Below are 115,343 nucleotides of genomic sequence, written 5' to 3'. Positions count from 1 at the left end.
CCGGCACAACATTCCGGTGCTGGGTATCAACCGTGGCAACCTGGGTTTTCTCACCGACATCCGTCCCGACGAGCTGGAACAGAAGGTCGCCGAAGTGCTCGACGGCCACTACCTGGTAGAAAACCGTTTCCTGCTGCAGGCCGAGGTGCGTCGCCACCACGAAGCCATCGGCCAGGGCGATGCGCTGAACGACGTGGTGCTGCACCCGGGCAAGTCCACGCGCATGATCGAGTTCGAGATCTACATCGACGGCCAGTTCGTCTGCAGCCAGAAGGCCGACGGCCTGATCGTCGCCACCCCCACCGGCTCCACCGCCTATGCGCTGTCGGCCGGTGGCCCGATCATGCACCCCAAGCTCGATGCCATCGTCATCGTGCCGATGTACCCACACACCTTGTCGGGCCGGCCGATCGTGGTGGACGGCAACAGCGAGCTGAAGATCGTGGTGTCCAAGGACCTGCAGATCTACCCGCAGGTGTCCTGTGACGGCCAGAACCACTTCACCTGTGCCCCCGGCGACACCATCACGGTCAGCAAGAAGCCGCAAAAGCTGCGCCTGATCCACCCGCTGGACCACAATTACTACGAGGTCTGCCGCACCAAACTGGGTTGGGGCAGCCGCCTGGGGAGCAGTGACGACTGATGCTCGATCCGGCGCGAAGTTTTGACATCATCGGCGACGTGCACGGCTGTGCACTGACCCTTGAACGCCTGCTCGACGCCCTCGGATACAAGCGCGTGGCCGGCGTGTGGCGCCACCCGCGACGTCAGGCGCTATTCCTTGGCGATATCGTCGACCGCGGGCCACGCATTCGCGAGGCGCTGCACATCGTCCACGACATGGTCGAAGCCGGCCAGGCGTTCTGCATCATGGGCAACCACGAATACAATGCCCTGGGCTGGGTCACCCCGGCGCTGCCTGGCAGCGGCAAGGCCTATGTCCGCGAACACACGCCGCGGCATGCCCGGCTGATCGACGAAACCCTGACCCAGTTTGCCCAGCACCCCGGCGATTGGCACGATTTCGTCAACTGGTTCTACCAGCTGCCGCTGTTCATCGACGCCGGACGCTTCCGTCTGGTGCACGCCTGCTGGGACCCGCGGCTGATCGAGCCGCTGCGCCAGCAATACCCCGACGGCCGCATCGATGAGCACTTCATCCAGGCCTCGGCGGTCAGTGGCAGTTTTGCCGACACGGTGTGCAACCGCCTGTTGCGCGGTACCGACATGCGCCTGCCGGACGGGCTGACGCTGACCGGCGGCGACGGCCTGACCCGCGCGTTTTTCCGCACCAAGTTCTGGGAAGAAGACCCGAAAACCTACGGTGACATCGTGTTCCAGCCCGATGCCCTGCCCGAGGAAGTGGCCAGCACCCCGCTCAGCCACAGTCAGAAGAATGCCTTGCTGCGTTATGACGAAGACCAGCCGATGCTGTTCGTCGGGCATTACTGGCGCAGCGGCCGGCCGGCACCGATCCGCGCCAACCTGGCCTGCCTGGACTACAGCGCCGTGCTCTATGGCAAGCTGGTCGCCTACCGGCTGGATGATGAAACCCGTATCGACCCACACAAGTTCGTCTGGGTCGACGTCGACCGCCCACAGGCCAACCAATGAACATTATCGAAGTGATGCGCCTGCCGCTGTCGGTCGACCTCAGCGGCTTCGTCCACCTGTTGCAACGCCTGCAGGTGCCGCACCGGGTCAGCGAGGAGGGTGATGCCCAGGTCCTCTGGGCCCCCGACACCCTGGCCGAAGATGTGCTGCAACTCTACCAGCGCTACCCCGACGGCAATGCCGACCTGCCGGCCACCGCTGGCCCTGTAGGGGCGGGGTCACCGGCGAATGCCCCCACACAACCTTCCCTGGCAGCCCAGGCCAAGGCCTGCAAGATCACCACCCTGACCCTGCTGCTGTGCTTCATCGTCGCCGGCCTCACGGGCCTTGGCGACAACTTCACCACCATCAGCTGGTTCACCTTCCTCGACTTCCGTGTCCAGGGCGACTACCTGTACTTCAGCCCGTTGGCGCAAAGCCTGGATGAAGGCCAGTGGTGGCGCCTGGTATCGCCAATGCTGCTGCATTTCGGTGTGCTGCACCTGGCCATGAACAGCCTGTGGTACTGGGAGCTGGGCAAACGCATCGAACTGCGCCAGGGCCCGTGGGCGTTGCTGGGCCTGACCCTGCTGTTCAGCCTGGTCTCCAACCTGGCCCAGCACTACACCAGCGGGCCGAGCCTGTTTGGCGGCCTGTCCGGCGTGCTGTACGGCCTGCTCGGGCATATCTGGCTGTACCAGTGGCTGGCGCCCGACCGTTACTTCAACCTGCCCAAGGGCGTGCTGGTGATGATGCTGATCTGGCTGGTGGTATGCCTGACCGGCGTGGTCGGCACGCTCGGCCTTGGCCAGATCGCCAATGCCGCCCACGTCGGCGGGCTGCTCATCGGATGCCTGACCGGGCTCTTGGGTGGGGCGCTGGCCCGGCGTAAACTGTCGGCTTGAATCAGGAGACACTATGTCCACTTTCGCGCAAATGATTGAAAACATCACCCCGGAAATCTACCAGAGCCTGAAACTGGCGGTGGAAATCGGCAAATGGTCCGACGGCCGCAAGCTCACCGCCGAGCAGAAAGAGCTGTCGCTGCAGGCGGTCATCGCCTGGGAGATGAAGAACCTGCCCGAAGACCAGCGCACCGGCTACATGGGCCCACAGGAATGTGCGTCGAAGTCCGCGCCCATCGCCAACATTCTGTTCAAGTCGGACTCGGTACATTGATCGAACTCGCACGTGGCTCGTTGAGCAAGATGGCCGTCAGCCTGCAGGCACCGGTGGTGCAGTACAGCTTCCGCCTGGATGACACCCAGGTGCCGGTCAACCCCATGATCGGCCAGCGCCTGCGCCTGGAATACCTCGGCGCCATTCATTGCAGCCATTGCGGCAAGCGCACCAAGACCAGCTTCAGCCAGGGTTACTGCTACCCGTGCATGACCAAGCTGGCCCAGTGCGACGTGTGCATCATGGCCCCGGAAAAATGCCACTACGACGCCGGCACCTGCCGCGAACCGTCGTGGGGCGAACAGTTCTGCATGACCGACCACGTCGTCTACCTGGCCAATTCGTCGGGGATCAAGGTCGGCATCACCCGTGCCACCCAGCTGCCTACCCGCTGGCTCGACCAGGGCGCCAGCCAGGCGTTGCCGATCATGCGCGTGGCCACCCGGCAGCAATCGGGCCTGGTCGAAGACGTGTTGCGCAGCCAGGTGCCGGACCGGACCAACTGGCGCGCGCTGCTCAAGGGCGATGCCGAGGTGCTCGACCTGCCGGCCATCCGCGAGCAGGTCTTCGAAGCCTGCGCCGACGGCCTGCGCGAGCTGCAGGGGCGCTTTGGCCTGCAGGCGATCCAGCCGCTGCCGGACGCCGAAGTGGTGCAGATGAACTACCCGGTCGAGGCGTACCCGAAGAAGATTGTCAGCTTCAACCTCGACAAGGACCCGGTGGCCGAGGGCACGCTGCTGGGCATCAAGGGCCAGTACCTGATCTTCGACACCGGTGTGATCAATATTCGCAAGTACACGGCCTACCAGTTGGCCGTGCTCCAGTAAAAAGGACCTGCACATGCGTACCGAACAACCGCAAGTGATCTACCTCAAGGATTACCAGGCGCCGGAGTACCTGATCGACGAGACGCACCTGACCTTCGAGCTGTTCGAGGACCACACGCTGGTTCACGCGCAACTGGTCATGCGCCGCAACCCGGCACGCGGTGCCGGCCTGCCGCCACTGGAACTCGATGGCCAGCAGCTGGAACTGCTGCGCGCCTCGCTGGATGACCAGGAACTGCAGCCAGGCGACTACCAGCTCGACGCCGACAGCCTGACCGTGCAGCCCAAGGCCGAGCGCTTCACCCTCGATACCAGCGTGAAGATCCACCCGGAAAGCAACACCGCCCTGGAAGGCCTGTACAAGTCGGGCAAGATGTTCTGCACCCAGTGCGAGGCCGAGGGCTTCCGCAAGATCACTTACTACCTCGACCGCCCGGACGTGATGAGCACCTTCACCACCACGGTCATCGCCGAGCAGCATCGCTACCCGGTCTTGCTGTCGAACGGCAACCCGATCGGCAGCGGGCCGGCCGAAGATGGCCGCCACTGGGCGACCTGGGAAGACCCGTTCATGAAGCCGGCCTACCTGTTCGCCCTGGTGGCCGGTGACCTGTGGTGCGTTGAAGACAGCTTCACCCGCCAGTCCGGCCGTGAGGTGACCCTGCGCATCTACGTCGAACCCGAGAACATCGACAAGTGCGACCACGCCATGGTCAGCCTGAAAAAGTCCATGCGCTGGGACGAAGAAGTCTATGGCCGCGAGTACGACCTGGACATCTTCATGATTGTTGCGGTCAATGACTTCAACATGGGCGCCATGGAAAACAAGGGCCTGAACATCTTCAACTCCAGCTGTGTGCTGGCCCGTGCCGAAACCGCCACCGATGCTGCGCACCAGCGCGTCGAAGGGGTGGTCGCCCACGAGTACTTCCACAACTGGTCGGGCAACCGTGTCACCTGCCGTGACTGGTTCCAGCTGTCGCTGAAGGAAGGCTTCACGGTATTCCGCGATGCCGAGTTCAGTGCCGACATGAACTCGCGCACGGTCAAGCGCATCGAAGACGTCGCCTACCTGCGCACCCACCAGTTCGCCGAAGACGCCGGCCCCATGGCCCACCCGGTGCGCCCGGAAAGCTTCATCGAAATCTCCAACTTCTACACCCTGACCGTCTACGAGAAGGGGGCCGAAGTGGTGCGCATGGTCCGTACCCTGTTGGGTAGCGAAGGCTTCCGTAAGGGCAGCGACCTGTACTTTGAACGTCATGATGGCCAGGCGGTAACCACCGACGACTTCATCAAGGCCATGGAAGACGCCAACGGCGTCGACTTTACCCAGTTCAAGCGCTGGTACAGCCAGGCGGGCACCCCACGCCTGGAGGTCAGCGAGGCGTATGACGCCGCCGCGCAGACCTACAGCCTGACGTTCCGCCAGAGCTGCCCGCAGACCCCGGACAAGGCCGAGAAACTGCCGTTCGTGATCCCGGTGGAGCTGGGCCTGCTGGATGCCGCCGGCAACGACCTGCCGCTGCAACTGGCTGGCGAAGACGCTGCTCAAGGAACCAGCCGCGTGCTGTCGGTAACCGAAGCCGAGCAAACCTTTACCTTCCAGGGCATCCAGGCCAAGCCGCTGCCGTCGCTGCTGCGTGGCTTCAGCGCCCCGGTGAAGCTGAGCTTCCCGTATGACCGCGACCAGCTGATGTTCCTGATGCAGCACGACAGCGACGGCTTCAACCGCTGGGAAGCGGGCCAGCAGCTGTCGGTGCAGGTACTGCAGGAACTGATCGGCCAGCATCAACGCGGCGAAGCCCTGAAGCTCGACCAGCGCCTGATCACCGCCCTGGGCACTGTGCTGGGCAATGTATCGCTGGACCCTGCCATGGTGGCCGAAATGCTCTCGCTGCCAGGGGAGGCGTACCTTACCGAGATCAGCCAGGTGGCCGACGTCGACGCCATCCACGCCGCCCGCGAGTTCGCACGCCAGCAGATCGCCGAACACCTGTTCGACGCCCTGTGGGCGCGTTACCAGGCCAACCGTGAAGTGTCGCGCAGCACTGCCTATGTGGCCTCGGCCGAGCACTTTGCCCGCCGCAGCCTGCAGAACATCGCCCTGTCGTACCTGATGCAGAGTGGCAAGCAACAGGTGCTGGACGCGACCCTGGAGCAGTTCGAGCACTGCGACAACATGACCGAGCGCCTTACCGCGCTGGCGGTACTGGTCAACTCGCCGTTCGAGGCCGAGCGCGCCAAAGCGCTGGCGGCGTTTGCCGAGCACTTCAAGGACAACCCGCTGGTCATGGACCAATGGTTCAGCGTGCAGGCGGCCAGCACGCTGCCGGGCGGGCTGGCGCGGGTCAAGGCGTTGATGCAGCACCCGGCCTTCACCCTGAAGAACCCGAACAAGGTGCGTGCGCTGATCGGTGCCTTTGCCGGGCAGAACCTGGTCAACTTCCATGCTGCCGATGGCTCCGGGTATCGCTTCCTGGCGGACCTGGTGATCGAGCTGAACGCACTGAATCCGCAGATTGCCTCGCGGCAACTGGCGCCGCTGACACGCTGGCGCAAGTATGACGATGCGCGTCAGGCGCTGATGAAGGGTGAGCTGGAGCGCATTCTGGCTTCGGGTGAGTTGTCCAGTGATGTGTATGAGGTTGTGAGCAAGAGTCTGGCGTAATTCTTGTGAATTGGGGCTGCTTTGCAGCCCTTCGCGGGTGAACCCGCTCCTACAGGGGGATGTAACCTTTGTCGGGCGGGTTTACCCGCGAAGGGCCGCCCAGCGGCCCCGGCTTTCCCCGGCCGACAACAAAACATAACACCCCGCCCGTTGTACTCCCGCAAACATCCCCGCTACGATCCCCTCAAGCTATTGCAGGCCTCTAGATCAGGCTTTTTGCAAAGCCTGCAATGCATTGACCCACCAAAAAGAACACAACAAGGGGGCAGTCATGAGGGAACAGTTACGTACGCCAGCCAGGCGTGGTGCCTGGCCATGGGCAGCCAGCGCGATGCTGGCATTGGCATTGGGGGTGTGGGCCGACAGCGCCCAGGCCGCGGCAGCCGACCAATACTCCACCGAATCGGCCAAGGCCAGCCAAAGCCTGTTGATCGACACCACCCATGCCGGCAAGCGCCTGGTGGTGGTGGGTGATCGCGGCCACATTCTGTTCTCCGACGACCAGGGCAGTACCTGGACCCAGGCCCGAGTACCCACCCGGCAATTGCTCACTGCCGTGTATTTCCTCGACGACAAGCGTGGCTGGGCCGTCGGCCATGACGCGCAGATCCTCGCCAGCACCGACGGTGGCGCCACCTGGAGCAAGCAGTTCGAAGACCTCGCCCGTGAAGCGCCCTTGCTCGATGTCACCTTCCTCGACGCCCAGCACGGCTTTGCCGTAGGGGCCTATGGTGCCTTGCTGGAAACCACCGATGGTGGGCAGCACTGGCAGGATGTGGCCGAGCGGCTGGACAACCCGGACCAGCTGCACCTGAACGGTATCGCCCAAGTGCGCGATGCCGGCCTGTTCATCGTGGGTGAGCAGGGCGGCATGTTCCGCTCCACCGACAACGGCCAGACCTGGGCCAAGGTCCAGGGCCCCTACGAGGGCTCGTTGTTCGGCGTGATCGGCACCGCCAGGCCGCAGACCCTGCTGGCCTACGGCCTTCGCGGCAACCTGTTCCGCTCCAGCGACTTCGGTGACAGCTGGCAGCCGATCGAACTCAAGGCCGCGCGCGGTACCCTGGAGTTCGGCCTGGCAGGCGCTACGCTTGTCGATGATGGCAGCCTGGTGCTGGTCGGCAATGGTGGCAGCGTGCTGCGCAGCACGGACGACGGCCAGACCTTCAGCGTGTACAACCGTGCCGACCGCCTGGCCCTGGCCGGCGTCAGTGGCCTGGCCAACGGCGGCCTGCTGCTGGTAGGGCAGGGTGGTGTGCACCTGGCCAGCGCCGAAGGGGCTGATCAGCCTGCTCCGGAGGTGCGCCCATGACCAGCAGGGAGAGCATTACCATGCACCCGCATCATCAGGATAAAGCCACGCTGCTCGAACGCCTGATCTTCAACAACCGCCCAGTGGTCATCGCCCTGTGCGTGCTGGTCAGCATTTTCCTGTTCTGGCAGGCCACGCAGATTCGCCCGTCCACCAGCTTCGAGAAGATGATCCCGCTGCAGCACCCGTTCATCGAGCAGATGATGGAGCACCGCAACGACCTGGCCAACCTCGGCAACACCGTGCGCATCTCGGTGGAGGCGGTGAACGGTGACATCTTCGACAAGGACTACATGGAGACCCTGCGTCAGATCCATGACGAGGTGTTCTACATCCCCGGTGTCGACCGGGCCGGGCTGAAGTCACTGTGGAGCCCCAGCGTGCGCTGGAGCGAGGTCACCGAAGAGGGTTTTTCCGGTGGCGAGGTCATCCCTAACACCTACAACGGGTCGCAGGACAGCCTCGATACCCTGCGCGACAACGTGCTCAAGTCAGGCCAGGTGGGGCGCCTGGTAGGCAATAACTTCAAGTCCAGCATCGTCGACGTGCCGCTGCTGGAGAGCTACCCCGACCCGCAGGACCCGGGCAAACAGGTGAAGCTGGACTATCAGCAGTTCTCTCACCTGCTGGAAGAGAAGATCCGTGACAAGTTCCAGGCGCAGAACCCCAATGTAAAAATCCACATCGTCGGCTTTGCCAAGAAGGTCGGTGACCTGATCGATGGCCTGGTGATGGTGGCGATGTTCTTCGGCGTCGCCCTGGTGATCACCTTGGTGTTGTTGTACTGGTTCACCTGGTGCATCCGCAGCACTGTCGCCGTGCTCATCACCACGCTGGTGGCGGTGGTCTGGCAACTGGGGCTGATGCATGCGGTGGGCTTTGGCCTGGACCCGTACTCGATGCTGGTGCCGTTCCTGATCTTCGCCATCGGCATTTCCCACGGGGTGCAGAAGATCAACGGCATCGCCCTGCAGTCGAGTGATGCCGACAACGCCCTTACCGCTGCCCGGCGCACATTCCGTCAGTTGTTCCTGCCGGGAATGATCGCCATCCTTGCCGACGCAGTGGGCTTCATTACCCTGCTGATCATCGACATCGGGGTGATTCGCGAACTGGCCATCGGCGCCTCCATCGGTGTGGCGGTGATCGTGTTCACCAACCTGATCCTGTTGCCGGTGGCCATCTCCTATGTCGGCATCAGCAAGAAGGCCATCGAGCGCAGCAAGAAAGACGCGACCTCCGAGCACCCGTTCTGGCGCCTGTTGTCGAACTTCGCCAGTGCCAAGGTGGCGCCGGTGTCGGTGGTGCTGGCGCTGCTCGCCTTCGCCGGTGGCCTGTGGTACAGCCAGAACCTGAAGATCGGCGACCTCGACCAGGGCGCACCGGAGCTGCGCCCCGACTCGCGCTACAACCAGGACAACAACTTCATCATCAGCAACTACTCGACCAGTTCCGATGTGCTGGTGATCATGGTCAAGACGCCGTCGGAGAAGTGCTCGGTCCATTCGACCATGGCGCCGATCGACGAGCTGATGTGGACCATGGAAAACACCCCAGGCGTGCAGTCGGCGATTTCCCTGGTCACCGTTTCCAAGCAGGTGATCAAGGGCATGAACGAGGGCAGCCTGAAATGGGAAACCCTGTCGCGCAACCCGGACATCCTCAACAACTCCATCGCCCGGGCCGACGGCCTTTACAACGGCGACTGCTCATTGGCACCCGTGCTGGTGTTCCTCAATGACCACAAGGCTGAAACGCTGGAGCGCGTCACCGCCGTGGCCAAGGCGTTTGCCGACAGCCATGACAAGGAAGGCCTGCAGTTCCTGCTGGCGGCGGGCAACGCTGGTATCGAGGCTGCGACCAACGAAGTGATCAAGTCGGCCGAGCTGACCATCCTGATCCTGGTGTACATCTGCGTGGCCGTGATGTGCCTGATCACCTTCCGCTCGTTCGCCGCCACGCTGTGCATCGTGCTGCCCCTGGTGCTGACCTCGGTGCTGGGCAACGCGCTGATGGCCTACATGGGTATCGGGGTGAAAGTAGCGACCTTGCCGGTGGTGGCGTTGGGGGTGGGCATTGGCGTGGACTATGGCATCTATATCTACAGCCGCCTGGAAAGCTTCCTGCGTGCCGGTTTGCCGTTGCAGGAGGCGTATTACCAGACCCTGCGCTCGACCGGCAAGGCGGTGCTGTTCACCGGGCTGTGCCTGGCCATTGGCGTATGCACCTGGATCTTCTCGGCGATCAAGTTCCAGGCGGACATGGGCCTGATGCTGACCTTCATGCTGCTTTGGAACATGTTTGGTGCGCTGTGGCTGCTACCGGCATTGGCGCGGTTCCTGATCAAGCCTGAGAAGATGGTGGGCAAGGAGGGTGGGTCGATCTTCGCCCATTGATTGGAGGGGGCCGCATTGCGGCCCCCCGGTTATACTGCCAGCTCATTTCAGATGGGTACCCCTATGTCCCCCCTCGCTACCGCCCTGCAGTCCTGCGATATGCTTTTGATCGACGGCCTGCACGCCTTCGATTTCACCGTTGATGAAGCCGGCCTCACTGTGGAATGCATGGACGGCCGCCAATTGCGTCGCTGGTCGTTCACCCCTGAGCAAATCGCTGCCGCCATCGCCACCGGAGACGAGTGGCAACTCGACGATGCCAACGGCGCGCATCGGCTAGTCTGTATGAGTGCCTTTCGCGCCCCGGATGATGACCAAGATGAACCGGACCTGGACGACCCTGCTGACCGCTAGCCTGATGAGCCTGACTATCCACGCCCACGCCTCGACGTTGCTGGTGGGCAGCTACACCGATGGCGCCAGCCAGGGTATCTACCGCTACCTGTTCGACGACAAGGCCGGCCGCATCGACCCCACACCGCAACAAGTGGTCAAGAGCGTCAATCCTTCCTGGCTTGTGCTGTCGGCCGACCAGCGCCAGCTGTTCGTGGTCAATGAAACCCCGGGTGGCCATGCCAGCAGTTTCAGCGTCAGCACCAAGGGCGAAATCAAGCCGCTCAACCAGGTGGCCACCCAAGGTGACGAACCGACTCACGCCAGCCTCAGTCGTGACCAGCGTTATCTGTTCGTGGCCAACTACGCGGTCAAGCCTGACCCCGGCGGCAGCCTGGTGGTAATCCCGGTGGCCAGGGACGGCAAGCTCAAGGCCGTGGTGCAACAGGCCCGGCACAAGGCGAGTGGCGTCAACCCCGAGCGCCAGGCCGGTGCCCATGTGCATGCACTGGTGCTGTCGCCCGATGGCCAGCATGTCTATGCCTGCGACTTGGGCGCAGACAAGGTATTCATCTACCGCTACGACGGCGCCAGTGTGGACAAACCGTTGAGCCCGGCAATCCCGGCCTCGGTGGCCTTGCCGCCAGGCAGTGGGCCCCGTCACCTGCTGTTCGACGCCAAGGGCCAGCACGCTTACCTGACGTTGGAAATGAGTGGCGAAGTGGTGATGTTCGACGTCGAGGACGCTGCTTTGCTTGAGCGCCAACGCCTGCCGCTGACCGAGCAGCAGGATGCAGCGGCCAAGGCAGCGGGAGGCCTGCACCTGTCGGCGGACGGCCGTTTCCTGTACGTGAGTAACCGTGGCACGGCGAATGAAATCCTGGTGTTTGCGGTTGGCAAGAATGACGGCCAGTTGACGTTCGTGCAGCGCCGCTCCGTGGAAGGCGACCACCCCCGCGAGTTTGCCCTGGACCCTAGCGGCAATTTCCTGCTGGTGGCCAACCAGAAGAGCAACCAGATCGTGGTCATGCGCCGTGATCTCTTGACTGGCGAGTTGGGGGAGACCGTGCAGACCATGGCGCAGGACGCGCCTTCGGACCTGAAGTTCATCGATTGAGGGGTTGGGAGGGTTCGCCCATAGGCGAACTGGCCAGACACACACTGCAAGAAGTGGATTTATCCGCGAAAGGGCCGGTCCTGCTGGCCAATTTTCACCCGCCGTTCACTGTTGCCGCCGCCACCGTATTCGCGGGTAAACCCGCTCCTACACACAGATCGGTGATGGACACAGGCCGTCGTAGGAGCGGGTTCACCCGCGAAAGGGCCGGTCCTGCTGGCCAATCTCCACCCGCCGTTCACCGTTGCCGCCGCCACCGTATTCGCGGGTAAACCCGCTCCTACATGCGCTCGGTGGTTGAACACAGGCCGTCGTAGGAGCGGGTTCACCCGCGAAAGGGCCGGTCCTGCTGGCCAATCTCCACCCGCCGTTCACTGTTGCCGCCGCCACCGTATTCGCGGGTAAACCCGCTCCTACATGCGCATCGGTGGTTGAACACAGGCCGTCGTAGGAGCGGGTTCACCCGCGAAAGGGCCGGTCCTGCTGGCCAATCTCCACCCGCCGTTCACCGTTGCCGCCGCCACCGTATTCGCGGGTAAACCCGCTCCTACATGCGCTCGGTGGTTGAACACAGGCCGTCGTAGGAGCGGGTTTACCCGCGAAGCAGGCGATGCGTTGCATGGCACCGGCTGCGCCGGTGTTCGCGGGTGAAACCGCGCCTACGGGCGCCCCATTTGCAGCCAAGCGTCTGTTCAGCGAATCATGATCGCTTTGAACAGCTCCGAAGCCAGCCACCCCTCCAGCCAGCGCCGCACACGCGGATAAGCCGCCTCGGCGAACCACTGCGGTTCCACCCTGGCAAACTGGCGCATCAGGGGCAGCAACGCGGCATCGGCCATGCTCGGGTGGTCGGCCAGCAGGTAAGCCCGCCCCGCCAGCAAGCCTTCGAGCTCCGCCAGCCAGGCCTCGGCCTGCTGGCGGTAATGCTCGCGGGAATGCTCCGGGTAACGTTCGGCATACTTGTACAGGTTCACGTGCGCCTTGAACGTGGTGTCATTGCGCGCAATCAGCGTTTCAGCCTGCTGCGCAGCCGCAGGGTTGGCCTGTAGCCGCCAGTCCTGCGGGTCGTTTTGCGTCAGCGCCCAGCGCATGATGTCCAGGCTCTCTTCCAGTACCTCGGCACCGGTGTCCAGCACCGGTACCGTGCCCTTGGGCGACAAGGCCAGCAGCTCTGCCGGCTTGTTCTTCATCGCCACTTCGCAGATCTCCACCTCGCAGCCGGCATAGCGCAGGGCCAGGCGCGCACGCATGGCCCACGGGCAGCGGCGGAACGAGTAGAGGATCACCCGCACACCTCCACGTCACTGAGGCCATTACCCTGGCGCCGCACCTGGATCTGCACCGGGATGCGCTCGTGCATTTCCTGTACGTGGGAGATCACCGCCACTTTGCGACCCTGGGCTTGCAAGCCGTCGAGGGCGTCCATTGCCAGTTGCAGCGACTCGGGGTCGAGGCTGCCGAAACCTTCGTCGATGAACAGCGACTCGATACGCAAGGTGCTGGACGCCATCGACGCCAGGCCCAGGGCCAGGGCCAGCGACACCAGGAAGGTTTCCCCGCCCGACAGCGAGTGCACCGAACGCAGCTCGTCGCCCATCTCGGTGTCCAGCACCAGCAGGCCAAGGGCGCTGCCGCCGCGCTTGAGGCGGTAGCGACGGGCCAGCTGACGTAGCTGGGCGTTGGCGTGGTGCAGCAGCAGGTCAAGGTTGTAGCCTTGGGCGATCTTGCGGAACACATCACCGGAGGCCGAACCGATCAGGGCATTGAGGCGGGCCCAGCGTTGCCACTGCTGGTGGGCCTGTTCGATTTCTGCCGCCAGCGCCTGGTGGGCCTGCTGGCGGCGCTGGTCGTCGGCCTGTTGTGCACGCAATTCAGCGCATTGCTGCTCGTGGTTTGCCAGGCGTTCGCGCAGTTCGGCCAAGGCTTGCTCCAGGGCTTGGACCGTGGTGTCCACGGTCATCTGTGCAGCGTGGTGCTGCAGGCGCTGTTCGCGCTCCAGCAGCAGCACGCGGCCCTGCTCAATGGCTTTTTCCGCGCCTTGCAAACGCTGGCGCAATTCATTGACTTGCGCGTCATCCATGGCCAGCAGGCGATCGAGGCCGGCATCGTCCAGTTCAGGATGCTCGCTGCGCCACTGGGCGATCTGGGCCTGCAACTGTTGGCATTCGGCATCCAGTGCCTGTTGTTGCTGGGTATTGGCCTTGAGCTCGCTGGCCAGTTGCACGCCTTGGGTGCGCAGATCTTGCAGGCGCTGGGCGGTGTCGGCATCGAGGGCGCGGGCTTGTTCCAGCGTGGCTTCCATATGCTGCTGCCAGGCTTCGGCACTGGCATGTTCGCCAAGCAGCTCGCCGAGCGACGCCTGGGCCTGCTGGCGCTGTTCGTCGAGGGCAGCGAGCTTGTGTTGCAACTGCTGCAGGCCTTGCACGCGCGCCTGTTGCTGATCGCGCAGTTTGTCCAGCTGGGCTTGCCGGGCTTGCTGTTCTTCCTGTTCGTCCTTGCGCTGTTCCAGTTGCTGCAGGCGCTGGGCAATCTGTTGGTCGAGGGCGAGGAAGGCATTGGCCGGGTCGTCGTTGAGGGCCTTGAGCGCTTCCTCTGGTAGTACGCCGGCCAGGTCGTTCAGGCCTTGCTGCAACAGCTGCTCGTCGTTGGCCAGGGCCTGGTGCTGTTGCTCCAGGTGGCGCTGGGCCTGTTGTTGGGCGTCGTGGGCAGCCTGCAATTGCTGGTTGAGGCGGGCCGCGTCCCGTTGCAGGGCGAGCAGGGCGCTCTGGCGTTTCTCGTCCTGGCTGATTTCTTCATCCAGGCGACGCAGTTGGCTGTCGAGCCAGGCGCTACGGGCCTTGTCGTCCTGCGGGGCGAGGGCTGGCCACAGGCTGTGTGCCTGTACCTGAGCCACCAGCGGTTGCAACTGTTCGCCCAGTTGCTGCTGCTGTTGCTGGAAGTCCTTGAGCTGGGCATTGACCACACCCAGCTGGGTACGCAGCTCCACCAGCTTGCTGTTGAGCGTTTCGACCTGCTTCTGCGCGGCGTGCTCTTCGGCCTGGTCATGGCGGCCAAGGCTCTGCAGCAACGCTTCTGGCTGATGGAACGGGTGTTCGGCGCTGCCACAGACCGGGCAGGGTTCGCCGTCACGCAGTTGGTTACGCAGTTCTTCGACGCTGGTGTTGCGTGCCAGGCGTTGGCGTTCCAGCAGTTGACGGGTGAGCGTCAACGCCTGTTCGGCGGCCTCCAGCTCGGCCTTGGCGGCGGTGCCTTCGGTAATCAGTTGCTGGCGTTGCAGCATGGCCTGCTGCTGCCGTTCGCGCAGGGCATCCAGCTGCTGGCGCAGCTCCTGTTCACGGCCGTGCAGGCGTGACATTTCCTCTACGGCGCGCTGCTGTTTGCGGTTGTCCTGCAACATGCCGCCGAGCAGGTCGATCTGCTCGGCCAGGGCCTGGGGTTCGGCCTTGGCTTCACGGAACAACAGGTCGTAGGCGTCGCGCTCGGCCTGCAAGCGCGCATTGGCCTGGCTGGCCTGGGCCTGCAAGCCGGGTAGCTCTTCTCGGCCCTTGGTCAGCCGGCCACCGATCAGCATCACCTGCTTCAGTTGCGGCAGGTAGGCGTGCCAGGCATTGGCCAGGCCCGCCAGGTGCTGGCTGTCGGCAAGCGCGGTGTCGATCAGCGCCAGTTGTTGCACGCTGCGCTGCTGGTTGTCTTCCAGCTGCTGCAGTTGCTGCTGGCCGTCAGCGACCTGCTGTTGCGCCTGCTGGTTGATGCTGCGCTGGGCGGCCAGCTCCTGGTCCAGGCGTGCCAGCGTATCCTGAGCGGCAAAGGCCTGGCGCAGGCGCGGCGCGTTCTCGCCGTGCTCGGCCTGGCGGTCGGCAAGCGCTTGGCGCGCAGTGTCCAGCGCCTGTTCGAGTTCGCGGGTGCGCACCTGCAGTTCGGCTTGCTGCTGTTGCTGTTCGGTAATTTTCGCGGCCACTGGCGCCAGCTGTGCGCTCAGGTCCTGTCGGCGGTGGAACTGGTGACGCTGTGGGGCCAGGCGCTCCAGGCGTGCCAGGTCCAGGCGTGGTTCGGCCAGCTGTTGCCAGTCCAGTTCGGCGGCCTGCAGCGTGGTGCTGGCTTCGGTGTGTTGGGCCTGTAGCTGGTGTTGTTCATTCAGCCAGTTGCGTTGCTGCTCCAGCTGGCGCTCGCCGGCCTGGTCGGCCTTGAAGTGCTGTTGCGCCTGCTCCAGGCGCTGGTCGAGCTCGGCACGTGCCTCGGCAGCCATCGGCAGCAGATGGCTGGCGCGTTCTTTCAGGGCGTTGTGTGCCTCGCCGGCTTCGCGCGCCTTGCTGAAGGCACGCTGGCCCAGACGGGTGTAGATCGCGGTGTTGGTGAGCTTTTCCAGCAACTCGCTGCGGTCTTTGTCGTCGGCCTTGAGGAACGCGCCGAACTCGCTCTGGGCCAGCATCACCGCACGGGTGAACTGCTCGAAGTTCAGGCCCAGGCGGGCTTCGACCAGTTGCTTGTATTCGTTCTTGCCACTGCCGAGCACTTGCTCGCTGTCGAGGTCGTAGAAGCTCTGACGGCTGTGCTGCAGTTTGCCGTTGGCCTTGTCGCGGGCGCGGTTGGCTTCCCAGCGGGCGCGGTAGCGGCGGCCATCGATGCCGACGAAATCGACCTCGGCAAAACCGCTGCCGGTGCCACGGCGCAGCAGGTTGCGCGGGTCGGAGGTGGGGATGTCGCCGTCGGCATCCGGAACCTTGGCCTCACGGCCAATGGCATTGAGGCGTGGCACGGTGCCGAACAGCGCCAGGCACAGGGCGTCAAGCAGGGTGCTCTTGCCGGCACCGGTAGGCCCGGTGATGGCGAACAGGCCAGCGCTGGCCAAGGGTTCTGCGGTGAAATCGATGTCGATCGGGCCGGCCAGCGATGCCAGGTTCTTCAGGCGGATGGCGAGAATCTTCATGGCTGTTCCTCTTCCTGCTGCACGTCCTGCAACAGCAGGGCGAAGTCGGCCAGCGCCTGCTCGTCGGCGGGGTTGCCGTAGGCTTGCTCCCAGGCGCGGCTGAACAGGTCTTGCGGGGTCATCTGGGCCAGTTCGACAAAGGCCAGGTCGTCGTCTTCGGCGTTGTTGCGGCCGGCGTACTCGGCGCTGATGCGGATCAGCCGTACCGCCTTGCCTTCAAGCGCGGTTTCAATCTGCTGGCGCAGGTCGGGTTGCGGCTCGTCGAGCATCACCCGCACCTCCAGCCAGGGCTGGCGGTTGGGGTCTTCAAGCAGGTCGATCACTGGCAGGTCGGCCAGTTGCTGCAACAGCTCGCCCAGCGGTGCCGGGCCCACCCGTTGCAGGGCCACGGCGCGTGGTACGGGGCGTGGCTCGACGCTGACCAGGCCGTTGCCGTCCAACTCCACTTCCAGGACCTGGTGCGGGTAGTTGATTTCGGCGAACGACAGCGGGATTGGCGAGCCGCTGTAGCGGATGCGCTCTTCGCGGTTGACCTTCTGCGGCTTGTGCAGATGGCCCAGGGCGACGTAGCTGATAGCCTTGTCGAACAGCTTGGCCGGCAGCGCCTCGGCGTTGCCGATGATCAGGCTGCGTTCGGAGTCCTCCGACACCGCGCCACCGGCCATGTGCGCGTGGCTGATGGCGATCAGCGCCTGGTCTTTCTTGCGTTTCTTCAGTGCGGCGGCGATCAGTTGCTGGTGCACCTGGGTGATGCCTTGCAGGTAGTCGTCACCCAGCTGCGGGCCGGTCACTTCGGCCGGGCGCAGGAACGGCAGGGCCAGGCACCAGGCGGCCACCTTGCCACGGCCGTTGGTCAGCGGAATCAACAGGCGTTCGGCATCCAGCTGGCCCTCGTCCAGCCAGTGCACACGGCCCAACGCATGGGTGCGCAGGCGGCGCATGAGTGCGGCCGGCAGCTCGATGCGCGAACCGGAGTCGTGGTTGCCGGCGATCATCACGATGTCCAGCTTGGGTTGTTGCTCGTGGGCCTGGACGATGAAGTCGTAGAGGCGTTCCTGGGCTTTGACGGGCGGGTTGACGGTGTCGAAGATGTCGCCCGCAATCAGCAGCGCATCCGGCTGGCGCAGGCGCAGCTGGCCGAGCAGCCAGTCGAGGAAGCAGGCGTGTTCGAAGTCGCGTTCCTGGCCGTGCAGGCTTTGGCCCAGGTGCCAGTCGGAGGTATGAAACAGACGCATGGATGACCTGTTGGTGTCGAGTCGGGCAAGCGGGGAAAGGGCGGTATGGTAACCCAAGCGGGATTCGGGGTGCAGGGCGAGGGATTGGGGGGCAGGTGTTCGTCACAAGAATTTCAGCGCCTGGGACAGGCGCTGAAAACCTTATGGCGAACACCTGCTGGCCTACTTGGGATAGAGCGGCGGCAAGCTGCCGCTCTCGCCCGTCGGCAGCAACACCTGCTCAGCTGGCGGAATGGTACCAATCGCCCGCCACAAATCCTCCCCCTGCCAATACTGCCCGCTCTCGCTATACAGCGCCCCGTTCAACCCATCCAGCGCATCCGACAACGGCACGAAGCGCGCCGCCATCTCGGCCAGGGTTTCCGGTTGCTGCCGGGCCCAGGCATCCAGTGCCTGGCGCGTAGCCTGGGGGTCGTTGGCCTGGCATGCGCGCTTGAGGTCGTCCAGCAAGGTGCGTGGGCTTGGCCCGTTCTGCGCCGTGCGCAGCACCGCTGGCCGCGAACGGGCGCGCCACCACAGGGCAAAGCCCAGCACGGTGGTCAGGGCAAACACCAGTGTGGACAGCTGCCAGGGCCACAGCAGGGTGCTGGCGCTGCTGTTGTCGCCCACCGGGGTGTCGGCGCTCAGTGCCGGGTTGTCCAGCACGTTCAGCGTGCGCGCCGGCAGGCTGCTGTGTTCCAGGTGGTCTTCGCGGGTGTTCCACCAGGCCACTTCCAGCGCCGGCAAGGCCAGCGTGCCGCTGTGGGTCGGCACCAGGGCCTCGCGCTCTTCGCGGTTGGCGGTCATGCCCCGTTCGCTGATTTCGTTGCGCAGCAGCGGCTGGTCAGGGTAGCGGCGCAGGCCGATGATCTCCGTAGCCGGCAGCGGCGGCAGTTGGGTGCTGGACAATCCTTCGGCACGCAAGGTGATGTTGCGCGTCAGCGAGTCGCCAATCTGTACCTGCTGGCTGCCGGGGTCCGGGCTCCAGTGCTCTTCCAGGGTCAGGCTGCTGGCTGGCAACCACGGCAAGCCAGCCGGCCAGGCTGCCGGAATCGGCCGTACCGTGAGGCGCAAGGGCAGCGAGCTGACCTGCACCTGGTGGCCGGCGCGGGCCGTGCCATTGGCCTGCGCTGCTTCGTCGCTGCTGGCAGCTGCCGTGGCGGTGAACGTCAGCGACGGGATGTCGAGGGTGCCACTTTGCTGGGCATACACCGCATAGCGGGTTTCGATCACGCCATGACGCACGCCGTTGATTTCCTTTTCATACGTGCGCGACTCGCCCAACGGCTCGACCTTGGCGTTCTCCAGTTGCAGGGGGCTGAGGCTGCTGTCGTCGTACAGCGCTACCGAGTGGTAGATGCGCAGGGTCAGCACGGCTTGGGCCTGGACATAGACGTCGTGGCTGTCGAGGGTCGCTTCGATGAATACCTGAGCGTTGTCCTGGCGGTTGGCATCGGCCTGCAGCACTTGCAGTTCGATGGCCTGGCTGTGCGACTGGCCCAGCCGCAGCTCGGGGATGCGCAGGGTACCGCTGCGCCGTGGCAGTAGGGTAATGATCCAGCGGGTGCTGGCGCGGGTTTCGCCGTCCAGGGTGTGCAGGCTGTTCAGCTGTCGCGTGCCGCGCACTTCGAAGTCATCTTCCAGGGCGCGCAGGTCGGGCTTGCCGAACTGGGTGACGTCCTGGCTTTCCAGGGTCAGTTCCAGGCTTTCGCCAGCTTCCAGGCGGGTGCGGTCGACGCTGGCCTGCAGCAGCGGTTCGGCCTGGGCCAGCAGGGCCCACAGCAGGGTGAGGAGAAAGACGCCGAAGCGACTCATTGTGATTTTTCCTGATGCAATTGCTGTTCATACCAGAATTTGCGTCGCAGCAGCTCTGCCGGGTTGTCGGGGATTTCCCGCAGCCATTGCTCCAGGGCTTGGCGCTGTTCGCCGTCGAGGCTGGTCGACACCGGGCGCTGTGGCGGCTGGATGACACTGTCGTCGCCCCCGGCCTGGTTGCCGGGGGCGGCCTGGCTGTTGCTGCTGCTTTCGCCGGGTTGTTCGGGGCTGGCCTGTTGGTCGTCGCCGGGTGTGCCTTGGGCTGGGCTGCTGGCCGAGCTGCTGTTGCCTTCGGTTTCGCTGCCGGGCGTGTCTTGGGCATCGTTGCCGGGCGGTTGTTCCTCGGCCTTGGCTTCACGTTGCTGCAGCAGTTGCTGCACCAGCGCCTGGTTGTCCAGCGCGGCCTGCAGGTCGGGCTGACGCTCCAGGGCTTGCTCGTAGGCATCCAGGGCGGCTTCCAGCTCGCCACTGAGGGCCAGGGCATTGCCTCGATTGTAGTGGGCTGCTGCAGTGTCGCCTTGGGAAAATGCCTCGGCGGCACCGGCATAGTCGCCGGCCTGGTACAGGGCCATGCCGCGCCATTGCGGGTTCTGGAAGTGACGCGCAGCGCTGGCCGGGCGGTTTTGCTCCAGCAGCATCTGGCCTTGCTGGTCGGGACGCAGCCACAGGTCGTTGAGCTCGAAAGCCTGGCCAGGCTGCGGCAAGGCCAGCAGCAGCGGCAGGCAGAACAGCCAGCCGCGCCGGCCGGCGCAGGCGGCCAGCAGCAACAACGGAATCAGCAGCCAGTAACCTTGGTCGGCCCAGCTGTCCAGTTGCAGGGTCTGGCCGTCATTGCGCCCGCTCCGCGGGTTGTCGAACAGGCCCAGGCCACGCAGGTCGAGGTCGTCGATGCGGGCGTGCCGGTAGCGCCCGCCCGTGCCGCTGATAAAACCCTTCAGGCTGGCGCTGTCCAGGCGAGGCAAGAGGATGCCGCCCTGGTCGTCTTTAAGGTATTCGCCATTGGCCTGGCGCACCGGGGCGCCTTCGCGGCTGCCGATGCCCAGCATCAGCAGGCTTGGGCCCTGGCGGCCGAGGGCCTGGGTGATGCCCTGGCGCTCGGCGGCGCTGAGCGCCGAGCCTACCAGCAGCAGGCGGCCTTGGCCGAGGCCGCTCTGGGCCAGGAGCGCCAGGCCTTTTTGCACGGCCAGGTCGGCACGCTGGCCGGGTTTGGGCATGATCGACGGGTCGATGGCCTCGAGCAAATTGCGGGTGGTGGCCAGGTCGTCGGACAGCGGCACCAGGGTGTGCGCGGAGCCGGCATACACCACCAGCGCCGTCTGGCTGTCGCGGCGGTGTTCAAGCAGGTCGAGGATCTTGCGCCGGGCCTGTTCCAGGCGGTTGGGCGGGCTGTCCTCGGCGAGCATTTGCGGGGTCAGTTCGAGCAGGATCACCAGGGGGTCGGCCGGGCGCTGACGGCTTTCTTCCAGCCGCTGCCAGCTGGGCCCGAGCAGCGCCAGGATCACCAGTAACCAGGCAAGGCCCAGCGCCACCCACGGCAGTTTGCTGGTGCTGCCGCTGCCGCCACCCAGCAGCACACCGTGGAAGGCAGGCGGCAGAATCATCTGCCAGCGCCCGGCGCGCTTGCGCCGGTGCCACAGCTTGTACAGCAGCCAGCCGAGCACGGGAACCGCCAGCAGCCAGAGCGGGCGCAGCCATTGGGGCCACAAGTCGATCATCGCCGCCTCCTTAAACGCAGGCGCTTCAAGCGCTGGCGCCATTCCGGGTGCGGCTGCAGGAAGCGCGGCTTGCGCAGCAGGCGCTGCAACAGGTTGTCGGGCCACTGCACGGCCACCACCAGCAGTACGCTGAGCAGCAGCGCCAGCGCCAGGGGCCAGGCGTACAGGGCCTGGGCTGTGCGTGCCTGGGTCGGTTGCTGGGCCACTGGTTCCAGTTGGTCGAGGGTATCGCCGATAGCGTCCAGTTCGGCGCCGTCATGGGCGCGGAAATAGGCGCCGTGGGTGATGTCGGCAATTTCCTTGAGCGCGGCTTCGTCCAGGTCCAGGCTCGGGTTGAGGCCGAGCAGGCCTGGGGTGCCACTGGCTTCGGGGTTGGCGCCGATACCGATGGTGTAGATGCGCACGCCTTCCTGGGCCGCCAGGCGGGCGGCTGTCAGCGGGTGAATCTGCCCGCCGTTGTTGGCGCCGTCCGTGATCAGCACCAGCACCCGGCTTTGTGCCGGGCGTTCGCGCAGGCGTTTGACTGCCAGGCCAATGGCGTCGCCGATGGCGGTGTTCTTGCCTGCGATGCCGATCTGCGCCTCGATGAGGAAGGTGCGCACGGTGCGCCGGTCAAAGGTGAGCGGCGCCTGCAGGTAGGCCTGGCTGCCGAACAGGATCAGGCCCACGCGGTCGCCTTCACGGTCTTGCAGGAAGTCGCCCATCAGCGCCTTGACCAGGTCGAGGCGGCTGATGTCCTCGTTCTGCCACTGCATGTCGGGGAAGTCCATCGACCCGGACACGTCCACCGCCACCAGCAGGTCGCGGCCGCTGGCGGCAATCGGCACGGGTTCGCCCAGCCATTGCGGGCGAGCGGCGGCGCACAGCAGCAACAGCCAGATGACGACGAACGGTGCCTGCTGGCGCCAGGTGGGCAGGTTGAGCCGGGCGCGGCGCCCGGCCAGGCCTTCCAGCTCGTTGAGGAAACCCACCTTGAGCACGGGCTCACCACTGTCGGCTGCGGGCAGCAGCAGGCGCGCCAGCCATGGCAGCGGCAACAGGGCGAAGACCCACGGCCAGGCCAGTTCAAACATGCTTGCGGATCCAGATTTCGACGGCTTGGCTGAGCCCGGCGATGGCCTTGTCGTCGAGCTTGCACTCGGGTTTATAGGCGCCTTCTACCAGTACCATCCAGCGGGTCAGGCCGGCGGCCGGGCAGCGGTTATCCAGAAAGGCCAGCCACTCGCGGCCGTTGAGGGTGTGGCTGTTGGCGCCTGGGTAGTGATTGCGACACAGGCGCTTGAGCAGGGCGTTGATCTGTTGCAGCCAGGCGCCGGCCGGGGCGCCGTCATACGGGCGTGGCAGGCGGGCCAGCTCGGCCAAGGCCTCCAGGCGCACCGGGTCCAGGGGTTGTTCGGCGCGCACGATGCGGCGTTTGCCCGGGCGCCAGCGGCGCAGCCGCCACAGGCCCCAGCCCAGGAGTGGCAGGACGGCCAGCAGCAGCCACCAACCCGGTGCGGGTGGCCACAGGCTGACCGGTGCCGGGGCGATCAGTGGGTGCAACTGGTCGAGCGGGTTCATGACGCGCTCCGTGGCCGCTGGGCGTTCAGGTACTCGCGCAGTTGTTCGACCATTTCACTTTGCGTGCTCAGAGGCATCAGCACCACCCTCAGCTTTTGCGCCATCAGCTCCCAGCGCTCGATGCGGGCTTCGGCCTGCTGGCGGTAGGCCTGGCGCAGGTTGGCGTCGAGGGTATCGAGCTCCAGCTGGGCACTGCGCTGGGCGAAGCGCAGCAGGCCGGCGGCGGGCAACGCGTGGTCGAGCGGGTCGGATATCGGCAGCAACAGCAGGTCGCAATGCCGTGAGAGCATGGCCAGGTGCTGTTCCACCTGGGCGCTGAGCGAGCGTTCATCGCAGATCACGATGGCCAGGCTGCCGGGGCGCAGCACTTCGCGGGCGCGGCGCAGGGCCAGGCCGAGGCTGTCGGCCCCGGGTATGGCTTCGGTGTGCAGTGACTGGTTGACCTTTGCCAAGCGGTTGAGCAGTTGCAGCAGGCTTTGCTTGCTGCGTCGGGGCTTGATTTCGTGGTGTTCGTTGTCGCCGAACACCAGGCCGCCGATGCGGTCGTTGTGGCCCAGCGCTGCCCAGCCGAACAGCGCCGCAGCCTGGGCCGCCAGCACGGACTTGAACATCAGCCCTGAGCCGAAGAAAAGCCGTTGGCTTTGTTCGACGAGGATGAAGATCGGCCGCTCGCGTTCTTCGTGGAACAGCTTGGTGTGCGGCTCCTGGGTACGCGCAGTGACACGCCAGTCGATGTTGCGCACATCATCGCCGGCCTGGTAAACGCGCACCTGGTCGAAGTCCACGCCGCGCCCACGCAGCTTGGAATGGTGCAGGCCCACGAGTGGGCTGCGCTGGCCGGGCTTGGAAAACAGCTGGATTTCGCGCACGCGGTGGCGCATGTCGATCAGCTCGGCAAGGCCAATGCGGATGCCGTGTTCGGCCAGCTGCGCAGTGGGCATGGGTTCAGGCAACGGCGACGACGTCGAGGATGCGCTGGACCACGCGGTCCTGGTCGATCCCTGCCGCCTCGGCCTCGAACGAGAGAATGATGCGGTGGCGCAGAACGTCGAACAGCACGGCCTGGATGTCTTCGGGGCTGACGAAGTCGCGCCCGGCCAGCCAGGCATGGGCACGCGCGCAGCGGTCCAGCGAGATGGAGCCACGCGGGCTGGCGCCGTAGGCGATCCAGTCGGCCAGCTCGGTGTCGAACTTGGCCGGGGTGCGGGTGGCCATGACCAGCTGCACCAGGTATTCCTCCACTGCGTCGGCCATGTACAGGCCAAGGATTTCCTTGCGCGCGGCGAAGATGGCCTGCTGGCTGACCCGGCGCTCAGGCTTGGTCTCGCCGCCCAGGGCCTCACCCCGGGCCTGCGCCAGGATACGCCGCTCTACGGCGGCGTCGGGGAAGCCGATTTTTACATGCATCAGGAAGCGGTCGAGCTGGGCTTCGGGCAGCGGGTAGGTGCCTTCCTGCTCGATCGGGTTCTGCGTGGCCATGACCAGAAACAGCGGCGACAGGTCATAGGTGCTGCGGCCCACGCTGACCTGGCGCTCGGCCATGGCTTCGAGCAGCGCCGACTGCACCTTGGCCGGTGCGCGGTTGATTTCGTCGGCCAGCACCAGGTTATGGAAGATAGGCCCCTGCTGGAACACGAAGCTGCCGGTTTCCGGGCGGTAAATCTCCGTGCCGGTGATGTCGGCCGGGAGCAGGTCGGGGGTGAACTGGATGCGATGGAACTGCGCTTCGATGCCTTCTGCGAGTTCTTTGATGGCTTTGGTCTTGGCCAGGCCCGGTGCCCCTTCGACCAGCATGTGGCCGTCGGCCAGCAGCACGATCAACAGCCGTTCGACCAGTTTTTCCTGGCCTAGGATCTGGGTAGAAAGAAAAGTGCGCAGCGCGATCAGCGCTTCACGGTGTTCCATCGGCGACGGTTCCTGGTAGGGGGCCTGAGGCGGCGTGAGGCAGCAGCCTTGGCAAGGGGGGATACTTTAATCTATCCGGGGGGGCGACCACCAATGGCGGCGGGTAAATTTATCGTTGCAGACGGGCCTGCGGGCAAAGAAATGTCCCACGCATGGCTGGCCTTTGCCTGATGGTCCGTGACGGCGTGCTGGCGCCTGCTTGTGCTTTTCGGACAAGCAGGAGGCACGATGATGAAAATGAGCAGCGCCAGCACGGCAAACCTTACGCCGGTCACCCTGCGTTTTGGCGTGTTCTTCGATGGCACCGGAAACAACCTGCACAATGCCACGGCGGAGGGTGAGCAGGGTGACAAGGGCGGCAGCTATGGCAACGCCTTGAGCAATGTGGCCCTGTTGCATGCGTTGTATCCGGCTGATGCGGCCTGTGCCGACGGGCCGCAGGCGTTCTTGAAGCGCTATGTGGAAGGCGTGGGCACGCTGGCGGGTGAAGCCGACCATGTCTACGCCTCGGCCACCGGGCATGGGCGCACAGGGGCAGAGGCGCGGGTTGCCGAGGCGTTGCAGGGCATGGCCGAGCAACTGCGGGCATGGCGCCAGGCGCATCCGCAGGCGACGCTGGAAGGGGTCGAGTTCGATCTTTTCGGTTTCAGCCGCGGCGCGGCAGCGGTGCGGCATCTGGCCAACCTGCTGCACGAGGGCGCGGGCGGGCTGTTGTCGTTGGCGTGCAAAACCTCGATCAACTTTATCGGCCTGTTCGACACCGTGGCGGCGATCATCGCGCCCTTACAGGGTGACTTCGACCCTGCAGACGGCCGCCACGGTGGCCTGCGCCTGGGCCTGGGTGCGGATATTGCCCGGCACGTGGTGCAGCTGGTGGCCGAGGACGAGCGGCGGCATAACTTCCCGCTGGTGCGCAGTGGCCACGACATCGTGCTGCCGGGCGTGCACTCGAATATTGGGGGTGGTTACCCGGAGACCCTTCTGGAGCAGGTGCTGCTGTGCAAGCCGCAGTCCCAGTGCGTGCCTGCCGGCACGCGTGTCGAGCAGTGCCGCGTACATGCCAAGGTGAGTGCCTTGCTGGCTTCGGCGTTTGCCGATATGGGCGAACCCAGGCCGCAAGTGATGACCTGGGAGGAGCCGATTGCGGGCGGGCGGCGGGACGAGGCGCAAAAGCAGGTCTATGCGGCGGTGTACCGGGAGCGGCACGTGGCGGGGCACTTGTCCCGGGTGTACTTGAGCGTGATGCGGGCGTTGGCGGTGCGCGCTGGCGTGCCGTTTGCGCCGTTGGGGGCGCAGGCAGAGCATCGGCTGCCGGATGAGTTGTCGGGCATCAGCCGCAAATTGCATGCGTTCGCCTTGGGGGAAACTGGCCAGGTGGGGTTGAGCGAGGAAGAACAGCGGCTGTTGCGCGACAGATACGTGCATGCGTCAGCGAACTGGAACGCACTTAAGGGCTTGCGCAACAGTGTGCTGGATGTGCTGTTCGTCAATCGGCCGGGGGCAGGCGGGCGCGTGGTGCATGCCAACCCGGCGCAATGAATGACTGATCCTGGCCTGGCAATGCTGCACCGGGCCTACAGGGCGCGCGCCAGCTGTTCAGTCGCGCGCCTTCTGGCTGAATACATCTCCTGTGCCAGGGTCAGCAGCACCGTCAGCAGCATGAACACCACCGATGCGACGAAAATCCCGTTGGGCAGGCGCTGATCGAGCATCCAGCCGAACGCCACCGGCCCGATGGCACCGCCGACGTTGAACCCGGTCGACACCAGGCCGAAGGTTTTGCCCTCGGCCCCGGGTGGCGCCGCCGCCTTGACCAGCATGTCCCGTGATGGGGCGATGACCCCGGTGAGCAAGCCGATGACACCCAGTACGACCACCAATGCCCAGCCCTGCAGCAGCCCCAGCGCCACCAGTGCAGTCAGCGCAGCCGCCAGCGCGAAGGCCAGTGCCGCCACCAGGCCATGGCGCCGGGTACGGTCGGCCAAAGCGCCCCCGCACAGCACGCCGGCTGCGCTGCTCAGCAGGAAAGCGGTGAGCGCGGCGTTGGCCCAGGCCAGTGTCAGGCCTTGGCCCTGGACCAGGGCGGCTACGGAGAACTTCTCGATGGCACTGGTGCTCAGGTTGAGCAGGATGAACAGCACCGTCAGCACGCCGATCATGGGGGTGAACAAGCGTACCCGGCCTGTTGCTGCGGCCGGGCCTGCGCCTTGTGGGTTGGCAGGCCTGGCGACCCGGTACACGCCACTGCCGGGTATCGAAATCAGCAGCAGCGCGGCTACCCCGAATACCGCGCCCGCCGCCAGGGCTGCCCGCGTGCCGAACGCTGCGGCGATGCCGAGAAATACGGCTGGGGTAACGGCCGAACCGAGGAAACCGGCAAAGGTATGAATAGAGAACGACCGCCCCAGGCGTGCGGGCTCGATGCCGTTGGCCAGCAGCGCATAGTCGGCCGGGTGGTACACACCATTGGCCAGGCCAGCCATGGCCATCGCCACCAGCAATACCGCATACCCGGGGCTGGCCGCCAGCAGCACGAAGCTGAGGCTGCCCAGCAACAGCCCGGCCTTGAGCACTTTACGTGCACCATAGTGGTCGACGGCATAACCCAGCGGGGCCTGTACCAGCGCGGAGACGATGTTGAACACCGCCAGGGCTACGCCCAGCTCTACGAAGCCTACGCCCAGCAGGCCGGGCAGCACGGGCAGTAGCGCCGGGATCAGCATGATGTGCACATGGCTGACGAAGTGCACGGCAGCAATTTGGGTCAGCAGCTTGGGGCCAGCGTGGGGCATGTCGATACCTGTTGAACAGCGTGCGCCCCTGGCGCACGGCAAGGTGGTGGAAAGCTCGCTTAGCGGGAGGCGCCGCGCAAACCGGGCAGGCGACCGTTCAGTACAACATGGGCCAGCAGACCAATGACCAGGCCCCAGAAAGCCCCGCCAATGCCCAACAGGCTGATGTTGGCCGCCGCCGCCAGGAAGGTGATCAGTGCTGACTCGCGTGAACGGGCATCGGCCAGGGCGCTGGCCAGGCTGGCGCCGATGGTGCCCAGCAGGGCAAGGCCCGCCAGGGTGGTGATAAAGGTGCCCGGCAGGGCCATGAAGACACTCGCCAGCGTGACCCCGAACACCCCGACGAGGATGTAGCAGACACCGGCGGCGATGCCTGCCACCCAGCGCTTGTCCGGGTTTTCATGGGCTTCCTTGCCGGTGCAGATGGCCGCGGTGATGGCCGCGATGTTGAACGCGTGTGAACCGAAGGGCGCCATCAGCAACGAGCCCATGCCGGTGACGGCGACAATCGGGTTGGCGCTGGTCTTGAATCCATCGTTGCGCAGCACCAGCATGCCGGGCATGTACTGGCCGGTGAGGGTGATCAGGAACAAGGGCAGGGCCACGCTGAGGGCCGCGTTCAGGGAGAAGGTGGGCGCGGTGAAAACCGGTGAGGCAAATTCCAGCCGCAACGTGGTCAGGCCCACTTGCCCCTGCAGCAACAGGTACCCCAGGCCCAGCAGCAGTATGGCGACCACGGCGTAACGGGCGGTGAAGCGTTTGAAGGCCACATACGCTGCAATCAGCAACCCGGCGAGGGTGGGGTCGACCGAGAGGCTGGCAAAGGCACCGATGCCGAACTGCAGCAGGATGCCGGCCAGCAGGCCGGCGGCAATGCCGCCGGGCACGACGCGCACCAGCCGCTCGAAGCACCCGCTCAGCCCCAGCACCACGAAGCCGGCGGCCGACAGCAGGTAGGCACCTATGGCCTCGCTGTAGGGCACGCTGGCCAGGGCGGTGACCAGGAACGCGGCGGCTGGCGTGGACCAGGCTGTGATGACCGGCTCGCGGCTGTACCAGGACAATGCCAGGCCGCTGAGGCCGACGCCGATCGACACCGCCCAGACCCACGATGACGTCAGCTCCGGGCTCAGCCCGGCCACTTTGGCCGCCTGGAACACCAGGATGAACGTGCCGCCGTAGTTGACGATCACCGAAACGAGTCCGGCAATCACCGGGTGAAGGATGTCTGTCAGCCTGAGCGGGGTTGCAGAGCTTTGAGCAGGCGCGTCCATGGTTGCCTCTGGTAATGGTCAGATGAGGAGCAGTTTTGTGCGGCGAAGGGGTAATCCGACTGCAGCGTCATTGGCCCGTTCGCAGCCCAAGGCTGTTCCTGAAGAAAAAGGCTGCCCGACAGCGACAGGCTACCGGGCAGGTTTGTGCATCAGTTGGTCAGCGTCACCAGCAGGTTTTTCAGGTGGTTGCTGCCTTGCGCATCCAGCGGCTGCAGGGGCAGGCGTGGGGCGCCGACATCCTGGCCGAGCATTTTCAGGCCGGCCTTGATGGTGGTCGGCAGGCCACGGCGGGTGATGTACTCCAGCAGCTCGTACTGGCGGTAGAACAGCGCACGGGCTTCAGCCAGATCGCCTTGTTGTACGGCGTCCCACAGCGCCAGGTTGAGTGCCGGGATCAGGTTGGGCGCGGCGGTACACCAGCCCGTGGCGCCGGCCACCAAGGCTTCCAGGGTCAGCGGGTTGCAACCGTTGTAGAACGCCACCTGCCCATCTGTAGCCGTGAACAGGCGGTGCATGCGCTGGATGTCACCGGTGCTTTCCTTGACCATGGTCACATTGGGCACTTCGCCGAGGATACGCAGGATCAGCTCCACCGACAGGTCGGTGCCGCTGGTGCCCGGGTTGTTGTAGAGCATGATCGGAATGTCGATGGCGGCGCCGACCGCCTTGTAGTGGGCGACCACTTCGGCTTCGGTGAGCTTCCAGTAAGAGATGGGCAGCACCATCACTGCCGTAGCACCGCAGGCCTGTGCCAGGCGGGCACGCTGCACGGTGCGGGCGGTGGTCAGGTCGGAGACGCTGACCACGCTGGGTACGCGCCCGGCAATGCGTGCCTGGCTGAAGCGCACCACGGTTTCCCATTCGCTGTCGGACAGGTAAGCCCCTTCGCCGGTGCTGCCCAGCGGCGCGATGGCGTGCACGCCGTCTGCGATCAGGCTATCGATGGACGTGCCCAAGGCATCCAGGTCGAGTGTGCCGTCTGCCGTGAAGGGAGTGATGGTGTAGCCGATAACGCCGCGAATTACAGGTGTAGACATGACCAGGCACCTTTGCCGTTGTTGAGGAAAGAGTACAGCTTCGATCAGCCCAGGCAGTCGCCATGGGCACGCAAGGCACGGCGCGCGTAGTAGCTGAAGGCAGCACCGTGACGTTTAGGGGTGGAAATCCAGTCGTGGGCCTCTTTGCCCAGTGCTTCGGGGATGGGGCGGATGTCACCGGCGCCCATGGCCAGCAGTTGCATCTTTGCTGCGCGCTCGAACAGCAGGGCGAGCACGCAGGCTTCCTCGATCGAACGCCCAGCGATCAGCAGGCCATGATGGGAAAGCAGGATTGCGCGCTTGTCGCCAATCGCGTTCGCGATGATTTCGCCTTCTTCGTTGCCCACCGGTACACCGGGCCATTCCTTGAGGAATGCACAGTCGTCGAACAGGGGGCACAGGTCCATGTGCGAGATGGCCAGCGGAACTTCCAGCATCGACAAGGCGGCGCTGTGCAGCGGGTGGGTGTGGATGATGCAGTTGACGTCGGGGCGGGCGCGGTACAGCCAGCTGTGGAAGCGGTTGGCCGGGTTGGCCATGCCATGGCCTTGCAGCACCGTCAGGTCTTCGTCCACCACCAGCAGGTTGGAAGCGGCGATTTCGTCGAAGCCAAGCCCCAGTTGTTGGGTGTAGTAGGTGCCAGGTTCCTGCGCACGCGCAGTGATCTGCCCGGCCAGGCCAGAGTCGTGGCCGCCGTCGAACAGGATCCGGCAGGTGAGGGCGAGCTTTTGTCGCACGGTGTAGGTGTTGTCGGTCAGCGCCGTCAGCATCTGTTGCTGGGCGAGTTTGACAAGCTGGTCCTTGGGGGTGTGCATGGTGGTCGTCATGGGCGGTACCTGCAGGGGGTTGAGACTAGGGATGGCTGATCGGCGTGGAGGCGACGCCAGGACACGGCGTTGATCATAATGACACAAGGTGTCATATGCAAGCGATGTGTCATCCTTGCCTCAGGGCGTCAACCCATCAGTGCCAGCGCAATCTGTTATGGCGTGCATACGCAACTGGTATTACTTGCCCCGGCTTCACGCTGTTTAGCATCGATCGGGTCTTAACCGTCGACGAGAACAACAACGTGAACCTTGGAACCCTATCCAGTCGAAGTGCCAGATACTGGCCTGAACGTCTGGCGGTGATCGACCGCCACACCCGGCTGACCTTCGCTCAGCTCGAACAGCGGGCCAACCAGCTGGCCTCGGCCTTGCTGGCACAGGGCATCGCCACGGGCGAGCATGTCGCCATCCTGGCGCCCAACCGCGCCGAACTGGTGGAAGCAGAGGTGGCTTTCTACAAGGCCGGCCTGGTCAAGGTACCGGTCAATGCGCGCCTGGCACCGGATGAAGTGATTCAGGTGCTCAACGACGCCTGCAGTGTCGCGCTGATCGCCGATGCGCAACTCGCCCAGGCGTTGCTGGCCCGCAGGCAGGAGGTACCTGCGTTACGCTTGATCGTGACCTTGGGTGAGCGGGGCGGTGACATCACCTATGCCGCACTGCTGGCCCAAGGCAGTAGCCAGCCAATCAGCTGCGACCTGCCTGACGATGCCCTCGCCGTTTTGCATTACACCTCTGGCAGCTCTGGTGTGCTCAAGGCTGCGATGCTCAGCGTGGGCAACCGCAAGGCGCTTATCCGCAAGAGCCTCGCCAGCCCTACACGTCGCGCCGCCCCGGGCGATGTCATGGCCCACGTCGGCCCTATCACCCATGCCAGCGGCATGCAGCTGATGCCACTGCTGGCGGTCGGTGCCTGCAACCTGCTGCTGGAGCGCTACGACGACCAGCTGTTGCTCGAGACCATCCAGCGCGAAGGCGTAACCCGCTTGTTCCTGGTACCTGCCATGATCAATCGCCTGGTCAACTTCCCCGATGTCGAGCGCTACGACCTGAGCAGCTTGCGCCTGGTGATGTACGGTGCCGCGCCGATGGCACCAGCGCTGGTGAAGCGGGCCATCGAGGTCTTCGGGCCGATCCTGGCCCAGGGGTACGGTGCTGGCGAGACCTGCTCGCTGGTAACCGTCCTGACCGAACAGGACCATTTGTGCGAGGGCGGCGACTACCGGCGCCTGGCTTCGTGCGGGCGTTGCTACTTCGAGACCGACCTGCGCGTGGTGAACGACCATTTCCAGGACGTCCAGCCGGGAGAGGTGGGCGAAATCGTAGTCAAGGGCCCGGACATCATGCAGGGCTACTGGCGCGCACCCCACCTCACCGCCGAGGTGATGCGCGACGGCTACTACCTGACTGGCGACCTGGCCACGGTGGATGAGCAGGGGTATGTGTTCATCGTCGACCGCAAGAAAGAAATGATCATTTCCGGTGGTTTCAACATTTACCCCAGCGAGGTCGAGCAGGTGCTCTACAGCATGCCGCAGGTGTTCGAGGCGGCGGTGGTGGGGGTGCCTGACGAGCAGTGGGGCGAAGCGGTGCGGGCGGTGATCGTGCTCAAGCCGGGCATGGCGCTGCAGGAGCAGGACGTCATCGAACATTGCGCCCAGGCCCTGGCCGGTTTCAAGAAACCACGCGCCGTGGATTTCGTCAGCGAGCTGCCGAAAAACCCCAACGGCAAGGTGGTGCGCCGGTTGATCCGTGACGCCTACTGGCAAAACAGCGAACGCCGTATCTGACACGAGGAACGACCATGTATCAGCCAAGCGAAAAGGCCCAGCAGATCATCGAGGCCATCAGTGGCTTCGTTCGCAACGAAATCCTGCCCCTGGAACAGCAAGCCGGCCTCAGTTGGGCAGAGCCGCACCCGCGGGCGGTGCTGCAGCAGGTATGGCAGCGTTCGTGCGAGCAGGGCTTCTACAACATCATGCTGCCCGAGGCGATAGGTGGCGCCGGGTTGAGCGTGTCAGACCTGTGTGCGGTCAAGGAAGCCACGGTGCTCACCGGCTCGATGCTGGCGCCGCATATTCTCGGCGAGCTTTCCGGGCCGCCCCGTATCGGCCATCTGTTCAAGGTGGCGAGCCCGACCCAGATCGAGGCGTTCCTGCAGCCGGTGTGCCGTGCCGAAAAGGCCGTGTGCTTCGCCCTGACTGAAAGCGAAGCCGGCTCTGATGCAACGGCGATCAAGACCTCCGCACGGCGGGAAGGTGAACACTATGTGCTCAATGGCGCCAAGCGCTACATTTCAGGGGCGCCCTATGCCGACATCGCCGTGCTGCTCGCGGTGACGGATCCCGGGCGCGGTGCCCAGGGGATTTCGGCGTTCTTCGTCGACCTGAGCGCACCGGGGGTAAGGGTTGAAAGCGATTATTCGGTCATGTCAGGCGGTGGTGCGCATGGCGACATCATCCTTGAGGACGTACGGGTGCCGGCGGCCAACCGCATCGGTGAGCAAGGGCAGGGTTTCAAGCTGGCGATGGGGCGCATCACCCTCAATCGCCTGCTGCATTGCCCCACCTTGCTGGGGCTGGCCGGCCTGGCTCTGAACCTCTCGATCGACTATGCCCGCACGCGCAAGCAGTTCGGCCAGCCTATCGCCATGTTCCAGTCGATCAACCACATGATCGCCGACATGGCCACCGAGCTGCATGCTGCACGCAGCATGGTCTACGCCACGGCAGCGGTGAATGACGCCGGCGGCAATATCCGCACCCAGGCCCCGATGTGCAAGCTGTTCGTTTCGGAGACGGCCTTCCGCATCGCCGATCGCGCCGTGCAGATACACGGCGGTGCCGGGCTGCTGCGTGGGAACCCGGTGGAGTGGATATTCCGTGCGACACGTATGATGCGCATTCTCACGGGAACCAGCGAGATCCAGCGCAACACCATCGCCAAGGGCGTGCTCATGCCTGAGCAATGACGCGGTATGCCCGGCCCGTAGCGGCCGGGTTCTCCAGACAAGAACAATAACGAGAGATCATCATGACTCATACTGACACCCCCGCACGTGCAGGCACGGCCTGGATGATTGCGGTACTGCTGGCGCTGTTGATGCTGGTGAACTTCCTGGACAAGGTGGTCATCGGCCTGGTGGCGGTGCCGATGTCCAGGGAACTGGGCTTGTCCCCTGCCGAGTTCGGCCTGGTAGGGGGCGCACTGCACTGGTTCTTCGCCATCTCGGCGGTGATAGGTGGCTTCATGGCCAATCGCCGGCCAACCCGTACCCTGCTGCTGGGGATGGGCGCGTTCTGGGCGCTTATCCAGTTGCCCATGTTGTTCGTCAGCTCGCTGTGGGCGATCGTCGCCTGCCGGGTGCTGCTGGGTATTGGCGAGGGACCGGCCTCACCGGTGGCTACACATGCCTTGTACAAGTGGTTCCCCAACGACCGTCGCAACCTTCCCGTGGCGCTGTTGCATACCGGCAGTGCGCTGGGGCTGTTGGTAGCGGGTGCCATGATCCCATGGATCAGTGTGCACTTCGGCTGGCGCATGAACTTCATCGTGCTGGCGGTGATCGGCGCGGTGTGGTGTGTGCTGTGGTGGTGGCTGGGCAGCGAGGGCAACCTCGACCGGATTCGCCCGGGCCAGCGTGAAGAAGGGCAGGCCCCTGTTCCCTATCGTCGGCTGCTCGGTGACCGCACGGTACTGGGCAACTACTTGTGCCACTTCGCCGCCAACTGGTCCCTGGCGTTGACCCTGACCTGGGTACCGAGCTACCTGGAAACCGGGCTGGGGATTGACCCGATCATGACCGGCCAGGTGTTCGTTCTGTTCGTGGTGGTTACCACGCCGTTGAGCCTGTTCATGGCCTGGCTGTCACAGCGAATGATGCGTGCCGGGGTTGCCACACGCTGGTCGCGCGGTGCGTTCGTTTCAGTGTGCCTGATCGCCAGCGGGCTGCTGTCGGCGGCATTGTTTCTGCCGGGTCTGAGCAACGTCGAGCGGATCGTCAGCCTCACGTTCAGCGGCGGGCTGGCGCTGGTGATGTACTCCGTGGGGCCTGCCATGCTGGCGGAGTTCACGCCCAGCGGGCAGCGCGGCGGCATTCTGGCGATCGGCAACGGTATCGCCTCGTTGGCCGGGCTGTCGGCACCGGTGGTCACCGGTTTGCTGGTGCAGGGCGCCGGGGCCGGGCACACGGCAGGGTTTGGCCAGGGTTTTCTGGTGTGCGGCGCGGTGCTGGTGATTGCCGGGCTGATCGGGCTGGCCTGGATGGACCCGCAGAAAACCCGGCAACGTCTGGTGCAGGTGGGCACGGCTGCGCCAGCCCAAGCGTGATGTTCACAGCGCTCAGAGGCTCTGCTCCGCCAGGGCCTCGCGCTCGATCAAGGTGCCTTTCCAGCGCTCGCTGCGCACCGCATCCACCAGCAGTGCGCGCACCAGGTCGCGCATGCAGGCGGCGGCGAACGACAGCGGCTTGTGCTGCGAGTGGGCCAAGGCGATGGTGCGGGTGATGCGCGGTTCCACTATCAGCCGCGCGCTGGCAGGTGCGGCCAGATCCAGCAGCGGCGGCCAGTTGCTGATGGTGGCCGCCAGGCCAGCACGGACCAGGCTGGTGATACCGGGGGCCGACTGCTGTTCGTAGCTGGAGTCCAGTGTCACACCGGTCTCCATGGCAGCCTGCTCGATGCGCCTGCGCAAGTGCAGGCTACGGGGTGGCATTACCAGGCGGCTCGCTGCGGCCTCAGCCAAGGTGATGGGCGACTCGTCAGGCCCGTGCCCAGGCAGGCCGACCCAGTACAGGTCTTCGGAAAACACGGGCTCGGCGACCACATGGACAAGCTCTTCGGCGTTGGGCACCACGCCGAAATCCACCTTGCCCAGCTCGATCGCCTGGCCACCTTCGCGGCTCAGGCCATCCCATACGGTGAGCTTGATCCCCGGGAAGCGTGCCTGGGCCTGGGTAATGATGGCCGGCAACAACAGTGCCGAGGCAGTGGCGGGAATCGAGATGGCCACGTGCCCCTTGGGGTTGCCGCGGCTGGACTTCAGCTCGTCTTTCACCGAATCGAGCTGCTGCACGACCGATCGTGCCACTTCGTACAACTGCCGCCCGGCATCGGTCAGTTCGATACCGTCATGCTGGCGCGCCAGCAGTTGCATTTCCAGTTCGCTCTCCAGCAGGCCTATCTGTCGGCTCAAGGCCGGTTGGGCGATGAACGCCTGGCGTGCGGCATTGGAAAAACTGCCGGCTTCGACAATGGCGATCAAATAACGCAGCTGTTTCAAAGTCATCGGGATTCTCAGGCTATGCCGAAGTGATATGGCAACCATCGGGAGACGCTATTTGTTTCAGCCCCGGTGGCCTACTTAGTATCGGTAAGCAGCAAAACGAGGATAACAGAAACGTTCGAATAATTACCCAAGCCCTTGCCTGCAGGCCTTTGCGCCGTACTTAAGCATTAACTCGCAATTCACTCTCTAATAAACACAATAAGAGGTTAAGAGTGATGGCATCTCGTATTTCCGGTCGCTCGGGACCGTTGTCGGTACTTGCCTCATCAGTACTTTTTTCTGCATCTGCCGGTGCCGCTCAGTTTCACTGGGGTGAACTTGAGGGGCAATTCGACTCGGCGCTTTCCTTTGGTACCAGCATTGCGACTGCCAACCCTGACCCGGCCCTGCACAACAGCGCCAACAGCGATGACGGCCGCCTGAACTTTGCCTCCGGCGATGTGTTTTCAGCGGTGTTCAAAGGCACCCATGACCTGGAGCTCAAGCACGACAACCTGGGGGTGTTCCTTCGCGGTACCTATTGGTACGACACGGCCCTGCGTGATCACGATCAGCGCTTCAAGCAGGTGGAGGACAACAACCGCAAGCGCTCGGCCAAGACCGCAGGTAGCCAGCTGCTCGATGCCTTCGGTTACTACCTGTACGACATCGACGGCCAGCCGGGTTCGCTCAGGCTGGGCAAGCAGGTGGTCAACTGGGGTGAGAGCACCTTCATCCAGGGCGGACTGAACGTCATCAACCCCTTCAACCTGGCGGCCTTGCGCCGCCCCGGCTCGGAAGTGAAGGACGCGCTGGTGCCGGTGAACCTGTTCTACTTCACCCAGAACCTCACCGAAGCGCTGTCGGTCGACGGTTTCTATCAGCTGGACTGGGAACAGACCCAGCTCGACAACTGTGGCACGTTCTTTTCGAACAACGACTTTTTGCCCGATGGGTGCGATGGCCTCGACGTGGGCGCCAAATTGCTCGGCAACCCCACAGCCGTGGCGGGGCTTGCGCCGTTCGGTGTGAACCTCACCAGCGAAGGCGTGCGCATACCTCGCGGCAGCGACCAGGATGCCCGCAACAGCGGGCAGTGGGGCGTTTCGCTGCGCTGGTACGTGGCGGCGCTGGACACCGAGTTTGGTGCTTACGCGGCGAACTACCACAGCCGCACGCCTTACCTGGGTACGGTCAGCAGCCCGTATTTCGACAACCGCCGTTTCGCCCCGCAGTTGTGCGCCAACCTCGCTATCGGGCTTGCAGACTGTGCCGCTTTCCTGGGCTCCAGCGCAGGCCAGTCGCTGGTCGGCGCGCTACGCCTGGGCACCTCGCAGTACCGGGTGCAATACCCCGAGGACATTCGCCTCTACGGCCTTTCGTTCTCCACCACCCTGCGCACCGGCACGGCGCTGCAGGGGGAGCTGAGCTACCGGCCGAACATGCCCATGCAGCTCAACGGTACCGACATCATCCAGTCGCTGTTGAACGTCGATGGCCGCTCGCCCTTGCTGGGTGACGGCCTGCGGCCAGACAGCGCCAGTACGTTGTTCGACGGCTACCGCCGTAAAGAGATGACCCAGTTGCAGGTAACCGCTGTTCACGCTTTCAGCCAGGTGATGGGGGCCAACCAGTTGCTGTTGATAGGCGAGGCGGGCGCCACCTATGTCGGCGGTCTGGAGGGCGCCTATGGCCCCCGTTACGGGCGCTCGGGCACGTTCAACAGCGGCGAACTGGCGGACAACAGCGTGTGCGTGGCCATTTCCAAAACCCCTGAGCATTGCAACGACGAAGGCTTCATGACCCCGTTTTCCTGGGGCTACCGGCTGCGCGCCACCTGGGCCTACCCCAACGTGATTGCCGGCTTCGACCTGCGGCCGAACCTGTCCTGGGCACATGACGTGCACGGCATCGGCCCGGTGGAGGGGTCGGCGTTCAGCGAAGGCTCCAGGGCCATCAGTGTCGGGTTGGATGCGACGCTCGCCAGCACCTACAGCCTGAGTGTGTCGTACACCGACTTTATCGACGGCGACTATGGCACCCGCGGCGACCGGGACTTCATCTCGCTGAGCCTGGGCGTCACTTTCTGAGGGCATGACAATGAAAATGCGCATGGTGATGATCGGCCTGTTCTGGGCCAGCGGCGCGCTGGCGGCAGCCGGCCTGCCCGACAACCTGACCCCGGTGGGGGCCGAGCGTGCTGCCAGCCCCGACGGGCGCATCCCGGCCTGGCAAGGTGGGTTGAGCGCGGCCCAGCAACGCCTGGGCGACAACGGCACGCCGCTGGACCCGTTTGCCGATGAGCAGCCTCTGTACCGGATCACGGCCGCCAACTACCGCCAGTACCGAGGTCAGCTTACCGACGGCCAGGTGGCCTTGCTCAAACGCTTCCCAGCCAGCCTGAGCTTGCCGGTGTATCCCACCCACCGCAGTGTTGCGGTACCCGACGCGGTCGCGGCATCGGCCGCCCGCAATGCCGAGCAGGCGCAGCTGGATGACCAGGGCAACGGTGTGCGAGGTTTCACTGGCGTCATCGCCTTTCCGCGGCCAACCAACGGCCTGGAGGTGATCTGGAACCACCTGACCCGGCATCGCAACGTGAGTTACAGCCTGAGCTCCGACAGCGTCACGCCGCTGAAGAATGGCCGCTTCGTGCTGATGAGCGCGCGTCAGGAAGTGGCCCGGCCCGAAGGTTTGGCCCGCCTGGGGGAGGGCAATGTACTTTATTACTTCACCTACCGCATGACGGCGCCCTCGCGGCTTGCCGGTGATGCGATGGTGGTGCACGAGACACTGGACCAGGTCGCCGAGCCGCGCTTGTCCTGGGTGTACAGTGCCAGTCAGCGGCGGGTACGGCGGGCGCCGAACATCGCCTATGACACCACCGGCCCAGGCACCGCCGGCCTGCGGACCGCCGACAGCCGCGACATGTTCAATGGCGCGCCGGACCGGTATGACTGGAAGCTGCTGGGCAAGCAGACACTGCACGTGCCTTACAACAGTTACCGCTTGGCATCGCCCGAGCTGCGCTATGCGGACCTGATCAAGCCAGGCCACATCGACCCGGCACCGACCCGCTACGAACTGCACCGGGTATGGGTCGTGGAGGCGACGTTGAAGCCTGGGGCGCAGCATATCTACGCCAAGCGCAGGTTCTACCTGGATGAAGACACCTGGGCCATTCTCGAAACAGACAGCTACGACGCGCGTGGCGAGCTGTGGCGCACCTCACAGGCCCATGGTTTCTTTCACCCCGGCGGCCAGGTGGCAGTCAACGCCATGGAGGTCACCTACGACCTCAAGAGCGGCCGCTACCATGCATCGGGCTTGATCAACGAGCAGCGTCGGCCCTTTTCTTTCAATGTGCGTACCAGCCTTTCGTACTTCTCGCCCGGCGCCCTGCGCAGCTTTGGTGTGCGCTGATGGGCGTGCCTGAACCACGGCCTGACTGGTCGCGGCGGCTGTTGGGGCAGGGTGAAGCGCCTGATCCGCGCTTCACGCTGGCCAACGAACGTACCTTCCTGGCCTGGGTCCGGACCGCGCTGGCGCTGCTGGGTGGCGCAATCGCCATCGAAACCTTCGCCGGCCACGTCCTCGAGACACCCCTGCGGCTGTGGCTGGTCGCTGGCCTGATGCTGCTGAGTGCATTGCTGAGCGCTGGCGCCTGCCTGCGCTGGCTGCGGGTAGAGCGGGCATTGCGTCAGCGACGTCCGTTGCCGTTGCCGGCACTGGTGCCCTTGCTGGCGCTGGGCTGCCTGGTCGCCGTACTGCTGGCAGGTCTCGTCCTGTGGCCACGCTGGCATGGGTGATCCGGGCCTGCAGGCAGAACGCACCGAGTTGGCCTGGCGGCGTACTGTGCTGGCGCTGGTGGTGGTGGCGGGGTTGGCCTGTCGTCAGGGCGATGTGTACGTGCTGGCATTGGCGGGCCTGGCCGCGCTGGCGCTGCTGGCCCGCCAGCGGCGGCGTTACGAGCGGGGCCTGGCGATGTTGCAGGCCGAACGCGGTCAGCCTGCGCCCTGGGGATTGCTGGCACTGGGCTGCGTGGTGTGGCTGATGGCACTGGCAGGCTTGTGCCGGTTGGCGAAGGGCGGCTGAGCACAGTGCCGGCGCCGCCCGCTGCCGCTCAGGGCGTGACGATATTGAAGCGCGAATCAGCCTCTTCCAGCCCCCCCATGAATTGCAGGAACTTCACCCGCTCGCCTTTGATTTCGATTGCCCCTGCTTTGGCTTCCTTGAGAAAGCCTGTCTGCTTCAAGGCAATGCTGTCCAGCGTCTGTTTGCGCATGATGACCTCTACATCGGCCTTGGCGTGGCGCGCCAGGTCGCGGTGGGTGAGGACGCCGTTGCGCAGGGTGAGGGCATAGTCTTCGTCCAGGTCGGAAAACCGCCAGTTGATGGACAGGTCGCTATCGGCAGCCTTGTAGGCATTCACCCGCACGCCCAGGTAGTCGAAAAACAGGCTGGGTGTCAGGGCCCGCACCATGTCATCGGCATTGCCGCCACTACCCGCACCGGCGGCCACGCCTGAGCGCAATTCCTGCGCGCCACTGAGGTAGGCATTGCGCCAGGTGGTGTTCTCACTCTGGTAACCCAGCTGCTCGAGCGCGTCAGCCTGCAATTCGCGGGCCTCGGTGTTGTCCGGCTCGGCGAATACCAGATGGTTGACCAATTGCGCCACCCAGCGATAGTCGCCCTCGGCGAAGGCCTGGCGGGCCTGGGTCAGGACCTGATCGGCACCTCCCATGGCCGCCACGTAACGCTTGCCGGCCGCTTGCGGTGGCAATGGGTCGAGGTTGGCCGGGTTGCCGTCGTAGAAGCCCATGTAGCGTTGATAGACGGCCCTGACGTTATGGCTGAGCGAACCGTAGTAGTCGCGGCTGTACCATTTGCTTGCCAGGCGCGGCGGCAGACTGGCCAGGGTCTGGGCAATTTCCATGGGTGTCTGGCCTTGATTGATCAGGCGCAAGGTCTGGCTGTCGAGGAAGGCGTACATATCGCGCTGGTCAGCCAGGTAGTCGCGGATGGCCGCTTTGCCCCAAGTGGGCCAGTGATGCTGGGCGAACACCACCTCGGCCTGGTCGCCATAGCGCACCAGCGACTGGTCCAGGTAATGGGCCCACACTTTCGGATCGCGCACCAGTGCCCCGCGCAGCGTCAGGACGTTGTGCTGCACGTGGGTGGCGTTCTCGGCCATGCACAGTGCCTTGAACGCCGGGAAATAGATGTTCATTTCCGCCGGCGCCTCGGTGCCCGGGGTCAGTTGGAACTCCACCTCCACGCCGCTCAGGGTCATGCGCTGCAGCGGTTGGCTGATTTCAAGCGTCGGCGCGATGAGGCTGATGGTGGCATTGGCCGGGACGCCCTTGCCCAGTCCGGCATCCACCTGGCCTCGCGGCCCGCGAGGCAGGGGGGCGCCGTACATGTACTGGGCGCGGCGCTTCATGGCCGGACCGGCCAGCACGTTTTCACCGATGGCATGTTCGAAGAACCCCTCGGGCGCGATGACCTGGACTTTGCCAGCCTTGACGTCCGCCTCGTTGATCACCCCGCGCACGCCGCCGAAATGGTCGACGTGCGGGTGGGTGTAGATCACCGTGGTCACCGGCTTGCGCGGACGGTGCTTGAAGTACAGTTCGAGGCCCGCCTTGGCGGTCTCCATGGCAAGCAGCGGATCGATCACGATCAGCCCGTCCTGCCCCTCGACGATGGTCATGTTGGCCAGGTCCAGGCCGCGAAGCTGGTAGATGCCCTCGGTGACCTTGAACAGCCCGGCGATGTTGTTCAACTGAGCGAGTCGCCACAAGCTCGGGTTTACCGTGGCAGGGGACTGCGCCGGCGCCAGAAAAGCATACTGGGCCAGGTTCCACACGGTCTGGCCATCGGCCGTCGCGACTGGCCCGTCGAACCGCTCGACCAGCCCACGCCGGGCTGTTTCGTAATCGACGCGATCCTCGAAGGGCAACCGTTGCAGCCACTGCTGGTTGCTGGCCAGGGTGGCCGGGGTGGCATCCTTGGCCGCTGTTGCGGCCAGGCTCGGAAGGGGGGCCAGCAGGGCAAGCGCCAGCATCGACAGTGAAAAACGCATGGGATGTCCTTGTTGTTCTTGGGGCAGAACACTCTAGGGGAGGGGCTTGCACACCAGCCAATACCAGAGCGGCATGGCCGCTATCGCGTTTCCTGATGGCTTCAGGCGGGGGGGAGCGTGAGGATCTGTTCGACCAGCCAGGCCAGGGCGGGGTCGTGCTGACGGTGGCTCAGGTGCACCAGTTCCAGCTCGAAAGGCTCCAGGGCAAAAGGCAATTCGTGCACCGCCAAAGGCAGCAGGTGCGCAAACTGTTGGGCCAGTTGCCGCGGCAGCACCACACACATGTCGGTGGCTGCGGCCAGATGGGCGGCCTGCAGGTAGTTGGGCGTGGTATAGGCGATTTGCCGGGTCAGGCCTTGCTCGGCCAGCCACTGGTCGACCATGCCCCGGGTCTGGCCGCCGTGCACCCAGATGTGCCGCAAGCCCAGGAATGCGTCGAGGTCCAGTGCCTGGCCTGGCGCCAGGTGCGGGTGCTGCTGGCGCAGCGCGATCTGCAGGGTTTCACGGCGCCAGGGGTGGCGGGTGAAGCGCGCCGGCACCTCGTCGAAACGGCCCAGTACCAGGTCGAGGTCGCCCCGGTCCAGCGCCTCGGCCGGCAGGTTGGGGGCCAGGTGCACCACGTCGATGCGCACGTTGGGGGCCAGTAGCTCCAGCCGCGCCAGGAGTGGCGGCATGCACAGCTGTTCGACGAAATCGGTGAGGGCGATGCGCAACTGGCGATGGCTGCGCTGAGGCTCGAAACCATCGCCGGTGCCCAGCGTCTGCTCGATCTGCTGTAACGCCGCACGTATCGGCCCCTCCAGTGCCAAGGCCCGTGGCGTCGGGCGCATGCGCCGGCCCACGCGGACCAGCAGCGGGTCACCCAGCTGGTCACGCAGGCGCGCCAGGGCATTGCTCACGGTCGGCTGGGTCAGAGCCAGACGCTCGGCTGCCCGGGATACGTTCTGTTCCCGCAGCAACATGTCGAAGACGCGCAGCAGGTTCAGGTCGAAGTTCGAAATATTCATGCTGAAAATATATGGCATACGAAATGGAAATTTCAAAAATACCTTCGGCCTGCTTAGGGTGATCACAGTCCTCATACCTACAAGAAAGCAGGAGCGTTGCGCGTGAATACTCCCTTCCCGATCAATCAGGTGGCTGTGATAGGTGCAGGCACCATGGGCCGCGGCATCGTCATCAGCCTGGCCAACGCTGGGCTGTCGGTGCTGTGGCTGGACTGCAACGCGGCAGCGCTCGAAGCCGGGCTGGGCATGGTCAGCCAAGCCTGGGCCCAGCAGGTGGAGAAGCAGCGCATCACCCAGGCCCAGGCCGACGCCTGCCTGGCGCGTGTGCAGGTGGTGGACGGCTATCCGGCGTTGGCGGAGGCCGACCTGGTGATTGAAGCGGTGTATGAAAACCTGGCGCTCAAGCAGGAAATCTTCCGTGCACTGGATGCACACCTCAAGCCAGATGCGATCCTGGCCAGCAACACCTCGGCGCTGGACATCGACGCGATTGCCGCCGTCACCCAGCGGCCGTCCCAGGTCCTGGGGCTGCATTTCTTCAGCCCCGCGCATGTCATGAAGCTGCTCGAAATCGTGCGTGGGACGCACACCGATCAGAAGGTGCTCGACGCCGCCCGCGCGCTGGGCGAGCGCATGGGCAAGGTGGCGATAGTGGCAGGCAACTGCCCTGGTTTCATTGGCAATCGCATGTTGCGCAGCTATGTGGGCGAAGCGCGCAAGTTGTTGCTTGAAGGGGCATTGCCACATCAGGTGGATGCGGTGCTGCAGCAGTTCGGCTTCGCCATGGGGCCGTTCCGCATGTACGACGTGGTGGGCATCGACTTGGAGTGGCGCGCCCGGCAGTTGGCCGGGCAAGGCATGCACGACCCGCTGGTGCAGGTCGACAACGCGCTGTGCGAGCTCGGTCGTCTCGGGCAGAAGACCGGGCAAGGCTATTACCGCTATGCGCCCGGCAGCCGACAGGCCGAGCATGACCCGCAGGTCGACGCCCTGGTGCTGCAGGTGTCCCAGCAGCTTGGCTACCGACGCCGGGGCATCAGTGCCGAGGAAATCCTCGAGCGCTGCCTGCTGGCACTGGTCAACGAAGGGGCGAAGGTTCTCCAGGAAGGTATCGCCGCCAGCAGCGGCGACATCGACCAAGTCTGGCTCCACGGCTATGGCTTCCCGGCTGCCACTGGCGGGCCCATGCGCTGGGCTGACGAGCAGGGGGCGCCGTTTATCCTGGCCCGGCTGGAATACCTGCAGGGCGTGCTTGGCGAGCATTGGCGCCCGGCTGGGCTGCTCTACTCACTTGTGGCCGGTGGCAAGCGTTTCGAACCGCGTGGGGAGGTTCAGGCATGAACTACCAGGCGCCCCTTCGCGACATGCGTTTCGTGCTGCATGAACTGTTCGACCTGAGCGGACATTGCCAGCAACTAGGTATCGAACTGGACCGCGACACCCTCGACGGCATCCTTGAGGAGGCCGCACGTTTCACTGGCCAGATCATCGCACCGCTCAATCGCAACAGTGACGAACAGGGCTGTCAGTGGGTGGGCGGTGAGGTCACCACCCCGGACGGCATGCGGGACGCCTATCGGCAATACGTCGAACATGGCTGGGCCAGCATGACCGGGCCGCAGGCCTATGGTGGGCAGGGGCTGCCGCAGATGGCATCGGCCAGCTTCCATGAAATGCTGATGGCGGCGTCGTTGTCGTTCCGCATCTACTCCGGCCTGACCGAGGGCGCGGTCCTGGCGTTGCATCGCCATGGCAGCGAGCCACTCAAGCAGGCCTACCTGGGCCGGATGGTCAGTGGCGAGTGGGCCGGCACCATGTGCCTGACCGAGCCGCAGGCCGGCACCGACCTGGCTTTGCTGCGCACCCGCGCCCAGCCGGAAGCGGACGGCAGCTACCGCATTACCGGCAGCAAGATATTCATCAGTGGTGGCGAGCAGGACCTGACCGACAACATTGTTCATCTGGTACTCGCGCGCCTGCCTGATGCGCCGGCCGGTGTCAGGGGCATCAGCCTGTTCCTGGTGCCCAAGCTGCTGCCCGGTGGCGAGCGCAATGCGCTGGGCTGCGGGGCGCTGGAGCACAAGATGGGCATCAAGGGGGCCTCGACCTGCGTGATGAACTTCGACGGTGCCCAGGGCTGGCTGGTGGGGGAGGCCAACCAGGGCCTGGCCTGCATGTTCACCATGATGAACGATGCCCGCTTCCAGGTCGGCCTGCAGGGGCTTGGTATTGCCGAGGCCGCTTTTCAGGGAGGGCTGGCCTACGCCCGGGAGCGTCTGCAGTCGCGCTCGCTTGCCGGGCCGGTGGCTGCGGAAAAACCTGCCGATCCGATTATCGTCCATCCAGACGTGCGGCGCATGCTGCTGACCCAGAAGACCCTTACCGAAGGTTGTCGCATGCTGGGCATCTACACCGCTCGGCAACTGGATCTGGAGCACGGTGCGATAAGTGCACCGGCGCGCCAGGCGGCAGCTCGGCGGGCGGCGTTGCTGATTCCTATCGTCAAGGCGTTTTTCACCGACGTCGGTCAGGAAGTCGCCAGTCTTGGGGTGCAGGTGTATGGCGGTCATGGCTACATCCGCGAGTGGGGCATGGAGCAGTTGATGCGCGATAGCCGCATCACCCAGCTTTATGAAGGCACCAACGGCATACAGGCCCTTGACCTGATACGCCGCAAGGTCCTGGGGGACGGCGGGGCCGAGCTCAATCTGCTGATCGACGAAATGGCGCTGCACGTCAGGGCTGCCAATGCGCTCGGCGGCCTGCAGGCCATGGCGACGGCCGTGGGGCAACGTTTGGAGGAATGGCGCGTCTTGGCCGCCCATGTGGTCGAGGCCTGTCAACGCGACCCCCAGGAGTCAGGGGCAGTGTCGGTTGATTTTCTTGCCTACTCGGCCTACGTGCTGTTGGCGGCGATGTGGTTGCAAGCGGCGGTGTGCGCTGAAGCGACGCTTGCCGCCGGCAGCGCGGAAACAGCCTTCTACAGGGCCAAGCTTGACGCCGCGACGTTCTACTGGCGGCGGCTCCTGCCCCGCGCCACTGCTCACCGTGAGGCCCTGCTGGGTGGCGCGGACTGCCTGATGGCGCTACCGGCGAGCGATTTCGCGTTCTAGCGCACGGCAAACCACACGAACAAGGAGAGTGCGATGCAGCCTTTCAGCTTTGCCACCACTGCGCAGATCCTCTGCGAACCCGGCGCGGTGCAGCGCCTTGCAGGTCTGTGCCGTGAGCGCGGTGCCAAGCGTGTTTTGATTATCAGTGACCCGGGTATCGCCCGCCTTGGCATGCTTGATGACCTGCTGCCGGGGTTCACGGCAGCCAAGGTCGGTGTGGCGATCTTCAGTGAGGTTACGGCCGACCCTAGCGAGGCATGCGTGCTGGCGGCCGCCCAGCGCGCCCGGCATATCGGCGCCGACCTGGTGGTGGGGTTTGGCGGCGGCAGCTCGATGGATGTGGCCAAGCTGGTTGCGCTGCTGGCCCACCGCGATTGTTCGCAGCCCATCGCCGAGCTGTACGGCATCGACAGGGCCAAGGGCCGCCGGCTGCCGTTGATCCAGGTGCCCACCACGGCAGGTACCGGTTCGGAGGTGACGCCGATCGCCATCGTCACTACCGGTGCCACCACCAAGATGGGCATTGTTTCGCCGCTGCTGTTGCCAGACCTGGCAGTGCTCGACGCCGTCTGCACCCTCGGCCTGCCATCGGCGGTGACTGCTGCTACCGGTATCGATGCCATGGTGCATGCCATCGAAGCCTATACCAGCCGCCTCAAACGTAACCCGCTATCCAGCCTGCTGGCCCGTGAGGCGCTGCGGCTGCTGGCGGATAACCTTGACCAGGCTGTGCACAATGGCGGCAACCTGCAGGCCCGCCAGGCCATGCTGCTGGGGGCTTGCCTGGCCGGCCAGGCCTTTGCCAATGCACCGGTGGCGGCGGTGCATGCCCTGGCCTATCCGCTGGGTGGGCACTTTCATGTTCCCCATGGCCTGGCCAACGCGCTGGTGTTGCCGCATGTGCTGCGCTTCAACCTGCCGGTGGCGGCAGTGGACTACGCCGAATTGGCCGTGCCGCTGTTGGGGGCCCGTTTGCAGCCCGGTGATCAGCGCCAGCAGGCAGAACAATTCGTGGCCGAGCTGGCCGCGCTGAGCAGCCGCTGCGGGTTACCTGACCGCCTGCGCGACGCCGATGTACCGCGTCATCGGCTTGGCCAGCTGGCCGAAGACGCGATGCAACAGCAGCGCCTTTTGGTCAATAACCCGCGTGAAGTCACCCAGGCCGATGCGCTGGCCATCTATGAGGCAGCCTACTGATGAGCTACCTCCGGCAACGTGAACACTATCGGCACTTCACGCCTATAACCACCCGATGGCACGACAACGATGTCTATGGCCACGTGAACAATGTGGTCTATTACAGCTTTTTCGACAGCGCCGTGAACCGCCTGCTGGTGCGAGAGGGCGGGTTGGATATCGACCAGGGGAGGGTGATCGCGCTGGTGGTCAGCTCCGCCTGCGACTACCAGGCGCCGGTGGCCTTCCCGCATGACATCGAAGTGGGCCTTGCGGTGGGCCGGTTGGGCAACACCTCGGTGCACTATCAGTTGGCCGTGTTCCTTGCCGGTCAGCCATTGGCCTGCGCCACCGGCCGCTTCGTCCATGTATTCGTCGACCGCGAAGGGCGGCGCCCGGTGCCGGTACCTGACTGCCTGCGGCGCGTGTTGAGCGAACTGCAGCCCCTATCCCCTGAGGAACAGCCATCATGAAAGACGCCGTGATCGTCGCCACTGCTCGCACACCTATCGGCAAAGCCATGCGTGGTGCCTTCAACGACCTGAAAACCCCCAGCATGACGGCTGTCGCTATCCGCGCCGCGGTAGAGCGGGCCGGTATCGAACCGGCGCAGGTCGATGACCTGGTGCTGGGGACTGCCATGCAGAGCGGCACTGCCGCGATCAACCCGGGTCGGCTGTCTGCGCTGGCCGCCGGCCTGCCCCAATCGGTCAGCGGACAAACCGTCGACCGCCAGTGCGCTTCAGGCCTGATGGCCATTGCCACGGCGGCGAAGCAGATCATGGTTGATGGCATGCAGGTGACCATTGGCGCAGGTCAGGAGCAGATCAGCCTGGTGCAGCAGGTGCACAACCAGCTGGCCAGTGAGGCTTATGACCCCGCGGTATTGCGCATGAGCGAGCATGCCTACATGCCGATGCTGCAAACGGCCGAACGGGTGGCCCGGCGTTATGGCATAAGCCGCGAAGCACAGGATGTCTACGCCCTGCAGTCTCAGCAGCGCACGGCGGCGGCGCAGGCGGCAGGGCTGTTCGCCGCTGAAATCGTGCCGGTGATTGCACGCAAGAAGGTGGTGGACAAGCTGACAGGTGTCGTCAGCCATGAAGAGGTGCGCCTGACCCAGGACGAAGGGAACCGGCCGGCGACGACCCTGGCCGATCTGCAGGGGCTCAAGCCCGTGGTCGAAGGCGGTTGTGTCACGGCCGGCAATGCCAGTCAGCTGTCCGATGGCGCCAGTGCCTGCGTGCTGATGGAGGGTGCGCTGGCGGCGCGCTCGGGCATCGCAGCCCTGGGGCTTTACCGCGGTATCGCCGTGGCTGGCCTGGCCCCCGAGGAAATGGGCATCGGCCCGGTATTGGCGGTGCCCAGGCTACTGCGCCAGCAGGGCCTGACGGTAGACGATATCGGGCTATGGGAGCTGAACGAGGCGTTTGCCTGCCAGGTGCTGTATTGCGCCCAGCAATTGCAGATCGACCCGGCGAAACTGAACGTCAATGGTGGCGCCATTGCTATCGGCCACCCCTACGGCATGAGCGGCGCGCGGATGGTCGGCCATGCCTTGCTGGAGGGCAAGCGACGTAAGGTGAAGTACGTGGTCGTGACGATGTGCGTGGGCGGCGGCATGGGCGCAGCGGGCCTGTTCGAAGTGCTTTAGGCCGGTACCCAAGGCCAGCCCATGGCGCTGACCGGGACGCAGGCGCAACTCGCGCCCACAGTGTCCCGGCCAGGGCTGGTTATGAGCCTACAGCAACCGCGTGGCGCGAAGCCGGCTGTGGCAATTGGCGGAAGCCTTCACGGATGGCAGTGATCAGTTCCGCGTCCTTGACGCGGCACAAGCCGGGGAACGGTTTTTTGGCATGGGTGAGCACTGCTTCGACGCTTTCCTGGTTGTCGAGGTAAACCTGCCTGATTGCCTGGCTTTCCAGGTCTTTGCTGTCGCTGCAGTTCAGGGCGTGGTGAATGGCGAGGCCCGCGCCAAACGCCAGGGCCGGGGTTGCAATACCGTGTTTGCGAGCAAGGTCGATGCTGCTGAGGATGCGTTCGTTGCGTTGCAGCTTGCGCAAGGGGTCGCGGCCTACCCGGGCGCAGGGGTCTTTGAACGAGGTTTTGCAGCGCTCTAGAAATGCCTCGGCAAAGCGGCTGACCACCTCGGCCATCTGTGGGTATTCGGCCACCAGTGCGGGCGCGACCTCTTGGCGAATCAGGCGCTCGGCCAGTTCACTCACCCGCGCATCGCCCATGCCCTGGCCGACCCAGGCATGGCCCAGCAGGCTGGCGTACCAGGCAACGATGGCGTGCGGGCCGTTCCACAGGCGGTTCTTGATGATCTGGATCTGGGCGATGTCTGGCACTGTCTTCACCTGGCGCAGGCGTTCGAGCAGATCGCTGCCGCGTTCGGCGTAAAGCGGCATGTCAGATTCGCTGTTGAACAGCACCAGATGCAGCTGGCTCATGGCGCTGCTGGGCTGTGCAAAAGGCCTGAAGTGGCCGATCAGCCGTTCGTACTCCGGTAGCGGCGCTGAAGGTTTGCGGGTGTTTGCAGGCTCGTCTTCCAGGCTGTTCTGGAACATCTGCGACTTGATGCGCAGTTGCCGCACCAGCGCGTCATTGCCCAGTTTGGACACGATGCGGCTGACCACCGTTTCGGCGAAATGGGTCTTTTGCATAACCTGCTCGCTGATCGCAGGCGGGCACAGTAGCGACAACTCGGCTTGCACATGACGCCGCACGAACGCCGCACCGCCAACCTTGTTCAGCACGATCAGCAGGGTCAGCTCCCGGCCTCGGCGCTCGAAGCGTTGCAGCAGGCCTTGGGCGATCACCCTGGCCTGGCTTCTGATGGCCTGCTCGGGCAGGCTCAGGCCGATGATTTCGGCAGTGGTGTACATGCCGATGACGGCGTCGTCGTCATCCATGTCGATCATGCGCACGTTGTCGATGGTCTGGTCGAACGACGTGGCACCGTAGCGCACGCTGTAGCGGCCGAAGGCGCTGACGCTTTCGCGCAGCATGCGCGAGCGGGTTGCGGCAATGATTTCACGCGGTCGGGTGTAGCCGTCCCAATGGGAAAATACCTGCGTCAGGTAACCGCCGCCGATGGCGCCGAAACCATGAATGCCCACGCTGAACTGGTTCATCGAGGCCGGGAACGGCTCGCTCAATGCAGGCATGCCGAGGTCGGGTACGCACTCGCTCAGGTCGGCGAGAAATTCATGCATGCTGCGGTAGGCTTTGAGCGCGCCTGCCTTGATTTCCGGCGCAGGCGGCTTGATGTCCTCGATCAGGATCGCCTGCCCTTCGGCGCGCATCGCTGACAGCATGCCGTTTTCCGAGTCCTCGACCATGAAGCACTGGCCTGGCTCGCAATTGAGCGCGCGGGCGGCTTTCAGGAAAATCTCGGGGTGGGGTTTGCCTTGGCTGACTTCATCGCCACAAACGGTGATGTCGAAGTACTTCAGCACGTTGGCGTTGATCAGGTACTCCTCGGCAATGGCACGGCGGCTGGAGGTGGCCACCGCCATGGTCAGGCCCGATTTGCGCAGGCGCTCCAGTACCTCCAGCAGGCCGGCCTTGATCGGTACGCCGTGATTGCGCACGTACTCCAGTTCAAGTTCATCGGCGCGTTGGCGGATTTGTGCGTACGGGAAGTCTTCGCCGTTATGCGCCTTGGCGAGGGCTTCGGCCTTTTTTGCGCTCAGGCCCAGCGAGCCAATCAGGGTCTGCTCGCTCAGCGCTTTGCCGAAGATTTCCAGAGAAGCTTGCTTGAGTGTCTTGAAGCGCAGGCGCTCGGTGTCGAAGAGGGTGCCATCCATATCGAAGATGGCGCTGAAAATCTGTTTACCGTGAAAGAAAAGCATTGGCTGTTGCCCCTTGTCGTTGCGTCAGGCACTCCGCCTACAACAGGCGAGTACGGTGTGTGAGCTGCAGAGGAGGCAGTCAGGTCGGGGGCACACGTTCGACAGGGGGACGCTCAGGAGTGACGCAGAGGTAAGGCGGGGCGGAGCGGGGCGTGCAGAGGAGGTTGGCAACCGTTGAGGCGAGGCGGGTGGCGCGTTTGGCCTTGAGGTCACGCCCACTGGCTGCAGTCGGTTTCGCAGGCAGTGGGCGCAAATAGCGATGGATACGTGTGATTCCAAGCATGAGGTGCTTTGCTTCCTTTTCGTCATGGGTGATCCTTTTTCAGCCTTGCACGTATGCGCCGCGACATGCAAGGCTTGGCCTCCCGCTCGCATTGCGCAACAAGGTGAACCCCAATGACCCAAGCTACCGACCAGGCCTTTTACGATCGCGCCGATGCGCACATCGAACTGGCGAACCAGCAGATCGAAAAGTTCGAGGACCTGGGCAAGGTAAGCGCCTCGCTGACCTTCGGTGCCGCGCGCTTCAGCGCCTGGATGAGCGCCCGCAGCTTCAAGAGCGGCGCGGAGCTGGGTGCGGCACGGGAAGAGATTCTGAAGTACTTCTGTGATCAGTACCGGATGATGCTCGAGGACAACCTCGATGAGCATGTCGAGCATTTTGACCGGTACATGCTGGGCAAGAACGACTAAGCCAGGTGCGCCACTTCCCTCAGCGATTTGGCCATTTCTGCAGCAGGATCGAAACGAATTTCTCCGCAGCCGGCGACAGCGATGCGCCGCGCCGGTACACCAGCCCTAGCGTGCGGGTGACTTGCGGCTCGATCAACGGCACGCTCACCAGCGTGGGGTGGTCGGCGTTGGGCATGGCCAGGCTGGGCATGGCCGACACACCCAGCCCGGCCTCGACCATGCCCAGTGACGTGGACAGGTGTTGCACTTCGTAGAACCACTTGGGCCGCAGGTTGAGCCCGGACAACGCATGGTCCAGCAGCATGCGGTTGCCACTCAGGCGGCCGACGCCGATCAGGCGGTAATCAGCCAGCTCTGTCCAGGTAACGGAGGCGCGATTCGCCAGTGGGTGGTCACGCCGGCAGGCCAGTACAAAGTGCTCCTGCACCAGCGAGACAAACTCGATGTCCGGGTGCTGGCCGCTCATCATGTTGATGCCGAAGTCGGCCTCGCCGCGCAGTACGGCTTCGAGCCCGTCGTTGGCGCTAAGGTCCAGCAGGCGAATGCGGATTTTCGGGTATTGCTCGTTGTAATCGCGGATCACCGACGGCAGGAAGTAGAACGCCGCGGTAGGAATGCAGGCGAGGGTAACCTGACCGGTCTGGCGCTCGGCCAGCTCGCGGATGCTGAGGATCGAGTCTTCAAAATCATCCAGCAGGCGCCTGGCCTTGGGCAGGAAGTCGCGGCCCACGCTGGTCAGGCTGACCCGGCGAGTGGTGCGTTCCAGTAGCGAGGTGCCCAGGCCTTCCTCCAGTTTCTTGATCCGCCGGCTCAGGGCCGGCTGGGACAGGTGAAGCGCTTCGGCGGCCTCATGAAAACTGCCAAGTTCGGCGATTTTCACGAAAGATCTGATGTCTTGCAGCTCATATTCCATAAGAAACCTTCGACTGGCCTGGCGCTATATTGATGTTTGAATCGCAATAATAGCTACGATATTTGCATTGGATTGATTTATCCATCCCTGTCACTCTTTTGCTCACAGCATCAATGATGTCCATTGATCAACAAGAGTGCGAAATCATGCAACGAATTCCTTGCGTACTCATGCGCGGCGGTACCTCCAAAGGGCCGTTCTTCCACGCCTGGGACCTGCCTGCCAATGTGGTCGAGCGCGACGAGTTGCTGATCAACCTCATGGGCTCTGGCCATGAGCTGGAAATCGACGGCATCGGTGGCGGCAGCCCGCAGACCAGCAAGGTGGCGATCATCAGCCCGTCACTGCACGCCGACGCCGACGTCGACTACCTGTTCGTGCAGGTCATGGTCGCACAGCGCCGGGTCGATACCGCCCCCAACTGCGGCAACATGCTGTGTGCGGTTGGGCCGTTCGCCATCGAACAGGGGTTGGTAAAAGGCCAGGAAGGCAAGACCTTGGTGCGCATTCGCAACCTCAACACCGGCACCTTCGTCAATTCGCTGGTCGAAACGCCCGGCGGTATCGTGCGCTACGAAGGCCGCACGGCGATCGATGGGGTACCGGGCACTGCCGCCCCGGTGCACCTGACCTTCCTCGACGCGGTCGGCAGCAAGACCGGCAAGCTGTTCCCCACGGGCAAGGCCCAGGACGTGATTGATGGCGTGCCGGTGACCTGCATCGACATGGCCATGCCGATGATGGTGGTGGAGGCCAGCCAGTTGGGTGTCAGCGGCTCGGAAACCCCGGCTCAGCTGGACGCCAACAGCGCGCTGCTCGAACGCCTGGAAGCGTTGCGGCTGAAGGCCGGAAAGGCCATGGGCCTGGGCGATGTCAGTGGCATGGTCATCCCCAAGCCAGTGCTGGTGTCCAAGCCGCGCTACGACGGCACGCTGCAGGTTCGCTATTTCATGCCGCACAACTGCCATCGTGCCTTGGCGATCACTGGAGCCGTGGGGCTGGCGACTGCCTGCGTCAGCCCTGGCACCGTGATTGCCCACCTGTTGGGCGAAGGCGCGCAGCAACTGGCCGAGGTCCGCCTGGAGCACCCAAGTGGCGGCATCGATGTTGCGCTGACGCGTAGCGCTGCCGACGGCCAGACGATCCAGGCTTCGGTGGTGCGAACCGCCCGGCGGCTCTTCTCAGGGTTCGTCTACGCCCCTACATTCCGCAGGTTGGCCGGGTAGTTCCAGGCACCGATCCAGACCTGCACATTCGTAACAAGCGCATCCGCACAATTTCAACAATGGGTGATGCCATGAGACTCGCCAAATCGCTGTATTTCCAGATTCTCTGCGCCGTCCTGCTGGGCGTGGTGGTCGGACACTTCTGGGCGCAACAGGCCGTGGCCCTCAAGCCGCTGGGTGATGCGTTCATCAAGCTGATCAAGATGATGATCGCGCCGGTGGTGTTCTGCACCATCGTCACCGGCATCGCCGGCATGACCGACAAGCGTTCCCTGGGCCGCTTGATGAGCAAGACCCTGCTGCTGTTCCTGGGCCTGACGGTGGTCAGCCTGGTGATCGGACTGGCGGCGGTCTATCTGTTCAAGCCAGGTGCCGGCATGAACATCGATCCTGCCACCTTGAGCACAGCGGGCCTGAGCCAGTACACCGCGTCGGCCGCCAAGCTGAGCGTGGTGGACTTCTTCATGCACATCATCCCGGACACCTTCATCGGTGCCTTCAACAAGGGTGAGGTCTTGCCGGTCCTGTTCATCGCCGTACTCAGCGGTTTCGCCCTCTCGTCGATGGGCGAAAAGGGCAAGCCGGTACTGGACGTGCTGGAGTCGGCCTCGACCATGGTGTTCCGCATCTTCGGCTACCTGATGCGCTTTGCCCCGATCGGCGCTTTCGGCGCACTGGCATTCACCGTGGGCCAGTACGGCATTACGTCCCTTGGCGCGCTGGCCAAGCTGGTGGGGACGTTGTACATCGCCTGCGCGTTCTTCGTGCTGGTGGTGCTCGGTGGCATCTGCCGCGCCCATGGCTTCAGCCTGTGGAAGTTGCTGCGCTATTTCCGCGAAGAGTTCCTCGTGGTGCTGGGTACTTCCTCAACCGAGCCGGTGCTGCCGCGCATGCTCGAGAAACTCGAGAAGCTTGGGTGCAAAAAAGGCGTAGTTGGCCTGGTGCTGCCCACTGGCTACTCGTTCAACCTGGACGGTACTGCCATCTATCTGTCGTTGGCAGCCGTGTTCATCGCGCAGGCCTGCAACATCGACCTGAGCCTGGGCCAGGTAGTCACCATGCTGGCGATCATGCTGCTGTCCTCCAAGGGTGCGGCAGGTGTCACCGGCAGCGGTTTCGTGGCCTTGGCCTCGACCCTTACCGTGATCCACGACATTCCCCTGGCCGGCCTGGCCCTGTTGATCGGGGTCGACCGCTTCATGTCGGAAGCCCGTGCGCTGACGAGTCTTGCCAGCAACGCAGTGGCGACGGTGGTGGTTTCGTTGTCGGAAAACGCCTGTGACCGCCAGACGCTGCACAGCCGGCTGAATGGCGAGCCGGTGGTCAGCCCCGTCGCTGAAACAGCCGACTGGGTCGCCGAACCACACCGCCACGGCTGAGCCTCGACACCCTCAAGCTTTTCACAGGCCCCCACCAGGCGTTGCCGGGTGGGGGTCAGGGGGCCGTCTGCGCTGCAGGTGGCCACGTAGACAATAAAAACAAGAGAACAAACCATGCTCGCACTTCTGGGCCTGATCATGGTGGTGACCTTCACCTACCTGATCATGAGTAAACGCCTGTCCCCGATCGTCGCGCTGACCATCGTGCCGATTGTTTTCGCCCTTATTGGCGGTTTCGCGCCAGACCTGGGCAAGATGATGCTCGATGGGCTGAAAATGGTCGCACCGTCTGCCGCGCTGCTACTGTTCGCCATCCTGTTCTTCGGCCTGATGATCGACGCCGGCCTGTTCGACCCGCTGATCCGCAAGATTCTCAAGCGGGTGAATGGCGACCCGATCAAGATCGCCATCGGCACGGCCTTGCTGTCGCTGCTGGTGGCGCTGGACGGTGACGGCACCACGACCTACATGATTACCTGCGCCGCCATGCTGCCGCTGTACAAGCGCATCGGCATGAACCCGATGATCCTGGCGACCGTATCGATGCTGTCATTGAGCATCATGAGCGGCATGAGCCCGTGGGGTGGTCCCGCCACCCGTGCCATTGCTGCGCTCGGTCTGGATGCGACCGAATACTTCATTCCGATGTTGCCCACCGTCATCGGTGGGGCGGCCTGGGTCGTGTTCACCGCCTACCTGCTGGGCCGTGCCGAGCGCCGGCGTATCGGCAATATTGCCCTGGAGTCCGGTGGCGGCAACTGCTACATCAAGGAAATCCTCGGCGACAACCCGCACAAGCGCCCGCGCCTTGCCTATGTGAACCTGGTGCTGGTGATCGCCGTGATGACCGCGCTGGTGCTGGGGCTGATGCACGCGGCCATCCTGTTCATGATTGGTTTCGTCGCCGCACTGATGATCAACTACCCGCAGCTGGACCTGCAGAAAGAGCGCATCCTCGCCCATTCGGGCAACGCCATGACCGTGGTGCTGCTGGTGTTCGCCGCGGGCATCTTTGCCGGTATTTTCTCGGGTACCAAGATGGTCGATGCATTGGCCCAGACGCTGGTGGACTGGATTCCGGAAGCGTGGAGCCACTGGTTCCCGCTGGTGGTGGCGCTGACCAGCATGCCGCTGACCTTCGTGCTGTCCAACGACGCGTACTACTTCGGCGTTGTGCCGATCCTGGCCAACGCCGCGGCCGCGTATGGTATCGACCCGGTGGAAATCGCCCGCGCTTCGGTGCTTGGCCAGCCGGTTCACCTCATGAGCCCGCTGGTGGCCTCGACCCTGCTGCTGGTGGGCATGGTCGACCGCGATATCGGTGATTTCCAGAAAGCCACCTTCAAGTGGGCCGTGCTCACCTCTCTGGTGATCACTGCGCTGGCACTGCTGACGGGCGCCTTGTCCTTCATGGTTTGAAGCACCCAGGGCGCCGCTCGGCGCCCCTCTGACTCACCCAAGAACAACAACAGAGTAACCATCATGTCCCGATTTCTTTTCCGTGGGGCCACTTGTGGCCTGCTGTGCGGCTGGCTGCCTGTGGCCGGTGCCGCCGGTTTCATCGAAGACAGCAAGCTCAAGCTGCAGTTGCGCAACGTGTATTTCAACGAGAATTTCCGTGACGAGCAGGGTATGAGCGCCCGCGCCGCCGCCACTGCCAAAAGCGAACGGGTGGAATGGGCTCAAGGCTTTCTGCTCGATTACCAGTCCGGCTTCACCCAAGGCACCCTCGGCCTGGGTCTCGACGCCTTGGGCCTGGTCGGCTTCAAGCTCGACTCCGGCCGTGGGCGCAGCGGCACAGGGCTGCTGCCAGTGCATGACGATGGCCGCGCGGCCGACGAATTCGCCAGCGCCGGTATCACGGCCAAAGCCCGCCTGGGCAGCACCGTGGTCAAGCATGGCACCTTGCTGCCCAAGACGCCGGTACTGGTGTACAACGATGCACGCCTGCTGCCGCAGACTTACCAGGGAACCCAGCTGACCAGCACCGACATCGACAACCTCACCCTTACCGCCGGCCACCTGGATCGCTTCAAACAGCGCGACTCATCTGATAGCACCGGGTTGTACCTGGACGGGTATGGCGGCCCAGCGTCTGGCGACTTCAGCTTCGCCGGTGCTGACTACGCCGTCAGCAAGCAACTGCGCCTGAGTTATTTCCATGGCGAGCTCGAGCATTTCTACCGCCAGGACTTCGCCGGGCTGGTGCATGACCTGCCGCTGGGCGGCGGCGTGCTGACCACCGACCTGCGTTACTTCAAAAGCCGCGACAGCGGTACGGCGTATGGCGGTGGCATCGACAACGACATGTTCAGCGGCCAACTGTCGTACGCCCACTCCGGGCATACCGTCGGCGCAGGTTACCAGGTGCTCGATGGTGAAGCGGGGCTGCCGTATATCAGTGGGGCAACGGTCTATTCGTTCAGCAACGTCGGCATCGGCAAGTTCATCGAGGAGGAAGAGAAGACCTGGATGGCCAGCTATGCCTACAACTTCGTTGCCGCCGGGGTACCGGGGCTGACCTTCATGACGCGCTACCTGAGTGGCGACAATGGCCGCTCAGGTGGCGATGGCATCAAAGAATGGGAGCGTGACGCCGAGATTGCCTACGTGGTGCAGGGCGGGCCGCTGAAAGGGCTGGGCGTAAAGCTGCGAAACTACGTATATCGATCAGATTTCGCCCGCGGCCGAGACAGCAATCGCCTTTACCTGACCTACGATATCGCCATCTGGTGATGGCGCAGGCCGGACAAGATATCCGGCCCTGAACCACCTGAGGCGCCGTGGTTCAGCGGCGCAGCAGGCGAGAGACCACCAGAGTGACGGCGGCGGTGATGGCCAGTGCGGCGAAGGGCTTTTCCTTGACGAACGAGGACACCCTGTCCAGGGTGTCGCCGTAGGTCTTGGTCACCTGGCCTGCGGCCTGACGCGCATCGCCTTCGGCTTCCAGCGCCGGGTCTTCGACCAGGCGACCTACGGCGCTTTGCGCCTTGCCAGCCAGGTCCTCTGCTACACCTTCGATCTGTTCGCGTTTCATGATGGCTTAGTTCCTTCCTGTGAGCGGCTTTGGGTTAACAGCACAGGGTTAGGGCGGTGAATCGCCGCAATGGTTCAAAGCGACTGCTTGTCACCCGCAGGTCATGCGCGCCGGCATAGAGTCGCACCTGGCATGAGCGCACGAGGTTAGCGCGCCTTCTTTTCGAGGATCCGCGCCCCGGTCCCTTCCTTGCCCAGCACATCCTCGGGGTTGCGCAGCGGGCAGTCCTCCAGCGACAGGCAACCGCAGCCAATGCAGTTGTCGAGGCTGTCGCGCAGTGCTTCCAGTGTGCGAATGCGGGCATTCAGGTCTTCGCGCCAGGCCGTGGACATCTCGCTCCATTGTGCTGCTGTGAGCTTGCTGTTGGGGGCATAACGGCTGAAGGCCTGTTTGATTTCCTCAAGCGGAATTCCCGTGCGCTGGGCTACCTTGATGATCGCCAGGGTACGCAGCACCAGCGAGGGATAGCGGCGCTGGTTGCCTGCCGTGCGGACGCTGGCGATCAGCCCCTTGGTTTCGTAGAAGTGCAGCGCAGATACCGCCACGCCGCTGCGCTTGGCCACCTCACCCACTGTGAGCATCCGTGTGTTGTCCGCTGCCATGCCTGTTGACCTCAAGTAAAGTTGAGCTCTTATAGTCCTGCCCGATCTTCCCTGCAACCGCTTTCCCTGTGATCGGAGCTGTGCATGAACAAACGGACGTTACTGGCCTGGGCCGGCGCTGTTGCCGGTGCGCTGGCCGCTGCCTATGCGCTGGTGGGAAGCGGCTCGGCGCCGCCCGCTGCGGCGGTGTGGCCGGCGACCAAGGTGGCGCTGGCCACGGCCGAGCAGGTGCAACTGGCGCGGCAGCGCTTTGCTTCGGGGGAGTTGGAGGCGGTCAACCAGGTGCAGGTGGCGGCCGAGATGGCAGGGCGTATTACCCGCATCGCCTTCGAATCGGGGCAGACAGTAGCAGCCGGGCAGTTGCTGGTGCAGCTCAACGACGCGCCCGAGCAGGCCCTGCGCGTGCAGTTGCAGGCCAGGTTGCGTAACGCTGACGTGGTGCTGCAGCGCAGCCGCAAACTGCGCGCGATGAATGCCGTGTCGCAAGAGCTGCTGGACAACGCCGCCACTGCCGTGGACGTGGCCCGTGGTGAGCTGCAGCATGTCGAGGCGCTGATCGCGCAGAAGGCCATTCGTGCTCCGTTTGCCGGCAAGCTCGGCATCCGCCGTGTGCATCAGGGCCAGTACCTGGGCGCTGGCGAGACCATCGTCAGCCTGGCCGACATCAGCCAGTTGCATGTGAACTTCGCCTTGGGCGAGCAGGCCGCCCCCGAAGTGCACGCCGGGCAGGTGCTGGCACTGACGGTGGACGCGGTGCGTGGGCAAGACTTCCAGGCCCGGGTGGTGGCGGTCGACCCGGTGGTCAGCACAGCACGCCTTGTGCAGGTACAGGCGGCCTTGCCGAACCCGCAAGGGCAGTTGCAGCCGGGTATGTACGCCGGCGTGCGGCTGGATGCTGCGCAGCCTTCGACCGTGCTGGCCGTGCCGGAAACCGCGATCACCTACACCGCCTATGGGCAGACGGTGTTTGTCGCGACCCAGGACCCGCAGCATGGCACCCGGGTGAGCCGGGTGCAGGTAACCACCGGTGAGCGCTGGCAGGGGCGGGTGGAAATCACCTCCGGCCTGACGCCCGGTGACCGTGTGGTGGTTTCCGGCCAGCTGAAACTGAGTGATGGCATGCCGGTCGAGCCAGTGGCGCAGGACAGCCTGCAGGCCAGCCAGGGAGGGCGGCAGTCGTGAAGTTTACCGACGTCTTCGTGCGCCGCCCGGTGCTGGCGCTGGTGGTCAGCAGCCTGATCATCCTGATGGGGCTGTTTGCCATGGGCAAGTTGCCGATCCGCCAGTACCCGTTGCTGGAAAGCTCGACCATTACCATCAGCACCGAGTACCCCGGTGCCTCCGCCGAGTTGATGCAGGGTTTCGTGACGCAGCCGATCACCCAGGCAGTGTCGTCGGTCGAAGGCATCGACTACCTGTCCTCGTCGTCGCAGCAGGGGCGCAGCCTGATCACCTTGCGCATGGTGCTCAACCGCGATTCGACCCAGGCGCTGGCCGAAACCATGGCCAAGGTCAACCAGGTGCGCTATCGCCTGCCGGAAAAAGCCTACGACCCGGTGGTGGAACTGTCAGCAGGCGACTCCACTGCCGTGGCCTATGTGGGGTTTGCCAGCGACAGCCTGTCGATACCGGAACTGAGCGATTACCTGTCGCGGGTGGTGGAACCGCAGTTCTCCGGTATCGACGGCGTGGCCAAGGTGCAGTCGTTCGGCGGGCAGCGCCTGGCCATGCGCCTGTGGCTGGACAGCGAGCAGATGGCTGGGCGCGGGGTGACGGCGGCGGACGTGGCGCAGGCGGTACGTGCCAACAACTACCAGGCAACGCCGGGCCAGGTGCGCGGGCAGTACGTGCTGGCCGATATCCAGGTGGACACCGACCTGACCCGGGTCGAAGACTTCCGTGAGCTGATCATCCGCAACGATGGCACCGACCTGGTGCGCCTGCGCGATATCGGCACCGTCGAGCTGAGTGCGGCGGCCACGCAGACCAGTGCCACCATGGACGGCAAACCTGCCGTGCACCTGGGGCTGTTCCCCACGCCCAGCGGCAACCCTCTGGTGATCGTCGAGGGTATTCGCCAACTGCTGCCACAGATCCAGCAGACCTTGCCGCCTGGCGTGAACGTGGCGCTGGCCTATGAAACCGCACGCTTCATCGATGCGTCGATCCATGAAGTGCTGCGCACCTTGGTGGAGGCGATGCTGATCGTGGTGTTGGTGATCTGGCTGTGCCTGGGTTCGCTGCGCAGCGTGCTGATCGCGGTGGTGGCCATTCCGCTGTCGATGCTGGGGGCCGCGGGCCTGATGTTGATGTTCGGTTTCAGCCTCAACCTGCTGACCTTGCTGGCGATGGTGCTGGCCATCGGCCTGGTGGTGGACGATGCCATTGTGGTGGTGGAAAACGTGCATCGGCATATCGAGGAGGGCAAGTCGCCGGTCGCGGCAGCATTGGCCGGGGCGCGGGAAATCGCCGGGCCGGTGATCGCCATGACCCTGACCCTGGCGGCGGTGTATGCGCCCATTGGCTTGATGGGCGGGCTGACCGGCACGCTGTTCCGTGAGTTTGCCTTGACCCTGGCGGGGGCGGTGATCGTGTCCGGCATTGTGGCGCTGACCTTGTCGCCGGTGATGAGCTCGCTGTTGCTGCAGCCCGGTCAGCAGCATGGCGCCATGGCCACTCTCGCCGATCGGTTGTTTGGCACGCTGAGCGGGGCCTATGGACGGGTGCTGGCCTACACACTGGCACACCGCTGGATCAGTGGCGGCGTGGCGTTGCTGGTGTGCCTGAGCCTGCCCTGGCTGTACCTGCTGCCCCAGCGCGAGCTGGCGCCACCCGAGGACCAGGCGGCGGTGCTGACCGCCATCAAGTCGCCGCAGCATGCCAGCCTCGAATACGCAGAACGCTTTGCGCTGAAGCTCGACCAGGTGATGAAGTCCATTGCCGAAACCACCGACACCTGGATCATCAACGGCACCGACGGCCCGGCCGCCAGTTTCGGTGGCATCAACCTCAGCGCCTGGCAGGCGCGCGAGCGTTCCGCCGCACAGGTGCAGGCGCAGTTGCAGCAGGCCGTTGCGGATATCGAGGGCAGCAGCATCTTCGCCTTCCAGGTCGCGTCGCTGCCGGGCTCCAGCGGTGGCCTGCCGGTGCAGATGGTGCTGCGCAGCGCCCAGGATTACCCCGAGCTGTTCCAGACCATGGAAGTGCTCAAGCAACGCGCCCGCGACAGCGGCCTGTTCGCCGTGGTGGACAGTGACCTCGACTACAACAACCCGGTGGTCAAGGTACGCGTGGACCGGGCCAAGGCGGCGAGCCTGGGCATCAGCATGCAGGCCATTGGTGAGTCGCTGGGCGTACTGGTGGGCGAGCAGTACCTCAACCGCTTCGCCCTGTTCGGGCGTTCTTATGACGTGATCCCACAGAGTATCCAGGACCAACGCCTGACGCCTGCGGCGCTGAGCCGCCAGTATGTGCGCGCCGAAGATGGCAGCCTGGTGCCGCTAGCCACGTTGGTGCGCCTGGATATCGAAGTGGCACCCAACCGCCTGTTGCAGTTCGATCAGCAGAACGCCAGTACCCTGCAGGCGATCCCGGCCCCGGGTGTATCGATGGGCAACGCCGTGGCATTTCTGGAACAGCTCACCGCCGAGCTGCCACCGGGCTTCAGCCACGACTGGCAATCGGAATCGCGCCAGTATGTGCAGGAGGGCTTTGCCTTGATGTGGGCATTTCTCGCCGCCCTGGTGGTGATCTATCTGGTGCTGGCGGCGCAGTACGAAAGCCTGGTCGACCCCCTGATCATTCTGGTGACCGTGCCGCTGTCGATCTGCGGTGCGCTGCTGCCGCTGGCGCTGGGCTGGGCCACGCTGAACATCTACACGCAGATTGGCCTGGTGACGCTGATCGGCCTGATCAGCAAGCATGGCATCCTGATGGTGGCGTTCGCCAACGAGATTCAGGTGCGCGACAACCTCGATCGTGCCGCCGCCATTGTTCGTGCGGCGCAAATACGCTTGCGGCCAGTGCTGATGACCACGGCGGCGATGACTTTTGGCGTGCTGCCACTGCTGTTCGCCAGCGGCGCCGGCGCCAACAGCCGTTTCGGGTTGGGGGTGGTGATTGTGTGCGGGATGCTGGTGGGGACCTTGTTCACCTTGTTCGTGCTACCGACGATCTACGCCTGGCTGGCACGCGATCACCGGGTGAGCACGGCGCGGGCGAGGCAGTTGGTCGAAGCTGAAAGGCAACTGGGGGCGCTTTAGGGGCAACGGCCTGTTCATTGGCTGAAAGTTGCACCATCCCTGTACGAGCGGGTTCAGGCGGGGGAGCGGTCGCGGCGCATCTGGGTGACCAAGGTAAAGCGGTCATCCGGGTGCACGGTCTCGGAAACCGCCATCAAATCACCATTTTCCTCGCGGTAGTGCGGATGATCTTCAGCCCCGGCGAGCCCGCCTCGGCCTTCAGCGCCCGGGCCATTTCCGCTGTCAGCAACACCGCGCGCACCTGCTGGTCGACCACTGCGATTGCCCGGCCATAGTGCTGTTCGATCAACCCGGCAACCAGCTGGTCAGGGTGCTCGCGGGCCAGCTCGATGACCGCGGTGTAGTCGCGCTGTGCATACACGTCTGCCCAGCACAGCGGCGCGCCATCGTGCTGCCGGTCGACGCGGATGCTCGACACGCAGAAGTAATGCTCCCCCGGCACCAGCCCCAGCCTCGCCGCCTCGCCCAGGTCGGCGACAAAGTGGCGCACGCCCTGGATTTCCCGCTGCTGGGTGTCTGCCAGGTGCGCCAGCTCAGCCACGCTGGCCAACGACTGCGAATAGCCGCCGCGTGGGCTGCTGGCCTCCACCCGGGTGCCCACGCGCTTGCGCCGCGACACCAGCCCTTGGGTGAGCAACTGGTCGATAGCGGCACGCACCGTGTGCCGGCTCACATTGTAAAGGTCGCACAGCTCGAACTCGGTCGGCAGCAGGCTGCCCACCGGGTAGCGGCCGCTGGCAATCGCTTGCATCAAGTCCTTTGCCACGGTGGAGTAGCGCGTTGGGTTCATACCTTTGCTCGGGCTCGCCAGTTTCATCGGTTGACAGTGTAACAGCGGCCGAATGCCGAACGCTCCGGCCGCCCACAGAGGTCAATGCTGCTGCCTGGCCCGGAGCAGCAGCGCTGCCAGGGCACACCCGACCAATGCCAGGCACGCCAGGTAGAACGCATCACTGTAGGCCATCAGGTAAGCCTCTCGCCGAATGGTCGCCGCCAACGCTTCCAGCATTTGCTGCTGATGCGGCAGCCAGCTTTGCACCGTCTGGTTGATGCGCGCCTGCACGCTTGGCTCGAACAGCGTCACCTGCTCGTGAATGCGCTCACTGTGAAAGCGTTCACGGGTCGCCACCAGTTGCGTCAACCCGGCCGTGCCGATGGCGCCACCCAGGTTGCGCAACATCGAGAACACCGCCGAGGCTGAGCCGGCTTCACGCTTGTCCAGCCCGGCCACCGCCAGCACCGATAACGCAACCATGATGAAAGGCTGGCCAATACCACGCACCACCGTGGACGGGATGATCACGTTGTCGGCACTGTCGGCGCTCAGGCTAGCCCCCAGCCAGCAGCCCAGCGCCATGATCAAAAAGCCGCTGGCGACCATGAACTTGGCACTGGTCCAGCCCATCAGCCGGGGCATCAACGGCGCCAGCAGCAACTGCACCACGCCATAGGCGATCAGCGCCACGCCCACGTCGTGCGCGCTGAACCCCTGCAACTGCGAGAGGTAGTTGGGCACCAGGAACACCAGGCCGAACGTGGCAGCGCCAAAGATGAACATCGCCACGCTGGCAACGCCGAAGTTGTAGTGCCCCAGCAAGCGCAGGTTGATGAACGCGCGCTGGCCGAACAGCTGGGTCACCACGAACACCACCAACGCAATGGCGGCGACCACGCTCATGCCGACGATGAGCGGCGAGCCGAACCAGTCCAGCCGGCCGCCTTCTTCCAGCACGATCTGCAAGCCGCCCAGGCCGATCACCATGGCCGCGATACCCAGCCAATCACCTTTGCGTAACAGTTCGAGCTTCATCGGCTTGGCCTCGATCGACCAGGCGATGGCCAACAGCAGCGCAATGCCGGGGAAAAGTTGCAGATAGAAGATCCAGCGCCACGAATAGGCATCGGTCAGCCAGCCGCCAATCGACGGCCCAGCGGCCTGCGCCACGCTGTTGGCCAGGCTGAACAGCGCCATGCCCATGGCCATCTTGCTGGCCGGCAGTTCGGTGATGATCAGCTGGAACGATAGGGGAATCAGCACCGCGCCCGCAGCCCCCTGGATCACCCGGATTACAATCATCGCCTCCAGGTTGGGCGCCCATGAGCAGGCCACCGAGGCGATCAGAAAGATGAGCGAGCCGGTCCACATGACCCGGCGCAGCGAGAACACGTCCACCAACCAGGCCGTCAGCGGAATCATCACGATTTCCGCCACCAGGTAGGCGGTGGAGATCCATGAGCCTTCCTCGAAGCTGGCACCCAGCGAGCCGCGGATTTCCGGCAGTGCGGCGCTGGTGACATGCACGTTCATGCCCGCCATGAAGCAGCCGAACAGGCCGCCAAGCACCGCTACCCAGGCGCGCAGCGAGACCGTTTGCTCAGTGCGCATCGGCAACCTCTGCGGGGCGTGTGTCGACTGTACTGACCACCGACATGCCAGGCAGTACCTGCGGGCCATCCAGCGGTTTGTCGAGCAAAATGCGCACCGGGAAACGCTGGACGATCTTGGTGAAGTTGCCGGTGGCGTTGTCCGACGGCAGCAAGGCGAAGACATTGCCCGAGGCTGGCGAAAAACTGGCCACATGGCCATGCAGTGGCTGGCTGGCAAAGCTGTCGACCCGTATTTCTACCGGTTGCCCGGGGCGCATGCGGGCCAGTTGGGTTTCCTTGTAGTTGGCCACCACATAGGCTTGCTGCAGGGGCACCACAGCCAGCAGCGGCTGGCCCGGCACCACGTACTGGCCGGTGCGCACGCGGCGCTGGCCGACCACGCCAGTGATCGGCGCGCGGATCACGGTGTCCTGTTCGTCCTGCTCGGCGAGCTGCTGGTGGGCCTGGGCGCGTGCCAGGGCCGCTGCCCGTTGTTGCAGTTCGGCCTCGGCCTGGGCTGACCGGGCCTTGGCCATGGCCAGTTGTGAGCGTTGCTGGCGCAGCGCGGCCTGGGCACCTTGCAGCGCGGCTTGTGCCTGGCTGGCATGGGCACTGGCGGTTTCCAGGCGCTGCACGGTCGCTGCGTCGTCACGCACCAGGCCACGGTAGCGTTGGACATCCAGTTCACTGCGACGCTGTTCGGCGTTGGCGCTGCGCACGACGGCCTCGGCCTGCAGGATGGCTTGCTGTTGCTGGTCGATGCGCTCGGTCGCTACCTGTTGGCTGGCCTGGGCGGCGGCCAGTGCCGCCTGTGCCTCGGTCACACCAGCCCGGGCCTGGTCGAGGCGGGCGCGGTAGTCGCGGTTTTGCAGGCGCACCAGCACATCGCCGGCTTTCACCGGCTGGTCGTCAGCCACCTCGACCTCGGCTACGTAACCCGCCACGCGTGGGCTCAGCGCCACCCAGTCGGCGCGGACGTAGGCATCGTCGGTGGTTTCCAGATAGCGGCCGGTGCTGAACCAGTAGCTGGTGAAGGCCAGCAGGGTGATTGCGGCCAGGCTGCCGCTGGCGATGACTGCCAGGCGGCGACGGGTTTTAGCGCTCGGCCGCTGTTCAGTTTCGGCGGGTGAGGGTTTGTCTACGGCAACATTCATGGTTGGTTTCCAATCTCGAATTGGGCCTGCTGGCTGTCGGTTGTGGGAGCCACTGTCTTGCTCAATTTCTAAAAGCTGGCGCGTGTGGGAGCGGGCTTGCCCGCGAACACGGGCGAAGCCCGTGCCATCCACCGCGGTGTATTCTTCGCGGGTAAACCCGCTCCTACAGTGGGCGGTGCTCGCTGTTGGTCTTGCTTCTCGCTACCACCGCCCGCCCAGCGCGCGGAACAGGTTTACCTGCGCTTGCGCCAGGCGCCCTCGGGCTTCTGTGTGGTTGGCCCGCAGGCTGATCATTTCGCGCTCGCTGTCGAGCAGGGCCAGCCCGTCCACGGTGCCGGCACGGTAGTTACCCTGGGCCAGGGCAAAGCTGTGCTCGCTGTGCGCCAGGGCTGCGTCCAGCGCCTGCAACCGTTGTCGCTCGCCGTCGTAGCGGGCCAGTGCCTGGCGCACGTCTTTCAGCGCGCTCAGCGCTACGCCGCGGTAACGGGCGACCTGCGCCCGCTGCAATGCCTCGGCCTTGCTCACCCGTGCGCGGTTGGCTTTCAGGTTGGGAAACTCCCAGCGGATCAGCGGGCCAATGCCGAACATCACCGCGCGGCTGTCGCCGAGGTTGGCAAGGTGATGGTCCGAAGACGTCAACGAAGCGCCGAAGCTGACCTTTGGGTAAAGGTCGGCCCGCACGATGTCGGTCTCCAGGGTGGCCGCCTGCAGTTCCCGTTCGGCCTGGCGCACATCTGGCCGGCGTTCGAGCAAATGCCAGCCATCGCCAGCCGGCAGCGGCACCGACAGCGTGGGGATGGCTACGCAGGTCGTGGCCTCGGCCACCGAGGCCTGGCCACTGAGCATGCTCAGTTCGTAAATCGCCATCTGCCGCCGGGCTGAGAGCATCGGCAGTTGCGCACGCACCTGTTCCCGCAAGCCCAGCAGGCGCTCGCTGTCGAGGGCAGTGGCCACACCGGCCTGGCGCTGACGCTGGCTGAGTTGCACGCTGTGGTCGAGGGTTTGCAAGGCCTGCTTCGCTGCCTCCAGGCGCGCCGCGTAGGTGCACTGGTCGATGTAGGCGCGGGTGGTCTGGGCGACCACCTGCAGGCGTACCAGGTCTAGCGCCGCAGCGCTGGCTTCGGCTTGCACCCTGGCACGTTGGATGGCGGCGCGTACCTGGCCCCAGATATCCACCTGATAGGCCAGTTCGATGCCCGGGTTGAATTGCCATTGCGACGGCGCGTTGCTGTCGGTCGCCTCGGCCAGCGTCTGGTCATCGGCGCGCCTGCCATAGGTAGCGGCAACGCCCATCGCAGTAGACGGCCAGCGCCTGGCGTCGAACTCGCCGATGCCGGCCAGCATGGCCTGCACGTTGGCCTCGGCCTGTGCCAGGCCTTGGTTGTGCGCCAGAGCTTGCTGTACCCAGCGATTGAGTTGGGGGTCTTGATACAGTGCCCACCAGCGTTCGGGCAGGGGCTGTTTGCTGACGCCGGCCGGCATGTTCACCAGCGGGTCTGCCTGCAGCGCTACAGCGGGTTCGGCAGGTGTGGGTTGGTGGCCGCACGCTGCGAGTGCAGCAAGCATGCCGAGGGCTGTGGCAAGCCGGGCAGGGCCGGGAAATGAGTGCAGTAAGGGCATCACGATTGTCGCTCAAAGGTCGTGATGAGAGGTTAACGAGGGTTGCATGGGCGTCGCTGTCGCAAGCGGGACAACCCTGCGCGCAAGCAGGACAACCTGAGGCTCAGTACTCGCGCGCGGTGCCGTTTTGCCAATCACTCGGCGCATAGCCGAGGATGCGCTTGAACATGGCAGTAAAGGCGCTGGCGCTCTGGTAGCCGTGCTCCAGCGCAACGTTCAGGATCGGCTTGCCATCGGCCAGGCACTGCTGGCTGAGCATCACCCGGGCACGGGCGCGCCATTGGCCATACGACATGCCCACCTCGCGCTGGAACAGCCTGGCCACACTGCGGGCACTCATGTTCAGTTGTGCGCCGCATTGCTCCAGGGTCAGGTCCTGGGCCGGGTCCTGCAGGAAGCGCTCGCACCAGGCACGCAGGCGTGCGTGCTGCGGCGTCGGGACGAAGGCATCGATGCGCCGGGCGGCGGCGAGTTCGTACAGGATCAGCGCCCGAGCATGCGCACCGTCGCGCAGGTTCAGCACCCGTGACGCCGCCAGGATCAGTTCGCGCAGCAGGCCGGACACGACGATGACCTGGCAGCGTTCGATGTGGGCGTCGAGCAGCAAGGTGCGCATGCAGACCACGCCTTCCATGCGGATGGCATGGCTGACCCCGGCGGGCATCCACAAGGCATGCCCGCCGGGGATCACCCAGCTGCCGCCTTCGCTGCTGACCCGCATCACGCCGCTGGCGGCGTAGATCAGCTGGTCTTCGGCGTGGCAGTGGCTGGCCACTTCATCGCCGTGTCCGTAGTCCCTTTCCAGTGCTTGCATGCAGGCCACCCTCGTTATTGGATCCAATTATATCGAGGCGACCCTGTGCCGGGTTGCGAAGTGTGGGCTACGAGCGAATTGCCATGATTAGAAATGGCTCTAAGGCGATTTTTTATGGTTAATTATTGCTGTGAAGTCAGCGACTACAGCTTGAAAGTTGTGAGTGTTGTTAAATCCAGACATCGCTCTCTGCTGTGCGGTTCCCCCCTTCATGACCGGTATTCAGAATGCCCCGCGGTTCGATCATCATCAGTTTCGCTTCGCCTTGCGCAGCGGTCCGGTGCTCGACGCCGCGGGGCACAACATAGAGTTCCCCGGGGTTCACATGCACGCAGCCATCCGGCAGGTCGATACGCAGGGTGCCTTCCAGCACCAGGAATGCTTCGTCGGTCTCCGGGTGCGCGTGCCAGATGAATTCGCCTTCGATGCGCACGACCTTGAACTGGTAATCGTTCATCTCGGCAACGACCCTGGGGCTCCATTGCTGTTCGATAAGCGCTGCCTTGTGGACCAGGTTCACTGGCAGGGAGGGATGTGGGTGACGGGATTCAGGCATGACAGTTCCTCGGAAAGTGGAGTGGTCAGCCTATCGCTCCGGGCGAGTCCGGTTCTTGTACGATCCTGCAAGCCTGTTCTCACGGGGTGCGCGGGCGCCTGCGGTTTCTCAGCGTGACGCTCGCAAACGCTCCAGCCAGCGTAAGGGCGGTACGCCGTAGCAGCGGCTGAAGTGCCGGGTCATGTGGCTCTGGTCATGAAAGCCTGCGGCAAGGGCGGCGTCGACCAAGGTGAAGCCGTCCAGGATCATTCGGCGCAAGCAGTCGAGGCGGCGCAGGGTGACAAAGCGATAGGGGCTGGTGCCGTACAGCGTGCGAAAGTCCCGCGACAGGCTCCAGCGTTCGCGGCCACTGGCCTGTTCCAGCATGTCCAGTGTTATGCCCACATGCAGGTGTTCCATGATGAAGGCTCGAGCGCGTTCGGCTGCCTGGTAATCCAGGCGCTTGCGCCCGCGCGGCTTGCCGCCGACGGCCCGCAAGGCGATCGCCAGGTCATACAGGGCGTCCTGTTCTTCCAATGGTTCCAGCGCGTGGTCCACTGCCTGTACGAACGCTTCGCTGGCGTGGTACAGACGCGGGTCGCTGGACAGCCCGCCAGCGATGAAGGGCAAAGGCTGACCACCCAGCACGTTCTGGATCAGTGCCGGGTCGACGTAGGCCATGCGGTAGCGAAAGCCTGCGTCGGTGCCGGCCATGCCGTCATGCAGTTCGTCCGGGTGCAGCACCAGCGTGTTGCCCGGTATGCCGTGGCGCAGCGAACCTTTGTAGTGGAAGCTTTGCACGCCGGCCAGCGTACGGCCGATCGAATAGGTATCGTGGCGATGCGGGTCGTAGCCGTGGCTACCGAACCAGGCTTCGATACGCTCGATACCGCCCGGTTGGGCACTACGGATGACCCAGTCGGACGGCGGTAGGGGCTTCGCTTTGCGGGCCATCGCGGTCAGTGCCTCCTGCTCACGCCCGGGTGGACAGGCTCATGTGCAGCAAGGGGAACGGGCGACCTTCGCCATCCAGTGGTGAACGGCCAGTCTGGACGAAGCCATAGTGCTGGTAGAACGCTGTTGCCTGTGGGTTCTGCTCGTTCACATCGACACTCATCGCACTGCGTGACTGGCGGCCGAAATCCAGCAATGCACGGCCAATGCCCTGGCGGTGGCGCGCTGGATCGACGAAGAGCATTTCCACATGGTTTTCATTGAAGCCGATAAAGCCCAGTGGCTGGTCATCGGTGTCTACCGCAACCCACAGCTCGACGGCCGGGAAGTACACGTCGCGCAGCTGTGGCAACAGTGCGTCGATGTCGGAGGGTTGCAGAAAGTGGTGCGTCGCGCGAACAGCGCGCAGCCAGATGTCGAGCAGCTGCGGGTAGTCTGCAGCGATGCCTTGGCGAATGATCATGGTGTCATCCTGAGTGTATTGATGGCGGATGGGCGCGCCAGTGAGCGGCGGCCAGGCAAGTGTCGGCATCATGAATGCCCGCTTCGCGAGTCAACGCCTGGGCGGTGCACGGCAGGGGAGGCCGGAAGGGAAGAGAGCGGAAGATTACCCCGGTCGCGCAGTAGGGGGCAATGGCGATTGCATAGGGTGCAGTGCAGGTTTCGACTCGGCTAGGATGCATGTCGATGCTGGTATTGAACCCTAACAACAAGCACGGCCCGGGAGCGCCCATGAACCGCAACGAACTGCGCAAAGCCGATATCAACCTGATGGTGGTGTTCGAAGCGCTGATGCAGGAACGCAACCTCACCCGTGCCGCGGAGAAGCTGTTCGTCGCCCAGCCCACGGTCAGCGCCGCGCTGGCCAGGTTGCGTGCGATGTTCAACGACCCATTGCTGGTTCGAGTGGGCAACCGCATGGAGCCCTCGGCCAGGGCCGAAGAGGTGATCAAGTACCTCACGCCAGCCTTGGATGCGATGTCTGTCGCCCTCAGCATGACCCATGATTTCGACCCGCTGACCAGCAAGATGACCTTCCGCATCGGCTTGTCCGATGATGTCGAGTCGGGCCTGCTGCCGCCGCTGTTGCGGGCGCTGCGGGTGGAGGCGCCAAACGTGGTGGTGGTCGTGCAGCATGTGGACTACTGGCGCATTCCGGACCTGCTGGCGGCGGGCGACGTGACGGTGGGTATCAGCCAGACCAAGGGCCTGCCTGCCAATGCCAAACGCAAGGTGCTACGCACCCTGCAAGCCAGGGTAGTGCGGGCCGACAAGTCCAGCACGCCGCTTTCACTGGATGAGTTTTGCCAACGTCCGCATGTCCAGGTTTCGCCAACCGCCAACACCCAGGGTGTGGTCGATGACTGGTTGAAAGACATCGGCCGTGAACGCAAGGTGGTGTTGTCGGTGCCGCAGTTCAGTTCGCTGCCGGCGATTCTGGCCGGTACCGACCTGCTGGCCTGTTGCCCGGACTATGCCGCACAGGGTATGGAACGCTGGGGCAACCTGCAGGCGGAGACGCTGCCGTTCGAGACTGCTGCACTGGAGTTGGCCATGGTCTGGTTGAGCACAACCGACAGCGACCCGGCCGAGCGTTGGCTGCGTAGTCGCCTGGAGCACTACATGGGCGGACTACGGGAAGCGGTCATGGGATGATGGCTTTGCATCGTGCTGCAACTGGCTGCCGATGAAGTGAAAGTGTCGCAGATGTACCAGCGCGCCGGGTGCAGTTTGATCAGTCACTTTCGTTGGCCTGTTGAGGTGTAGAGCGCTTGCGTGGTTTTTTCGTCGGCCGTTTGCCGGGCTTGAGCTGCCAGCGGTCGGCGTTGGCGAGCAGGCGTGCCTGGATTGTGGGTGGGTAGTCGCTCAGTGTTGTCACGGGAGGGACTGGCTTGCCGGGCAGGCCGGCCTCGCGGATGACCTTCGGCCAGCGCGGTCGCCAGCACAGCAGCAGGCTGAGCCAGTGGCCGGTGCCGATGATGACGAAAGCGGGCCAGACAAACAGCAGCGCAACTTTGAACAGCCAGCTGCTCTTGCGGAAGAAACGCCCAAGGCCTTCGAACTGGGCGCTGAATGCCTGGATGGGTGAGGGTAGCTGGGTGCTCAGGCGGGGGCGGGGGACGGCGTGTGGGCCTTCTTCCATGTAACGGCGGATGAATTCCCACTCATCACGCAGTTCGCTGCCGCCTTGGCCTTGTTTGCCGATAAAGGCCATTTCCATGTGGGGCAGGCCGGTGCGGCTGGGGTGCCAGATTAGACCGAGTCGTACTCCAACGCTTAGCGAATCATCTTCTGGGCGAATGCCCGTGCTTCCGGTTGTTTTCCAGGGGAAGGTGACGATGCCTCCACAGTAGCTGGGTCGATGGAGGTGGACCTGTTGAGTTATTCGATTGAAGCGAATGAGCAGATGCCGACTGGTCAGCATTTCCAGTCGCGAGATTTTTACGCCGTACTTCAGGTAAAAATACAATGCTGCTCCTGAAGCTGAAGCCAAGAGAGCTGTAAGTAAGACTGCTATAAAGGAGATTGAATAAGGTTGGGTGATATCAAGCCAGATGGAACCGACAGCTATGCCGGTTCCGAAAATTATCCCAGGCAGCACCCCGCCGATCGTGACTAGCGTAATGAGGCCGCGCTTCTCTTCTGAACCGCCACAGCGCATTTCCATGTAGGTTTCATTGAATGCATAAACAGGGCCGCGTATGAGGGGTGCTTCACTTACCTGGCAAAAGTGAATCTCTTCATTCAGGTCGCCTTCATAAAAATCTTTATTTGCGCGCTTCTCTGCTGGTGTCATCCCTGCTTCGTACGTTCTGCGTGCAGCTTCTGACTGGGTTGCCATCTGCCAGAATCCCCATTCGATAAGATACATTATAAAACCTCGCCGATAGCAGAATGTAGGGCGCTCAGTTCTTCCTGCTCTTCATAGGGTTTGATATTTTTATGAGTTCGGAAACAGCTACGTTTACACCACTTCTCTAAAGCGTCATCTTCCAGAATATAGATTATGAGTGTCAGGATGATTCCGATCCAGAATGCAACTAAGACTAAACGTGCAAGAAGTAGGCGAGCAGCTTGTGTTCCCAGTTTATTGGCGAGCGCGCCCATGGATGTTGTCATCATTCTCACAAGTTTTGTTTTGGCATTCTGAGATAGATGGTCAAAAAGAGGTTTTGCGATTGCAATGGCTGTTCCTGCTTCCGCCAGCGAGATTGTAATAGTTGCCAGTGCCCGCGATGCGTATGCAAGTGCCAGCGTTCCAGGTTTTTTGGTACTTTGTTTGGTAAGGTTTTGCTGGCGGTATATTAACTGCTGAGCCGCATCGGCGAAGTCCCACCAGGCGAGTACGAAACCACCTGTCACAGCTAAACTGGCGCCCCATAGTTTCAAACGCCCTAAAGCGGCCGCTGCTCCTCGTCCGGTCACACTGTTTGCGCCGTACCGCGCGACCACCTGGTCCACATAACTGGCTCCAACTTCGAAGCCCGCCGCAGCCGTAGTCATCGCGGCCGCCAGGAGTTCAGTCTTCACCCGCGCATCACTGTCAGGCAATTCGCGCGCTTTGAAGGCCATCAGCATCCCCTCCAGCAGGCACACCAGCCCGGAGACACGCACTTTGTAGAAGTCACTGTTCCGGGCCTGCATCAACCCTTCAGCCCAGGCCTGGTCGAGGTACCTTGATACCTGGCCTGCGCTGCGTTGTGGGTTGATGGGCTGCCCGCTACGTGCAGCTTCACTCAGGCGAATATCGACAGCCGTTTCATGCACCGAAGCGAACAAGGTCAGCCGCAAACCCTGGTGCAGTGCGCGGTCCATGCTGTTGGGGGTCGCGGTGCGCAGCACTTGCCGCCCCAGCGCGACGTACCAGGCATACAGGCCGATGCTGGCCGTGCTGCTCTGTGCCTGCATCTGTTCGTACAGGGTGTTGATGCGCCCAAAGGCATTGGCAGCGACATGGGCTTGCCTGGCAAGCGCTTCCGGCAGGGCGAAGGATGACGCTGACGACGGTTCGGCCTTGGCGGCTTCCAGCAGCGCCGCCAGTTCTTCCCGCAGGTCCTCCTGATTGTAGGTGATGCCGCGTATTGCCAGGTTGCCCCGGTCCGCCACGTCACTGCGCCACCAGTGGTCCAGCACCTTCGTGCCCCCTTCACTCAACTCCATGCCGATCACGCACTGGCCGGTCTGTTCGGCAAAGGCAAGGCCGTTGATGAGGTCGGCGTTGTCGTAGCGGTCCAGTGCCTGCAACAAGCGTTCGCTGACCACCCAGCGGGCATGGTCCTTGGCGCGGTCTTCGGCGGCTTGCTGGGCGTGTTGCATGGCCTGCTCGAAACCGTCGAGCTGATCGTGCATGGCCTGGCGGTCGACCAGGTGGCCGTATTTCTGGTCGAACCGCTTGCGGAACTCGCCGGCATCCTGGCGGGCCTGGACTTTGCTGCGGGCGTCGCGCTCGAACTGTGCCAGGTGGGGCTTCATGCGTTCATCATGTGCATCGGCCTGTTGCCTGGCCCGTTCGGAGAACAAGTAGATCTCGGGATGCAGGTGGAGCTGGTTGCGGACTTTTTCGGCCATGACTTCGCGCTTGACGATCTGCTCGGCCACCATCTGCGGGTAGAGTTTTTCGATTTCCAGGAACGACTGCGCGACCAGCAGCTTGCGTTCGTTGTCGACCCCGGGTTCCACGGTGCGCGCCAGCCACTGGGTCTTCACATCCTCGACAGCGGCGTTGCGCCAGGCGTTGAGCTCCTGGGTGATGCCGATGGCGTCTTCGATGACGATGGCGGCGCCACGGGGTTTGCTGTGGTTCACCAGCGGTGCCAGCGCTTGGCGTGATGCGTGTGGCGAGACGATCTGGTCGTTGTTGAACGGCTGCAGGTCCAGCAGTGCCTGCAGGTCTGCATCGTCCTGGGCCTTGAAGTCGGCCACCCAGTTCAGTTGGTCATGCTTGAGGACGTGGGGCTGCGGTGGGGCGTCGGAAGGCTGGATGAAGCGGGCGATATCGATTGTGGGCAGGCTGCTGCGGTATTCGTCGTCGAGCAGGCGGTAGTTGTCGAGCATGCGCGGGGTCAGCGGGGAAGGGCTGAACAATGGGCGCAGCTCCTGGATGTCATCCAGGTCGTAGAGGGTGATGGTCCAGCCGAAACCGCGAAGGATCTCATCCAGATTGCCGGCGCTGGGGGCAGGCTCCCAGGGGGCGTCGCTGCTGATGTACAGCAGCGAACCATTGGGCGCCACGCGGTACTGGCTGTGCCATTCGTAGGCCGGTGCGCTATGGCGCTTGATCAGCAGGTAGAGAAAGCCCTCGCGCAAAGGGCGGATGGCGTAGCTGGAATGGGTCAGCTCGCCGACATCCTGGAACGGGCTTAGATAGCCCGGCAATTTGGGCAGGCGGGCACGTTGTGCCGGGTTGCCGCCGACGGCGGCGTAGCGCAGGGGCAGCAGTTCGAAGCGGCGGGTGCAGTCGGCGACGGGGCTGTTGCGCAGGGCCGGGCGGTAGCCGGAGGTGATGCGCCTGCACAGTTCGAGGGTTTCTTTCAACGAATCCATGTATAGCTCCAGCGAGCAGGGATGATCATCAAATGCATGCAAGCGTTGCATTCGACCCGAGGCTGGACACTAGCGAGGAATCACTTCTCAAAGGAGCGTTGCGCTTCCGATAGGTGCGTAGGAAATTTCTGATTAAGCGGTATCGTTGACGTTGGCAGGCTTTTCGTCGCCTTTCACGTCAACCCACCTGCCTCTCGTTGCGCCATGGCTATCGGGTGCAGAGCCACCCTGGTCGCTTTTTTTAATACGGTGCCGCATCGAGACAGGGCCGCAAAGCGGCCCGATCGCACCCGGCTTGAGCGTGCCGGGGGATGAACCTGGAGGTGAAGGTCAGTTGGAAGCGGGCGTGCCCGCAAAAGGGTGTGCACGCCCAGGGGCGATCTTTAGAAATCCGCCTCCAGGCTCAGCAGGTCCTGCACCGTCTGCCGCCGGCGGATCATCCGCAGGGCACCGTTCTCGATCAGGAACTCCGGCAGCAGCGGCCGGCTGTTGTAGTTCGACGACATCGACGCGCCATAGGCCCCGGCATCGTGTATCACCAGCAGGTCGCCCACCTGTGCCTGGGGCAGGTCCTGCGGGGTCAGTGCCTGGTCATCCTGAGTGAACACGTCACCCGATTCACACAATGGCCCGGCCACCACGGTCGGCTGGCGCGGGCGATCTACTGCCTGGCCATCGGCATCGAGCAGGGTCATGCCGTGGTAAGCGCCGTACATCGCCGGGCGCATCAGGTCGTTGAAGCCGGCGTCGATCATGACGAAGGTATTGCGCCCCACCTGTTTCACGGCACGGACTTCGGCCACCAGGTAGCCCGACTCCGCCACCAGGAAGCGTCCGGGTTCGATCTCCATGCGCACCGGGTGGCCGAGCATCGTTTCGATCTCCTTGCGCGCCACCGCCCAGGTCTGCGCATAACGCTGCAGGTCGACCGGTTTGTCGGTGCTGCGGTAAGGGGTGGAAAGCCCGCCGCCGATGGAGAACGCCTCGATGTCCACGCCCAGACGGCCGATCAGCTCGATCATCGAGCGGGCCACCTGTTCCAGGTGCTGGTAGTCCACCCCGGAACCAATGTGCATGTGCACGCCCACCAAGTGCAGGCCATGGGCCTTGATGCACGCCAGCGCCTCGTCCAGCTCTTCGTGCCAGATGCCATGCTTGCTGTTTTCGCCGCCGGTATTGGTCTTGCGGCTGTGGCCATGGCCGAAGCCCGGGTTGATGCGGATCCACACGCGGTGGCCGGGCGAGCGTTCACCCAGTTGGCGCAGCATGTCGATGGAGCCGGCGTTGACTTCGATCTTCTCTGCCACCACTCGCTCCAGGGTTGGCCGGTCCAGCGCGTCGCAGGTCAGCACCACGCCGGCAGGGTCACCGTCAACGCTCGCACCCGCAGCGAAGGCCCGCTCCATTTCACCCAGCGACACGGCGTCCAGCACCAGGCCATGGGCGCGCATCAGGCGTAGCACATGCAGGTTGGGGTTGGCTTTCTGGGCGAAGCGCACGGTGTCGAATACGTTCAACTGCTCGACACGCTCGGCGATGGTGCTGGCGTCGTACGCCCAAAGCGGCGAGCCGTGCTGGCGAACCGCCTCGGCCAGAAGGGTGAAGGGTGCGGTCATGGTGGCGTTACTCGTATAAGGAAGGCCACGAGGATGAATCAAAGCGGGAATTCAGAAAAATAGCTATTTTTCTGCCAGTCATTCATATCTGATATACCCATTGTCGACTCACTGGGTGCTGCCGTGAAACTGTCCGTCCGCCACATCGAAGTGTTCCGCGCCATCATGGCCGCTGGCAGTGTCACGGGTGCGGCGCGCTTGCTGTTCACCTCGCAGCCGACCGTCAGCCGCGAACTGGCGCGGCTGGAGCAGGTGACTGGCCTGAACCTTTTCGAGCGCGAGGGCGGGCGCCTGGTGGCGACGGCCCAGGCGCTGCTGTTGATCGAAGAGGTCGAGCGCGCCTACGTCGGGCTGGAGCGGATCGATCGCTTTGCCCAGGCCATCCGCAACTTCGAGCAGGGCCGGCTGGCCATCACCTGCCTGCCGCTGTTCTCGCAAACCTTGTTGCCCAAGGCTTGCCAGCGCTTTCACCAGCAGCACAGTGGCGTGAGCGTGAGCATTCTGGCGCAGGAGTCGCCGTTGCTGGAGGAGTCACTGGTTGCCCAGCAGCATGACCTTGGCCTGACTGAAGTCGAACAGATACCGCGCGGCGCGTATGGTGAATTGCTGTTCAGTGCCAACATGGTGTGCGTGTTGCCCGAGCATCACCCGCTGCAGGTGAAGGCTGAACTGGAGCTGAGTGATTTCCATGAGGTCGATTTCATCAACCTGGCCAGCCTGGATACCTACCGCCAGCGTCTGGATCAGCACTTTCGTGCGGCCGGGGTTAACCGCCGCACGGTCATCGAGACCACCAGTGCCGCTTCGGTGTGCGCCATGGTCAGGCAAGGCCTGGGGGTGGCGATCATCAACCCTCTGAGCGGGCTGGAGGCGGCGCAAGGCGGGTTGCCGATCCGCAGGTTACGGGTTTCGGTGCCCTATCAGGTAATGCTGATACGCCCGGACCATCGGCCAGCATCGGCAGCGGTGGAGCCGTTTTGCGAGGCGTTGCGGGTGCAGGCTAAAGAGATGCAGCAGGCGCTGGCCTGATCATTGTGGGGGCGGCCTTGTGTCGCGATAGGGCCGCAAAGCGGCCCCAGCAATCTATGCATGATGTCGAGATCCTGGGGCCGCTGCGCGGCCCTTTCGCGACGCAAGGCCGCTCCCACAGGGATAGCGCCAGCTTTTAGAAATTGAGCAAGACAGTTGCTCCCACAGGGACCGCGCTCCCACTAGGCAGGGGCAGGCTTCAAAGCTCGCAGACCAAGGTTCCAGTACCGGCCAGGATGTTCTCCAGGGTTTCCTTCACTTCATCCATGTCACTCAAATCGCTGGTCAGGTTGATTTCCAGTACTTCATCCCCCTTCAGCGCGTCCCGGTCGCCGGCCGCCACTTCGATCAGCAGGCGCTTGGCGCTCAGGGTCACTTTAAGGCCATCCAGCGTCGACGGCTCGTCATCCAGCGTCAGGTCGACGGTGTCCTCGTCCGGGTAACGGGTAAGCAGGAACATCTGACCCTTGTCGCTGTGGCAGCACAGGGTCGCCATGTTGTCTTCCTCGTCATCGCAAGGGGTGGCGAACAGCAGGGCGGTGTTGATTTGCATGAGCAGGCTCGGGTCAAAGGAAACGGAAGGGAATTCTGACAGTCTTGCGTACAGGCATAAACGTAAAGTTACCGCCCCTTGACCGAAATTGTCGCAGCGCTGCAAGCGTAGATGACCGATCAGTCGTTAAGCTTCGGCGAGCCCTGGGCGTGCCTGCGCACGTTCAACGTCTGGTTTTTACCGTCCGTCATGCCACGGGTTGGCTATCGTTGATCCGTACACGGCGCACGCAGCGACGCTTCAATTATTACAAAGCCCAAGCGGAGTACCACAGATGGCGTTCTTCACCGCAGCCAGCAAAGCCGACTTCCAGCACCAACTGCAAGCGGCCCTGGCGCAGCACATCAGCGAGCAGTCCCTGCCACAAGTGGCGCTGTTCGCCGAGCAGTTCTTCGGCATCATCTCTCTGGACGAACTCACCCAGCGCAGGCTTTCCGACCTGGCCGGCTGCACCCTGTCAGCCTGGCGCATCATCGAGCGTTTCGACCCCGAATACCCGCAAGTGCGGGTGTACAACCCTGATTACGAACGCAATGGCTGGCAGTCGACCCATACCGTGGTCGAAGTGTTGCACCATGACTTGCCGTTCCTGGTCGACTCGGTGCGCACCGAGCTCAACCGCCGTGGCTACAGCATCCACACCCTGCAAACCACCGTGCTCAGTGTGCGCCGTGGCGCCAAGGGCGAGCTGTTGGAGCTGCTGCCCAAGGGAACCCAGGGCGAGGGCGTGCGCTACGAGTCATTGATGTACCTGGAGATCGACCGCTGCGCCAATGCCGCCGAGCTGACGGTGCTGACCCGCGAGATCGAGCAGGTGCTGGCCGAGGTACGGGTGGTGGTGGCCGACTTCGACCCGATGAAGGCCAAGCTGCGTGAAGTGGTAGCGCAGGTGGAGCAAACCGCCTTTGGCCCCGCCCAAAACGAGAAGGACGAAGTCAAGGCCTTCCTCGAATGGCTGCTGGATAACCACTTCACCTTCCTGGGCTATGAAGAATTCACCGTCAAGGGCGGCGCCGATGGCGGCCAGATGGTCTACGACGAGCAGTCGTTCCTCGGCCTGCCGCGCCGCCTGCGTGTGGGCTTGACGGCAGAAGAGCTGCGCATCGAAGACTACGCTGTGGCCTACCTCAACGAGCCGCTGCTGCTGTCGTTCGCCAAGGCCGCGCTGCCCAGCCGCGTGCACCGCCCGGCCTACCCGGACTACGTGTCGATCCGCCAGCTGGACGCCGACGGCAAGGTCATCAAGGAGCACCGCTTCATGGGGCTGTACACCTCGTCGGTGTATGGCGAAAGCGTGCATGCCATTCCGTACATCCGCGTGAAGGTGGCCGAAGTCGAGCGCCGTTCGGGCTTCGATCCCAAGGCCCACCTGGGCAAGGAACTGGCCCAGGTGCTGGAAGTGCTGCCGCGCGACGACCTGTTCCAGACGCCGATCGACGAGTTGTTCAGCACGGTCATGGCAATCGTGCAGATCCAGGAGCGCAACAAGATCCGCGTGTTCCTGCGTAAAGACCCGTACGGCCGCTTCTGCTACTGCCTGGCCTACGTCCCGCGGGAAATCTATTCCACCGAAGTGCGGCAGAAGATCCAGCAGGTGCTGATGGAGCGCCTGAAGGCCAGCGACTGCGAGTTCTGGACCTTCTTCTCCGAATCGGTACTGGCCCGTGTGCAACTGATCCTGCGGGTCGACCCCAAGAACCGTATCGACATCGACCCGCAGCAGCTGGAACGCGAAGTCATCCAGGCCTGCCGCTCGTGGCATGACGACTACTCGGCACTGGTGGTGGAGAACTTCGGCGAAGCCCAGGGCACCAACATCCTCGCCGATTTCCCCAAAGGCTTCCCGGCCGGTTACCGCGAGCGCTTCGCCGCGCACTCGGCGGTGGTCGACCTGCAGCATGTGCTGAACCTGTCGGAAAGCAAGCCCCTGGCCATGAGCTTCTACCAGCCGTTGACCCAGGTGGGCGAGCGCATCCTGCACTGCAAGCTGTACCACGCCGACACCCCGCTGGCGCTGTCCGACGTGCTGCCGATTCTGGAAAACCTCGGCCTGCGCGTGCTCGGCGAGTTCCCGTATCGCCTGCGCCATGCCAATGGCCGCGAATACTGGATCCACGACTTCGCCTTCACCTACAGCGAAGGCCTGAGCCTGGATATCCAGCAGCTCAACGATACCTTGCAGGACGCTTTCATCCACATCGTCCGGGGTGACGCCGAGAACGACGCCTTCAACCGCCTGGTGCTCACCGCTGGCCTGCCGTGGCGCGACGTGGCCTTGCTGCGTGCCTACGCCCGTTACCTGAAACAGATCCGTCTGGGCTTCGATCTGGGCTACATCGCCAGCACCCTGAACAACCACACCGACATCGCTCGCGAGCTGACCCGGTTGTTCAAGACCCGCTTCTACCTGGCGCGCAAGCTCACCCAGGACGACCTTGACGACAAGCAGCAGCGCCTGGAACAGGCCATTCTGACTGCGCTGGACGACGTGCAAGTGCTCAACGAAGACCGCATCCTGCGGCGCTACCTGGACCTGATCAAGGCCACCCTGCGTACCAACTTCTACCAGCCCGACGCAAACGGCCAGAACAAGTCGTACTTCAGCTTCAAGTTCAACCCCAAGCTGATCCCCGAATTGCCCAAGCCGGTGCCAAAGTTCGAGATATTCGTCTATTCGCCACGGGTCGAGGGCGTGCACCTGCGCTTTGGCAACGTTGCCCGTGGTGGCCTGCGCTGGTCCGACCGCGAAGAGGACTTCCGTACTGAAGTGCTGGGGCTGGTGAAAGCCCAGCAGGTGAAGAACTCGGTCATCGTGCCGGTCGGCGCCAAGGGTGGTTTCCTGCCGCGTCGCCTGCCGCTGGGCGGCAGCCGTGACGAGATTGCCGCCGAAGGCGTGGCGTGCTACCGCATCTTCATTTCCGGCCTGCTCGACATCACCGACAACCTCAAGGACGGTGGCGTGGTGCCGCCGGCCAACGTGGTGCGCCATGACGATGACGACCCGTACCTGGTGGTAGCGGCCGACAAAGGCACCGCGACCTTCTCCGACATCGCCAACGGCATTGCCATCGACTACGGCTTCTGGCTTGGCGATGCCTTTGCCTCGGGCGGCTCGGCCGGTTACGACCACAAGAAGATGGGCATTACCGCGCGCGGCGCCTGGGTGGGCGTGCAGCGTCACTTCCGCGAGCGTGGCATCAACGTGCAGGAAGACCCGATCACCGTCATTGGTGTGGGCGATATGGCCGGTGACGTGTTCGGCAATGGCCTGCTGATGTCCGACAAGCTGCAACTGGTGGCCGCGTTCAACCACCTGCATATCTTCATCGACCCCAATCCCGACCCTGCCACCAGCTTTGCCGAGCGCAAGCGCCTGTTCGACCTGCCGCGTTCGGCCTGGAGCGACTACGACACCAGCATCATGTCCGAAGGCGGCGGGATCTTCCCGCGCAGTGCCAAGAGCATCGCAATCAGCCCGCAGATGAAAGAGCGCTTCGCCATCGAAGCCGACCGCCTGACCCCGACCGAGCTGCTTAACGCGCTGCTCAAGGCCCCGGTGGACTTGCTGTGGAACGGCGGTATCGGTACCTACGTGAAGGCCAGCACTGAAAGCCACGCCGATGTCGGCGACAAGGCCAACGATGCGCTGCGGGTCAACGGTAACGAACTGCGCTGCAAGGTAGTGGGCGAGGGCGGCAACCTGGGCATGACCCAGCTCGGCCGCGTCGAGTTCGGCCTGAACGGCGGCGCCACCAACACCGACTTCATCGACAACGCCGGCGGCGTGGACTGCTCCGACCACGAGGTCAACATCAAGATCCTGCTCAACGAAGTGGTGCAGGGTGGCGACATGACCGAGAAGCAGCGCAACCAGCTGCTGGGCAGCATGACCGACGAAGTGGCCGGGCTGGTGCTGGGCAACAACTACAAGCAGACCCAGGCGCTGTCGCTGGCCGCCCGCCGCGCCCGCGAGCGGATTGCCGAATACAAGCGCCTGATGGCCGACCTCGAGGCGCGGGGCAAGCTGGACCGTGCCATCGAATTCCTGCCGTCCGAAGAGCAGTTGGCCGAACGCCTGGCTGCCGGCCAGGGCCTGACCCGCGCCGAGCTGTCGGTGCTGATCTCGTACAGCAAGATCGACCTCAAGGAGCAACTGCTCAAGTCGCTGGTACCGGACGACGACTACCTGACCCGTGACATGGACACCGCTTTCCCGCCGTCCCTGGTCAGCAAGTTCGCCGAGGCCATGCGCCGCCACCGCCTGAAGCGCGAAATCGTCAGCACCCAGATCGCCAACGACCTGGTCAACAACATGGGTATCACCTTCGTCCAGCGCCTGAAGGAGTCGACCGGCATGAGCCCGGCCAACGTGGCCGGCGCTTACGTGATCGTGCGCGACATCTTCCACCTGCCGCACTGGTTCCGCCAGATCGAGGCACTGGACTATCAGGTGCCGGCGGAAATCCAGCTCACCTTGATGGACGAGCTGATGCGCCTGGGCCGCCGTGCCACCCGCTGGTTCCTGCGAAGCCGCCGTAACGAACAGGACGCCGGGCGCGATACCGCGCACTTCGGGCCGAAGATCGCGCAGCTGGGTCTGAAGCTGGATGAGCTGCTCGAAGGCCCTACCCGCGAACGCTGGATGGTCCGCTACCAGGGCTTTGTCGACGCCGGTGTGCCGGAGTTGCTGGCGCGTATGGTGGCGGGTACCAGCCACCTGTACACCCTGCTGCCGATCATTGAAGCGGCCGACGTGACCGGCCATGAGCCCGCGCAGGTGGCCAAGGCATTCTTCGCCGTGGGCAGCGCGCTGGACCTGACCTGGTACTTGCAGGAAATCAGCAACCTGCCGGTGGAAAACAACTGGCAGGCGCTGGCCCGCGAGGCATTCCGCGACGATATCGACTTGCAGCAGCGGGCGATCACCATTTCGGTCCTGCAGATGGTCGATGCACCGGAAGACATGGATGCCCGCGTGGCGTTGTGGTCAGAGCAGCATCGGGGAATGGTGGAGCGCTGGCGCGCCATGCTCGACGACCTGCGCAATGCCACGGGCACTGACTATGCGATGTACGCGGTGGCCAACCGCGAGCTGGTCGACCTGGCCATGAGCGGGCAGGCGGCGGTGGTGCCGTCCTGAGCCTTGTGGTGAGGTAAAACAAAGCCCCGGTAGTGATGCCGGGGCTTTTTTGTATGCCTGGGCTGGCCCTTTCGCGGGTGAACCCGCTCCTACACAGATTGGTGGTGGACAAACATCGGGGGTTGGACACAGCCCGTCGTGTAGGAGCGGGTTCACCCGCGAAGAGGCCGGCCCTGCTGGCCAATTTCCACCCGCCGTTCACTGTCGCTGCCGCCACCGTATTCGCGGGTAAACCCGCTCCTACAGGGGGGGGCGTTACTTGAACCGCCTCTCCACGCCTTTTTCAACCAGGATCTTGGCGGAAATCTCTTCCACCGAAAAATGCGTGGAATTGATATTGGGAATGTTCTCCCTGCGGAACAGGCTTTCCACTTCACGCACTTCGAATTCGCACTGGGCAAAGCTGGAATAGCGGCTGTTGGGCTTGCGTTCGTGGCGGATGGCGGTGAGGCGGTCGGGGTCGATGGTCAGGCCGAACAGCTTGCTGTGGTGCTTTTTCAGCACCGCCGGCAGCTGCAGGCGCTCCATGTCGTCCTCGGTCAGCGGGTAATTGGCGGCACGGATGCCGAACTGCATGGCCATGTACAGGCAGGTTGGGGTTTTGCCGCAACGCGACACGCCAACCAGAATCAGGTCGGCTTTGTCGTAGTAGTGGGTGCGTGCACCATCGTCGTTATCCAGGGCGAAATTCACCGCCTCGATGCGTTCCATGTAGTTGGAATTGCCGCCGATCGAGTGGGATTTGCCCACGGAATACGACGAATGGGCGATCAATTCCTGCTCAAGTGGGGATAAAAACGAAGAAAAGATGTCGATCATGAAGCCATTCGACGTCGCCAGGATCTCGCGGATGTCCTGGTTGACAATGGTGTCGAAGATGATCGGGCGGACCCCATCCCGCTCGGCCGCAGCGTTGATTTGCTGGACCATGGCCCGCGCTTTGTCCGGCGAATCGATGTAAGGACGGGTGAATTTGTTGAAGGGAATGCTCTCGAATTGCGCGAGCAAACTCTGGCCCAAGGTTTCGGCAGTGATACCGGTGCCGTCGGAGATGAAGAACGCGGTTCGTTTCATTTGCGATCTGGGCCTTAAGCTGATGGCGATTCTTGGATATGATAAGTTCGGTTTGCCGAATGCGGCTGTCGACATTCTGCCACATTTGCAGCGCCTATTTTCCAGGTACAGGCCACAAACGCCCGGCCAAGTCATAGAAGACAGGCGGGCGCCTTTTGAGCTTTTCCAACACAGTTAGTGGAGAGATCACCTTGGTAGAGTACGTAGTTTCCCTCGATAAGCTCGGCGTCCATGATGTGGAGCATGTGGGGGGCAAGAACGCATCCCTGGGCGAGATGATCAGTAACCTCGCCGGTGCCGGCGTGTCGGTGCCGGGCGGCTTTGCCACTACGGCTCAGGCGTACCGTGACTTTCTCGAGCAGAGTGGGCTGAACGACCGCATTCACGCCGCGCTCGACGCGCTGGACGTTGACGACATCAATGCCCTGACCAAGACCGGCGCGCAGATTCGCCAGTGGGTCATGGAAGCCGAATTCCCGCCACGTCTGGATTCGGAAATCCGTACGGCCTTCGCCGAAATGGCCGCCGGCAACGACAACATGGCCGTTGCCGTGCGTTCCTCGGCTACCGCTGAAGACCTGCCGGATGCCTCGTTCGCCGGCCAGCAGGAAACGTTCCTCAACATCCGCGGCGTCGATAACGTGATCCGTGCGGCCAAGGAAGTGTTCGCTTCGCTGTTCAACGACCGCGCCATCGCCTACCGCGTGCACCAGGGCTTCGATCACAAGCTGGTTGCCTTGTCTGCCGGTGTGCAGCGCATGGTCCGCTCCGAAACCGGCACCGCCGGCGTCATGTTCACCCTCGACACCGAGTCGGGCTTCCGCGACGTGGTATTCATCACTGGCGCCTATGGCCTGGGCGAAACCGTGGTGCAGGGTGCGGTCAACCCTGACGAATTCTACGTGCACAAGAACACCCTGCAGGCTGGCCGCCCGGCCATCCTGCGCCGCAACCTGGGCAGCAAGGCGATCAAGATGGTCTATGGCGACGAAGCCAAGGCCGGCCGTTCGGTCAAGACCGTCGAAGTCGACCGCGCCGAGCGCGCACGCTTCTGCCTGACCGACGCCGAGGTCAGCGAGCTGGCCAAGCAGGCCATGATCATCGAGCAGCACTACCAGCGCCCGATGGACATCGAGTGGGCCAAGGACGGTGACGACGGCAAGCTGTACATCGTCCAGGCCCGCCCGGAAACGGTGAAGAGCCGTTCCAGCGCCAACGTCATGGAACGCTACCTGCTCAAAGAGAAAGGCACCGTGCTGGTCGAAGGCCGTGCCATTGGCCAGCGTATCGGCGCCGGCAAGGTTCGCGTCATCAACGACGTATCGGAAATGGACAAGGTCCAGCCGGGTGACGTGCTGGTCTCCGACATGACCGACCCTGACTGGGAACCGGTGATGAAGCGCGCCAGCGCCATCGTCACCAACCGCGGTGGCCGTACCTGCCACGCGGCGATCATCGCGCGTGAGCTGGGTATCCCGGCGGTAGTCGGTTGCGGCAACGCTACTCAGGTACTGAAAGATGGCCAGGGCGTGACCGTTTCCTGTGCCGAAGGCGATACTGGCTTCATCTTCGAAGGCGAGCTGGGCTTCGACATCAAGCAGAACTCGGTCGATGCCATGCCGGAACTGCCGTTCAAGATCATGATGAACGTTGGCAACCCGGATCGCGCCTTCGACTTCGCCCAGCTGCCCAACGCCGGTGTCGGTCTGGCACGCCTGGAGTTCATCATCAACCGCATGATTGGCGTGCACCCCAAGGCGCTGCTGAACTATGCGGGCCTGCCTGCCGACCTGAAAGAAAGCGTCGACAAGCGCATCGCCGGCTACAACGACCCGGTCGGCTTCTACGTCGAGAAGCTGGTAGAAGGCATCAGCACCCTGGCGGCGGCCTTCTATCCGAAAAAAGTCATCGTGCGCCTGTCGGACTTCAAGTCCAACGAGTACGCCAACCTGATCGGTGGCAAGCTGTACGAGCCGGAAGAAGAAAACCCGATGCTGGGCTTCCGCGGTGCTTCGCGTTACATCAGTGAATCGTTCCGTGACTGCTTCGAGCTCGAGTGCCGTGCACTGAAGCGTGTGCGCAACGAGATGGGCCTGACCAACGTCGAGATCATGGTGCCGTTCGTGCGTACCTTGGGCGAAGCCAGCCAGGTCGTCGACCTGCTCGCCGAAAACGGCCTGGCCCGCGGCGACAACGGCCTGCGCGTGATCATGATGTGCGAACTGCCGTCCAACGCCATCCTCGCCGAAGAGTTCCTGGAATACTTCGACGGCTTCTCGATCGGCTCCAACGACCTGACCCAGTTGACCCTGGGCCTGGACCGTGACTCGGGCATCATTGCCCACCTGTTCGATGAGCGTAACCCTGCGGTGAAGAAGCTGCTGGCCAACGCCATTGCCGCCTGCAACAAGGCTGGCAAGTACATCGGCATCTGCGGCCAAGGCCCATCGGACCACCCGGACCTGGCCAAGTGGCTGATGGAGCAGGGCATCGAAAGCGTGTCGCTGAACCCGGACTCGGTACTCGAGACCTGGTTCTTCCTGGCCGAAGGCCAAGGCGCGGCCTGATGCAGTAAACGCGGGGGGGCGTCTGGCGCCCTCCTGCCTGGTTTTTTCCAGGGCGAGCTCCAGCAATGGACCCCGCCCTTTTTTGTGCACCAAGCAACCTTATGCAAAGCAGCAGCACTTTATTCCCCGTGGCCCTGCTCAGTGCCGAGCGCCGCGGCGATCTCAGCGAAGACGTGTATCGGATCAAGGCCGGTAATGGCCCGGACCCCAGCGTCGAGCTCGCCATCACCCGTCTGGGGCTGGCCGACCAGGTTCAGGCCCAAGGCGTGCCGGTCATTCTCCTGCACGGCAGTTTTTCCAATCGGCGCTTCTGGTATTCGCCCAAAGGGGTTGGCCTGGGTGCCTACCTTGCGCGCGCCGGTTTCGATGTCTGGATCCCGGAAATGCGAGGCCATGGCCTGTCGCCGCGTAACCAGGACTGGAAGCACAACAGCGTTGCCGCCTACGCCCGTGATGACCTGCCGTTGATCAACGCGTTCGTGCGCGAGCAGTCGGGCCAGGCGCCGCACTGGGTTGGCCATTCCCTGGGTGGCACCACCCTGGTAGCTGCGCTGGGCGGTGGTTTTCTGGCTGCCGAGCAGTTGGCCAGCGTGGCGCTGTTCGGTACCCAGATCAGCCGTGTCTATTGGCCGTTGAAAGTGCCGCCGCTGGCTTGGGGCGCGAAGCTGGTGCTCAAGCGTTGGGGGCAGATATCCGGGCCACGTTTCAAGCGTGGGCCTGAAGACGAGCCGATAGGCCTCGCCCTGGAGAGCATGCGCTGGCACGGCCTGTTCGGGCGCTTTGGCGACAAGAAGCACGATTGGTGGGCAGGGCTGGCTGAGGTGGATGTACCGCTGCTGGCGGTGGCCGGTGCCGGGGACTTCCAGGACCCGGTGTGGGCCTGTCGCAAGCTGTTCGAGCAGTTGGGCGGCGAGCGCAAGCAGTTCCTGCGGCTGGGTCGTGAAGAAGGTTTCGAGGCCTTTGGGCATGTCGACATGCTGGTGAGCAAGGCCGCGCAGGTGCAGGTGTGGCCGCTGGTGGAGCGCTGGCTGCGCAACCCGCTGCTGCCGGTGCATGCGTCCACTGTCGTTGCGGAACCTGTGCCTGCCAGCTGAGTTTGCTGTACCTGTCATGGCCTCTTCGCGGGTGAACCCGCTCCTACACCGGATTGGTGGTGGACGCACATCGGGGGTTGGACACAGGCCGTCGTAGGGGCGGGTTTACCCGCGAAAGGGCCGGGCCTGCTGGCCAATTTCCACCGGCCGTTCACCGTTGCCGCCACCACCGTATTCGCGGGTAAACCCGCTCCTACACCGGATTGGTGGTGGACGCACATCGGGGGGGGACACAGGCCGTCGTGTAGGAGCGGGTTTACCCGCGAAAGGGCCGGGCCTGCTGGCCAATCTCCACCGGCCGTTCACCTTTGACGCCGCCACCGTATTCGCGGGTAAACCCGCTCCTACACCGGATTGGTGGTGGACACACATCGGGGGTTGGACACAGGCCGTCGTAGGAGCGGGTTTACCCGCGAAAGGGCCGGGCCTGCTGGCCAATTTCCACCGGCCGTTCACCGTTGCCGCCACCACCGTATTCGCGGGTAAACCCGCTCCTACACCGGATTGGTGGTGGACGCACATCGGGGGGGGACACAGGCCGTCGTGTAGGAGCGGGTTTACCCGCGAAAGGGCCGGGCCTGCTGGCCAATCTCCACCGGCCGTTCACCTTTGACGCCGCCACCGTATTCGCGGGTAAACCCGCTCCTACACCGGATTGGTGGTGGACACACATCGGGGGTTGGACACAGGCCGTCGTAGGAGCGGGTTTACCCGCGAAAGGGCCGGGCCTGCTGGCCAATCTCCACCGGCCGTTCACCGTTTGACGCCGCCACCGTATTCGCGGGTAAACCCGCTCCTACACCTGGATAACGGCGCGTTCCTGTGCAGGAACGGGTCACGCGTGGAAGGGCCGAGACAGGATGAATACAAATGACTGCCCGGTCCCGGATGACTGCGACAGCCTCCAAGGTGTAGCCTTGGCCGATACCCGCTTTCGTTGTGACTGACAGGAGCTTCCCATGCAGCATTACGTAACGCCCGACCTGTGTGACGCCTACCCGGACCTGGTACAAGTGCTGGAGCCGATGTTCAGCAATTTTGGTGGCCGCGATTCGTTCGGTGGCCAGATCGTTACCATCAAGTGTTTCGAGGACAATTCGCTGGTCAAGGAGCAGGTCGAACTCAACGGCAAGGGCAAAGTGCTGGTGGTCGATGGCGGTGGGTCGCTGCGCCGTGCGCTGCTCGGCGACATGCTCGCCGAAAAAGCCGCAAAAAACGGTTGGGAAGGCTTGGTGATCTACGGCTGCGTGCGTGATGTCGACGTGCTGATCCAGACCGACGTTGGTGTGCAGGCCCTGGCCAGCCACCCGATGAAGACCGACAAGCGGGGTATTGGCGATCTCAACGTGGTGGTGACCTTCGCCGGGGTAACCTTCCGCCCGGGTGAGTATGTGTATGCCGACAACAATGGCGTGCTGGTCTCGCCGAAACCGCTGAAAATGCCGGAGTAATGCGCCGCACGCGCTGATGGAGCTTTGATGTTCGAGGAAGACAACGCGCAGTGGGGGCTGGTGCATGCCCTGGTGCTCGATGGCAAAGGCGGCGCGCGTTCTATTGCCCGTACCGAACTGGACGACCTGCAGTTGCAACCGGAGCAGAGCCTGTGGCTGCACTGGGATCGCAGCCATCCGCAAACCCGTTCCTGGCTGCTGCACGACAGCGGCCTGAGCGAGTTCGCCTGCGAGCTGCTGCTGGAAGAAAACACCCGGCCGCGCCTGCTGCCCATGGCGGACGAACAGCTGTTGCTGTTCCTGCGGGGGGTCAACCTCAACCCGGGTGCCGAGCCCGAAGACATGGTTTCGGTACGCATCTTCGCCGAGGCGCAGCGGGTTATCTCGCTGCGCCTGCGGCCGTTGCGCGCCAGCGATGAAATTCTCCAGTTGCTGGAACAGGGCAGGGGACCGAAATCGGCCTCGGAACTGTTGTTGTTGATGGGTGAGTTGCTGACCGAGAAGGTCCAGGGCCTGGTCAGCGACCTGGCCGAGCTCGTCGACCTGGAGGAAGAAAAGGTCGAATCCGACGAGCGGTATGCCCCGGAGCAAGGCAACCTGCAGCAGATTCGCCGCCGTGCCGCTGGCTTGCGCCGCTTTCTCGCCCCGCAACGGGAAATCTACGCGCAGTTGTCGCGCAGCAAATGGAGCTGGTTCGCCAATGCCGACGCCGATTACTGGAATGAACTCAACAACAGCCTGATCCGCTACCTCGAAGAGCTGGAACTGGCCCGCGAACGCGCTGCGCTGGTGCTGGAAAGCGAGGACCGGCGGCGCAGCGAGCGGATGAACCGCACCATGTACCGCTTTGGCATCATCACCTGCATCTTCCTGCCCATGAGCTTTGTCACCGGGCTACTGGGCATCAATGTCGGCGGCATCCCCGGGGCGGAAAACCCTTTGGGCTTCCTGTTCGCCTGCATCGTCGTGCTGGGGTTGGCCGTGGGGCAGTGGTGGCTGTTCCGGCGGTTGCGGTGGGTATAGCTGTGCAATTTGAAACCTTCGTGCCAACAGGATGTGTGACCCGTCGCCCGGCCATCTCGTCTCTTGCTGACACTGCGCGAGGTGCCCATGCACGATCCGTTTGAAGAATCCCTGCGCGACCTGCTCAAGGCGTCACCCTCCGGCAATGACCGGGACGACCGGGACGACGCCGCTTGCCTGGGTCGCGTGCTGAAAACCGCCAACCGCCAGGTTGGCGCGGGTGATCTGTTCAGCCTGCTTGGCCGCTGGAGCCAGGCGCTGCTGATTGCCGTGAACAATGGCTCGGCGCATGTTGCGCCGGTGCGTCGACACTCTTCCCGCAACGCTGCCACTGGCAGCAAAGCAGATAAGGCCGATTGAATATGGAACTCGATCTCTGGACCCAGAGCCTGGTCACCGCGATGACTGCCCTTTGGACCAAGGTAGCGAACTTCATCCCCAACCTGTTCGGCGCGCTGGTCGTGGTGCTGCTCGGTTTCGTGGTGGCCAAGCTGCTCGACACGCTGCTGTCCAAACTGTTGGCCAAATTTGGCCTGGACCGCCTGATGGCCGGCACCGGCCTCACCAAAATGCTCGGTCGCGGCGGTATCCAGGTGCCGATCTCGACCCTGATCGGCAAGATCGTCTATTGGTTCGTGCTGCTCATCTTCCTGGTCTCGGCTGCCGAATCGCTGGGCCTTGAGCGGGTTTCGGCAACCCTCGACATGCTCGCCCTGTACTTGCCCAAGGTGTTCGGCGCGGCCCTGGTGCTGCTGGCCGGCGTACTGCTGGCGCAGGTGGCCAACGGCCTGGTGCGTGGCGCTGCCGAAGGTATCGGCCTGGAATACTCGGCGGGTCTGGGGCGTATTACCCAAGGCCTTGTGATCATCATCAGCATCTCGGTGGCCATCAGCCAGCTTGAAGTGAAAACCGACCTGCTGAACCACGTCATCGTTATCGGGCTGATTACCGTTGGTCTGGCCGTTGCCTTGGCCATGGGCCTTGGCAGTCGCGAAATTGCCGGGCAGATCCTGGCCGGCATCTACGTGCGCGAGCTGTACCAAGTCGGCCAGCAGGTGCGGATTGGAGAGGTCGAAGGGCATATCGAGGAGATCGGTACGGTGAAGACGACGCTGCTGACCGATGATGGCGAACTGGTGTCACTGGCTAACCGCGAGCTGCTTGAACAGCGCGTCAATAGCCGCTAACCGCACAAAAGCTGTTAATGTATGCCGCCGCGAAATTCGACCCACGGGGTCGCGCGGCGACATTGACCTGACTGTCGGCCAGATCCGTTTTGAATAAAGTTCATTCGCCGCCCATGCGCTATGACCCCCGCGAGCTCACAGACGAAGAGTTGGTGGCGCGTTCGCATGAGGAGCTGTACCACGTTACCCGCGCCTATGAAGAGCTCATGCGGCGCTACCAACGGACCCTGTTTAACGTCTGTGCGCGTTATCTGGGGAACGACCGTGACGCGGACGATGTCTGTCAGGAAGTGATGCTGAAAGTGCTGTACGGGCTGAAAAACTTCGAGGGTAAGTCGAAGTTCAAGACCTGGCTCTACAGCATCACCTACAACGAGTGCATTACCCAGTACCGCAAGGAGCGCCGCAAACGTCGGTTGATGGATGCCTTGAGTCTGGACCCTGTTGAAGAGGCGTCCGAAGACAAGGCTCCAAAGCCGGAAGAAAAAGGCGGGCTGGACAAGTGGCTGGTGCATGTGAACCCGATTGACCGGGAAATTCTGGTGCTGCGTTTTGTCGCAGAGCTGGAGTTCCAGGAAATTGCCGACATCATGCACATGGGCTTGAGCGCGACGAAAATGCGTTACAAGCGCGCGCTAGACAAGCTTCGGGAGAAATTTGCCGGCCTTGATGAAACTTAGTGGCGTGCAAATATCTCTAACGAACCGGCGAGTTCTGCTAGACTCGCCGTCGAGTTGTCCCTCTTGTTTGTGGTGGGACTGCTTAACTATCACCAGATGGGGATTTAACGGATGAAATTGAAAAACACCTTGGGCTTGGCCATTGGTTCGCTTGTAGCCGCCACTTCGATTGGCGCTATGGCACAAGGTCAAGGCGCCGTCGAGACTGAAATCTTCTACAAGAAAGAATTCTTCGACAGCCAGCGCGACTTCAAGAACGACGGCAACCTGTTCGGCGGCTCGATCGGTTACTTCCTGACCGACGACGTTGAGCTGCGTCTGGGCTACGACGAAGTGCACAACGCTCGTGGCGAAGACGGCAAGAACATCAAGGGCTCGAACACCGCCCTGGACGCCGTTTACCACTTCAACAACCCGTACGACGCCATCCGTCCGTACGTTTCCGCTGGTTTCTCGCACCAGTCGCTGGGCCAGACCGGCCGTGGCGGTCGTGACCACTCCACCTTCGCCAACGTTGGCGCTGGCGCCAAGTGGTACATCACCGACATGTTCTACGCCCGTGCCGGCGTAGAAGCTCAGTACAACATCGACCAGGGCGACACCGAGTGGGCCCCGAGCGTTGGTGTTGGCCTGAACTTCGGCGGTAGCCCGAAGCAAGCTGAAGCTGCTCCTGCTCCAGTTGCTGAAGTCTGCTCCGACTCCGACAACGACGGCGTGTGCGACAACGTCGACAAGTGCCCAGACACCCCGGCCAACGTTACCGTTGACGCCGACGGCTGCCCGGCTGTTGCCGAAGTCGTTCGCGTTGAGCTGGACGTCAAGTTCGACTTCGACAAGTCGGTCGTCAAGCCTAACAGCTACGGCGACATCAAAAACCTGGCTGACTTCATGAAGCAGTACCCACAAACCACCACCGTGGTTGAAGGTCACACTGACTCCGTGGGTCCAGACGCTTACAACCAGAAGCTGTCCGAGCGTCGTGCCAACGCTGTCAAGCAAGTGCTGACCCAGCAGTACGGCGTAGAATCCAGCCGTGTTGACTCGGTTGGCTACGGCGAAACCCGTCCGGTTGCTGACAACGCCACCGAAGAAGGCCGTGCTGTCAACCGTCGCGTTGAAGCTCAGGTAGAAGCCCAGGCCAAGTAATTGGTTTGAAGCTTCATGAAAAACCCGGCCTCGGCCGGGTTTTTCTTTGCCTGGGGTTTAACCGGCCTCGAAGGCTGTTCCTGCTGTTAGCCTGCGATTGCGATCCGCCCCACAGCCTGTTGCTCTCCCACCACCTCTCCAATCACCAGGATTGCCGGGCTACGCAAGCCAAACGCCCGCGCAGCTTCCACCATTCCCTGCACATCGCTTCTGCACTCCCGCTGCTGCGGCAGCGAGGCGTTTTCGATCATCGCCACCGGCATTCCCGGCGCCATACCCCCCGCCAGCAATCCCTGGCGCACCTGTTCCAGCCGCGCCACCCCCATGTAGACCACCAGCGTTGTCCCGCCCTGAGCCAAGGCCGCCCAGTTCAGCTCGCTATCGTCCTGGGTGTGCGCCGTCACCAGCGTCACCCCTCGGCTCACGCCCCGTGAAGTCAGGGGAATCCCGCATTGGGTGGCCCCGGCCAGGCCGGCGGTGATGCCATTGATCACCTCCACTTCGATGCCATGGCCCTGCAGCCACAGTGCCTCCTCACCGCCACGGCCGAAGATGCAAGGGTCGCCGCCCTTGAGCCGTACCACGCAACGGCCCTGTCGCGCGTGGCGCAGCATCAGGCGCTGAATGAACGCTTGCGGTGTAGAGCGGCAGCCACCGCGCTTGCCCACGGTCATTACCCGGGCCTGCGGGCAATGCTCGAGCACTGCCGGGTTGACGAGGTCGTCGACCATGACCACGGCGGCTTGCTGCAACGCACGCACTGCCTTGAGGGTGAGCAGTTCAGGGTCACCAGGGCCGGCACCGACCAGCCATACTTTTGCATTCATCAGCGTTTCCTCATCGGCAAGGCGCGTTCAGCCCTTGAGCAGGGTAAACAGCAGTATCAGATTGATCAGCAACGACAACAGGGCCAGGGTGCGCCACACCTTCAGCGGCTCGCGCTCGAGCAGCGGCCGGGGTCGGCTGGGCAGTTCCTGGCGGTCGCCGCGCTCGAGTAGCAGCAACCAGTGTTCGGCGGTTTCGAAGCGCTGCGCCGGGTCGCTCGCCACGGCCTGCAGCAGGTTGTGCTGCAGCCATTCCGGCAGGTCGGGTCGGTAGCGCGCGGCGTTGACCGGCTGGCCGAAGCGCGGGCGCTGGAAGGCCTCTACCTCGCCGTACGGGTAGTGTCCGGTCAGCAGGTGGTACAGGGTCACGCCCACTGCATACAAGTCCTGACGCGGGCTGGGCGGGTGGCCATCGAATGCTTCCGGGGCGATATACGAGGGCGTGCCGGGCAGCTCGTGCAGCGGGTCTTCGGACAGGCCCGGGCAATAAGCCAGGCCGAAGTCCAGCAGGCGCAGCTGGCCATCGCGGCCCAGGTGCAGGTTGTCTGGCTTGATATCGCGGTGCAGCAAGTTGCGCCGATGCAGCACACCGACTGCCTGCAGCAGTTGCCGGGCGACTTCCAGCCATTGCGGCAGGGGCAGCGGGCCTTGTTCGGCCAGCAACGCCGCCAGGTTCTGGCCGGGATATTCGCGCATCACGTAGTACAGGTGCTGGCGCTGATTGGCGGCGTGTAGCTCGGGGAAATGCCGGCCGGCGATGCGGCGCAGAAACCACTCTTCCAGCAACAGCCCTTGCGCCGCCCCCGGCTCCTGTTCGCGTGCAGTGGGGAGGGTCTTGAGCAGCCAAGGCTGGTTCTGGCTATCGCGCACTTTGTACAGCAAGGACTGGCGGCTGTGCGCATGCAGTGTTTCGACCTGCCAGCCGTCGATCACCTGGCCTTCGCGCAGCGGGCCGGGCACTGGCCATTGTTGCAGTTGCGCCAGGGTATCGCCCAGGTTAGCCGTGCCCAGTTGTTCGACTTGCACCAGCAAGGCGCTGGCGTTGTCCTTGCTGCCGTTGAGGTGGGCACTGGCCACCAGAGTGTCGGCGGCCAGTTGCAGGTCAGTTTGCTCGCGCAGCACGGCCTGGATGTGCTGTTCGCCCAGGCTGGCCCAGACCCCGTCGCTGAGCAGCAGAAAACATTCGCCCAGTTGCAGCTCGCCTTCCAGGTAATCCACCAGCAGGTGCTGGTCCAGGCCCAGCGCCCGTTTCAGTACATGCTGCATGCCCGGTTGGTCCCATACATGGTCTTCGCTCAGGCATTGCAGGTGCCCCTCGTGCCAGCGGTACACCCGGCAGTCGCCTACATGGGCCAAGGTAAAGCGCCGGCCGCGCAACACCAGCGCGCTAAGCGTGGTCAGCAACGGCTGACCGCTGCCCTGGGCGCGCAACCAGCGGTTTTGCGCCAGCAGCAGGCGGTCGAGGGCCTGGGCCACGCTCCAGGTGGCTGGCGTGGCGTAGTAATCCAGGGCCAGTGCCTGCAGGCTGGCGCGCGCCGCCAGGCCGCCGTCGGCACATTGGCTGACGCCGTCGGCCAGGGCGAACAGGTAGCCTTTGCTGGCGGCCAGTTCTGGTGCCGGCGTGACCAGGCGCAGGGCGTCCTGGTTTTCCGCGCGCGGCCCGGTGGCGCTGGCCTGGGCAAAGCTCAGTTGCAGGCTCATCGGCGTGCCTCAGACCCGTGCTGCGGTGACTGCAGCCGAGCCCCAGGTGGTCCGCCAGCGCTGTTTCACCCCGTGCAGGCCGAACCAGGCCAGCAGGCCCAGGCTGGCGAACAGCCACAGCCCCAGTTGGTAATCGCCAGTGTGCTGCTTGATGGTGCCAAGCCCGGCCGCCAGCAGGAAGCCGCCGATGCCCCCGGCCATGCCGATCAGGCCGGTCATTACCCCGATCTCTTGGCGGAAGCGTTGTGGCACCAGTTGGAACACTGCGCCATTGCCGGCACCCAGGCCGAGCATGGCGCTGACGAACAGCGCCAGTGCGGCCGCAGCAGAGGGCAGGTTGAAGCCGACTGCGGCAATGCAGATGGCGGCCACGCCGTACATGCCCAGCAGGGTGCGGATGCCGCCAAAACGGTCAGCCAGGGCGCCGCCGAGCGGGCGCATCAGGCTGCCGGCGAACACACAAGCGGCGGTGTAGTAGCCGGCGGTGACCGGGCTCAGGCCGTATTGGTCGCTGAAGTAGCCGGGCAGGGCGCTGGCCAGGCCGATGAAGCCGCCGAAGGTCACGCTGTAGAAAAACATGAACCACCAGCTGTCACGGTCGCCCAGTGCCTTGAGGTAGTCGGCCATGGCCTTCGGCTTGGGCCGTTGTGGGGCATTGCGCGCCAGCAGGGCGAACACCACCAGCGCCAGTGACAGCGGGATCAGCGCAAAGCCGAACACATTGTTCCAGCCAAAGCCGGCTGCCAGTGCCGGTGCCAGCAAGGCCGCGAACACCGTGCCGGAGTTGCCGGCGCCGGCGATGCCCATGGCCTTGCCTTGGTGCTGTGGCGGGTACCACTGTGAGGCCAGCGGCAGCGAGACGGCGAATGACGCACCGGCAAAGCCCAGGAACACGCCTAGCAGCAGGGCCTGTTCATAGCTGTGTACGCCAAGGTACCAGGCTGCGGCGAGGGCGACGATGACCACCACCTGGCCGATCAGGCCAGCCGTCTTGGGCGACAGGCGGTCGACCAGAACGCCCATGGCAAAGCGCAGGATTGCCCCGGCCAGGATCGGCGTGGCCACCATCAGGCCCCGTTGTTGTGCGCTCAGTTGCAGGTCGGCAGCAATCTGCACCGCCAACGGGCCCAGCAGGTACCAGACCATGAAGCTGAGGTCGAAGTACAGAAACGCGGCGAACAGCGTGGGCACATGCCCGGATTTCCAGAAGCTGGCACTCATCGAACACCTCACTCGGTAGTACAACGGAACGAAAAAGACGCCGCTACCCGCTCCATGGGTGTGGAGGGGAGAGCGACGTCTTTGTCGGGATTCAAGTGGGGTAACCGCCGTTGGCTACCGGTGAGATTTGTTCAGCAAGAGATGGGCCAACTTCCGGGGCGGCTTGCTCGGATTTTTCAGCACATCAGCCGAGCATCTCATGCATGGCAATGATCTGTTCGGCCACCTGGATCAGCTTCTGCTGCCGGCTCATGGCCTGGCGACGCATCAGGGTGTAGGCCTGCTCCTCGTTGCAGTCCTTCATTTTCATCAGCAAGCCTTTGGCCTGCTCGATGCGCTTGCGTTCGGCCAATTGCTGGTCGCGCGCCAGCAGCTGCGCCTTCAGTGCCTGGTCGCTTTCGAAGCGGGCCATGGCCACGTCCAGGATCGGCTGCAGCCGCGCAGCATGGATACCTTCAACGATATAGGCACTGACCCCTGCCTGGATCGCCTGACGCATCATCCCGGGGTCGTGCTCGTCGGTGAACAACACGATGGGCCGCGGCTGGTCACGGCTGACCAGTACTACCTGTTCCATCACATCGCGGTCTGGCGAGTCGGTATCGATCAGCACCACGTCCGGGCGCACCGTTTCGACGCAGGCGGGCAGGTCGATGGTCAGGTCTGGGGCTTCGATGATCTCGAAGCCGGCCTCACTCAACGCAGCCCTCAGGCGACCGAGCTTGCTCTGGGTGTCGTCGATCAGCAGGATGCGCAACATGTTCGTCCCCCTCACGCGCCGACACGGGCATCGGGCAACTCGCCCAAGGCATGCAAGCTGAAACTGCGGGCATAGCCGAAGGGGTCGCTGCCGTCCCAGCGGGAGCCATCGATCAGCAGGCTGCTGCGCATCGGTTGGCCTGGGCAAGCGATGCCCAGGCTGTGTGCGGCCTCGCTGTACAACTGCAGTTGCTGGACCTGCCGGGCCACGCCGAGGTAGTCGGGATCTTCGCGCAGCAGGCCCCAGCGGCGGAACTGGGTCATGAACCACATGCCGTCGGACAGATAGGGCAGGTTGGCCCGGCCTTGGTCGAACAGGCGCAGGGCGTGTGGGTCTTGCCACTGGTTGCCCAGGCCATCCTCATAATGGCCGAGCAGGCGGGGGGCTATGCTGTCCAGTGGGGTGTCCAGGTAGGCGCTTGCGCTGAGCAGTTGCGCGGTGCTGCGGCGGTTTTCCGGGCTTTGCTCGATGAACCGGCTGGCGGTGAGGATCGCCTTGATCAGCGCACGGGCGCTGTTGGGGTATTGCTCGGCAAAGACGCGAGCGCAGGCCAGGACCTTTTCCGGGTGATCCGGCCAGATCGACTGGCTGGTGGCCAGGGTGAAGCCTTGGCCTTTGTTCACGGCGTCGGCGGCCCAGGGCTCGCCGACGCAGAAGCCGTCAATGCGCCCGGCCTGGAGGTGTGCAGCCATCTGCGCCGGTGGCACCACTACGCTGTCGACGTCGCGCAGCGGGTGAATGCCCTGGCTGGCCAGCCAGTAATACAGCCACATGGCGTGGGTGCCGGTGGGGAAGGTCTGGGCGAACGTCAGGCGTGCGCCATGCTGGTGCACCAGGCGCGCCAGTGCCTCAGGGTTGGTCACGCCCTTGCGCTGCAAGGCAGGGGACAGGTTGATAGCCTGGGCGTTCTGGTTCAGCCCCATGAGCACGGCCATGTCGCTGGCAGGTACACCGCCAATGCCCAGGTGCACGGCGTAGACCAAGCCATACAGGCAATGGGCGGCGTCCAGTTCGCCGCTGACCAGCTTGTCGCGCAGCCCGGCCCACGAGCCCTGGCGCTGGAGGTTGAGGGTAAGGCCGTGCTGCTGGGCGAAGCCCTGGGTGGCGGCGACCACGACCGAGGCGCAGTCGGTCAGGGCCATGTAGCCGATGTTCAGGCTGGTTTTTTCCGGCGCGTCGCTGCCGTTGACCCAGGCCAGGGGCGTTGCTCGGGGTACAGTGTTCACAAGAGTCCTCGCCCTTACTGATAAGGCTGTGGGCTGAACGGGTGCAACCGATGTGCCAAGCGCTCCACGATTTGCTGTCCTGTCAGCCCCGCGCTGGCTATAATCGCCCCCTCACTCACCCTGAGCCTTGCCCGCCCATGTATACCCTGGCCCGCCAGCTGCTGTTCAAGCTTTCCCCGGAAACTTCCCACGACCTGTCCCTGGACCTGATCGGCGCCGGTGGCCGTTTGGGCCTCAACGGCATGCTGTGCAAGCAACCGGCGTCATTGCCGGTTTCGGTCATGGGCTTGAACTTCGCCAACCCGGTGGGGCTGGCAGCTGGCCTGGACAAGAACGGCGCGGCCATCGACGGCTTCGCCCAGCTGGGCTTCGGTTTTGTCGAAATCGGCACTGTCACCCCGCGTCCGCAGCCTGGCAACCCCAAGCCACGGTTGTTCCGCCTGCCGGAAGCCACGGCCATCATCAACCGCATGGGCTTCAACAACCTGGGCGTTGATCACCTGCTCGAGCGCGTACGCGCCTCGCGCTACAAGGGGGTGCTGGGCATCAACATCGGCAAGAACTTCGATACCCCGGTCGAACGTGCCGTCGATGACTACCTGATCTGCCTGGACAAGGTCTACACCGCCGCCAGCTACATCACGGTCAACGTCAGCTCGCCCAATACCCCGGGCCTGCGCAGCCTGCAGTTCGGCGACTCGCTCAAGCAGTTGCTCGACGCCCTGGCCGAGCGCCGCGAACAACTGGCCGGTGCACATGGCAAGCGCGTGCCCCTGGCAATCAAGATCGCGCCGGACATGAGCGACGAAGAAACGGCGCTGGTGGCCGCCGCGCTGATGGAGTCGGGCATGGATGCGGTGATCGCCACCAACACCACGCTGGGCCGTGAAGGTGTCGAAGCATTGCCGTACGGTGGCGAGGCGGGCGGCCTGTCGGGCGCACCGGTGCTGGAGAAGAGCACCCATATCGTCAAGGTGCTGGCAGGTGAGCTGGGCGGCAAGTTGCCGATCATTGCCGCCGGGGGCATTACCGAAGGCCGCCATGCTGCCGAGAAGATCGCGGCCGGGGCGAGCCTGGTGCAGATCTACTCGGGCTTCATCTACAAAGGGCCGGCGCTGATTCGCGAAGCGGTGGATGCTATCGCGGCAATGCCGCGGTGACCAGCCCGCCCCTGCCGGGGGCGGGTGGGTGCAGCTGATGAGGTTTGCCAAGGCATAAAAAAGGGCCCCTTCAAGGGGCCCCTGGGCCTTCGCCCGCCGCCCGGATGGGGCGTGCATGGTAAATCGAATTCAGTGTCCTCGTTCAGCCAACGGCGTGATTTTCGTTGAGTCTATGGATGCCAGCGGTGCCAGTCATTCCGTCCCAGTTATCACCGCGACCTTCACGCCAGCCGTTGATCCAGGCTTGGCGAACAGAAGGAAGATTGAAGGGGCAAAGTTCGCGGGATTTGCCGGTGACCCCGTATTGGTAGCCACGTGAATATGCTCTTTCCAACGGATCACGCTTAAGTCTTCTCATAGGGTGTTGCCCTCACTTGTTGACTGTAATGTCCCGTCGGCCTCTCCGAGGCCGGGCAGAGTCGTTCTGCCGGTTTGCGCTCGCTGCCGGCGTGGCGAGCTGAAAGTGCCGCCTCGTTGCGAAGCGGCCTAAGACCAGTTCTATCGAATGCGAGTCACGGTGTGAATGACCGATTTGTCATAAGCACGTAACCTTTCCAAGGGTGAGGGGATAAGTAAATAAATGCGACTCAACCTTGTTTGGTGTTTAGCCCTGCAATGATCGGGGTTTGCCGATCTTTGACGTCATTTCGCCAGCGTTGTTTGCGGATGACAGAAATAATTTGAAATGCGACGAAGGGTCACATTGGCCCGGAGATCGCCAGAATTACGCGTACTGCCTGATGATCTAAGCTGTCCTTGCCACTGGGCCAGGCACGGATCGGTCAGGCGGCCCGGCTTTTCTGCAGCACGTTGTGTGTCGCAGAAGGCCACCCGCACGCCTGCTGGAAAGGTGTACGGGCAAACATCGCGGGGCGATGCGTCGCCCCGTCAGTCAAATAGCCCAAGGCGCTGGAATACTCATGTCGGACCGTTTCGAACTTTACCTCACCTGTCCCAAAGGCCTTGAAAGCCTGCTCGCCGAAGAGGCCAAGGGCCTCGGCCTTGACGAGGTGCGCGAGCACACCTCGGCCATTCGCGGCGCCGCCGACATGGAAACTGCTTACCGCCTGTGTGTCTGGTCACGTCTGGCCAACCGCGTATTGCTGGTGCTCAAGCGCTTCTCGATGAAGAACGCCGACGACCTTTACGACGGTGTGCACGCGGTCGACTGGGCCGACCACCTGGCAGCCGACGGTACCCTGGCTGTGGAGTTCAGCGGCCATGGCTCTGGCATCGACAATACCCACTTCGGTGCGCTGAAGGTCAAGGATGCGATCGTCGACAAGCTGCGTAACCGCGAAGGCCTGCGCCCGTCCGTGGAAAAGATCGACCCTGACGTGCGTGTGCATCTGCGCCTGGACCGCGGCGAGGCCATTCTGTCCCTCGACCTGTCCGGGCACAGCCTGCACCAGCGTGGCTACCGCCTGCAGCAAGGCGCCGCGCCGCTGAAGGAAAACCTGGCGGCAGCGGTGCTGATCCGTGCTGGCTGGCCGCGTATTGCTGCCGAAGGTGGTGCGCTGGCCGACCCGATGTGCGGTGTGGGTACCTTCCTGGTCGAGGCCGCGATGATCGCCGCCGATATCGCCCCCAACCTCAAGCGCGAACGCTGGGGCTTCAGTGCCTGGCTCGGCCATGTGCCGGCGCTGTGGCGCAAGGTGCATGACGAAGCGCAGGCGCGCGCGCAGGCCGGCCTGGCCAAGCCACCGCTGTGGATCCGTGGCTATGAGGCTGACCCGCGGCTGATCCAGCCGGGCCGCAACAACGTCGAGCGTGCCGGCCTGGGCGACTGGGTGAAGATCTACCAGGGCGAAGTGAGCACCTTCGAGCCACGCCCGGACCAGAACCAGAAAGGCCTGGTCATCAGCAACCCGCCCTACGGTGAGCGTCTGGGTGACGAAGCCAGCCTGCTGTACCTCTATCAGAATCTGGGTGAGCGCCTGCGCCAGGCCTGCATGGGCTGGGAAGCAGCGGTATTCACCGGTGCGCCGCAACTGGGCAAGCGCATGGGCATTCGGAGCCACAAGCAGTACGCGTTCTGGAACGGCGCATTGCCGTGCAAGCTGCTGCTGTTCAAGGTGCAGCCGGACCAGTTCGTCACCGGTGAACGCCGCGAAGCGCAGCCTGAAGGCACCGAAGCCCGACAGCAGGTGCCGCAGGCCAGCGAACCCGCGCGGCTGTCGGAAGGGGCGCAGATGTTTGCCAACCGCCTGCAGAAGAACCTCAAGCAACTGGGCAAGTGGGCCCGTCGCGAGCAGATCGACTGCTACCGGCTGTACGATGCCGACATGCCCGAATATGCCCTCGCGGTCGACCTGTATCAGGACTGGGTACACGTGCAGGAATACGCCGCGCCACGTTCGGTCGATCCGGACAAGGCTCAGGCCCGTCTGCTCGACGCACTGGCTGCCATCCCGCAGGCGCTGGGCATTTCGCCGCAGCGTGTAGTGCTCAAGCGTCGCGAGCGGCAGAGCGGCACGCGCCAGTATGAACGCCAGGCTACCGAGGGCCGCTTCCAGGAGGTGAACGAAGGTGGCGTCAAGCTGCTGGTCAACCTCACCGACTACCTGGATACCGGGCTGTTCCTCGACCACCGCCCGATGCGTATGCGCATCCAGCGCGAGGCTGCCGGCAAGCGCTTCCTCAACCTGTTCTGCTACACCGCCACGGCCACTGTGCATGCGGCCAAGGGTGGCGCGCGCAGCACCACCAGCGTCGACCTGTCGAAAACCTACCTGGACTGGGCACGGCGTAACCTGGCGCTCAATGGCTATTCCGAGCGCAACCGCCTGGAACAGGGCGATGTAATGGCCTGGCTGGAAGGCAACCGTGACAGCTACGACCTGATCTTCATCGACCCGCCAACCTTCTCCAACTCCAAGCGCATGGAAGGCGTATTCGACGTGCAGCGTGATCATGTGCAGCTGCTGGACCTGGCCATGGCCCGTCTGGCACCGGGTGGCGTGCTGTATTTCTCCAACAACTTCCGCAAGTTCCAGTTGGACGAGCACCTGATGGCGCGGTACATGGTAGAAGAAATCACCGCTCAGACCCTGGACCCGGACTTCGCCCGTAACAACCGTATCCATCGCGCCTGGCGTTTGCAGCTTCGTTGAGGCGACGAGGTACATTGCACGGCTAATGGCCAATAGCTATAACTGAGGGCAGGGCAAGATAATCCGCAGGACGCTGACGTGACGAGATGGGTGTATGTCAAAGTGTGGCGTGCGTGCGTGGTTGCTTGGCTTGTGCACAGAGAGGGCGTCCGCGTGGACGATGGCGCTGATTGCACTGGTGGCGGGCGGCTTGTTGACCGCTGCCTTGGCATTTGCCGCGCACACCTTCTACAAACAGCAGCTGCGCCAGCGCTTCGAGCTGCTGGCGAGCGAGCGTGCCAGCCGTATTGCCGAGCGCTTTGACGAACAGCAGCAGCGCCTGGACGGGCTGCGGCGGTTCTTCAGTTTTTCCAGCGAGATCACCCCGCGCGAATTCGACGGCTATGCCCAACCACTGCTGCAACGCACCTTGGCCTATGCCTGGGCGCCGCGCGTCGAGGCTGCGCAACGCGCCGAATTCGAGCGCCTGGCCAGTGCCCATACCGGCCCAGGTTATGTGATCCGTGACCAGGACGCGCAAGGCCAATGGCGCCCGGCTTCGCAGCGCGACCATTACTTCCCGGTGCTCTATACCCAATCGAGCGAGCGGCCCGGGTTGCCTTACGGCCTGGACCTCGCTGGTCAAAGCGAGCCCCAGGCGGCCCTGGCGCGGGCGCTGGCGCCGGGCAGCATGGCGGTGTCCGAGCCATTGGCCCTGTTCGATACCCAGTCGGCAGAGCGCGGCCTGCTGATGGTGGCGCCGGTATTTTCCGATGCCGACCCCCGCGGTGCGGCAGTGGGCTATGTGATGGCGTTGCTGAGCATGCGCGAGCTGGTCAGCGACGGTCGACCGGTAGCGGTTGATGACAACCTGGTCGTGCGCATCACGGACCCGTCCGGGTTACAAGGCCCCGTCGTGATGTTCGACTCGCAAAATCCGGTCGCGCCCTTGGCCCTGGCCAGCAATCAGTTGTTGCGCCTGGCCGATCACCATTTCCAGCTGAGCATTCAGCCAAGCCAGGCGTTCGCGCAGGCGAACCGCTCCTCGGCGGTGATGGCGGTCGGTTTGTTGGGCGGACTGTTGAGCCTGTTGCTCAGCGTGCTGTTCTACAGCCTGTTCAGCCAGCGTCAGCGCGCCCTGGCCCTGGTCGCTCAGCGTACTGCCGAGTTGCAGGTCAGCGAGCAGTCGTTGCGTGGCACCCACAACCAACTGCGCAGTGTGCTGGATGCCGCGACCCAGGTGGCGATCATCGCCACCAACCTCAAAGGGGTGGTCAGCACGTTCAACGCCGGTGCCGAACGCATGCTCGGTTACGCGGCCAGCGAAGCGATCGGCCGCTTGCGCCTTGAAGACCTGGTACTGCCGGAGGAGCTGAACCTGCGTGCCCAGGCCTTGAGCTTGCGTTTTGGACGCGCCATTGCTGGCGGCCAGGCGATGTTCGCTGAAACGGTGCAGGAGCACGGGGCCGAGCCTGGCGAGTGGACCTTGCTACGGGCCGATGGCAGCCAGCTGGTCGCCAACATGCTGGTGACTGCCATGCTCGACGAACAGGGGTTGTGGGTTGGCTACCTGGCCATCTGCATTGACGTGACCGAGCGGCGCCGGGTGCATGAGGCGTTGGCAGCGCGTGACCGGTTGCTGGAAAAGCTCAGTGCCGAGGTGCCGGGCGGCATTTACCAATATCGCCTGGATGCCAACGGCCATTCGTGTTTTCCATACGCCAGCATGGGCCTGTATGACATTTATGAGATCGACCTGATGCAGTTGCGTGAGGATGCCTCGGCGGTGTTCGAACGTATCCACCCCGATGACCTGGAACGCGTGCGCCGCTCGGTGCGCTATTCGGCCGAACACTTGTCACCCTGGCGCGAGGAGTATCGAGTCTGCCTGCCACGGGCCGGACTGCGCTGGGTGCGTGGCGAGGCGACCCCGGAAGTGGGCGAGCAGGGCTGCACCCTGTGGCATGGCTACCTGACTGACATCTCCGACCTGAAGGGCGTGGAGGAGGAGTTGCGGGCGCTGTCGGTCACCGACTCGCTGACCGGTATCCATAACCGTCGCTATTTCCAGGAGCGGCTCAAGATCGAACTGGAAAGGGCCCAGCGCGATGGCTTGCCGCTGGCGGTGATCATGCTCGACATCGATCACTTCAAGCGCATCAACGACCGCTTCGGCCATGCCGTGGGCGACCGGGTGCTACGTAGCCTGTGCCAGCGCATCGCTCAGCGTTTGCGGCGTACCGATGTGTTCTGCCGCTTGGGCGGGGAAGAGTTCATGGTGCTTTGCCCGGGCAGCGATGCCGATCAGGCCAGGCTGCTGGCACTGGAGTTATGGCAAGGGGTGCGCAATGTGCCGGTGGAAGGCGTGGGCCAGGTGACTGCAAGCTTCGGTGTGGCGGGCTGGCGGTCGGGCGAAGGCGCCGATGCCTTGCTGTTGCGCGCCGACGCCGGCGTGTATGCGGCCAAACAGGCCGGGCGGGACCGGGTGGAGGGGGAGTCGGCCTAAGCGCTGTCGGTTGCCGGTACCGAGCCTTTCGCGGCGAAAACCGCTCCTACAGGTTGCACAGGTTTGGTAAGCCGTGCTCACCCCTGTAGGAGCGGGTTCACCCGCGAAAAGGCCAATACAGGCTAACCAATCAATTAGCTGCTGTACTGCCAGCCAGCTTCGGCTGGCGATACAGGTCAAGCAACACCTGATCCAGCACCTGCGAGGCACCCCACGGTTTCGGGTCGTTGAGAATCGCCGCTACCGCCCAGGTATGGCCGTTGCTGTCGCGGCTGAAGCCGGCAATCGCCCGCACAGTGTTCAGTGTGCCGGTCTTGATGTGCCCTTCGCCGGTCATCGCAGTGCGCTTGAGACGCTTGCGCATTGTGCCGTCCATGCCCACCAGCGGCATCGAGCTCATGAACTCGGCAGCGTAAGGGCTCTTCCAGGCGGCTTTCAGCATCTCGGCCATTTCCCGGGTACTGACCCGTTCGGCACGCGACAGGCCAGAGCCGTTTTCCATCACCAGATGCGGCGCGGTGATGCCCTTTTTCGCCAGCCATTGGCGTACCACGCGCTGGGCAGCACGGGCGTCGTCGCCATCGGCATCGGTGCGGAACTGCGCGCCAAGGCTCAGGAACAGCTGCTGGGCCATGGTGTTGTTGCTGTACTTGTTGATGTCGCGGATCACTTCCACCAGGTCTGGCGAGAAGGCGCGGGCCAGCAGGCGAGCACTCTTGGGCACATTCTCGATGCGGTCGCCACCCTGGATGTTGCCACCCAGTTCGTTCCAGATTGCGCGCACGGCACCGGCGGCGTAGGTGGGATGGTCGAGCAGTGACAGGTAGGTTTGCGAGTTGCAGCCGTCACCCAGTTGGCCGCTGACCGTTACACTGATGCCGTCGGCCTGGGGCACTGGGTTGTAGCGCACATCACCCGTGCATTTCTTCGAGGCTACCGGCTTGACCTGGTTGTCGATGCGGATGCGGGCAATCGGCGGCTCGACTGCAACGGTGACCTTGCCACCATCATTGCGCGCCACGAAGCGCAGGGCCTTGAGGTTGACCAGCAGCGAGTCGGGCTTGACCAGGAACGGCTTGTTTTCATCACCGCCGTCGTCGTTGAACTGCGGCAGGTTGGGTTGCACGAAGTGGCTGCGGTCCAGCACCAGGTCACCGGTGACGGTGCGCACGCCATTGGCGCGCAGGTCACGCATGAGCAGCCACAGCTTTTCCATGTTCAGTTTGGGGTCACCGCCACCTTTAAGGTAGAGGTTACCGTTAAGCACGCCGTTGCTCAGGGTGCCGTCGGTGTAGAACTCGGTTTTCCACTGGAAGGTCGGGCCAAGCAGTTCGAGGGCGGCGTAGGTGGTGACCAGTTTCATGGTCGACGCCGGGTTCACCGACACATCGGCATTGAACACGGTCGGGGTGCCGGGGCCGTCCAGCGGCAGCATCACCAGCGACAGTGCGGTGTCCTGCAGCTTGTTGGCCTTGAGCGCCTGCTGCACTTTGGCAGGCAGGGTGGTATTGACGGCGGCGTGGCTGGGCAAGGCAAGTGGCAACAGCAGGCCGGCAAGTATGAGGGGACGAAGCGTTTTGATCATAGCGAGTGAATACCCTGCGGCGAGGGAAAAGGGCTTTGGGGCTGTAAGAGATGATGGCCCCACGACGTAAACAGTACGCATTATGCCCCAAGCGCAGCCGCGATGCGTCACGTTCGACGGAAAAGCATCGCCAATAAAAAGGCCACCCGAATGGGGTGGCCTTTTCAGCAATCAACCTTTCAGCCCGAAGCTGACAAGTATCACTCAGCCTTGTTGATAGGCTTTTCCGGGTACCAGGCATCCAGCAGCGGGCTGACTTCGATCTTGGTCAGTTCGCTGCGGCCTTTGAGCCAGGCTTCAACGGCAGCGCGCTGTTCTTCGCTGACCGAGCCGCGTTTGACCGAGCACACCAGGCCGAAATCGTCACCGCCTACATAATCCAGGCCGTTGGCGTCCATGGCTTCTTCCAGGAACGCGTCGAGGAAAGCATCGATTGCCTGGTCATCCAGATCTTCCTTGAATTCCAGGTTCAGCTCGAAGCCCAATTCCTGAAACTCGTCGACACACAGCTTCTTGCGCAGACGACGGGAGCGGTTTGTGGCCATGAAACAATCCTCTTAGGTAATAACGCCGCGCAGTCTACCAGTTAACACGTGTGGTTGCCTGCCTGAGTATCCGTGCTTGTGGCCAATTCCTTGGCCAGGGCACGTTCCACTCGGCACATATGCCGTGCCAGTGCCTGGCGCCGCAGGCGCACCTGGGCAGTGGGCAAGTCGCTGGCCTCGAGGGCTTCACACGCCGCCATCAGGTCAGGGGCTTCCAGCATGCGTGCGGCGCTGAGCACCTTGTGGGCCTGCTCGGCAATGGCGCCGCTGTCGTGTTGCGGGTGAAGCGCCATCAGGCTGGCCAGGTCGGCCTGAAGGCTCTGATGCAAGGTTTCCAGGAAGCGCTGACGGTCAACCGGGTCAGGCCCGACCACGGCGGCCAGGCCGTCCAGCTGGTACAGCTTGCGTCGGGGGCGTTGCTGGCGGCGCGGGCGAATGCCAGCCAGGCGCTGGCTGAGGGTGCTCAGGCTGATGGGCTTGAGCAGACAGTCGTCCATGCCGGCGGTCAGGCACTTGCGGCGTACTTCCGGCTGTGCGTTGGCGGTATAGCCGAGGATGGTGCAGGGTGGTCGCTTGCCATGGCGTTCTTCGGCGCGCACGGCAGTCGCCAGCTGGTAACCGTTCATGTGCGGCATGTTGCAGTCGAGTACCAGCACATCGAAGTCGCCTTCCCGCCAGGTCGCCAGGCCTTCCTGCCCATCGCGGGCGCTGGCGTGCTCCAGGCCCAGGTAGCCAAGTTGTTGCGCCATCAGCTGCAGGTTGGCCGGGTGATCATCGATGACCAGCACGTTCAGCCGTGGGTCGGGCACGTCGAGCTGCTCGGGCAGCGGTTTGGGCTGCTCTGCGCCATCCACCCGTTGCAGCGGCATCTTCAGGCGCACCTGGGTACCGACATCCTCCAGGCTCTTCATGGACAGGCTGCCGCCCATCATTTCGCACAGGTTGCGGCAGATGGCCAGGCCCAGCCCGGTACCTGCGCGGGCGCCCTGGCTGTGCGGGTTGGCCTGGATGAACGGGTTGAACAGGCGCTGCAGGTCGTCGGGGTGGATGCCGATGCCACTGTCGCGCACCTCCAGCTCCAGTACGGCTGGTGTGCTGGTTCCGTCATCCAGCAGCCTGACGCAGATACGCACCTGACCGTGCTCGGTGAACTTGATGGCATTGCTCACCAGGTTGGACAGCACCTGCTTGAAGCGCAGCGGGTCAAGCAGGACATGGCAGCGTGCGGCCGGGGCGATCTGCACCTCCAGGGCCAGGCCTTTCTGCCGCGCCTGGCCATCGAAAATGCGCGCCACCGATTCGACCAGCGCCGCCAGGTCGACCACCTCCGGGGCCAGGGACAAGTGCCCGGACTCGATGCGCACGATGTCGAGAATGTCACCGATCAGGCCTAGCAGGTCTTTGGCCGAATGGTGTGCCAGTTCCAGCGCGCTGCGGTCCACCCGGCCCTGGTCGGCGCGCTTGACCGCCAGTTCCAGCATGCCGATCACGGCATTCATCGGGGTGCGGATTTCGTGGCTGATGGTCGCCAGGAACGTGCTCTTGGCGCGGTTGGCATCGTCGGCCTGCTGCTTGGCCTGGCGCAGCTCCAGGACCAGTTGGCGGCGTTCGCTGATGTCGATCCAGCCGCCGATGATCCCCTGCACCTCACCCAGGGAGTCGCGGTACGGCAGGATCCAGTGGTAGATGGTCAGGTCCCGGCCCTTGATCCGTAATGGACGGTCCTTGATCAGTGGTGAACCCGCCGCCATGACTTTCTGGTAATCCGCCTGGATCTGCCGAGCCTGCTCGGAATCGGCAAACAGGCTGTCCTTGAGTTTTTTGCCGATCACCTGATCGGAGCGGGCCTGCACGGCTTCAAGGTAGCTGTAGTTGCAACTTTTCAGGCAACCCTCGCGGTCGCGCACATACATGGGGTGGGGCGTACCGTTGAGCAGGGCGCGCATGAATGCCAACTGGTCGTTCAGCGCGCGTTCGGCGCGCTGGCGCTGGCGAATCTGCAGGCGCAGGCGGGCATTCCAGAGCAGTGCAAGCAACAAAAGCACGGCCGTGGTCAGCACCACCTGCAGGGCAAGGCGGCTGTAGCCTTTGGTGTTGTCATCCTCATGCCTGCCAAAGCCACGCCAGCGGTTGTTGATTACCCCCAGCTCCTCCGGTGAGATGCTCAGCAAAGCCTTGTCGAGGATCGACAACAGCGCCGGTGACGGGGCAATGGTGGCCATGGCGAAATTGGCGGGTTCGCTGCCGACCGAGGTGCGGATGACCAGTTCGGGGTTGCTGGCCAGGGCGTGATTGGCGTCGATCAGGGTGGTGATCACCGCATCGACAGCCCCGCTGTTGAGCAACGCCATGGAGTAGAACGCGCTTTCGGTCTCGACCCAGCTTATCTTTGGGTAGTCCCGGGACAGCATGGCGTTCATGGTGCTGTAGCGGGTAATGGCGATACGATGCCCCTGCAACTGCTCCAGTGAACTCAATGCATTGTTGTCCTTGTGGTTGACCAGCACATAGGCGCTTTCGAGATAGGGGCGGCTGATTTGCAGGTCGTCCCCTGCTTTGCCGGCGCTGGCCAGTGCGGCGATGACATCGGCCCGGCCATCCTTGAGGCGGGCGACCATGTCGGCAATGCCACTGGCGCGCTGCACTTCGAAACGCAACCCGGTGCGCAGGCGAATGAGGTCCAGCAGGTCGGCGGTGATGCCTCGGAAATGCCCCGAATCATCGAAGTAGGACAGTGGTGCAGCCGCGTCATCGGCTGCCACGCGCATCACGGGGTGCTCCTGCAGCCACTGCTGCTCGGCCGCGCTCAATTGCAGTTGGCGATCGCTCAGCAACAGGTCGCTGCCGGCGCTCCAGCGCTTGAAGATACTGGAGCGAATGGCCGGGCTTTGCCTGTCCAGGATGGTGTTCACCAGGTCCAGCAGCACGGTATCTTGCTGACGCAAGGCAAAACCGAAGCCGATGGCCTCGTGTTTGCCGAAGTTGGCCATGCGCAGGCGGGGCAGATGACCACGGTTGAGCTGGTAGTGCGTGGAGATGGTATCGCCGATGAACACGTCGGCCTGCCCGAACGCGACAGCATTCAGTGCCTGGCTGGAAGAACCGAAGGCCAGCAGCTCGGCCTTGGGGTAGGCGGTGAGTACTTCCTGTCTGGGCAAATAGTGATAGAGCATGCCCAGGCGCATGCCGGCAAGGTCCGTGTCCAGTGCCCGGTTTTCGTCTTCACGCGTTACCAGTACAGGTTGGTCGACGGCATAGGGGCGCGACAGTGCCAGGCCGTCACTGGCCGCTTCGTAGCCATTGGCGCTGCCCAGCAGGTCGATATCACCGTGCCTGAGCGCCTCCACCGCCGCCTGCCGGCTGGAGAAACGCAGCACCCTCACTGGCAACTGCAAGGCCTTGCCGATCAGGTTTGCATACTCGGCGGTCAGGCCCTGGTAGTCGTTGCCGCCACCGGTGATATCGAACGGTGGATAGTCGGGTGCCGACGTGCCCAGCACCAGTTCCTGCCGGCCTTCGCGCCATTGCCGTTGTTCGGGCGTGAGCACGGGCTGGACGGGGCGGGCCGATGAGCGCGCCAGCAACGTAAAGGACGCGGCTTCGCGATGGCCAGCCTGTGTCGCGCCGCTGAGCAGCAGCAAGACGAGCAGCAGGCGATTGATAACTCGGGCCATGACCACGTTCAGACCAGCGCGTTGCGCTTGGCCATCTCAATAAGATCGACCAGCGTATTGACTTGCAGTTTGTGCATGAGGCGCTTCTTGTAGGTACTGACAGTCTTGCTGCTGAGGAACATGCCCTTGGCAATTTCCTTGTTGCTGCGGCCTTGGGCGAAAAGTTGAAGCACCATCAGTTCGCGGTCATTTACCTGGCGGAAAAGTTGCAGGTCGCTGTCGGTGGTCTGGTTGTTTTTTATTGCCTGGCTGGGGAAGTAGTTATAACCGGCCAGTACGGCCTTGATTGCACTGAGCAGTTCACTCAAGTCTTCCTGCTTGCAGACATAACCTGCTGCGCCCGAGTGCATGCAACGTACGGCAAACAATGCCGGGGACTGTGCGGTCAATACCAGAACCTTCAAGGGCAGGGCCATGCTCTGAAAGCGGGCCAGCACCTCCAGGCCGTCTAGCTTGGGGATGCTGATGTCGAGAATGACCAGGTCGGGGTTGCTCTCGCGGATCATCTGCATGGCGTCTACGCCGTTGTCCGACTCGCCGACAATCTTGTAATTCTGGTTTTCCAGCAGCATACGGACGGCCAGGCGAATCACCGGATGGTCGTCAACGATAAATATGGAGTGCATGTTCAACTTCCCTGCGGTCGATTGAGGGTGACAGTGGGCACCTTATCGCAGTTGGAAGTCCTCAGGCGTGCGAGGAATGGCTGTTAGGCCTATATGGGAAACGGCTTACAAGATAAAACAAAATGGGCTACGGAATAGGTGTGCTTAACTCGCTGTCAAAGCGATTTTGGTAACTTTTCATTAGTTTTTATTCGTGCCGTTTAGTGTGGCCCCGTTGGTGTAGGAAGTTTCCTGCAAGCGTGGTGCAGCGCCTGGCCGAGCCTGCGCTGCACCGACGCGTTTCAGGTCGGGCTGGAGCGCCCGGTCATCTCCCGGGCCATTTCGCTGGCATAGCTGTCGGTCATGCCGGCGATGAAGTCGATCATGCGCAGGAAGGCGCTGTGCAACGAGGCATGCGGGTCTGGCGCATTGTTGCCGATCAGGTCCAGCACCCTGCGACTCTTGAACGATGGCGTACGTCCACCGTGCTGCTCGAGGGCCGCACCGCAGAACGTGTTCAGCAGAATCTCCAGGGTGGTGTAGGCGCCGATTTCGTGCAGGGTCTTGCGTTTGTCCTGGAAGATCTTGTTGCGCGCCATGTCCTTGGCTTGCAGTACACAGCGTTTGGCTGGGCCATGCATGTGTTCCACCAGGTCGCCCGGCAGTTGCCCGGCCAGCAACGCCTGCTGCTGCTCGACGAATGCGTGGGCGGCGGCGTTGGTCAGGTGCTCGATGGCCTTGCCGCGCAGGATGGCCAGTTTGCGCCGACGAGAATCGCGTGGGCCGAGCTGGCGGTAGGTTTCTGGCAGGTCTTCGCCGACCAGGTCGAGCAACAGCGCCTCGACTTCTGCGTATTGCAGCAGCTCCATTTCCAGGCCGTCTTCCAGGTCGATCAGCGCGTAGCAGATGTCATCGGCAGCCTCCATCAGATACACCAGCGGGTGGCGCGCCCAGCGCTGGTGTTCCAGCTGCGGCAGGCCGAGCTTGCGGGCAATCTGTTCGAGCAGGGGCAGTTCGCTCTGATAGCTGCCGAACTTGTGCTTCTTGTAGCCCAGGGCGTCGGCGTGGCGGGCGCTCCACGGGTACTTGAGGTAGGTGCCGAGGGTGGCATAGGTCAGCCGGGTCCCCCCATCGAACTGGTGGTATTCCAGTTGGGTGAGCACGCGAAAGCCCTGGGCATTGCCTTCGAAGTTGAGAAAGTCGGCCCGTTCGTCATCGCTCATGTCGTCCAGCCAGCCGCGCCCGGCCGCCTGCTGGAACCAGTGGCGAATGGCGTCTTCGCCGGAGTGGCCGAATGGCGGGTTGCCGATGTCGTGGGCCAGGCAGGCTGACTGCACGATCATCCCCAGGTCACTGGGGGCGCACCAGTCCGGCAGGTTGTCGCGCAGGGTCTCGCCGACGCGCATCCCCAGCGAGCGGCCGACGCAGCTGACTTCCAGCGAATGAGTCAGGCGCGTATGGATATGGTCGTTGCTCGACACCGGGTGCACCTGGGTCTTGCGGCCGAGGCGGCGGAAGGCACCGGAGAAAATGATGCGGTCGTGGTCTTTGTGGAAGGGGCTGCGCCCGAGTTCATCGGCGCTGTACAGGGCTTTGCCCAGCCGTTCGCGGGTAAGCAAGGTGTGCCAGTCCAAGGCGCGGTCTCCTGTCGTTCGAAGGCAGCAGCATACCCTGCAGGAAGCGCATTGTGCTGCGAAGAAGAGGCCGGCCCTTTGATGCATTCGTATCGATGGAACGGGCCTCTTCGCAGCACAAGGCTGTTTCTGCCGGGGCGAACCCTGGTC

Annotated in this window: 88 protein-coding genes and 1 pseudogene (2 of these 89 running past the window's edge); 44 read left to right on the top strand and 45 right to left on the bottom strand. The window is 63.7% G+C overall.

Features of this window, described 5'->3' with window-relative positions; translation table 11 throughout:
* The 10 genes from PRJ_RS19505 to PRJ_RS19460 form a co-directional block, all read left to right on the top strand.
* Positions 1-643, top strand: partial view of an NAD(+) kinase gene (locus PRJ_RS19505; RefSeq protein ID WP_003247220.1) — the 3' portion only. The gene continues 248 nt to the left of window position 1, outside the view; 643 of the gene's 891 nt are visible here — the last part of the coding sequence; its start codon lies beyond the left edge, outside the window; it ends in the stop codon at positions 641-643.
* Complete coding sequence (locus tag PRJ_RS19500) at positions 643-1,614, top strand: metallophosphoesterase (protein WP_010953024.1); 972 nt, start codon at positions 643-645, stop codon at positions 1,612-1,614. The genes PRJ_RS19505 and PRJ_RS19500 overlap by 1 nt, the downstream gene beginning before the upstream one ends.
* Positions 1,611-2,498 carry a rhomboid family intramembrane serine protease gene (locus PRJ_RS19495; RefSeq protein WP_104962261.1) on the top strand — a complete coding sequence of 296 codons (888 nt, stop codon included), beginning with the start codon at positions 1,611-1,613 and terminating at the stop codon, positions 2,496-2,498. The genes PRJ_RS19500 and PRJ_RS19495 overlap by 4 nt, the downstream gene beginning before the upstream one ends.
* 13 nt (positions 2,499-2,511) lie before the next feature.
* Positions 2,512-2,772, top strand: a complete 261-nt coding sequence (locus tag PRJ_RS19490) for a YeaC family protein (protein ID WP_003247224.1) — start codon at positions 2,512-2,514, stop codon at positions 2,770-2,772.
* The gene (locus PRJ_RS19485; RefSeq protein ID WP_003247225.1) at positions 2,769-3,599 is read left to right on the top strand and encodes a DUF2797 domain-containing protein; all 831 of its coding nucleotides are present in this window, start codon (positions 2,769-2,771) and stop codon (positions 3,597-3,599) included. Before PRJ_RS19490 ends, PRJ_RS19485 begins: the two co-directional genes overlap by 4 nt.
* 13 nt (positions 3,600-3,612) lie before the next feature.
* Positions 3,613-6,270 (top strand): aminopeptidase N, encoded by a 2,658-nt coding sequence (gene pepN / locus PRJ_RS19480; RefSeq protein ID WP_104962260.1) that lies wholly within the window; start codon positions 3,613-3,615, stop codon positions 6,268-6,270.
* Between the two features lie 271 nt (positions 6,271-6,541).
* Positions 6,542-7,582, top strand: coding sequence for a YCF48-related protein (locus PRJ_RS19475; RefSeq protein WP_104962259.1), 1,041 nt, complete (start codon positions 6,542-6,544; stop codon positions 7,580-7,582).
* A 20-nt stretch (positions 7,583-7,602) separates the two neighbouring features.
* Positions 7,603-9,978 (top strand): RND family transporter, encoded by a 2,376-nt coding sequence (locus tag PRJ_RS19470; protein WP_104962903.1) that lies wholly within the window; start codon positions 7,603-7,605, stop codon positions 9,976-9,978.
* A 63-nt stretch (positions 9,979-10,041) separates the two neighbouring features.
* The gene (locus tag PRJ_RS19465; protein ID WP_020415640.1) at positions 10,042-10,332 is read left to right on the top strand and encodes a DUF5629 family protein; all 291 of its coding nucleotides are present in this window, start codon (positions 10,042-10,044) and stop codon (positions 10,330-10,332) included.
* Positions 10,298-11,428: a lactonase family protein gene (locus tag PRJ_RS19460; RefSeq protein ID WP_223843610.1), complete on the top strand. Its 1,131-nt coding sequence runs from the start codon at positions 10,298-10,300 to the stop codon at positions 11,426-11,428. Before PRJ_RS19465 ends, PRJ_RS19460 begins: the two co-directional genes overlap by 35 nt.
* 692 nt (positions 11,429-12,120) lie before the next feature.
* On the opposite strand, the gene PRJ_RS19445 is transcribed toward PRJ_RS19460, so the two are convergent.
* The 9 genes from PRJ_RS19445 to PRJ_RS19405 all read right to left on the bottom strand — a co-directional run bounded on the left by PRJ_RS19445 (position 12,121) and on the right by PRJ_RS19405 (position 24,564).
* On the bottom strand, positions 12,121-12,714 hold the full coding sequence (locus PRJ_RS19445) for a glutathione S-transferase (protein ID WP_104962258.1): 594 nt from the start codon (positions 12,712-12,714) through the stop codon (positions 12,121-12,123).
* Positions 12,711-16,355 (bottom strand): AAA family ATPase, encoded by a 3,645-nt coding sequence (locus PRJ_RS19440; RefSeq protein WP_104962257.1) that lies wholly within the window; start codon positions 16,353-16,355, stop codon positions 12,711-12,713. The genes PRJ_RS19445 and PRJ_RS19440 overlap by 4 nt, the downstream gene beginning before the upstream one ends.
* Positions 16,352-17,590, bottom strand: a complete 1,239-nt coding sequence (locus PRJ_RS19435) for an exonuclease SbcCD subunit D C-terminal domain-containing protein (protein WP_012053234.1) — start codon at positions 17,588-17,590, stop codon at positions 16,352-16,354. Before PRJ_RS19435 ends, PRJ_RS19440 begins: the two co-directional genes overlap by 4 nt.
* Positions 17,591-17,752: 162 nt before the next feature.
* Positions 17,753-19,384, bottom strand: a complete 1,632-nt coding sequence (locus PRJ_RS19430) for a BatD family protein (protein ID WP_104962256.1) — start codon at positions 19,382-19,384, stop codon at positions 17,753-17,755.
* A complete protein-coding gene (locus PRJ_RS19425; RefSeq protein ID WP_104962255.1) occupies positions 19,381-21,099 on the bottom strand; it encodes a tetratricopeptide repeat protein in 1,719 nt (572 codons plus the stop codon). Before PRJ_RS19425 ends, PRJ_RS19430 begins: the two co-directional genes overlap by 4 nt.
* Positions 21,096-22,172 carry a VWA domain-containing protein gene (locus tag PRJ_RS19420; protein WP_010953038.1) on the bottom strand — a complete coding sequence of 359 codons (1,077 nt, stop codon included), beginning with the start codon at positions 22,170-22,172 and terminating at the stop codon, positions 21,096-21,098. Before PRJ_RS19420 ends, PRJ_RS19425 begins: the two co-directional genes overlap by 4 nt.
* Positions 22,165-22,659 (bottom strand): DUF4381 domain-containing protein, encoded by a 495-nt coding sequence (locus tag PRJ_RS19415; RefSeq protein ID WP_010953039.1) that lies wholly within the window; start codon positions 22,657-22,659, stop codon positions 22,165-22,167. The genes PRJ_RS19420 and PRJ_RS19415 overlap by 8 nt, the downstream gene beginning before the upstream one ends.
* Positions 22,656-23,600: a DUF58 domain-containing protein gene (locus tag PRJ_RS19410; protein ID WP_104962254.1), complete on the bottom strand. Its 945-nt coding sequence runs from the start codon at positions 23,598-23,600 to the stop codon at positions 22,656-22,658. Before PRJ_RS19410 ends, PRJ_RS19415 begins: the two co-directional genes overlap by 4 nt.
* Before the next feature lie 4 nt (positions 23,601-23,604).
* A complete protein-coding gene (locus PRJ_RS19405; protein WP_003247242.1) occupies positions 23,605-24,564 on the bottom strand; it encodes a MoxR family ATPase in 960 nt (319 codons plus the stop codon).
* Between the two features lie 228 nt (positions 24,565-24,792).
* Here PRJ_RS19405 and PRJ_RS19400 point away from each other — a divergent pair, with 228 nt between their 5' ends.
* Positions 24,793-26,103, top strand: coding sequence for a DUF2235 domain-containing protein (locus PRJ_RS19400; RefSeq protein ID WP_104962253.1), 1,311 nt, complete (start codon positions 24,793-24,795; stop codon positions 26,101-26,103).
* A 35-nt stretch (positions 26,104-26,138) separates the two neighbouring features.
* On the opposite strand, the gene PRJ_RS19395 is transcribed toward PRJ_RS19400, so the two are convergent.
* From PRJ_RS19395 to PRJ_RS19380, 4 genes are all read right to left on the bottom strand, one after another.
* Positions 26,139-27,356 carry an MFS transporter gene (locus tag PRJ_RS19395; protein WP_104962252.1) on the bottom strand — a complete coding sequence of 406 codons (1,218 nt, stop codon included), beginning with the start codon at positions 27,354-27,356 and terminating at the stop codon, positions 26,139-26,141.
* 59 nt (positions 27,357-27,415) lie between these two features.
* Entirely contained in the window at positions 27,416-28,630 is a 1,215-nt protein-coding gene (locus tag PRJ_RS19390; protein ID WP_014591859.1) for a benzoate/H(+) symporter BenE family transporter, read from the bottom strand.
* 149 nt (positions 28,631-28,779) lie between these two features.
* Positions 28,780-29,667, bottom strand: a complete 888-nt coding sequence (locus PRJ_RS19385; protein WP_104962251.1) for a dihydrodipicolinate synthase family protein — start codon at positions 29,665-29,667, stop codon at positions 28,780-28,782.
* A gap of 44 nt (positions 29,668-29,711) precedes the next feature.
* The gene (locus PRJ_RS19380; protein ID WP_003247249.1) at positions 29,712-30,494 is read right to left on the bottom strand and encodes an aldolase; all 783 of its coding nucleotides are present in this window, start codon (positions 30,492-30,494) and stop codon (positions 29,712-29,714) included.
* A gap of 245 nt (positions 30,495-30,739) precedes the next feature.
* Here PRJ_RS19380 and PRJ_RS19375 point away from each other — a divergent pair, with 245 nt between their 5' ends.
* The 3 genes from PRJ_RS19375 to PRJ_RS19365 all read left to right on the top strand — a co-directional run bounded on the left by PRJ_RS19375 (position 30,740) and on the right by PRJ_RS19365 (position 34,826).
* Positions 30,740-32,287 carry an AMP-binding protein gene (locus PRJ_RS19375; RefSeq protein ID WP_033725201.1) on the top strand — a complete coding sequence of 516 codons (1,548 nt, stop codon included), beginning with the start codon at positions 30,740-30,742 and terminating at the stop codon, positions 32,285-32,287.
* Positions 32,288-32,301: 14 nt separating this feature from the next.
* Positions 32,302-33,468: an acyl-CoA dehydrogenase family protein gene (locus PRJ_RS19370; RefSeq protein WP_020191767.1), complete on the top strand. Its 1,167-nt coding sequence runs from the start codon at positions 32,302-32,304 to the stop codon at positions 33,466-33,468.
* Positions 33,469-33,572: 104 nt separating this feature from the next.
* Positions 33,573-34,826: an MFS transporter gene (locus tag PRJ_RS19365; protein WP_104962250.1), complete on the top strand. Its 1,254-nt coding sequence runs from the start codon at positions 33,573-33,575 to the stop codon at positions 34,824-34,826.
* Positions 34,827-34,838: 12 nt separating this feature from the next.
* On the opposite strand, the gene PRJ_RS19360 is transcribed toward PRJ_RS19365, so the two are convergent.
* The gene (locus PRJ_RS19360) at positions 34,839-35,783 is read right to left on the bottom strand and encodes a LysR family transcriptional regulator (RefSeq protein WP_003247253.1); all 945 of its coding nucleotides are present in this window, start codon (positions 35,781-35,783) and stop codon (positions 34,839-34,841) included.
* A gap of 215 nt (positions 35,784-35,998) precedes the next feature.
* Between PRJ_RS19360 and PRJ_RS19355 the strand changes: the two genes are divergently transcribed.
* Genes PRJ_RS19355 through PRJ_RS19340 form a run of 4 tightly spaced genes read left to right on the top strand, consistent with a single transcriptional unit; the run spans position 35,999 to position 39,857 of the window.
* The gene (locus PRJ_RS19355) at positions 35,999-37,852 is read left to right on the top strand and encodes a DUF1302 domain-containing protein (protein ID WP_104962249.1); all 1,854 of its coding nucleotides are present in this window, start codon (positions 35,999-36,001) and stop codon (positions 37,850-37,852) included.
* Between the two features lie 22 nt (positions 37,853-37,874).
* Positions 37,875-39,185, top strand: coding sequence for a DUF1329 domain-containing protein (locus PRJ_RS19350; RefSeq protein WP_104962248.1), 1,311 nt, complete (start codon positions 37,875-37,877; stop codon positions 39,183-39,185).
* Positions 39,185-39,571, top strand: coding sequence for a YidH family protein (locus tag PRJ_RS19345; RefSeq protein WP_020191763.1), 387 nt, complete (start codon positions 39,185-39,187; stop codon positions 39,569-39,571). The genes PRJ_RS19350 and PRJ_RS19345 overlap by 1 nt, the downstream gene beginning before the upstream one ends.
* The gene (locus tag PRJ_RS19340; RefSeq protein WP_104962247.1) at positions 39,564-39,857 is read left to right on the top strand and encodes a DUF202 domain-containing protein; all 294 of its coding nucleotides are present in this window, start codon (positions 39,564-39,566) and stop codon (positions 39,855-39,857) included. Before PRJ_RS19345 ends, PRJ_RS19340 begins: the two co-directional genes overlap by 8 nt.
* Positions 39,858-39,885: 28 nt before the next feature.
* Here the strand turns inward: PRJ_RS19340 and PRJ_RS19335 are convergent, their stop codons facing one another.
* Positions 39,886-41,847 (bottom strand): alkyl/aryl-sulfatase, encoded by a 1,962-nt coding sequence (locus tag PRJ_RS19335; protein ID WP_104962246.1) that lies wholly within the window; start codon positions 41,845-41,847, stop codon positions 39,886-39,888.
* A 101-nt stretch (positions 41,848-41,948) separates the two neighbouring features.
* On the bottom strand, positions 41,949-42,872 hold the full coding sequence (locus tag PRJ_RS19330) for a LysR family transcriptional regulator (RefSeq protein ID WP_104962245.1): 924 nt from the start codon (positions 42,870-42,872) through the stop codon (positions 41,949-41,951).
* Positions 42,873-42,956: 84 nt separating this feature from the next.
* Here PRJ_RS19330 and PRJ_RS19325 point away from each other — a divergent pair, with 84 nt between their 5' ends.
* From PRJ_RS19325 to PRJ_RS19305, 5 genes are read left to right on the top strand one after another with little or no spacing between them, the layout of a single operon-like run.
* Positions 42,957-44,195 (top strand): 3-hydroxyacyl-CoA dehydrogenase, encoded by a 1,239-nt coding sequence (locus PRJ_RS19325; RefSeq protein ID WP_104962244.1) that lies wholly within the window; start codon positions 42,957-42,959, stop codon positions 44,193-44,195.
* Positions 44,192-45,967 (top strand): acyl-CoA dehydrogenase C-terminal domain-containing protein, encoded by a 1,776-nt coding sequence (locus PRJ_RS19320; RefSeq protein ID WP_104962243.1) that lies wholly within the window; start codon positions 44,192-44,194, stop codon positions 45,965-45,967. The genes PRJ_RS19325 and PRJ_RS19320 overlap by 4 nt, the downstream gene beginning before the upstream one ends.
* 33 nt (positions 45,968-46,000) lie before the next feature.
* Positions 46,001-47,164, top strand: coding sequence for an iron-containing alcohol dehydrogenase (locus tag PRJ_RS19315; protein WP_010953055.1), 1,164 nt, complete (start codon positions 46,001-46,003; stop codon positions 47,162-47,164).
* Positions 47,164-47,616, top strand: coding sequence for a thioesterase family protein (locus tag PRJ_RS19310; protein WP_020192318.1), 453 nt, complete (start codon positions 47,164-47,166; stop codon positions 47,614-47,616). The genes PRJ_RS19315 and PRJ_RS19310 overlap by 1 nt, the downstream gene beginning before the upstream one ends.
* Complete coding sequence (locus tag PRJ_RS19305; protein ID WP_104962242.1) at positions 47,613-48,797, top strand: acetyl-CoA C-acyltransferase; 1,185 nt, start codon at positions 47,613-47,615, stop codon at positions 48,795-48,797. Before PRJ_RS19310 ends, PRJ_RS19305 begins: the two co-directional genes overlap by 4 nt.
* 79 nt (positions 48,798-48,876) lie before the next feature.
* Here the strand turns inward: PRJ_RS19305 and mtlD are convergent, their stop codons facing one another.
* On the bottom strand, positions 48,877-51,000 hold the full coding sequence (mtlD, locus tag PRJ_RS19300) for a bifunctional mannitol-1-phosphate dehydrogenase/phosphatase (protein ID WP_104962241.1): 2,124 nt from the start codon (positions 50,998-51,000) through the stop codon (positions 48,877-48,879).
* Positions 51,001-51,396: 396 nt separating this feature from the next.
* On the opposite strand from mtlD, the gene PRJ_RS19295 reads away from it, so the two are divergent.
* Positions 51,397-51,693 (top strand): DUF3144 domain-containing protein, encoded by a 297-nt coding sequence (locus PRJ_RS19295; RefSeq protein WP_020191613.1) that lies wholly within the window; start codon positions 51,397-51,399, stop codon positions 51,691-51,693.
* Positions 51,694-51,712: 19 nt separating this feature from the next.
* Here PRJ_RS19295 and PRJ_RS19290 read toward each other — a convergent pair whose 3' ends face one another.
* Positions 51,713-52,606 carry a LysR family transcriptional regulator gene (locus PRJ_RS19290; RefSeq protein WP_003247268.1) on the bottom strand — a complete coding sequence of 298 codons (894 nt, stop codon included), beginning with the start codon at positions 52,604-52,606 and terminating at the stop codon, positions 51,713-51,715.
* A gap of 146 nt (positions 52,607-52,752) precedes the next feature.
* On the opposite strand from PRJ_RS19290, the gene PRJ_RS19285 reads away from it, so the two are divergent.
* The 4 genes from PRJ_RS19285 to PRJ_RS19270 all read left to right on the top strand — a co-directional run bounded on the left by PRJ_RS19285 (position 52,753) and on the right by PRJ_RS19270 (position 57,947).
* On the top strand, positions 52,753-53,832 hold the full coding sequence (locus PRJ_RS19285; protein ID WP_104962240.1) for a 4-oxalomesaconate tautomerase: 1,080 nt from the start codon (positions 52,753-52,755) through the stop codon (positions 53,830-53,832).
* A 71-nt stretch (positions 53,833-53,903) separates the two neighbouring features.
* On the top strand, positions 53,904-55,211 hold the full coding sequence (locus PRJ_RS19280) for a dicarboxylate/amino acid:cation symporter (protein WP_104962901.1): 1,308 nt from the start codon (positions 53,904-53,906) through the stop codon (positions 55,209-55,211).
* A 114-nt stretch (positions 55,212-55,325) separates the two neighbouring features.
* On the top strand, positions 55,326-56,630 hold the full coding sequence (locus PRJ_RS19275; protein ID WP_014591838.1) for a CitMHS family transporter: 1,305 nt from the start codon (positions 55,326-55,328) through the stop codon (positions 56,628-56,630).
* A gap of 63 nt (positions 56,631-56,693) precedes the next feature.
* The gene (locus PRJ_RS19270) at positions 56,694-57,947 is read left to right on the top strand and encodes an OprD family porin (RefSeq protein WP_104962239.1); all 1,254 of its coding nucleotides are present in this window, start codon (positions 56,694-56,696) and stop codon (positions 57,945-57,947) included.
* Between the two features lie 52 nt (positions 57,948-57,999).
* Here the strand turns inward: PRJ_RS19270 and PRJ_RS19265 are convergent, their stop codons facing one another.
* Together PRJ_RS19265 and soxR are read right to left on the bottom strand one after the other, a co-directional pair.
* Positions 58,000-58,248, bottom strand: a complete 249-nt coding sequence (locus tag PRJ_RS19265; protein WP_014591836.1) for a CsbD family protein — start codon at positions 58,246-58,248, stop codon at positions 58,000-58,002.
* A 146-nt stretch (positions 58,249-58,394) separates the two neighbouring features.
* On the bottom strand, positions 58,395-58,850 hold the full coding sequence (gene soxR / locus PRJ_RS19260; protein WP_003247276.1) for a redox-sensitive transcriptional activator SoxR: 456 nt from the start codon (positions 58,848-58,850) through the stop codon (positions 58,395-58,397).
* Positions 58,851-58,934: 84 nt separating this feature from the next.
* On the opposite strand from soxR, the gene PRJ_RS19255 reads away from it, so the two are divergent.
* The gene (locus tag PRJ_RS19255; protein ID WP_104962238.1) at positions 58,935-60,032 is read left to right on the top strand and encodes an efflux RND transporter periplasmic adaptor subunit; all 1,098 of its coding nucleotides are present in this window, start codon (positions 58,935-58,937) and stop codon (positions 60,030-60,032) included.
* Entirely contained in the window at positions 60,029-63,112 is a 3,084-nt protein-coding gene (locus PRJ_RS19250; protein WP_104962237.1) for a MexW/MexI family multidrug efflux RND transporter permease subunit, read from the top strand. Before PRJ_RS19255 ends, PRJ_RS19250 begins: the two co-directional genes overlap by 4 nt.
* A 53-nt stretch (positions 63,113-63,165) precedes the next feature.
* Here the strand turns inward: PRJ_RS19250 and PRJ_RS19245 are convergent.
* From PRJ_RS19245 to PRJ_RS19205, 8 genes and pseudogenes are all read right to left on the bottom strand, one after another.
* A pseudogene (locus PRJ_RS19245) lies at positions 63,166-63,902 on the bottom strand (GntR family transcriptional regulator).
* A gap of 81 nt (positions 63,903-63,983) precedes the next feature.
* Entirely contained in the window at positions 63,984-65,498 is a 1,515-nt protein-coding gene (locus tag PRJ_RS19240; RefSeq protein ID WP_014591831.1) for a DHA2 family efflux MFS transporter permease subunit, read from the bottom strand.
* Entirely contained in the window at positions 65,488-66,633 is a 1,146-nt protein-coding gene (locus tag PRJ_RS19235) for an HlyD family secretion protein (RefSeq protein ID WP_104962236.1), read from the bottom strand. The genes PRJ_RS19240 and PRJ_RS19235 overlap by 11 nt, the downstream gene beginning before the upstream one ends.
* A 201-nt stretch (positions 66,634-66,834) precedes the next feature.
* Positions 66,835-68,253, bottom strand: coding sequence for an efflux transporter outer membrane subunit (locus tag PRJ_RS19225; protein WP_104962235.1), 1,419 nt, complete (start codon positions 68,251-68,253; stop codon positions 66,835-66,837).
* 103 nt (positions 68,254-68,356) lie between these two features.
* Entirely contained in the window at positions 68,357-69,067 is a 711-nt protein-coding gene (locus PRJ_RS19220) for a helix-turn-helix transcriptional regulator (RefSeq protein ID WP_104962234.1), read from the bottom strand.
* A gap of 169 nt (positions 69,068-69,236) precedes the next feature.
* Positions 69,237-69,623, bottom strand: a complete 387-nt coding sequence (locus PRJ_RS19215) for a cupin domain-containing protein (RefSeq protein WP_010953073.1) — start codon at positions 69,621-69,623, stop codon at positions 69,237-69,239.
* 108 nt (positions 69,624-69,731) lie between these two features.
* Positions 69,732-70,556, bottom strand: a complete 825-nt coding sequence (locus PRJ_RS19210) for an AraC family transcriptional regulator (protein ID WP_104887280.1) — start codon at positions 70,554-70,556, stop codon at positions 69,732-69,734.
* A gap of 19 nt (positions 70,557-70,575) precedes the next feature.
* Positions 70,576-71,019 carry an acetyltransferase gene (locus tag PRJ_RS19205; protein WP_104962233.1) on the bottom strand — a complete coding sequence of 148 codons (444 nt, stop codon included), beginning with the start codon at positions 71,017-71,019 and terminating at the stop codon, positions 70,576-70,578.
* A gap of 224 nt (positions 71,020-71,243) precedes the next feature.
* Between PRJ_RS19205 and PRJ_RS19200 the strand changes: the two genes are divergently transcribed.
* The gene (locus PRJ_RS19200) at positions 71,244-72,212 is read left to right on the top strand and encodes a LysR family transcriptional regulator (RefSeq protein WP_104962232.1); all 969 of its coding nucleotides are present in this window, start codon (positions 71,244-71,246) and stop codon (positions 72,210-72,212) included.
* A gap of 79 nt (positions 72,213-72,291) precedes the next feature.
* On the opposite strand, the gene PRJ_RS19195 is transcribed toward PRJ_RS19200, so the two are convergent.
* From PRJ_RS19195 to lysA, 3 genes are all read right to left on the bottom strand, one after another.
* The gene (locus PRJ_RS19195; RefSeq protein ID WP_104962231.1) at positions 72,292-73,428 is read right to left on the bottom strand and encodes a DUF6708 domain-containing protein; all 1,137 of its coding nucleotides are present in this window, start codon (positions 73,426-73,428) and stop codon (positions 72,292-72,294) included.
* Positions 73,428-76,100 carry a T6SS effector BTH_I2691 family protein gene (locus tag PRJ_RS19190; RefSeq protein ID WP_104962230.1) on the bottom strand — a complete coding sequence of 891 codons (2,673 nt, stop codon included), beginning with the start codon at positions 76,098-76,100 and terminating at the stop codon, positions 73,428-73,430. Before PRJ_RS19190 ends, PRJ_RS19195 begins: the two co-directional genes overlap by 1 nt.
* A gap of 383 nt (positions 76,101-76,483) precedes the next feature.
* Positions 76,484-77,716: a diaminopimelate decarboxylase gene (lysA, locus tag PRJ_RS19185; protein WP_104962229.1), complete on the bottom strand. Its 1,233-nt coding sequence runs from the start codon at positions 77,714-77,716 to the stop codon at positions 76,484-76,486.
* Between the two features lie 123 nt (positions 77,717-77,839).
* On the opposite strand from lysA, the gene PRJ_RS19180 reads away from it, so the two are divergent.
* A complete protein-coding gene (locus tag PRJ_RS19180; protein ID WP_010953080.1) occupies positions 77,840-78,745 on the top strand; it encodes a LysR family transcriptional regulator in 906 nt (301 codons plus the stop codon).
* A 199-nt stretch (positions 78,746-78,944) separates the two neighbouring features.
* On the opposite strand, the gene PRJ_RS19175 is transcribed toward PRJ_RS19180, so the two are convergent.
* The gene (locus PRJ_RS19175; protein ID WP_020192899.1) at positions 78,945-79,298 is read right to left on the bottom strand and encodes a hypothetical protein; all 354 of its coding nucleotides are present in this window, start codon (positions 79,296-79,298) and stop codon (positions 78,945-78,947) included.
* A gap of 274 nt (positions 79,299-79,572) precedes the next feature.
* On the opposite strand from PRJ_RS19175, the gene PRJ_RS19170 reads away from it, so the two are divergent.
* On the top strand, positions 79,573-84,438 hold the full coding sequence (locus PRJ_RS19170; protein ID WP_104962228.1) for an NAD-glutamate dehydrogenase: 4,866 nt from the start codon (positions 79,573-79,575) through the stop codon (positions 84,436-84,438).
* Between the two features lie 255 nt (positions 84,439-84,693).
* On the opposite strand, the gene PRJ_RS19160 is transcribed toward PRJ_RS19170, so the two are convergent.
* Complete coding sequence (locus tag PRJ_RS19160) at positions 84,694-85,512, bottom strand: pyruvate, water dikinase regulatory protein (protein ID WP_003248634.1); 819 nt, start codon at positions 85,510-85,512, stop codon at positions 84,694-84,696.
* A gap of 191 nt (positions 85,513-85,703) precedes the next feature.
* On the opposite strand from PRJ_RS19160, the gene ppsA reads away from it, so the two are divergent.
* From ppsA to PRJ_RS19115, 8 genes are all read left to right on the top strand, one after another.
* Positions 85,704-88,079, top strand: coding sequence for a phosphoenolpyruvate synthase (gene ppsA, locus PRJ_RS19155; RefSeq protein ID WP_020193548.1), 2,376 nt, complete (start codon positions 85,704-85,706; stop codon positions 88,077-88,079).
* Between the two features lie 101 nt (positions 88,080-88,180).
* On the top strand, positions 88,181-89,173 hold the full coding sequence (locus PRJ_RS19150; protein WP_223843611.1) for an alpha/beta fold hydrolase: 993 nt from the start codon (positions 88,181-88,183) through the stop codon (positions 89,171-89,173).
* 959 nt (positions 89,174-90,132) lie between these two features.
* Positions 90,133-90,624: a ribonuclease E activity regulator RraA gene (rraA, locus tag PRJ_RS19140; RefSeq protein WP_104962226.1), complete on the top strand. Its 492-nt coding sequence runs from the start codon at positions 90,133-90,135 to the stop codon at positions 90,622-90,624.
* Positions 90,625-90,651: 27 nt separating this feature from the next.
* Entirely contained in the window at positions 90,652-91,647 is a 996-nt protein-coding gene (locus tag PRJ_RS19135; protein ID WP_104962225.1) for a zinc transporter ZntB, read from the top strand.
* An 87-nt stretch (positions 91,648-91,734) separates the two neighbouring features.
* Entirely contained in the window at positions 91,735-92,007 is a 273-nt protein-coding gene (locus PRJ_RS19130; protein WP_014591816.1) for a hypothetical protein, read from the top strand.
* A gap of 2 nt (positions 92,008-92,009) precedes the next feature.
* Positions 92,010-92,834, top strand: coding sequence for a mechanosensitive ion channel domain-containing protein (locus PRJ_RS19125; protein ID WP_010953088.1), 825 nt, complete (start codon positions 92,010-92,012; stop codon positions 92,832-92,834).
* Positions 92,835-92,947: 113 nt separating this feature from the next.
* Positions 92,948-93,514 carry an RNA polymerase sigma factor SigX gene (sigX, locus tag PRJ_RS19120; protein ID WP_003248665.1) on the top strand — a complete coding sequence of 189 codons (567 nt, stop codon included), beginning with the start codon at positions 92,948-92,950 and terminating at the stop codon, positions 93,512-93,514.
* Between the two features lie 111 nt (positions 93,515-93,625).
* The gene (locus tag PRJ_RS19115; protein ID WP_010953090.1) at positions 93,626-94,660 is read left to right on the top strand and encodes an OmpA family protein; all 1,035 of its coding nucleotides are present in this window, start codon (positions 93,626-93,628) and stop codon (positions 94,658-94,660) included.
* Positions 94,661-94,746: 86 nt separating this feature from the next.
* Here the strand turns inward: PRJ_RS19115 and cobA are convergent, their stop codons facing one another.
* The 5 genes from cobA to PRJ_RS19090 form a co-directional block, all read right to left on the bottom strand.
* Positions 94,747-95,487 (bottom strand): uroporphyrinogen-III C-methyltransferase, encoded by a 741-nt coding sequence (gene cobA / locus PRJ_RS19110; RefSeq protein WP_003248669.1) that lies wholly within the window; start codon positions 95,485-95,487, stop codon positions 94,747-94,749.
* Between the two features lie 27 nt (positions 95,488-95,514).
* Positions 95,515-97,185, bottom strand: a complete 1,671-nt coding sequence (locus tag PRJ_RS19105; protein WP_104962224.1) for a bifunctional protein-serine/threonine kinase/phosphatase — start codon at positions 97,183-97,185, stop codon at positions 95,515-95,517.
* A 9-nt stretch (positions 97,186-97,194) separates the two neighbouring features.
* A complete protein-coding gene (locus PRJ_RS19100) occupies positions 97,195-98,406 on the bottom strand; it encodes a NarK/NasA family nitrate transporter (protein ID WP_012053187.1) in 1,212 nt (403 codons plus the stop codon).
* A gap of 184 nt (positions 98,407-98,590) precedes the next feature.
* Positions 98,591-99,166 (bottom strand): ANTAR domain-containing response regulator, encoded by a 576-nt coding sequence (locus tag PRJ_RS19095; protein WP_003248677.1) that lies wholly within the window; start codon positions 99,164-99,166, stop codon positions 98,591-98,593.
* 11 nt (positions 99,167-99,177) lie between these two features.
* Positions 99,178-100,392 (bottom strand): CmpA/NrtA family ABC transporter substrate-binding protein, encoded by a 1,215-nt coding sequence (locus tag PRJ_RS19090; protein ID WP_104962223.1) that lies wholly within the window; start codon positions 100,390-100,392, stop codon positions 99,178-99,180.
* Between the two features lie 137 nt (positions 100,393-100,529).
* Between PRJ_RS19090 and PRJ_RS19085 the strand changes: the two genes are divergently transcribed.
* Positions 100,530-101,552 (top strand): quinone-dependent dihydroorotate dehydrogenase, encoded by a 1,023-nt coding sequence (locus PRJ_RS19085; protein WP_014591812.1) that lies wholly within the window; start codon positions 100,530-100,532, stop codon positions 101,550-101,552.
* Between the two features lie 142 nt (positions 101,553-101,694).
* Here PRJ_RS19085 and rmf read toward each other — a convergent pair whose 3' ends face one another.
* Entirely contained in the window at positions 101,695-101,910 is a 216-nt protein-coding gene (gene rmf, locus PRJ_RS19080; protein ID WP_003248687.1) for a ribosome modulation factor, read from the bottom strand.
* A gap of 562 nt (positions 101,911-102,472) precedes the next feature.
* Here rmf and rlmKL point away from each other — a divergent pair.
* Both rlmKL and PRJ_RS19070 read left to right on the top strand, forming a co-directional pair.
* Positions 102,473-104,665, top strand: a complete 2,193-nt coding sequence (rlmKL, locus tag PRJ_RS19075; protein ID WP_104962222.1) for a bifunctional 23S rRNA (guanine(2069)-N(7))-methyltransferase RlmK/23S rRNA (guanine(2445)-N(2))-methyltransferase RlmL — start codon at positions 102,473-102,475, stop codon at positions 104,663-104,665.
* A 94-nt stretch (positions 104,666-104,759) separates the two neighbouring features.
* Entirely contained in the window at positions 104,760-107,150 is a 2,391-nt protein-coding gene (locus PRJ_RS19070; protein ID WP_104962221.1) for a diguanylate cyclase, read from the top strand.
* A 130-nt stretch (positions 107,151-107,280) separates the two neighbouring features.
* On the opposite strand, the gene dacB is transcribed toward PRJ_RS19070, so the two are convergent.
* The 6 genes from dacB to PRJ_RS19040 all read right to left on the bottom strand — a co-directional run.
* Positions 107,281-108,735, bottom strand: a complete 1,455-nt coding sequence (gene dacB / locus PRJ_RS19065) for a D-alanyl-D-alanine carboxypeptidase/D-alanyl-D-alanine-endopeptidase (protein WP_104962220.1) — start codon at positions 108,733-108,735, stop codon at positions 107,281-107,283.
* Between the two features lie 200 nt (positions 108,736-108,935).
* Entirely contained in the window at positions 108,936-109,280 is a 345-nt protein-coding gene (locus tag PRJ_RS19060) for a YggL family protein (RefSeq protein WP_003248695.1), read from the bottom strand.
* Positions 109,281-109,321: 41 nt separating this feature from the next.
* Positions 109,322-112,954: an ATP-binding protein gene (locus tag PRJ_RS19055; RefSeq protein WP_104962900.1), complete on the bottom strand. Its 3,633-nt coding sequence runs from the start codon at positions 112,952-112,954 to the stop codon at positions 109,322-109,324.
* Positions 112,955-112,962: 8 nt separating this feature from the next.
* Positions 112,963-113,580 carry a response regulator transcription factor gene (locus PRJ_RS19050; RefSeq protein WP_003248700.1) on the bottom strand — a complete coding sequence of 206 codons (618 nt, stop codon included), beginning with the start codon at positions 113,578-113,580 and terminating at the stop codon, positions 112,963-112,965.
* 281 nt (positions 113,581-113,861) lie between these two features.
* Positions 113,862-115,193, bottom strand: a complete 1,332-nt coding sequence (locus tag PRJ_RS19045; protein WP_014753953.1) for a deoxyguanosinetriphosphate triphosphohydrolase — start codon at positions 115,191-115,193, stop codon at positions 113,862-113,864.
* A 148-nt stretch (positions 115,194-115,341) separates the two neighbouring features.
* On the bottom strand, positions 115,342-115,343 hold a 2-nt sliver of the coding sequence (locus PRJ_RS19040; RefSeq protein ID WP_020192627.1) for a hypothetical protein. 328 nt of this gene lie beyond the right edge of the window; just 2 of its 330 coding nucleotides fall inside the window; the start codon falls outside the window, past its right edge; the stop codon is cut by the window's right edge — 2 of its three bases fall inside, at positions 115,342-115,343.

The organism is Pseudomonas sp. XWY-1, from assembly GCF_002953115.1.
GTDB lineage: Bacteria > Pseudomonadota > Gammaproteobacteria > Pseudomonadales > Pseudomonadaceae > Aquipseudomonas > Aquipseudomonas alloputida.
Note: the sequence above shows the minus strand (reverse complement) of the source record. Positions and strands in the feature narration are given on the sequence as shown.

Coding starts and splice junctions, on each gene's coding strand:
- PRJ_RS19500 (WP_010953024.1), top strand. CDS start 643: ATGCTCGATCCGGCGCGAAGTTTTGACATCATCGGCGACGTGCACGGC.
- PRJ_RS19495 (WP_104962261.1), top strand. CDS start 1,611: ATGAACATTATCGAAGTGATGCGCCTGCCGCTGTCGGTCGACCTCAGC.
- PRJ_RS19490 (WP_003247224.1), top strand. CDS start 2,512: ATGTCCACTTTCGCGCAAATGATTGAAAACATCACCCCGGAAATCTAC.
- pepN (WP_104962260.1), top strand. CDS start 3,613: ATGCGTACCGAACAACCGCAAGTGATCTACCTCAAGGATTACCAGGCG.
- PRJ_RS19475 (WP_104962259.1), top strand. CDS start 6,542: ATGAGGGAACAGTTACGTACGCCAGCCAGGCGTGGTGCCTGGCCATGG.
- PRJ_RS19470 (WP_104962903.1), top strand. CDS start 7,603: ATGCACCCGCATCATCAGGATAAAGCCACGCTGCTCGAACGCCTGATC.
- PRJ_RS19465 (WP_020415640.1), top strand. CDS start 10,042: ATGTCCCCCCTCGCTACCGCCCTGCAGTCCTGCGATATGCTTTTGATC.
- PRJ_RS19460 (WP_223843610.1), top strand. CDS start 10,298: ATGAACCGGACCTGGACGACCCTGCTGACCGCTAGCCTGATGAGCCTG.
- PRJ_RS19440 (WP_104962257.1), bottom strand. CDS start 16,355: ATGAAGATTCTCGCCATCCGCCTGAAGAACCTGGCATCGCTGGCCGGC.
- PRJ_RS19435 (WP_012053234.1), bottom strand. CDS start 17,590: ATGCGTCTGTTTCATACCTCCGACTGGCACCTGGGCCAAAGCCTGCAC.
- PRJ_RS19430 (WP_104962256.1), bottom strand. CDS start 19,384: ATGAGTCGCTTCGGCGTCTTTCTCCTCACCCTGCTGTGGGCCCTGCTG.
- PRJ_RS19425 (WP_104962255.1), bottom strand. CDS start 21,099: ATGATCGACTTGTGGCCCCAATGGCTGCGCCCGCTCTGGCTGCTGGCG.
- PRJ_RS19420 (WP_010953038.1), bottom strand. CDS start 22,172: ATGTTTGAACTGGCCTGGCCGTGGGTCTTCGCCCTGTTGCCGCTGCCA.
- PRJ_RS19415 (WP_010953039.1), bottom strand. CDS start 22,659: ATGAACCCGCTCGACCAGTTGCACCCACTGATCGCCCCGGCACCGGTC.
- PRJ_RS19410 (WP_104962254.1), bottom strand. CDS start 23,600: ATGCCCACTGCGCAGCTGGCCGAACACGGCATCCGCATTGGCCTTGCC.
- PRJ_RS19405 (WP_003247242.1), bottom strand. CDS start 24,564: ATGGAACACCGTGAAGCGCTGATCGCGCTGCGCACTTTTCTTTCTACC.
- PRJ_RS19400 (WP_104962253.1), top strand. CDS start 24,793: ATGATGAAAATGAGCAGCGCCAGCACGGCAAACCTTACGCCGGTCACC.
- PRJ_RS19395 (WP_104962252.1), bottom strand. CDS start 27,356: ATGCCCCACGCTGGCCCCAAGCTGCTGACCCAAATTGCTGCCGTGCAC.
- PRJ_RS19390 (WP_014591859.1), bottom strand. CDS start 28,630: ATGGACGCGCCTGCTCAAAGCTCTGCAACCCCGCTCAGGCTGACAGAC.
- PRJ_RS19385 (WP_104962251.1), bottom strand. CDS start 29,667: ATGTCTACACCTGTAATTCGCGGCGTTATCGGCTACACCATCACTCCC.
- PRJ_RS19380 (WP_003247249.1), bottom strand. CDS start 30,494: ATGACGACCACCATGCACACCCCCAAGGACCAGCTTGTCAAACTCGCC.
- PRJ_RS19370 (WP_020191767.1), top strand. CDS start 32,302: ATGTATCAGCCAAGCGAAAAGGCCCAGCAGATCATCGAGGCCATCAGT.
- PRJ_RS19365 (WP_104962250.1), top strand. CDS start 33,573: ATGATTGCGGTACTGCTGGCGCTGTTGATGCTGGTGAACTTCCTGGAC.
- PRJ_RS19360 (WP_003247253.1), bottom strand. CDS start 35,783: ATGACTTTGAAACAGCTGCGTTATTTGATCGCCATTGTCGAAGCCGGC.
- PRJ_RS19355 (WP_104962249.1), top strand. CDS start 35,999: ATGGCATCTCGTATTTCCGGTCGCTCGGGACCGTTGTCGGTACTTGCC.
- PRJ_RS19350 (WP_104962248.1), top strand. CDS start 37,875: ATGGTGATGATCGGCCTGTTCTGGGCCAGCGGCGCGCTGGCGGCAGCC.
- PRJ_RS19345 (WP_020191763.1), top strand. CDS start 39,185: ATGGGCGTGCCTGAACCACGGCCTGACTGGTCGCGGCGGCTGTTGGGG.
- PRJ_RS19340 (WP_104962247.1), top strand. CDS start 39,564: ATGGGTGATCCGGGCCTGCAGGCAGAACGCACCGAGTTGGCCTGGCGG.
- PRJ_RS19335 (WP_104962246.1), bottom strand. CDS start 41,847: ATGCGTTTTTCACTGTCGATGCTGGCGCTTGCCCTGCTGGCCCCCCTT.
- PRJ_RS19330 (WP_104962245.1), bottom strand. CDS start 42,872: ATGCCATATATTTTCAGCATGAATATTTCGAACTTCGACCTGAACCTG.
- PRJ_RS19320 (WP_104962243.1), top strand. CDS start 44,192: ATGAACTACCAGGCGCCCCTTCGCGACATGCGTTTCGTGCTGCATGAA.
- PRJ_RS19315 (WP_010953055.1), top strand. CDS start 46,001: ATGCAGCCTTTCAGCTTTGCCACCACTGCGCAGATCCTCTGCGAACCC.
- PRJ_RS19310 (WP_020192318.1), top strand. CDS start 47,164: ATGAGCTACCTCCGGCAACGTGAACACTATCGGCACTTCACGCCTATA.
- PRJ_RS19305 (WP_104962242.1), top strand. CDS start 47,613: ATGAAAGACGCCGTGATCGTCGCCACTGCTCGCACACCTATCGGCAAA.
- mtlD (WP_104962241.1), bottom strand. CDS start 51,000: ATGCTTTTCTTTCACGGTAAACAGATTTTCAGCGCCATCTTCGATATG.
- PRJ_RS19295 (WP_020191613.1), top strand. CDS start 51,397: ATGACCCAAGCTACCGACCAGGCCTTTTACGATCGCGCCGATGCGCAC.
- PRJ_RS19290 (WP_003247268.1), bottom strand. CDS start 52,606: ATGGAATATGAGCTGCAAGACATCAGATCTTTCGTGAAAATCGCCGAA.
- PRJ_RS19285 (WP_104962240.1), top strand. CDS start 52,753: ATGCAACGAATTCCTTGCGTACTCATGCGCGGCGGTACCTCCAAAGGG.
- PRJ_RS19280 (WP_104962901.1), top strand. CDS start 53,904: ATGAGACTCGCCAAATCGCTGTATTTCCAGATTCTCTGCGCCGTCCTG.
- PRJ_RS19275 (WP_014591838.1), top strand. CDS start 55,326: ATGCTCGCACTTCTGGGCCTGATCATGGTGGTGACCTTCACCTACCTG.
- PRJ_RS19270 (WP_104962239.1), top strand. CDS start 56,694: ATGTCCCGATTTCTTTTCCGTGGGGCCACTTGTGGCCTGCTGTGCGGC.
- PRJ_RS19265 (WP_014591836.1), bottom strand. CDS start 58,248: ATGAAACGCGAACAGATCGAAGGTGTAGCAGAGGACCTGGCTGGCAAG.
- soxR (WP_003247276.1), bottom strand. CDS start 58,850: ATGGCAGCGGACAACACACGGATGCTCACAGTGGGTGAGGTGGCCAAG.
- PRJ_RS19255 (WP_104962238.1), top strand. CDS start 58,935: ATGAACAAACGGACGTTACTGGCCTGGGCCGGCGCTGTTGCCGGTGCG.
- PRJ_RS19240 (WP_014591831.1), bottom strand. CDS start 65,498: ATGCGCACTGAGCAAACGGTCTCGCTGCGCGCCTGGGTAGCGGTGCTT.
- PRJ_RS19235 (WP_104962236.1), bottom strand. CDS start 66,633: ATGAATGTTGCCGTAGACAAACCCTCACCCGCCGAAACTGAACAGCGG.
- PRJ_RS19225 (WP_104962235.1), bottom strand. CDS start 68,253: ATGCCCTTACTGCACTCATTTCCCGGCCCTGCCCGGCTTGCCACAGCC.
- PRJ_RS19220 (WP_104962234.1), bottom strand. CDS start 69,067: ATGCAAGCACTGGAAAGGGACTACGGACACGGCGATGAAGTGGCCAGC.
- PRJ_RS19215 (WP_010953073.1), bottom strand. CDS start 69,623: ATGCCTGAATCCCGTCACCCACATCCCTCCCTGCCAGTGAACCTGGTC.
- PRJ_RS19210 (WP_104887280.1), bottom strand. CDS start 70,556: ATGGCCCGCAAAGCGAAGCCCCTACCGCCGTCCGACTGGGTCATCCGT.
- PRJ_RS19205 (WP_104962233.1), bottom strand. CDS start 71,019: ATGATCATTCGCCAAGGCATCGCTGCAGACTACCCGCAGCTGCTCGAC.
- PRJ_RS19200 (WP_104962232.1), top strand. CDS start 71,244: ATGCTGGTATTGAACCCTAACAACAAGCACGGCCCGGGAGCGCCCATG.
- PRJ_RS19195 (WP_104962231.1), bottom strand. CDS start 73,428: ATGTATCTTATCGAATGGGGATTCTGGCAGATGGCAACCCAGTCAGAA.
- PRJ_RS19190 (WP_104962230.1), bottom strand. CDS start 76,100: ATGGATTCGTTGAAAGAAACCCTCGAACTGTGCAGGCGCATCACCTCC.
- lysA (WP_104962229.1), bottom strand. CDS start 77,716: ATGACCGCACCCTTCACCCTTCTGGCCGAGGCGGTTCGCCAGCACGGC.
- PRJ_RS19175 (WP_020192899.1), bottom strand. CDS start 79,298: ATGCAAATCAACACCGCCCTGCTGTTCGCCACCCCTTGCGATGACGAG.
- PRJ_RS19170 (WP_104962228.1), top strand. CDS start 79,573: ATGGCGTTCTTCACCGCAGCCAGCAAAGCCGACTTCCAGCACCAACTG.
- PRJ_RS19160 (WP_003248634.1), bottom strand. CDS start 85,512: ATGAAACGAACCGCGTTCTTCATCTCCGACGGCACCGGTATCACTGCC.
- PRJ_RS19150 (WP_223843611.1), top strand. CDS start 88,181: ATGCAAAGCAGCAGCACTTTATTCCCCGTGGCCCTGCTCAGTGCCGAG.
- rraA (WP_104962226.1), top strand. CDS start 90,133: ATGCAGCATTACGTAACGCCCGACCTGTGTGACGCCTACCCGGACCTG.
- PRJ_RS19135 (WP_104962225.1), top strand. CDS start 90,652: ATGTTCGAGGAAGACAACGCGCAGTGGGGGCTGGTGCATGCCCTGGTG.
- PRJ_RS19130 (WP_014591816.1), top strand. CDS start 91,735: ATGCACGATCCGTTTGAAGAATCCCTGCGCGACCTGCTCAAGGCGTCA.
- PRJ_RS19125 (WP_010953088.1), top strand. CDS start 92,010: ATGGAACTCGATCTCTGGACCCAGAGCCTGGTCACCGCGATGACTGCC.
- sigX (WP_003248665.1), top strand. CDS start 92,948: ATGCGCTATGACCCCCGCGAGCTCACAGACGAAGAGTTGGTGGCGCGT.
- PRJ_RS19115 (WP_010953090.1), top strand. CDS start 93,626: ATGAAATTGAAAAACACCTTGGGCTTGGCCATTGGTTCGCTTGTAGCC.
- cobA (WP_003248669.1), bottom strand. CDS start 95,487: ATGAATGCAAAAGTATGGCTGGTCGGTGCCGGCCCTGGTGACCCTGAA.
- PRJ_RS19105 (WP_104962224.1), bottom strand. CDS start 97,185: ATGAGCCTGCAACTGAGCTTTGCCCAGGCCAGCGCCACCGGGCCGCGC.
- PRJ_RS19100 (WP_012053187.1), bottom strand. CDS start 98,406: ATGAGTGCCAGCTTCTGGAAATCCGGGCATGTGCCCACGCTGTTCGCC.
- PRJ_RS19095 (WP_003248677.1), bottom strand. CDS start 99,166: ATGTTGCGCATCCTGCTGATCGACGACACCCAGAGCAAGCTCGGTCGC.
- PRJ_RS19085 (WP_014591812.1), top strand. CDS start 100,530: ATGTATACCCTGGCCCGCCAGCTGCTGTTCAAGCTTTCCCCGGAAACT.
- rmf (WP_003248687.1), bottom strand. CDS start 101,910: ATGAGAAGACTTAAGCGTGATCCGTTGGAAAGAGCATATTCACGTGGC.
- rlmKL (WP_104962222.1), top strand. CDS start 102,473: ATGTCGGACCGTTTCGAACTTTACCTCACCTGTCCCAAAGGCCTTGAA.
- PRJ_RS19070 (WP_104962221.1), top strand. CDS start 104,760: ATGTCAAAGTGTGGCGTGCGTGCGTGGTTGCTTGGCTTGTGCACAGAG.
- dacB (WP_104962220.1), bottom strand. CDS start 108,735: ATGATCAAAACGCTTCGTCCCCTCATACTTGCCGGCCTGCTGTTGCCA.
- PRJ_RS19060 (WP_003248695.1), bottom strand. CDS start 109,280: ATGGCCACAAACCGCTCCCGTCGTCTGCGCAAGAAGCTGTGTGTCGAC.
- PRJ_RS19055 (WP_104962900.1), bottom strand. CDS start 112,954: ATGGCCCGAGTTATCAATCGCCTGCTGCTCGTCTTGCTGCTGCTCAGC.
- PRJ_RS19050 (WP_003248700.1), bottom strand. CDS start 113,580: ATGCACTCCATATTTATCGTTGACGACCATCCGGTGATTCGCCTGGCC.